General features: G+C 65.9%; 100 protein-coding genes and 1 tRNA gene (2 of these 101 cut by a window edge). 62 read left to right on the top strand and 39 right to left on the bottom strand.

Annotation, left to right across the window (positions count from 1 at the left end; all coding sequences use genetic code 11):
- The 3 genes from ACYJP6_RS05550 to ACYJP6_RS05540 form a co-directional block, all read right to left on the bottom strand.
- Nucleotides 1-619 carry the 5' portion of a high-affinity branched-chain amino acid ABC transporter permease LivM gene (locus ACYJP6_RS05550; protein ID WP_459474038.1) on the bottom strand. 638 nt of this gene lie to the left of the window's left edge, so 619 of the gene's 1257 nt are visible here — the first part of the coding sequence; the start codon lies at nt 617-619; its stop codon lies beyond the left edge, outside the window.
- Nucleotides 616-1539 (bottom strand): high-affinity branched-chain amino acid ABC transporter permease LivH, encoded by a 924-nt coding sequence (gene livH, locus ACYJP6_RS05545; RefSeq protein WP_059226430.1) that lies wholly within the window; start codon nt 1537-1539, stop codon nt 616-618. Before livH ends, ACYJP6_RS05550 begins: the two co-directional genes overlap by 4 nt.
- A gap of 115 nt (nt 1540-1654) precedes the next feature.
- Nucleotides 1655-2776 carry a branched-chain amino acid ABC transporter substrate-binding protein gene (locus ACYJP6_RS05540; RefSeq protein ID WP_459474037.1) on the bottom strand — a complete coding sequence of 374 codons (1122 nt, stop codon included), beginning with the start codon at nt 2774-2776 and terminating at the stop codon, nt 1655-1657.
- A gap of 213 nt (nt 2777-2989) precedes the next feature.
- Here ACYJP6_RS05540 and ACYJP6_RS05535 point away from each other — a divergent pair, with 213 nt between their 5' ends.
- Nucleotides 2990-3307, top strand: coding sequence for a DUF2288 domain-containing protein (locus tag ACYJP6_RS05535; protein ID WP_459474035.1), 318 nt, complete (start codon nt 2990-2992; stop codon nt 3305-3307).
- Nucleotides 3308-3354: 47 nt separating this feature from the next.
- Here the strand turns inward: ACYJP6_RS05535 and ACYJP6_RS05530 are convergent, their stop codons facing one another.
- Nucleotides 3355-4341, bottom strand: coding sequence for an aldo/keto reductase (locus ACYJP6_RS05530; protein WP_459474033.1), 987 nt, complete (start codon nt 4339-4341; stop codon nt 3355-3357).
- Nucleotides 4342-4450: 109 nt separating this feature from the next.
- Between ACYJP6_RS05530 and ACYJP6_RS05525 the strand changes: the two genes are divergently transcribed.
- From ACYJP6_RS05525 to ACYJP6_RS05510, 4 genes are all read left to right on the top strand, one after another.
- The gene (locus ACYJP6_RS05525; RefSeq protein ID WP_459474031.1) at nt 4451-5338 is read left to right on the top strand and encodes a LysR family transcriptional regulator; all 888 of its coding nucleotides are present in this window, start codon (nt 4451-4453) and stop codon (nt 5336-5338) included.
- Between the two features lie 92 nt (nt 5339-5430).
- Complete coding sequence (gene selB / locus ACYJP6_RS05520) at nt 5431-7344, top strand: selenocysteine-specific translation elongation factor (protein WP_459474029.1); 1914 nt, start codon at nt 5431-5433, stop codon at nt 7342-7344.
- A gap of 9 nt (nt 7345-7353) precedes the next feature.
- Nucleotides 7354-7449, top strand: a tRNA-Sec gene (locus ACYJP6_RS05515).
- Between the two features lie 235 nt (nt 7450-7684).
- Nucleotides 7685-8935, top strand: coding sequence for a hypothetical protein (locus ACYJP6_RS05510; RefSeq protein WP_459474028.1), 1251 nt, complete (start codon nt 7685-7687; stop codon nt 8933-8935).
- 52 nt (nt 8936-8987) lie between these two features.
- Here ACYJP6_RS05510 and ACYJP6_RS05505 read toward each other — a convergent pair whose 3' ends face one another.
- Nucleotides 8988-13019, bottom strand: a complete 4032-nt coding sequence (locus ACYJP6_RS05505) for a molybdopterin-dependent oxidoreductase (protein ID WP_459474026.1) — start codon at nt 13017-13019, stop codon at nt 8988-8990.
- 584 nt (nt 13020-13603) lie between these two features.
- On the opposite strand from ACYJP6_RS05505, the gene nirB reads away from it, so the two are divergent.
- The 3 genes from nirB (at nt 13604) to ACYJP6_RS05490 (ending at nt 17208) form a co-directional block, all read left to right on the top strand.
- On the top strand, nt 13604-16153 hold the full coding sequence (nirB, locus tag ACYJP6_RS05500) for a nitrite reductase large subunit NirB (RefSeq protein WP_459474024.1): 2550 nt from the start codon (nt 13604-13606) through the stop codon (nt 16151-16153).
- Nucleotides 16154-16155: 2 nt separating this feature from the next.
- Nucleotides 16156-16512 (top strand): nitrite reductase small subunit NirD, encoded by a 357-nt coding sequence (gene nirD, locus ACYJP6_RS05495; protein ID WP_459474022.1) that lies wholly within the window; start codon nt 16156-16158, stop codon nt 16510-16512.
- Between the two features lie 486 nt (nt 16513-16998).
- Nucleotides 16999-17208, top strand: a complete 210-nt coding sequence (locus ACYJP6_RS05490) for a hypothetical protein (protein WP_145004492.1) — start codon at nt 16999-17001, stop codon at nt 17206-17208.
- A gap of 6 nt (nt 17209-17214) precedes the next feature.
- On the opposite strand, the gene ACYJP6_RS05485 is transcribed toward ACYJP6_RS05490, so the two are convergent.
- The 5 genes from ACYJP6_RS05485 to ACYJP6_RS05465 form a co-directional block, all read right to left on the bottom strand.
- A complete protein-coding gene (locus ACYJP6_RS05485) occupies nt 17215-19758 on the bottom strand; it encodes a bifunctional diguanylate cyclase/phosphodiesterase (RefSeq protein WP_459474020.1) in 2544 nt (847 codons plus the stop codon).
- Between the two features lie 158 nt (nt 19759-19916).
- A complete protein-coding gene (locus tag ACYJP6_RS05480; RefSeq protein ID WP_459474018.1) occupies nt 19917-20501 on the bottom strand; it encodes a DUF4136 domain-containing protein in 585 nt (194 codons plus the stop codon).
- 61 nt (nt 20502-20562) lie between these two features.
- Entirely contained in the window at nt 20563-21174 is a 612-nt protein-coding gene (locus ACYJP6_RS05475) for a DUF4136 domain-containing protein (protein ID WP_459474016.1), read from the bottom strand.
- Between the two features lie 49 nt (nt 21175-21223).
- A complete protein-coding gene (locus ACYJP6_RS05470) occupies nt 21224-21976 on the bottom strand; it encodes a methyltransferase domain-containing protein (protein ID WP_459474014.1) in 753 nt (250 codons plus the stop codon).
- A complete protein-coding gene (locus ACYJP6_RS05465) occupies nt 21973-22278 on the bottom strand; it encodes a nucleotide pyrophosphohydrolase (RefSeq protein ID WP_459474012.1) in 306 nt (101 codons plus the stop codon). The genes ACYJP6_RS05470 and ACYJP6_RS05465 overlap by 4 nt, the downstream gene beginning before the upstream one ends.
- A gap of 117 nt (nt 22279-22395) precedes the next feature.
- Between ACYJP6_RS05465 and ACYJP6_RS05460 the strand changes: the two genes are divergently transcribed.
- Complete coding sequence (locus ACYJP6_RS05460; protein ID WP_459474010.1) at nt 22396-23514, top strand: hypothetical protein; 1119 nt, start codon at nt 22396-22398, stop codon at nt 23512-23514.
- 122 nt (nt 23515-23636) lie between these two features.
- On the opposite strand, the gene ACYJP6_RS05455 is transcribed toward ACYJP6_RS05460, so the two are convergent.
- The 10 genes from ACYJP6_RS05455 to ACYJP6_RS05410 form a co-directional block, all read right to left on the bottom strand.
- Nucleotides 23637-24056, bottom strand: coding sequence for a GNAT family acetyltransferase (locus ACYJP6_RS05455; RefSeq protein WP_459474009.1), 420 nt, complete (start codon nt 24054-24056; stop codon nt 23637-23639).
- Between the two features lie 323 nt (nt 24057-24379).
- Nucleotides 24380-25405 (bottom strand): peptide ABC transporter ATP-binding protein, encoded by a 1026-nt coding sequence (locus ACYJP6_RS05450; RefSeq protein WP_459474007.1) that lies wholly within the window; start codon nt 25403-25405, stop codon nt 24380-24382.
- The gene (locus ACYJP6_RS05445) at nt 25392-26423 is read right to left on the bottom strand and encodes an ABC transporter ATP-binding protein (protein WP_459474005.1); all 1032 of its coding nucleotides are present in this window, start codon (nt 26421-26423) and stop codon (nt 25392-25394) included. Before ACYJP6_RS05445 ends, ACYJP6_RS05450 begins: the two co-directional genes overlap by 14 nt.
- Nucleotides 26420-27331 (bottom strand): ABC transporter permease subunit, encoded by a 912-nt coding sequence (locus tag ACYJP6_RS05440; RefSeq protein ID WP_145004518.1) that lies wholly within the window; start codon nt 27329-27331, stop codon nt 26420-26422. Before ACYJP6_RS05440 ends, ACYJP6_RS05445 begins: the two co-directional genes overlap by 4 nt.
- A gap of 22 nt (nt 27332-27353) precedes the next feature.
- A complete protein-coding gene (locus ACYJP6_RS05435) occupies nt 27354-28364 on the bottom strand; it encodes an ABC transporter permease subunit (RefSeq protein WP_145004521.1) in 1011 nt (336 codons plus the stop codon).
- 319 nt (nt 28365-28683) lie between these two features.
- Nucleotides 28684-30102 carry an OprD family outer membrane porin gene (locus tag ACYJP6_RS05430; RefSeq protein WP_459474003.1) on the bottom strand — a complete coding sequence of 473 codons (1419 nt, stop codon included), beginning with the start codon at nt 30100-30102 and terminating at the stop codon, nt 28684-28686.
- Between the two features lie 145 nt (nt 30103-30247).
- Nucleotides 30248-31840, bottom strand: a complete 1593-nt coding sequence (locus ACYJP6_RS05425; RefSeq protein WP_459474001.1) for an ABC transporter substrate-binding protein — start codon at nt 31838-31840, stop codon at nt 30248-30250.
- Nucleotides 31841-31884: 44 nt separating this feature from the next.
- A complete protein-coding gene (locus ACYJP6_RS05420) occupies nt 31885-33483 on the bottom strand; it encodes an ABC transporter substrate-binding protein (RefSeq protein WP_459474000.1) in 1599 nt (532 codons plus the stop codon).
- A 70-nt stretch (nt 33484-33553) separates the two neighbouring features.
- On the bottom strand, nt 33554-35152 hold the full coding sequence (locus ACYJP6_RS05415; RefSeq protein WP_459473998.1) for an ABC transporter substrate-binding protein: 1599 nt from the start codon (nt 35150-35152) through the stop codon (nt 33554-33556).
- Nucleotides 35153-35398: 246 nt separating this feature from the next.
- Nucleotides 35399-36106 carry an SIMPL domain-containing protein gene (locus tag ACYJP6_RS05410; protein ID WP_459473996.1) on the bottom strand — a complete coding sequence of 236 codons (708 nt, stop codon included), beginning with the start codon at nt 36104-36106 and terminating at the stop codon, nt 35399-35401.
- A 178-nt stretch (nt 36107-36284) separates the two neighbouring features.
- On the opposite strand from ACYJP6_RS05410, the gene ACYJP6_RS05405 reads away from it, so the two are divergent.
- The 6 genes from ACYJP6_RS05405 (at nt 36285) to ACYJP6_RS05380 (ending at nt 43377) form a co-directional block, all read left to right on the top strand.
- On the top strand, nt 36285-37544 hold the full coding sequence (locus tag ACYJP6_RS05405) for an ATP-binding protein (RefSeq protein WP_459473994.1): 1260 nt from the start codon (nt 36285-36287) through the stop codon (nt 37542-37544).
- A 16-nt stretch (nt 37545-37560) separates the two neighbouring features.
- A complete protein-coding gene (locus tag ACYJP6_RS05400) occupies nt 37561-38121 on the top strand; it encodes a response regulator transcription factor (RefSeq protein WP_059314005.1) in 561 nt (186 codons plus the stop codon).
- 367 nt (nt 38122-38488) lie between these two features.
- Nucleotides 38489-40222 (top strand): ABC transporter ATP-binding protein/permease, encoded by a 1734-nt coding sequence (locus ACYJP6_RS05395; RefSeq protein ID WP_459473992.1) that lies wholly within the window; start codon nt 38489-38491, stop codon nt 40220-40222.
- Between the two features lie 84 nt (nt 40223-40306).
- The gene (locus ACYJP6_RS05390; RefSeq protein WP_459473990.1) at nt 40307-41056 is read left to right on the top strand and encodes a FadR/GntR family transcriptional regulator; all 750 of its coding nucleotides are present in this window, start codon (nt 40307-40309) and stop codon (nt 41054-41056) included.
- 133 nt (nt 41057-41189) lie between these two features.
- A complete protein-coding gene (gene kdgD / locus ACYJP6_RS05385) occupies nt 41190-42101 on the top strand; it encodes a 5-dehydro-4-deoxyglucarate dehydratase (protein ID WP_459473989.1) in 912 nt (303 codons plus the stop codon).
- A 256-nt stretch (nt 42102-42357) separates the two neighbouring features.
- Complete coding sequence (locus ACYJP6_RS05380) at nt 42358-43377, top strand: alginate lyase family protein (RefSeq protein ID WP_459473987.1); 1020 nt, start codon at nt 42358-42360, stop codon at nt 43375-43377.
- 29 nt (nt 43378-43406) lie between these two features.
- On the opposite strand, the gene ACYJP6_RS05375 is transcribed toward ACYJP6_RS05380, so the two are convergent.
- The 4 genes from ACYJP6_RS05375 to gatC form a co-directional block, all read right to left on the bottom strand.
- On the bottom strand, nt 43407-43805 hold the full coding sequence (locus ACYJP6_RS05375) for a septal ring lytic transglycosylase RlpA family protein (RefSeq protein WP_145004552.1): 399 nt from the start codon (nt 43803-43805) through the stop codon (nt 43407-43409).
- A 264-nt stretch (nt 43806-44069) separates the two neighbouring features.
- Nucleotides 44070-45518, bottom strand: a complete 1449-nt coding sequence (gene gatB, locus ACYJP6_RS05370; protein WP_459473985.1) for an Asp-tRNA(Asn)/Glu-tRNA(Gln) amidotransferase subunit GatB — start codon at nt 45516-45518, stop codon at nt 44070-44072.
- Nucleotides 45519-45532: 14 nt separating this feature from the next.
- The gene (gene gatA / locus ACYJP6_RS05365; protein ID WP_459473984.1) at nt 45533-46984 is read right to left on the bottom strand and encodes an Asp-tRNA(Asn)/Glu-tRNA(Gln) amidotransferase subunit GatA; all 1452 of its coding nucleotides are present in this window, start codon (nt 46982-46984) and stop codon (nt 45533-45535) included.
- Between the two features lie 8 nt (nt 46985-46992).
- Nucleotides 46993-47280: an Asp-tRNA(Asn)/Glu-tRNA(Gln) amidotransferase subunit GatC gene (gatC, locus tag ACYJP6_RS05360; protein ID WP_145004561.1), complete on the bottom strand. Its 288-nt coding sequence runs from the start codon at nt 47278-47280 to the stop codon at nt 46993-46995.
- 231 nt (nt 47281-47511) lie between these two features.
- Between gatC and mreB the strand changes: the two genes are divergently transcribed.
- The 8 genes from mreB to tldD all read left to right on the top strand — a co-directional run bounded on the left by mreB (nt 47512) and on the right by tldD (nt 58829).
- Nucleotides 47512-48549, top strand: coding sequence for a rod shape-determining protein MreB (gene mreB, locus ACYJP6_RS05355; RefSeq protein ID WP_007159533.1), 1038 nt, complete (start codon nt 47512-47514; stop codon nt 48547-48549).
- Between the two features lie 126 nt (nt 48550-48675).
- Entirely contained in the window at nt 48676-49821 is a 1146-nt protein-coding gene (gene mreC, locus ACYJP6_RS05350; RefSeq protein ID WP_459474285.1) for a rod shape-determining protein MreC, read from the top strand.
- Entirely contained in the window at nt 49821-50309 is a 489-nt protein-coding gene (gene mreD / locus ACYJP6_RS05345; protein WP_459473982.1) for a rod shape-determining protein MreD, read from the top strand. Before mreC ends, mreD begins: the two co-directional genes overlap by 1 nt.
- 83 nt (nt 50310-50392) lie before the next feature.
- Complete coding sequence (locus ACYJP6_RS05340; RefSeq protein WP_459473980.1) at nt 50393-51001, top strand: Maf family protein; 609 nt, start codon at nt 50393-50395, stop codon at nt 50999-51001.
- Nucleotides 51002-51056: 55 nt separating this feature from the next.
- Nucleotides 51057-52511 (top strand): ribonuclease G, encoded by a 1455-nt coding sequence (rng, locus tag ACYJP6_RS05335; protein WP_145004572.1) that lies wholly within the window; start codon nt 51057-51059, stop codon nt 52509-52511.
- A gap of 12 nt (nt 52512-52523) precedes the next feature.
- Nucleotides 52524-56360 (top strand): YhdP family protein, encoded by a 3837-nt coding sequence (locus ACYJP6_RS05330; protein WP_459473978.1) that lies wholly within the window; start codon nt 52524-52526, stop codon nt 56358-56360.
- A gap of 58 nt (nt 56361-56418) precedes the next feature.
- The gene (locus tag ACYJP6_RS05325) at nt 56419-57255 is read left to right on the top strand and encodes a carbon-nitrogen hydrolase family protein (protein ID WP_459473976.1); all 837 of its coding nucleotides are present in this window, start codon (nt 56419-56421) and stop codon (nt 57253-57255) included.
- A gap of 128 nt (nt 57256-57383) precedes the next feature.
- Nucleotides 57384-58829: a metalloprotease TldD gene (tldD, locus tag ACYJP6_RS05320; RefSeq protein WP_145004581.1), complete on the top strand. Its 1446-nt coding sequence runs from the start codon at nt 57384-57386 to the stop codon at nt 58827-58829.
- A 35-nt stretch (nt 58830-58864) separates the two neighbouring features.
- On the opposite strand, the gene yjgA is transcribed toward tldD, so the two are convergent.
- The gene (gene yjgA / locus ACYJP6_RS05315; RefSeq protein ID WP_459473974.1) at nt 58865-59389 is read right to left on the bottom strand and encodes a ribosome biogenesis factor YjgA; all 525 of its coding nucleotides are present in this window, start codon (nt 59387-59389) and stop codon (nt 58865-58867) included.
- A 92-nt stretch (nt 59390-59481) separates the two neighbouring features.
- On the opposite strand from yjgA, the gene pmbA reads away from it, so the two are divergent.
- Nucleotides 59482-60831 (top strand): metalloprotease PmbA, encoded by a 1350-nt coding sequence (gene pmbA, locus ACYJP6_RS05310; RefSeq protein WP_459473972.1) that lies wholly within the window; start codon nt 59482-59484, stop codon nt 60829-60831.
- 223 nt (nt 60832-61054) lie between these two features.
- Entirely contained in the window at nt 61055-61669 is a 615-nt protein-coding gene (locus ACYJP6_RS05305; RefSeq protein WP_459473970.1) for a superoxide dismutase, read from the top strand.
- Between the two features lie 91 nt (nt 61670-61760).
- Here ACYJP6_RS05305 and ACYJP6_RS05300 read toward each other — a convergent pair whose 3' ends face one another.
- From ACYJP6_RS05300 to ACYJP6_RS05260, 9 genes are all read right to left on the bottom strand, one after another.
- Nucleotides 61761-62033, bottom strand: a complete 273-nt coding sequence (locus tag ACYJP6_RS05300) for an HPr family phosphocarrier protein (protein WP_295463536.1) — start codon at nt 62031-62033, stop codon at nt 61761-61763.
- Between the two features lie 31 nt (nt 62034-62064).
- Nucleotides 62065-62919: an RNase adapter RapZ gene (rapZ, locus tag ACYJP6_RS05295; protein WP_459473969.1), complete on the bottom strand. Its 855-nt coding sequence runs from the start codon at nt 62917-62919 to the stop codon at nt 62065-62067.
- A gap of 1 nt (nt 62920) precedes the next feature.
- Nucleotides 62921-63385 (bottom strand): PTS IIA-like nitrogen regulatory protein PtsN, encoded by a 465-nt coding sequence (gene ptsN, locus ACYJP6_RS05290; protein WP_459473968.1) that lies wholly within the window; start codon nt 63383-63385, stop codon nt 62921-62923.
- A gap of 18 nt (nt 63386-63403) precedes the next feature.
- Entirely contained in the window at nt 63404-63712 is a 309-nt protein-coding gene (gene hpf, locus ACYJP6_RS05285; RefSeq protein WP_145004602.1) for a ribosome hibernation-promoting factor, HPF/YfiA family, read from the bottom strand.
- Between the two features lie 89 nt (nt 63713-63801).
- Complete coding sequence (locus ACYJP6_RS05280; RefSeq protein WP_459473965.1) at nt 63802-65295, bottom strand: RNA polymerase factor sigma-54; 1494 nt, start codon at nt 65293-65295, stop codon at nt 63802-63804.
- A gap of 102 nt (nt 65296-65397) precedes the next feature.
- Nucleotides 65398-66126, bottom strand: coding sequence for an LPS export ABC transporter ATP-binding protein (lptB, locus tag ACYJP6_RS05275; RefSeq protein ID WP_017640054.1), 729 nt, complete (start codon nt 66124-66126; stop codon nt 65398-65400).
- On the bottom strand, nt 66123-66665 hold the full coding sequence (lptA, locus tag ACYJP6_RS05270) for a lipopolysaccharide transport periplasmic protein LptA (RefSeq protein WP_145004608.1): 543 nt from the start codon (nt 66663-66665) through the stop codon (nt 66123-66125). Before lptA ends, lptB begins: the two co-directional genes overlap by 4 nt.
- On the bottom strand, nt 66652-67224 hold the full coding sequence (gene lptC / locus ACYJP6_RS05265; protein ID WP_145004610.1) for an LPS export ABC transporter periplasmic protein LptC: 573 nt from the start codon (nt 67222-67224) through the stop codon (nt 66652-66654). Before lptC ends, lptA begins: the two co-directional genes overlap by 14 nt.
- 82 nt (nt 67225-67306) lie before the next feature.
- Complete coding sequence (locus ACYJP6_RS05260) at nt 67307-68281, bottom strand: KpsF/GutQ family sugar-phosphate isomerase (protein ID WP_459473962.1); 975 nt, start codon at nt 68279-68281, stop codon at nt 67307-67309.
- A 204-nt stretch (nt 68282-68485) separates the two neighbouring features.
- On the opposite strand from ACYJP6_RS05260, the gene ACYJP6_RS05255 reads away from it, so the two are divergent.
- The 10 genes from ACYJP6_RS05255 to hisC all read left to right on the top strand — a co-directional run bounded on the left by ACYJP6_RS05255 (nt 68486) and on the right by hisC (nt 76478).
- The gene (locus ACYJP6_RS05255; RefSeq protein WP_145004616.1) at nt 68486-69295 is read left to right on the top strand and encodes an ATP-binding cassette domain-containing protein; all 810 of its coding nucleotides are present in this window, start codon (nt 68486-68488) and stop codon (nt 69293-69295) included.
- Nucleotides 69295-70089 (top strand): lipid asymmetry maintenance ABC transporter permease subunit MlaE, encoded by a 795-nt coding sequence (gene mlaE / locus ACYJP6_RS05250; RefSeq protein ID WP_145004619.1) that lies wholly within the window; start codon nt 69295-69297, stop codon nt 70087-70089. Before ACYJP6_RS05255 ends, mlaE begins: the two co-directional genes overlap by 1 nt.
- Nucleotides 70089-70565: an outer membrane lipid asymmetry maintenance protein MlaD gene (mlaD, locus tag ACYJP6_RS05245; protein ID WP_145004622.1), complete on the top strand. Its 477-nt coding sequence runs from the start codon at nt 70089-70091 to the stop codon at nt 70563-70565. Before mlaE ends, mlaD begins: the two co-directional genes overlap by 1 nt.
- A gap of 14 nt (nt 70566-70579) precedes the next feature.
- On the top strand, nt 70580-71230 hold the full coding sequence (locus ACYJP6_RS05240; protein WP_459473960.1) for an MlaC/ttg2D family ABC transporter substrate-binding protein: 651 nt from the start codon (nt 70580-70582) through the stop codon (nt 71228-71230).
- A complete protein-coding gene (locus ACYJP6_RS05235) occupies nt 71227-71541 on the top strand; it encodes an STAS domain-containing protein (RefSeq protein WP_459473958.1) in 315 nt (104 codons plus the stop codon). The genes ACYJP6_RS05240 and ACYJP6_RS05235 overlap by 4 nt, the downstream gene beginning before the upstream one ends.
- 244 nt (nt 71542-71785) lie before the next feature.
- Nucleotides 71786-72025, top strand: a complete 240-nt coding sequence (locus ACYJP6_RS05230; RefSeq protein WP_007159508.1) for a BolA family protein — start codon at nt 71786-71788, stop codon at nt 72023-72025.
- Between the two features lie 22 nt (nt 72026-72047).
- Complete coding sequence (gene murA / locus ACYJP6_RS05225) at nt 72048-73313, top strand: UDP-N-acetylglucosamine 1-carboxyvinyltransferase (protein ID WP_145004631.1); 1266 nt, start codon at nt 72048-72050, stop codon at nt 73311-73313.
- A gap of 9 nt (nt 73314-73322) precedes the next feature.
- Complete coding sequence (hisG, locus tag ACYJP6_RS05220) at nt 73323-73955, top strand: ATP phosphoribosyltransferase (protein WP_007159506.1); 633 nt, start codon at nt 73323-73325, stop codon at nt 73953-73955.
- 148 nt (nt 73956-74103) lie between these two features.
- Nucleotides 74104-75420 carry a histidinol dehydrogenase gene (hisD, locus tag ACYJP6_RS05215; protein WP_459473955.1) on the top strand — a complete coding sequence of 439 codons (1317 nt, stop codon included), beginning with the start codon at nt 74104-74106 and terminating at the stop codon, nt 75418-75420.
- Nucleotides 75421-75422: 2 nt separating this feature from the next.
- Entirely contained in the window at nt 75423-76478 is a 1056-nt protein-coding gene (hisC, locus tag ACYJP6_RS05210) for a histidinol-phosphate transaminase (protein WP_459473953.1), read from the top strand.
- A gap of 13 nt (nt 76479-76491) precedes the next feature.
- On the opposite strand, the gene ACYJP6_RS05205 is transcribed toward hisC, so the two are convergent.
- A complete protein-coding gene (locus ACYJP6_RS05205) occupies nt 76492-77613 on the bottom strand; it encodes a S1C family serine protease (RefSeq protein ID WP_459473951.1) in 1122 nt (373 codons plus the stop codon).
- A 116-nt stretch (nt 77614-77729) separates the two neighbouring features.
- Here ACYJP6_RS05205 and ACYJP6_RS05200 point away from each other — a divergent pair, with 116 nt between their 5' ends.
- The 3 genes from ACYJP6_RS05200 to cysN all read left to right on the top strand — a co-directional run bounded on the left by ACYJP6_RS05200 (nt 77730) and on the right by cysN (nt 81468).
- On the top strand, nt 77730-78485 hold the full coding sequence (locus ACYJP6_RS05200) for a Nif3-like dinuclear metal center hexameric protein (RefSeq protein WP_459473949.1): 756 nt from the start codon (nt 77730-77732) through the stop codon (nt 78483-78485).
- 165 nt (nt 78486-78650) lie between these two features.
- Complete coding sequence (cysD, locus tag ACYJP6_RS05195; RefSeq protein ID WP_058761973.1) at nt 78651-79568, top strand: sulfate adenylyltransferase subunit CysD; 918 nt, start codon at nt 78651-78653, stop codon at nt 79566-79568.
- Between the two features lies 1 nt (nt 79569).
- A complete protein-coding gene (gene cysN, locus ACYJP6_RS05190) occupies nt 79570-81468 on the top strand; it encodes a sulfate adenylyltransferase subunit CysN (protein ID WP_459473947.1) in 1899 nt (632 codons plus the stop codon).
- Nucleotides 81469-81519: 51 nt separating this feature from the next.
- Here cysN and ACYJP6_RS05185 read toward each other — a convergent pair whose 3' ends face one another.
- Nucleotides 81520-81831, bottom strand: a complete 312-nt coding sequence (locus ACYJP6_RS05185; protein WP_145004649.1) for a hypothetical protein — start codon at nt 81829-81831, stop codon at nt 81520-81522.
- A 210-nt stretch (nt 81832-82041) separates the two neighbouring features.
- On the opposite strand from ACYJP6_RS05185, the gene ACYJP6_RS05180 reads away from it, so the two are divergent.
- Nucleotides 82042-83676: a Na+/H+ antiporter gene (locus tag ACYJP6_RS05180; protein WP_459473945.1), complete on the top strand. Its 1635-nt coding sequence runs from the start codon at nt 82042-82044 to the stop codon at nt 83674-83676.
- On the opposite strand, the gene dapC is transcribed toward ACYJP6_RS05180, so the two are convergent.
- From dapC to map, 3 genes are read right to left on the bottom strand one after another with little or no spacing between them, the layout of a single operon-like run.
- A complete protein-coding gene (dapC, locus tag ACYJP6_RS05175; RefSeq protein WP_459473943.1) occupies nt 83673-84866 on the bottom strand; it encodes a succinyldiaminopimelate transaminase in 1194 nt (397 codons plus the stop codon). The genes ACYJP6_RS05180 and dapC overlap by 4 nt on opposite strands.
- 33 nt (nt 84867-84899) lie before the next feature.
- Complete coding sequence (locus ACYJP6_RS05170; protein WP_459473941.1) at nt 84900-87599, bottom strand: [protein-PII] uridylyltransferase; 2700 nt, start codon at nt 87597-87599, stop codon at nt 84900-84902.
- 10 nt (nt 87600-87609) lie between these two features.
- A complete protein-coding gene (gene map, locus ACYJP6_RS05165; RefSeq protein WP_459473939.1) occupies nt 87610-88392 on the bottom strand; it encodes a type I methionyl aminopeptidase in 783 nt (260 codons plus the stop codon).
- A gap of 285 nt (nt 88393-88677) precedes the next feature.
- On the opposite strand from map, the gene rpsB reads away from it, so the two are divergent.
- The 23 genes from rpsB to ispD all read left to right on the top strand — a co-directional run.
- Nucleotides 88678-89415, top strand: a complete 738-nt coding sequence (gene rpsB, locus ACYJP6_RS05160) for a 30S ribosomal protein S2 (protein WP_459473937.1) — start codon at nt 88678-88680, stop codon at nt 89413-89415.
- A gap of 132 nt (nt 89416-89547) precedes the next feature.
- Nucleotides 89548-90417 (top strand): translation elongation factor Ts, encoded by an 870-nt coding sequence (gene tsf, locus ACYJP6_RS05155; protein ID WP_459473935.1) that lies wholly within the window; start codon nt 89548-89550, stop codon nt 90415-90417.
- A 192-nt stretch (nt 90418-90609) separates the two neighbouring features.
- On the top strand, nt 90610-91353 hold the full coding sequence (gene pyrH, locus ACYJP6_RS05150) for a UMP kinase (protein ID WP_017639054.1): 744 nt from the start codon (nt 90610-90612) through the stop codon (nt 91351-91353).
- Nucleotides 91350-91907, top strand: coding sequence for a ribosome recycling factor (frr, locus tag ACYJP6_RS05145; protein ID WP_145004670.1), 558 nt, complete (start codon nt 91350-91352; stop codon nt 91905-91907). The genes pyrH and frr overlap by 4 nt, the downstream gene beginning before the upstream one ends.
- A gap of 18 nt (nt 91908-91925) precedes the next feature.
- Nucleotides 91926-92675: a polyprenyl diphosphate synthase gene (uppS, locus tag ACYJP6_RS05140; protein WP_459473933.1), complete on the top strand. Its 750-nt coding sequence runs from the start codon at nt 91926-91928 to the stop codon at nt 92673-92675.
- Entirely contained in the window at nt 92675-93490 is an 816-nt protein-coding gene (locus ACYJP6_RS05135; protein ID WP_459473931.1) for a phosphatidate cytidylyltransferase, read from the top strand. Before uppS ends, ACYJP6_RS05135 begins: the two co-directional genes overlap by 1 nt.
- Nucleotides 93487-94668 carry a 1-deoxy-D-xylulose-5-phosphate reductoisomerase gene (gene ispC / locus ACYJP6_RS05130; protein ID WP_459473930.1) on the top strand — a complete coding sequence of 394 codons (1182 nt, stop codon included), beginning with the start codon at nt 93487-93489 and terminating at the stop codon, nt 94666-94668. Before ACYJP6_RS05135 ends, ispC begins: the two co-directional genes overlap by 4 nt.
- Nucleotides 94669-94734: 66 nt before the next feature.
- A complete protein-coding gene (gene rseP, locus ACYJP6_RS05125) occupies nt 94735-96087 on the top strand; it encodes a sigma E protease regulator RseP (protein WP_459473929.1) in 1353 nt (450 codons plus the stop codon).
- A 73-nt stretch (nt 96088-96160) separates the two neighbouring features.
- Complete coding sequence (gene bamA / locus ACYJP6_RS05120; RefSeq protein ID WP_459473927.1) at nt 96161-98551, top strand: outer membrane protein assembly factor BamA; 2391 nt, start codon at nt 96161-96163, stop codon at nt 98549-98551.
- A 23-nt stretch (nt 98552-98574) separates the two neighbouring features.
- Complete coding sequence (locus ACYJP6_RS05115) at nt 98575-99093, top strand: OmpH/Skp family outer membrane protein (RefSeq protein WP_459473925.1); 519 nt, start codon at nt 98575-98577, stop codon at nt 99091-99093.
- On the top strand, nt 99093-100166 hold the full coding sequence (gene lpxD / locus ACYJP6_RS05110; RefSeq protein WP_459473923.1) for a UDP-3-O-(3-hydroxymyristoyl)glucosamine N-acyltransferase: 1074 nt from the start codon (nt 99093-99095) through the stop codon (nt 100164-100166). Before ACYJP6_RS05115 ends, lpxD begins: the two co-directional genes overlap by 1 nt.
- 45 nt (nt 100167-100211) lie before the next feature.
- Nucleotides 100212-100652: a 3-hydroxyacyl-ACP dehydratase FabZ gene (fabZ, locus tag ACYJP6_RS05105; RefSeq protein ID WP_140217599.1), complete on the top strand. Its 441-nt coding sequence runs from the start codon at nt 100212-100214 to the stop codon at nt 100650-100652.
- Nucleotides 100649-101425, top strand: a complete 777-nt coding sequence (gene lpxA, locus ACYJP6_RS05100) for an acyl-ACP--UDP-N-acetylglucosamine O-acyltransferase (protein WP_459473921.1) — start codon at nt 100649-100651, stop codon at nt 101423-101425. The genes fabZ and lpxA overlap by 4 nt, the downstream gene beginning before the upstream one ends.
- Before the next feature lie 16 nt (nt 101426-101441).
- Entirely contained in the window at nt 101442-102569 is a 1128-nt protein-coding gene (gene lpxB / locus ACYJP6_RS05095) for a lipid-A-disaccharide synthase (RefSeq protein WP_459474284.1), read from the top strand.
- Nucleotides 102569-103204, top strand: a complete 636-nt coding sequence (rnhB, locus tag ACYJP6_RS05090) for a ribonuclease HII (RefSeq protein WP_459473919.1) — start codon at nt 102569-102571, stop codon at nt 103202-103204. Before lpxB ends, rnhB begins: the two co-directional genes overlap by 1 nt.
- A gap of 76 nt (nt 103205-103280) precedes the next feature.
- Nucleotides 103281-106802: a DNA polymerase III subunit alpha gene (gene dnaE / locus ACYJP6_RS05085; RefSeq protein ID WP_459473917.1), complete on the top strand. Its 3522-nt coding sequence runs from the start codon at nt 103281-103283 to the stop codon at nt 106800-106802.
- A 140-nt stretch (nt 106803-106942) separates the two neighbouring features.
- Nucleotides 106943-107893: an acetyl-CoA carboxylase carboxyltransferase subunit alpha gene (locus tag ACYJP6_RS05080; protein WP_459473915.1), complete on the top strand. Its 951-nt coding sequence runs from the start codon at nt 106943-106945 to the stop codon at nt 107891-107893.
- Between the two features lie 10 nt (nt 107894-107903).
- Nucleotides 107904-109220, top strand: a complete 1317-nt coding sequence (gene tilS / locus ACYJP6_RS05075; protein ID WP_459473914.1) for a tRNA lysidine(34) synthetase TilS — start codon at nt 107904-107906, stop codon at nt 109218-109220.
- 142 nt (nt 109221-109362) lie between these two features.
- The gene (locus ACYJP6_RS05070; protein ID WP_309760697.1) at nt 109363-110991 is read left to right on the top strand and encodes a CTP synthase; all 1629 of its coding nucleotides are present in this window, start codon (nt 109363-109365) and stop codon (nt 110989-110991) included.
- A gap of 2 nt (nt 110992-110993) precedes the next feature.
- Nucleotides 110994-111842 (top strand): 3-deoxy-8-phosphooctulonate synthase, encoded by an 849-nt coding sequence (gene kdsA / locus ACYJP6_RS05065; protein WP_017639039.1) that lies wholly within the window; start codon nt 110994-110996, stop codon nt 111840-111842.
- Nucleotides 111843-111921: 79 nt separating this feature from the next.
- Complete coding sequence (gene eno, locus ACYJP6_RS05060; protein WP_459473911.1) at nt 111922-113211, top strand: phosphopyruvate hydratase; 1290 nt, start codon at nt 111922-111924, stop codon at nt 113209-113211.
- A 166-nt stretch (nt 113212-113377) separates the two neighbouring features.
- Nucleotides 113378-113656, top strand: a complete 279-nt coding sequence (locus ACYJP6_RS05055; protein ID WP_459473909.1) for a septum formation initiator family protein — start codon at nt 113378-113380, stop codon at nt 113654-113656.
- Nucleotides 113657-113690, top strand: partial view of a 2-C-methyl-D-erythritol 4-phosphate cytidylyltransferase gene (gene ispD, locus ACYJP6_RS05050; RefSeq protein WP_459473907.1) — the 5' end (the start) only. 692 nt of this gene lie beyond the right edge of the window; 34 of the gene's 726 nt are visible here — the first part of the coding sequence; it begins with the start codon at nt 113657-113659; its stop codon lies beyond the right edge, outside the window.

The raw sequence follows: 113690 nt of genomic DNA, 5'->3' as shown, positions 1-113690 counted from the left end.
TGATCTCGCCGAAGCCCAGGGTGACGATGGCCAGATAGTCGCCGCGCAGGCGCAGCACCGGGAACCCGAGCAGGAAGCCGAACAGCGCGGCCATCAGGCCGGCCAGCGGCAGGCAGACCCAGAAGCCCAGGCCGTAGTAGTGCGAGAGCATGGCGTAGGTGTAGGCGCCGACGGCGTAGAAGCCGACGTAGCCCAGGTCCAGCAGGCCGGCCAGGCCCACCACGATGTTCAGGCCGAGGCCGAGCATCACGTAGATCAGGATCAGGGTGGCGATGTCCACCGCCCCCCGCGAGCCGTAGAAGGGCCATACCAGGGCGACCAGGATCAGCGCCAGGATCACCCAGCGCTGGGTCTTGGGCTCGGTGAGCCTGCTGCCCAGGCCGGTCTGCGGCAGCTGCAGGCCGCCGCTGCGGCGCCAGCCGGCGGTGAGCGGGTCACGCACCAGTTGCCAGACGAACATCAGCACCGCGGCCATGGCCACGGTCCAGAGGGTGCGCGGCGTGGCACCGTGCACTTCCAGGTTGACGCCGACCGTCTCCAGCTTGAGTCCGAGGATGGGATAGGCGACGGCCAGCACCAGCAGGGCGCTGAAGAAGGCGGTTCTCAGACGGGCACTCATACTTTTTCCACCTCGGGACGGCCGAGGATGCCGGTGGGACGGAACAGCAGCACCAGCACCAGCAGGCTGAAGGCCACCACGTCCTTGTACTGATCGCCGAAGACATCGGCGCCGAAGGCTTCGGCCACACCGAGCACCAGGCCGCCGAGCATGGCGCCGGGGATGCTGCCGATGCCGCCCAGCACCGCCGCGGTGAAGGCCTTGATGCCGGCGAGGAAGCCCAGGCTGGGATTGATAACGCCGTACTGGATGCCCAGCAGCACCGCCGCCACGGCCGCCAGGGTGGCGCCGATGACGAAGGTCAGGGCGATGATGCCGTTGGTGTTGATGCCCAGCAGGTTGGCCATCTTGATGTCCTCGGCGCAGGCGCGGCAGGCGCGGCCCAGGCGGGAGCGGGAGATGAACCAGGTCAGGCCGAGCATGGTGAGCAGGGTGACGATGAAGATCAGCACCTGGACGTAGGAAATCACCACGCCGTTCATGGCGTCGGTGCCGATGATGAAGTTGCCCGGCAGCAGGTTGGGGATCGACTTGTCCTTGGAATCCTGGGCCAGCAGCACCCAGTTCTGCAGGAAGATCGACATGCCGATCGCCGAGATCAGCGGGATCAGGCGGTTACCGCCGCGCAGTGGGCGATAGGCGATGCGTTCGATGCTGTAGCCATAGGCACTCGCGATGACGATGCTGGCGGCGAAGGCGGCGAGCATGACGATGGGCAGGCTGTGGATGCCCAGCATGGCGAGGCCGGCGATGGCGATGAAGGCCACGTAGGAGCCGATCATGTACACCTCGCCATGGGCGAAGTTGATCATGCCGATGATGCCGTAGACCATGGTGTAGCCGATGGCGATCAGGGCATAGGTGCTGCCGACCGTGAGGCCGTTCACCAGCTGTTGCAGGTAGTGGTAGAACTCGGGCATGGGTGTCTCCAGGGGACCTCTGCGCACTTCTGGTGCGGGTCCCAGGCCTCGGATGGAGGCGGATAAACGAAGCCCACTGCCGAATGGCAGTGGGCTTCGGTGTTACGGGCAGGGCTTACTTGGCTTCGGTCTTGGTGCCGTCGGCGTGCCACTCGTAGACCACGAACTCGAAGTTCTTCAGGTCGCCCTTGTCGTCGAACGCCAGCTCACCGGTGGGGGTGTTGAAGGTGTTGGCGCGCAGGGCCTTGGCCACGTCCTCGGGCTTCTCGTCGCCGGCCTTCTGGATGCCTTCGGCGATGACCTGCACGGCGGCGTAGGAGGGGAACACGAAGGGACCGCTCGGATCCTGCTTCTTGTCCTTGAACGCCTGGACCAGCGCCTGGTTCTTGGGATCCTGGTCGAAGGAGCGCGGCAGGGTGACCAGCAGGCCTTCGGAGGCCTTGCCGGCGATGGCGGAGATGGAGCTGTTGCCCACGCCTTCCGGACCCATGAACTTGGCGGTCAGGCCTTTCTCGGCGGCCTGACGCAGGATCAGGCCCAGCTCGGGGTGGTAGCCGCCGTAGTAGACGAAGTCGACGTTGGCCTGCTTGAGCTTGGCGATCAGCGAGGAGAAGTCCTTGTCGCCAGAGTTGATGCCTTCGAACACGGCGACCTTGATGCCGGCCTTGTCCAGGGTCTGCTTGACCGCGGTGGCGATGCCTTCACCGTACTGCTGCTTGTCGTGGATGACCGCGACCACCTTCGGCTTGACGTGCTCGACGATGAACTTGCCGGCGGTCGGGCCCTGCATGTTGTCCAGGCCGATGGTACGGAAGATCAGCTTGTAGCCACGGTTGGTGATGTCGGGGCTGGTCGCCGCCGGGGTCACCATCAGGATGCCTTCGTCCTCATAGATGTCGGAGGCGGGCTGGGTAGAGCTGGAGCACAGGTGGCCGACGACGAACTTGACGCCATCGTTGACGATCTTGTTGGCAACCGCTACGGCTTGCTTGGGATCGCAGGCGTCGTCGTAGATCACGCCCTCGAGCTGCTTGCCCTTGACGCCGCCGGCCTTGTTGATCTGCTCGATGGCCATCTGGGCACCGATGAACTCCATGTCGCCGTACTGGGCGACCGGACCGGTCTTGGGACCGGCCAGGCCGATCTTCAGGGTGTCGGCTGCCAGGCTGTGGCTGGCCATGCCGGCCAGTGCCAGGGCCGCGACCAGGCGGGAGAAACGCAGGGTTGCCTTGTTCATGAGTGCTCCACTCGGAATGCTTTATTAATGAGGCAGTTGGACGCGAAAGTGTGCCGATTTTGTTCTGTATGACGCGCAGCGCAGTTTAATCACCGTCTGTTCGTCTTGGAAAGCTGGCGACGACAACTTGTCGGATCTGTCTGCCGCCCATCCGGGCGCTCGGCAAGCGAGGGGGCTGGCGGTAGAATCCGCCCTTTTCGCGAGGCCCGCACCATGACCGATCACGCAACGCGTTACGCCACCCTGCTCGGGCAGACCGCCGCCATCGGCTGGGAAGAATTGCAACCGCATTTTGCGCGGGGCGTGCTGCTGGAAGTGGCGCCGGAACTGGACCTCATCGAAGCAGCCATCGCCGTGACCGAGGACGACGCTGCCCGGGTCGGGCTATGGCTGCAGCAGGGGCACCTGGCCAAGGTCGACGAAGCCCGGGCGCGGCGTCGGCTGGAGGCGCCGGAGGTGGCGCTGTGGGCGGTGGTGGTGGCGCCCTGGGTGCTGATGCAGGAGCGTCCGGCCGAGCGCGCGGCGGACTGAAACGCCAAGGGCCCGCGTCAGGCGGGCCCTTGGCTGGACGCTGACGCTCAGCGTTCGCTGTCGAGATCGCGCAGCTGGTGTTCGCCGTAGCGGTCACCCGCCACCGCGCCGGGCGGCAGCAGTCGTTCCAGTTCGGCGCGATCCGCAGCGCTCAGGGTCAGGTCCAGGGCACCGAGGGATTCGTCCAGCTGGTCGCGGCGCCGGGCGCCGATCAGCGGCACGATGTCCTCGCCCTGGGCGGCGACCCAGGCGACTGCCAGCCGGGCCGGGGTGGTGCCCCGCTGTTCGGCGAACCGCTGCAGGCCTGCCACCAGTGCCAGGTTGCGCTCCACGTTGCCCGGCTGGAAGCGCGGGCTGTGGGCACGGAAGTCGCCCTGGCCCTTGGGCGCCTTCCAGTGACCGCTGAGCAGGCCACGGGAGAGCACGCCATAGGCGGTGATGCCGATGCCCAGTTCGCGACAGGTCGGCAGGATCTCGGCCTCGATGCCGCGCGAGACCAGCGAGTACTCGATCTGCAGGTCGCAGACCGGATGCACCGCGGCGGCCCGCCGTAGGGTCTGCGGGCCCACTTCTGAGAGGCCGATGTGGCGGATGTAGCCGGCCTGCACCAGCTCGGCGAGGGCGCCCATGGTGTCTTCGATGGGTACCTGGCGATCCAGGCGCGCCGGCCGATAGATGTCGATATGGTCCACGCCCAGACGCTTGAGGCTGTAGGCGACGAAATTCTTGATCGCCGCCGGCCGGGTGTCGTAGCCCAGCCACTCGCCGCCGGGACCGCGCAGGGCGCCGAACTTGACGCTGATCAGCGCCTGCTCCCGCCGACCGCGCAGGGCTTCGCCCAAGAGCAGTTCGTTGTGGCCCATGCCATAGAAGTCACCAGTGTCGAACAGGGTGATGCCGCGCTCCAGGGCGGCGTGGACGGTGGCGATGGCCTCGCCGCGGTCGGCGTTGCCATAGAGATCGGACATGCCCATGCAGCCCAGACCGAGGGTGGATACCGACGGGCCCTGGCGGCCCAAGCGACGCTGTTGCATGAGGGATACCTCGTGAAGGGATGAGCCTTCACTCTAGCCATGAGCACGCTGTGCGATAATCCGGTCTCGACACAACAACCTGTTCGCCTGGCCGTACAGTGGGGATTCGATGAACCTGGATGATCTGGCCGCCTTCGCCGCCGTGGCCGAGGCGCGCAGCTTTCGCGGAGCGGCCTATCGGCGCGGGGTGGCGGCCTCGTCGCTGAGCGATGCAGTCCGCCGCCTGGAACGCGAGTTGGAGGTGCGGCTGCTGCATCGCACTACCCGTAGCGTGACGCCCACCGATGCCGGCCAGCGCCTGCTGGAGCGCCTGGCCCCGGCCCTGCGCGAAGTGCACGAAGCGCTGGACGCCATCAATGCCGAGGGCGCGAGTCCGGTGGGCAGCCTGAGGCTCAATGTGCCCACCATCGTCGCCCGGGTCTTGCTACCGCCACTGCTGGGGCCCTTTCTGGCGGCCTATCCCGGTATCCGCCTGGAGGTGGTGGCGGACGATCGCCTCATCGATGTGCTGGCGGCCGGCTACGACGCCGGGGTGCGCTATGACGAGCACCTGGAGGGCGACATGATCACCGTGCCCTTGGGTCCGGCCAGCCAGAGATTCGCCGTGGCCGCCGCGCCGGCCTACCTGGCGCGCCATGGCGTACCGCGGCATCCGGCCGATCTCCAGGGCCACTCCTGCATCGGGCATCGTTTCGCCAGCGGCCTGGTGGCGCCCTGGAGCTTCGAGCGCGGCAGCGAGCGTGTGCAGATCCAGCCCGGGCAGCGGCTGCTGGCATCCACCCTGGACCTGGAACTGCAGGGCGCCCTGGAGGGCATCGGCCTGATCTGCTCCTTCGCCGACTACCTGGCCGAGCCCCTGGCGGACGGTCGCCTGGTGGAGGTGCTGGCGGACTGGTCCAGCCCTTTCCCCGGTCCACGCCTCTACTATGCGGATCGCCGCCACCTGCCAGCGCCGCTACGCGCCTTCGTCGCCTTTCTGCGTGAGCGTCACGGCTAGGCGAGGGTGCCGGGCGCCGTTACCCTGGGGGCTTGTCTGTCGTCTGGAGTCCCCATGACGTTCGCGTTTTCCCGCCCGCAGGTACGACCCTCATGATCATCGGCACCGCCGGCCACATCGACCACGGCAAGACCGCGCTGATCCAGGCCCTGACCGGCATCGCCGGGGATCGGCGCCGCGAAGAGCAGGCGCGCGGCATCACCATCGACCTGGGCTACGTCTATGCCGACCTGGGCGATGGCCAGCTCACCGGCTTCATCGACGTGCCCGGCCACGAGCGCTTCGTGCACAACATGCTGGCCGGGGCCAGTGGCCTGGACCTGGCCTTGCTGGTGGTGGCCGCCGACGATGGGGTCATGCCGCAGACCCGCGAGCACCTGGCGATCCTCGAGCTGCTCGGTATCCCCCGGGCCCTGGTCGCCCTGACCAAGGCCGACCGGGTAGGCGCGGAGCGTCTCGCGGCGGTGCGGCAGGAGGTCAGCGCGCTGCTCGCCGGCGGTCCCTTCGCCGAAGCGACCCTGTATCCGGTGGCCAGCCCCAGCGGCGCGGGGATCCCCGCGCTGCGCGCCGCCCTGCTCGCGGCCCTGGACCAGGAGCGCGAACGCAATACCCGGGGTGGCTTCCGCCTGGCGGTGGACCGGGTATTCAGCGTCGCCGGGGCCGGGGTGGTGGTCACCGGCACCGCCTTTGCCGGCCAGGTGGCGGTGGGCGACGAACTCATCCTCACCCCACGCGGCCAGCGGCTGCGGGTGCGTGGCCTGCATGCGCAGAATCGTGCCGCTGAGACGGCCCATGCCGGCCAGCGCGTTTCCCTCAATCTGGCCGGCGAGCGCCTGAGCACCGACAGCATCGCCCGTGGCGACTGGCTGGTGGCCGAGGCGCTGCATGCGCCGACCACGCGCATCGACGTCGAACTCCGGCTGCTGCCTGGCGAGGCACGCAACCTGGCCCACTGGACGCCGGTGCACGTGCACCTCGGCGCCCAGGATCTCACCGGTCGCGTCGCCCTGCTGGAGGGCGACAGCCTGGCGCCGGGCGCCAGGGCCCTGGTGCAACTGGTGCTCAATGCACCGCTGCACGGGGTGCATGGCGATCGCCTGGTGCTGCGCGACCAGTCCGCCCAGCGCACCCTGGGCGGCGCCCGGTTGCTCGATCCCTTTGCCCCGGCGCGCCACCGGCGTACGCCCCAGCGCCTGGCGCAACTCCAGGCGCTGCGCCAGGGCGGCCTGGAGGAAGCCTTGCCCGAGCTGCTGGCCCAGGCCGACGGCGGCCTCGATCCGCGCCTGCTGGCCCGTCAGTTCAACCGGCCCGAGGGCGACTGGCAGCTGCCGGCGGATAGCCTGAGGGTGGAGACGCGAGTCGGTCCCCGGCTGTTCGCCTTGCCACTGTGGCAGGCGGCCCTGCTCCGGTTGAGCGAGACCCTCGCCACCTTCCACCTCGAGCAACCCGACGAACTGGGTCCGGATCGCGATCGCCTGCGCCGCATCGCCACGCCGGAGCTGGAACGCGCCGTCTATCTGGCCCTGCTGGAGACGGCCCTGGCCGAGGGACGGCTGCAGAGCAGCGGTCCCTGGCTGCACCTGCCCGATCACCGGGTGCGACTCACCGCGGCGGAGGAGGGGCTCAAGGCCCGGCTCTGGCCGCTGCTGGAAGCCCAGCGCTTCGACCCGCCCTGGACCCGCGACCTGGCCAAGGCCCTCGGCCAGCCGGAGGCCGAGGTCCGGCTCTTGCTGCGCAAACTGGCCCGGCTGGGGGAACTGACCCAGGTGGTCAAGGATCTCTTCTATCCCCAGGCGAGCCTGGAAGCCGCCGCGCGCGAGGCCTTGCGCCTGGAGCTCGAAGCCGGGATCATTCGCGCCGCGGCCTTCCGCGATGCCCTCGGCATCGGCCGCAAGCGCAGCATCCAGATCCTCGAATGCCTGGATCGCATCGGTTTCACCCGTCGCTTCGGCGACGAGCGCCGGGTCCGCCCGGACAGCGCCTGGGCCCGCGCGGCCGAGGGCTAGCGCAACAGAGGAAGGCAATCACGCCCGGTGGCGTGGCCGGGCTTCAAACCCGGTTGGGGACGGCAGCCGTTCCCGGGTGGGTTCGACTCCCACTGCCTTCCGCCATTTTTGGTTTGAGTTCAGGCACTTTCGCTGAAGTTCTAAACGTTGAGTTCGTTTATTGCTAACTTTTGATATGAAAAAGTAGTCGAAATGTGTATGAGTGTAGTTGATCTTTTTTGATTTGTGTTTATGATGATTTATTCGGTCATATACTGTGTACTTCTGCGGTTATTTGCTTGTATAAAGATCTCACGTAAATGCGGATCTATCTGGTTTGGGTTTTTATGGATTGAATTCAATGAAATTGGAATACTTGGCAATTATTTCTTCAGATAGCTCTTTTTGTCAAAACAGTAACGCTTTTAAAAGTTTGTTGCAGTCTGATTCAGAAATAAAAATTCAAGGGAAAAAGATAATTTATAAGTCTTTTAATGTGGATTTTGAGCTGCAGGAGGGTTTCAATGAGGAAAAAAAGCACCGCTTTTTTCATATCCGATTAAAAGCGGCATCTGAATCAGTTGAAGAATTTGCAAGATTAGGGAGGGCTATAAAAAAAGTATTGGGATTGGCCTCGGGTGTAAGTGTGCAGGTTCTCTGGGATGATATAAGTTTTCATTATTCCAATAATAGCTATCCGCTAATACATGAGATTGAGAATCTCATGAGGAAGCTGATAACTAAATTTATGCTAACCAATGTCGGGCTTGGTTGGGCGAAGGAAACAATTCCTGAGGAGGTAAAAAAAAGTTCTAGAGCTGGTTTGGCGGATGGTAACAATAACTATCTGTATGAAGTTGATTTTATTCAGCTGTCTGATTTTCTGTTTAATGAATACAGAACCTTGGATTTGAATGCTTTGGTCAAAGTTATATCAGAGATAGGGACAGATACCATTAGTGTTAGAGAGATTTCTGATTTTATCCCTAAATCAAATTGGAAGAGATATTTTGAGCCTTATGTAGATTGCGATGCCGGGTACCTGCAGTCAAGATGGCAAAAGCTATATGAGCTGAGGTGCAAGATTGCTCATAATAATTCCTTTAATAAGTCGGAATATGAGCAAACTGAAAAGCTTGCTAATGAGGTCAAAGAGAAACTTCTGAAAGCAATTGAGTCGCTTGATGCTATCTCTGTGCCAGAAGATGATAGAGAAGAGTTGGCTGAAAGTGTGGCCGTCCATGTAAGCTCTGGGTATGCAACGTTTATTCATAAATGGAGAATGGTAGAAGGGGTTTCGATAGATATCTTGAAGAAAGTCGGGGTTATGCCATCCAAAGCATATATTAAAGGTGTTGTAAGTACCTATTCGGTGTTTAATAATTTGATACAGAGAGGGCTTATCACGGCCGCGGTGTACAATAAGATAAGGCAGTTGCAAAAGATAAGGAATATTATTGTGCATGAGGGAGGGCGACCATTTACAGCGACGGAGCTCACGCTATTGATAAAAGATATAGATGAGCTTATTGAGGAATTATATAAATGTTCTCTCTCGGTGGAGTCGCCTCCAGATGTGTCTGGAGGACAAGGTGACGAAGAAAATAATTAGCTAAATTTGTATGTAAAAAATTTCAATAATTTTATTTAAAGCGCTTTTTAATTTAATATACATCCTTCAGATATCTCTTCTGTTCGCTTATCCCGCGCACATAGTCGGCGGCGGCCTCGTCGCTGAGGCGGCCGTGGCGGGCTACCACCTGGCGCAGGGCCTGGTCGACGTCCTTGGCCATGCGGCTGGCGTCGCCGCAGACGTAGACGCGGGCGCCGTCCTGCAGCCAACGCCAGACCTCGGCGCCGCGTTCCCTCAGGCGATCCTGCACATAGATCTTCTCGGCCTGGTCGCGGGAGAAGGCCAGGCTGAGTTCGCTCAGGGTGCCGTCGCGCTGGAAGGCGGCCAGTTCGTCGCGATAGTAGAAGTCGTGGGCGGCGTGCTGTTCGCCGAAGAACAGCCAGTTGCGGCCGCTATCGCCCCGGGCACGGCGCTCGTGGAGAAAGCCGCGGAAGGGCGCGATGCCGGTGCCGGGGCCGATCATGATCAGCGGTACGTCGCCTTGCTCCGGCAGGCGGAAATGGCGCGCGGGCTGGATGTGGACCTCGGTGGTGGCGTCTTGCAGGCGATCGGCGAGGAAGGTGGAGGCCACGCCCTTGCGCGTGCCGTAGCGGACCGCCGAGACGGTGAGGTGCACCTGGCCGGCGTGGGCCAGGGGGCTGGAGGCGATGGAGTAGAGGCGCGGCTGCAGGCGCTTGAGGCTGCCGAGCAACTCCTCGGCGGCGAGGCGCGCGGGAAAGCTGGCGAGGACATCGGCCAGTTGCCGGCCCCACAGCCAGCTTTTCAGTTCGTCGCGGGACGCCAGCAGGGCATGGCAGTCGGCATGGCCGCTGCGTTCGGCCACCAGGGCCAGGGTTTCGTTGCTGGGGCGGGCGACCTCGTAGTGCTCGGCCAGTGCCTGGCGCAGGGCCAGCTCGCCGACCTTGGGCACCCTGACCGGCTGTTCACCGTCGAGCCCGGCCAGGCTCAGGATCTCGTCCACCAGCGCGGGACAGTTGCGCGCCCGGACGCTGAGGGCATCACCGGCTTGGTAATCCAGGGACTGCTCGCTTTCGAAGCCGAACAGCCGGACCTCCTTGTTGGAGCCGGCGCCGTTGAGGCGCTGGTTGATGACCAGGCGTGCCGGCACCGGGGTGGGACGCTTCGTAGAGGTTGCACTGGCGACCGGGGCGCTGCTGGCGGCAGGCGCCAGTAGCTTTTGCAGCCCGGCCAGCCAGGCGTCGGCGCGGTCGTGACCGTCGGCATCGCAGTCGAGCCGCGCGCAGAGACGACGGGCGCCGAGTTCGGCCAGGCGGGTATCGAGGCGCTGGCCGTGGCCGCAGAACTGGTCGTAGGTGGAGTCGCCCAGGGCCAGCACCGCGTAGTCCAGCTCGGCGAGCGAGGTGTCGAGGCGACTGAGCCCTTGCCAGAAGGCCTGGCCGTTGTCCGGGGCGTCGCCGTCGCCGAAGGTGCTGCTGACCAGCAGGGCGCGCCGGGCACCGCTCAGGCGCTCCACCGCGTAGCCGGCCATGTCGTGCAACTCCACCGCCAGCCCCGCTTCCCGTAGCCGGCTGGCGCAGTGCTCGGCCAGGGCTTCGGCGCTACCGGTCTGGGAGGCCCAGAGCACCACCAGGTCGGCCGGAGCCGTGGGGGCCGGGGCCAGACTGGTGCTCTGGCTGGCGGGCAGGCGGCTGTACAGCCCGGCGAGCAGGCCGTCGAGCCAGAGGCGGGTATCGGCGGCCAGCGGTGCCTGGACCGGCAGGCAGGGCACGCCCTGGATACCCCCATCGCGCAGGCCGTCGAGGAAACCGCCCAGGTAGGTGCGCTCGGCGGCGCTGAGCTGCGGGCGCACAGCGGTCGCGACGCCGGTGAGTTCGGCCAGGCGCTCCAGGGCGGGCCGGTGGGCGTGGTCCAGCGCGGGTTCGTCGGCCGGCAACTGGCGGTGGTCTATGGTGGCGACGCGGGTCAGGCGCACGGCGCAGACCTTGAGTTCCGGCTGCTGGGAGAGCGGGTCGATGGCATCGCTGGTGACGGCGTTGATGGCCAGGTCCGCTCCGTGCACGTCGGCCCAGTGGAAGGGGGCGAAGCAGTTGCCGGGCTGGACCCGGTCGCTGATAGTCACCGGCAAGACGGCGCGCCCACGGCGGGAGGTGATTTCCAGGCGGTCGCCGGCCTTGAGCTCCAGCGCCTGGGCGTCCTGGGGATGCACCTCGACGAAGGGCGCCGGGTTTAGGCGGTTGAGGGCGGCGATCTTGCCGGTCTTGGTCAGGGTGTGCCACTGGTGCTGCAGCCGGCCGGTGTTGAGCACGAAGGGGTAGTCGTCATCGGGCAGTTCCGCCGGGTCCAGGTGCGGCCGGGCGAAGAACTGCGCCTTGCCGTTGGGGGTGGCGAAGTTGAGTGCGGTCGGCTCGCCCGACGCGTCCAGGCGCAGGGTCTGGCTGAGGCCGTCGTTCAGATAGCGGATCGGCTGGCGCGGGGCGCTTTCCGCGTTGGCGCAGGGCCATTGCAGCGGCGTCTCGCGCAGGCGCGCATGGCTGGCGCCGCGCAGGTCGTAGCCGGTCTGGGGATTGTGGAAGTGGGTGATCTCCGCGAACACCTCGGCGGCCGAGGCGTAGGCGAAGTGCTCGCCATAGCCCATCGCGCAGGCCACGTCGGCGACGATCCGCCAATCGGCCCGGGCCTCGCCGGGCGGGCTGACGGCCTGTTGCGCCAGGGTCAGGTTGCGCTCGGAATTGATCTGCACCCCGTCGGCCTCGGCCCAGAGCGCGCCGGGCAGCAGGATGTCGGCGTAGCCGTTGGTCTCGGTGTCGAGGAACGCGTCCTGGGTGATCACCAGTTCGGCGGCCTGGAGGCCCTGGATGACGGTGGCGCGATTGGCCACGCTGGCGACCGGATTGGTGCAGATGATCCAGCAGGCCTTGACGCTGCCGGCGGCCATCTCCTCGAACAGGGCGATGGTGCCCTTGCCCAGGCGGGTGTGCAGGGTGCCCGCCGGCACGCCCCAGGCCTGCTCGACGAAGGCGCGGTCGGCGGCGGACAGCAGGCTGCGCTGGCCGGGCAGGCCGGGGCCCATGTAGCCCATCTCGCGCCCGCCCATGGCGTTGGGCTGGCCGGTGAGGGAGAATGGGCCGCTGCCCGGTCGGCAGAGCTTGCCGGTGGCCAGGTGCAGGTTGCACAGGGCATTGGTGCTCCAGGTGCCATGGGTGCTCTGGTTCAGGCCCATGGTCCAGAGGCTGGTCCATTCGCCGGCCTCGCCGATCCAGCGCGCGGCGGTGCGGATGTCCGCCTCGGCCAGGCCGGTCCCGGCGGCGACGCGTTCCGGGGTGTAGTCGGCGAGAAAGGCCGGCATGGCGTCCCAGCCTGCGGTATGGGCGGCGATGAAGGCTTCGTCGAGATAGCCCTCGGCGTGCAGCAGGTGCAGCAGGCCATTGAGCAGCAGCAGGTCGGTGCCCGCCCGCAGTTGCAGGAACAGATCGGCCTTCTCGGCAGTAGCGGTGCGCCGCGGATCGATGACGATCAGCTTGGCGCCGCGCTTGACCTGGTCCAGCAGGCGCAGGAAGAGGATGGGATGACAGTCGGCCATGTTGGCGCCGCTGACCAGGAAGAGGTCGGCGCGGTCGAGGTCGTCGTAGGAGCCGGGCGGGGCGTCGGCACCCAGGGATAGCTTGTAGCCGGTACCGGCGCTGGCCATGCACAGCCGGGAATTGGATTCGAGCTGGTTGGTGCCGATGAAGCCGCGCGCCAGCTTGCTGACCAGATACTGGGCTTCCAGCGACAGCTGGCCGGAGACATAGAAGGCGATGGCGTCCGGCCCGTCGCGTTCGAGGATGGCGCGCAGCCGCTCGGCGGTGGCGGTGATGGCCTGGTCCATCCCGGTCTGTACCGGTTGGTGGGAGCGGTCGCTTCTACTGTAGGCGTATTCCATGCGGCCGCTGTCCACCAGCGCCTGGTGGCTGGTGCTGCCCTTGGTGCAGAGGCGGCCACGATTGGCCGGATGGTCGCGATCACCACTGACCTTGGTCACCCGGCCGTCTTCCACCTGCATGACGATCCCGCAGCCGACGCCGCAGTAGGGGCAGACGCTCTTGATGTGGGTAGTGGCCATGGCGAGGATCCCTGCAAGACGGAAAGCAAAAAGGCGCCGGTCGCTGTCCCCGAGGGGAAGCGAACACGGCGCCTTTGTCGTGAAGGAGGCGATCGGCGTTGACCGCTCCCGGTAGCCAGGGTTTAGCAAGGCCCGCGCCAGCTTGCCCCTCCTGATCGTGTGAGGGGCATGAAGACTGGCCTGGCGCCGGCTGGACCTGGTCGGCAGGACTCGCCCTGGCTGCCGTGCGGATGCGCCGCGACGGGGCAGGCATGGGCGGTCCTGCACCGTTGTGGTTCCCGTGGGCGACCGCCTGGCCCAGGGCGAAAACTCGCTATCGGCGGCTGCAAGCCGCGCCGGACCTGGTTTTTCCGACGCGGATGCGAAACTGGCACAGCCGATGCAAAAGTCTTGGCAGACCCGCCAATTCGGGTCGCCCGGTCGATCAACGGCGATCGACTGCCACTGCAGGCGACGGGCACGGAACAGAGCCAAGGGCTCTTCCGCACAGAGAACAGGCAAAGGCGCCTGAGACCGCAAGGTTTCAGGCGCCTTTTTTATTGCCGCGAATCAACCTGATTGGCCTCGGCCGGGGGATAGCCTCCATGAACAGCATCGTGACCCGCAAAGAACGCCTGATCGTCGTCGGCAACGGCATGGTCGGTCACCACCTCGTCGAGCAACTGCTGGCCGCCGGCGCCCTGGATCACTACGAGATCCACGTCTTCGGCGAAGAGCGCCAGCGCGCCTACGACCGGGTGCACCTCTCCGAATACTTCGCCGGTCGCGACGCCGAATCCCTGGCCATGAGCGAAGCCGGCCTCTATGCGGTAACCGGCCTGGTGCTACACCTGGGCTGCGCGGTGACCGCCATCGACCGCGCGCAGCGCGAGGTGCTGACCGCCGCCGGCGCCTTCGGTTACGACCGCCTGGTGCTGGCCACCGGCTCCTATCCCTTCGTGCCGCCCATCGAGGGCGCCGAGGGTGATTCGCGCCTGGTGTACCGCACCCTGGATGACCTGGACACCATCCGCCTGGCCGCCGCCAAGGCCCGCCGTGGCGTGGTGGTGGGCGGCGGCCTGCTGGGCCTGGAAGCGGCCAACGCCCTGAAATCCCTGGGGCTGGAAGCCCACGTAGTGGAATTCGCCCCACGGCTGATGCCGGTGCAACTGGACGACCTGGGCGGCGCTGCGCTCCGGCAGCGCATCGAAGACCTGGGTGTGGGCGTGCACCTGTCCAAGGCCACCCAGAACATTACCGCCGGCAGCGAGTACCGCTACCGCATGAACTTCGCCGGCGAGGATTTCCTCGAGACCGACCTGGTGCTGTTCTCCGCCGGTATCCGCCCCCAGGATGCCCTGGCCCGTGGCTGCGGCCTGGAAATCGGCCCGCGCGGCGGGGTGGCGGTGGACAATCTCTGCCTGACCAGCGACCCCGTCATCTACGCCATCGGCGAGTGCGCCGCCTGGAACGGCAGCATCTTCGGCCTGGTCGCTCCCGGCTACCAGATGGCGCGCCTGGTCTCCGCCGAACTCTGCCACGGCCAGAGCAGCCCCTTCACCGGTGCCGACATGTCCACCAAGCTCAAGCTGCTCGGCGTGGACGTGGGCTCCATCGGTGATGCCCACGGCGCCACCCCGGGTGCGCGCAGCTATCGCTACATCGATGAGGCCAGCGCCAGCTATCGCCGCCTGGTGGTCTCCGCCGATGGCAAGCAGGTGCTGGGCGCCGTGCTGGTGGGTGACAACAGCTACTACGACACCCTGCTGCAATATGCCCAGAACGGCATCCCGCTGCCCCAGGACCCGGCCAGCCTGATCATGCCGGTGGGCGAGGGCGCCCCGACCCTGGGCGCCGATGCCTTGCCGGCCACCGCCACCCTCTGCTCCTGCCACAACGTCACCAAGGGCGCCGTCTGCGCCGCCATCGACGCCGGCTGCACCGACCTGGCTGGTATCAAGAGCTGCACCAAGGCCGCTACCGGCTGCGGCGGTTGCGCGGCGCTGGTCAAACAGGTGTTCGAGCACGAGCTGCTGGCGCGCGGCGTGGAAGTCGACAAGAGCCTCTGCGAGCACTTCGCCCATACCCGCCAGGAGCTCTACCACCTGGTCCGCGTCGAAGGCATCGAGAGCTTCGAGGAGCTGCTGGCGCGGCATGGCCGTGGTCACCATGGCTGCGACATCTGCAAGCCGGCGGTGGCCTCCATCCTGGCCTCCTGCTGGAACGGCTCCATCACTGATCCGCACCTGGTGCCTTTGCAGGACACCAACGACACCTTCATGGCCAACATGCAGAAGAACGGCACCTACTCGGTGGTGCCGCGCATCCCGGGTGGCGAGATCAGCCCGGAAGGCCTGATCGCCATCGGCCAGGTGGCGAAGAAATACGACCTCTACACCAAGATCACCGGCGGGCAGCGCATCGACCTGTTCGGCGCCCAGTTGCACGAGTTGCCGGATATCTGGGGCGAACTGATCGCCGCCGGCTTCGAGACCGGCCATGCCTACGGCAAGTCGACCCGCACGGTGAAGAGCTGCGTGGGTAGCACCTGGTGCCGCTACGGGGTGCAGGACAGCGTCAAGATGGCGCTGGACATCGAGCACCGCTACAAGGGCCTGCGCGCCCCGCACAAGCTCAAGTTCGCCGTCAGCGGCTGCACCCGCGAATGCGCCGAGGCGCAGAGCAAGGACATCGGCGTGATCGCCACCGAGAACGGCTGGAACCTCTATGTCTGCGGCAACGGCGGCATGCGCCCGCGCCACGCCGAGCTGTTCGCCACCGACCTCGACGACGAGACGCTGATCCGCTACATCGACCGCCTGCTGATGTTCTACATCCGCACCGCCGACCGCCTGCAGCGCACCTCGGTGTGGCGCGAGTCGCTAGAGGGCGGGCTGGACTACCTCAAGCAGGTGATCATCGAGGACAGCTTGGGCCTGGCCGCCGAGCTGGAAGCCCAGATGCAACTGGTGGTGGATCGCTACGAGTGCGAATGGGCCAACGCCCTGAGCGATCCCGACAAGCTCAAGCGCTTCCGCACCTTCGTCAACCAGCGCGGTAGCGATCCGGACATCCACTTCGTTAAGGAGCGCGGCCAACGCCGGCCGGCGCGCCAGGACGAACTCCAGCTCATCGCCGTCACCGAGGAGGCCTGACCATGACCCAGACCAATACCGCACGCGCCCTGCAACCCGCCTGGCAACCCCTGTGCAGCCTGGCCGATCTGGTGCCTCAGTCCGGCGTGGTCGCCTTGCACGAGGGGGAGCAGGTAGCGCTGTTCTACCTGCCGGACACCGAGCAGAAGGTCTTCGCCGTGGGCAACCGCGATCCCAAGTCCGGCGCCAACGTCATCGGCCGCGGCATCGTCGGCCACCTCGGCGGTGAGTTGGTGATCGCCTCGCCGCTGTACAAGCAGCATTTCCGCCTGAGCGATGGCGGCTGTTTGGAATACCCCGAGCAGACCTTGCCCACCTGGGCGGTGCGACTGAACGGGGACCGGGTGGAGATCGCCTGAGACGGCTTTGCCCTCACCCCAACCCTCTCCCCGAGGGAGAGGGGGCTCGTAGCGAGTTGAGCGAGACCCGGGCACCTGTAGCCTGGACAACGGCGCAGCCCTTTCCAAGACCGAGCCGAACAGGGTGCTCGGCCCTCACCCCAGCCCTCTCCTGCGGGGAAAGGGGCCGTAGCAAGTTGAGCGTGCCCCTGGCGCCTGTAGCCTGGACAACGGCGCAGCCTTGTCCAGGACCAAACTGAACAGGTTTGGTTGGCCCTCTCCCCAAGGGAGAGGGGGCTCTTGGGCGTGAGCAAGACCCTGGCGCCTGTAGCCCGGACAAGGTGGCCGCCTGGTCCTGGCTCCTGCCGTCCGACTGTTGCACTCCGGGCAGTGCAGCATTGTGCGATCCGTGCTCGCCCAGGGCGGCAAAAGGGCCGCTATGGGTCGATACTCAAGGAGCGGGGCGCTGTCCGCGCCATCCTCGCGTTCGCCCCGCAGGAGGTCTTCATGCGCACGACAAGAACAATTCGCTCCGCGCTGTTCATCGCCTTGCTGCTGGTGCTGGCCACGGTGGCGCTGCTGGAAGGGTGGCGGACGCAGCCGGTGCTGGAACCGGCCTTGCGCGCCGATCCGGTCTGTACCCACGGCTATGCGCCCTATGGTTGTTATCCGGTGCCGGCTCGCGGGGGTGACCTGGGATGGCTGGAGCGGCTCTAGGCGCGATCAGCCTGGCGCTGCCACCGTGGCGAGCAGGGGGGCCAACTGGGCCGCCGCCAAGCCGCTGCCCAGGTAGTCGCCCTGAGCCTCGGCGCACCGCTGGAGGCGCAGCCATTCCAGTTGCGCTGCGCTGTCGACGCCCTCTGCGGCTACCGTCAGGCCCAGCGATCGGCCGAAGGTTATCAGTGCCTGGACGATGGCCGGGTCGAGCGCTCGGCGCTCGTGCTGGAAGAGGAAGCGTCGATCGAGGCGGATCCCGTCCAGCAGCCGGTGACTCAGGAGTTCGAGCGCGGCCGAGCCGCTGCCGAAGTCGATCAGACTGAGCCGTACGCCCAACGCTTTGAGCGCGCTCAACTGCGCCGTTAGCTCGCCAGCGCTGCCTTCCAGCAGGGCTTCGCTGAACTGCAGCTCCAGCCGGTTGGGCGCCAGGCCGCTGCGTTCCAGGGCCTGGGCGACGACCTCCACCAGTGGCGTGCGTCCAGAGAATTGGCGGGCGTTCAAGGGCACGGCGACCTTGAGGGAAGCAGGCCAACCGGCTGCCTCCTCACAGGCGGCCTGGAGTAGCCAGAGCCCCAAGGAAAGACTGAGCCCGCTTTCCTCGGCCAGCGGGAGAAAGGCATCCGGCAGCAATAGCCCCTGCGCCGGATGCGCCCAGCGCAGCTGAGCTTCGAAGCCGCACAGGCTGCTGGTCTCCGGGGCGAAGCGGGGCAGGAAGTAGAGGCGCAGTTGTTCGAGGGGCAGTGCCTGGCGCAGCTCCTGCTCCAGCTGGCGTCTTTGGCTGAGCTGGGCGTCCATTTCTCGAGCATAGAAGCACCAGCGGTTACGCCCGGCGGCCTTGGCCTGATACAGCGCGATGTCGGCCAGGCGTAGCAGCGCGTCGGGCTGGGTAGCCTGGCTGGGCGCCCGGGCGACGCCGATACTGGTGCCGACGCTGACGATCTGCTCTTCCAGCACGATGGGGCGGTTCAACGTGGCCACCAGGCGGACGCAGATCTGCTCGATCATGATCTTGTCCAGCGCCCCTACCAGCACCACGATGAATTCATCGCCGCCCACCCGGGCCACCAGCCCGCCGGGTCTCAGACTGGCCTGCAGGCGCTGGGCGACCTCCTGCAGCACGCGATCGCCGGCGGCATGACCGAGGCTGTCATTGATCGGTTTGAAGCGGTCCAGGTCCAGGCTGAGCAGGGTCAGGTCGGCGGGCTTGCCTGCCAGATGGTTGGCGAGGAATTGCTGTAGGTGCAGGCGATTCGACAAGCCGGTCAGGCTGTCATGCTGAGACAGGTGCTCGATCTCGGCCTGGGCGGTGAAGGCGGCGGTGATGTCGCTGGCGGTGCCACGATAGCCTGCTCCCTTTGGCAGGGGCCGCGCGGTGATCTCGCAGACGCGTGGCTGGCCCAGGCGGTCGCGATAATGACACCTCAGTACCTCACGCTCATCCAGGCGGTCGGCGCTGGCGGCCAGCCAGGCGGCCAGGGTCGTGGTCTCCGGGCTGAACAGTTCGGCGAGAGAGCGGCCGAGCCAGCTATGCGGCGTATTGCCGGTGATCCGGGCGAAGCGCTCGGAGAGATAGGAAAGGCGGCCCTCGGCGTCGACCTCCCAGAGCCAATCGGACGCCGCCTCGGCCAGATCGCGGAATCGCTGTTCGCTACGGGTCAGCTCCGCCTCGTTGGCCACCAGCACATCGAATTGCTCATCCAGCTGGCGGGCCGAACTCAAGGCGTGGCGAATCAGCAGGGCCAGCACCAAGGCCAGCGTCAGCGCCCCAGCGAGGAACAGGGGCAGGGTCTGGTGCAGCAGGTGGGCGCCGGGCTGAGGCGGATGCCAGTTCAGCAGCCAGGAAGAATTCAGCATCCGCATGGATTCGAAGCCGGCCAGTGGCTCGTGGGACGGCTGCAGGTCCGGCAGGCCGTAGGTTTCGCTGAGATGGTCCAGCTTGGCCTGGTCGAGCACGTTGACGAACAGCATCACCGATGGGGTACCGGGTATCGGTGCCACGCTGTAGGCATTGCCGGTGGTGATGGTCGCGGCGGCGACCAGGGCCGGTATGCCGCCTACGCTGAACAGGCGCACCAGGCTTTCGCTTTCCCCGGGATGGCCGCGTGCGGCCGCCAGCAATTCGGTCAGATCGCCGTCCAGCCATTGCCCGATGGGCGCTGCCGAGGGCAGGCCGTTGATGACGGCGTAGACGGTGCGATCCTGGGCATTCAGGACGAAAACGCCGTTGTAGCCATACAGCTCGTAGGGAATATCGCCGACGTTGCGCTCATCGTTGGCCCAGAACAGGTCGACCTTCAGGTGCAGGTTCTTGTAGGCCTCGCCCCACTTGGCGTAATTGATGATGTTGTGGGCGATCTCGTATTGCACCTGACCCAGGGTGCGGGCGATGTATTTCTGCGCGCGCTGCTGCACATCGGCGTCCTGGCTGGTGGCGGTCTTGACCAGCAGGTAGCAGCCGAGGCCGAGCAGGATCGGCAGGGCACAGATGACCGGGAACAGCCGGAGCAACAGCTGGTGACTGCGGCGGGTGGCGATGGGGGCTGACGACATGGCGAACCTGAACGAGGCTGGACGAACGGCCGGCGCGTGCACCCTGGTCAAGCTCGGCGCGGTGCGACCTGGCCCGGGGCCATTATCCGCAACGTCGGGTTGACGTCTTTACGCCATCGGACCGGGGGCGGCTGCGAGCCGCCCGGACGGTCGACCGCTCAGGGACGCGGCGGGTAGCGGGTCAGCAGTTCGTTGATCAGCCGGCCGAAGGCGGCGCTGCGCTGCGCCGGGGTTGCGCCCTGGTCGTCCATCAGCCGTTCCTCGCTGGCGCGCCAGACCAGCTTGCCGTCGCGGCCGTCGAGTAGGTCGAGCTGGACGGTCATCACCGGGTAGGTCACGGTCTGGGTACGGACGTAGCCAGGCCCCCAGGGACCCGGTCCCCAGCCGGGGCCCCAGGGGCCGCCCCAGCCACCGCCCCAGTAGGGATCGCTGTAGCTGAAGCTCTGCTGGCGCTGGTCGAGGATCACGTACAGCTTGACCTTCAGGTCCGCGCGGGTACCGCCAGCCGCCGGCCGCAGGCCGCGCTGGTCGAGGCCGCCGCTGACCGCCTCGCGCAGGCGCTGCTCGGTGAGGTCGCTGCGGATACGCGGGTCGTTGGGGCGGTACTCGATGGCCGGGTCCACCCAGCCCCAGCTACGATAGGCCGCGAAGTCGCGGCTGGCATCGTAGTCCAGATTGCGGGGTCCCTGCTCGGCACAGGCCGCCAGCAGCAGGATCGAAAGCAGCAGGAGACAGCGTTTCATGGGTAATCCTCTGGGTGAGGGGGCCAGTCTGCTTGGACTGGCTTAAGGTCGACTTATCCCCTCAACTCGGCGGATAGTTGGCCAGCACGCGGCGGGTGGTGTCGCGCAGGGCGCGGGCACGTTCGCCGGTGCTGCCGCCGGCGGCCTGCTCGGCGGCCGAGTGCCAGAGCACGCGCCCGCTGGCGGGATCCAGCAGTTCCACGTCCAGGACATCCACCAGGAAAGTCCGGGTGCGGGTCCGCGCCTGGCCGACGGTGGCGCCATAGCCGGGGCCGTAGCCATAGGGGCCATAGCCGCCATAGCCATAGTTGGTGTCGTAGTAGTCGGTGTACTGCTCGGTGCGCTGTTGCTGGGTGAAGCGCGCGCGCACCTGCAGATCGGCGCGGGTGCCGCCCAGGGCCGGGCGCAGGCCGCGCTGGTCGAGGCCATCGGCCACGGCCTGTTGGACGGTCTGGCCATCCAGGGCGCCGCTGACCACCGCCGCGCCGGGTGCCCAGGCCCAGGTCCGATAGCGACTCCAGTCCAGGGGCGCAGCCGGATAGGCGGCCGGGTCCTGCTGCGGCAGAACCGGCACCGCCGCCTCGGGCAGGCTGCTGGCGACATAGGGATTGGGGCTCTGGCAACCGGCCAGGGCGAGCAGCGTGAGCGACAGGCACAGCAGGGGGCGACGCATGACCAGCTCCTCGAAGGAATGCCTGGGCCAGAGCATACCGTGCCCGGCGCTATCCTGCCTTAGCCTGGCAGAGCCAGTGCAGATAGCGCCCCAGGCCGGCGAAGGCGGGATGGCGACGATGCGCCAGTTCCATGGCCACCAGTTCCTCGCCGTCGGCGCGGGCCTGGAAGTCGGGGGGCATGTAGTCGTGGAACACCCGTACGCCGCTGCGCGCCTGGATCTGCCAGTGGGGCGCCAGCCAGCGTTCCACCTCGCGCGGATCGAGGGGCTGCTGCGGCGTGAGGCCACGGCCCTCGCCAGCGTAATGGCCGCGCCTGAGCTTGCGGAAATGGCCCTTGAGCAGGTTGCGGTAGATCAGGGCGTCGCGGTTGTAGAAGGCCAGCGACAGCCAGCCATCGGCGGCCAGGTTGCGCTGCAGCGTCGGCAGGATGGCCGTGGGCGTCTCCAGCCATTCCAGCACCGCATGGCACAGCACCAGGTCGAAGGGTTCGGCGAAGAGGGGCAGCTCCTGCCAGGGCAGGGGCAGCCAGTCGGCCGCGAGTCCGGCGGCGGCGAAGGCCTCCTGGGCACCGGCAAGCATGGGCGCCGAGGGCTCGGCCAGGGTCACGGCATGGCCCTGCTGGGCCAGCCAGAGACTCATGTGGCCGAGCCCGGCGCCGATGTCCAGTACCCGTAGCGGGCGTGGCGGCAACACCTCGCTGAGATCGGCCTGCAACACTGCCAGGCGGATGGCACCCTTGGTGCCGCCATAGATGTTGGCGGCGAAACGGGTCGCGCGGTCGTCGAAGAAGGTATCGCTCATGGCAGGAAGCGCCGCTCGTTGTCGGCCAGCTTGGCCAGCACCGCCTGTTCCACGTCCAGCTCCAGCTCGCTGCCCAGTTGCAGCAGATAGAGCAGGACGTCAGCGATCTCCTGGCCGGCGTGTTCGCGCTCGGCCGGGCTCAAGGCACGGGCTTCGGCATCGCTCTTCCACTGGAAGATCTCCACCAGCTCGGCCATCTCGACGCTGGCGGCCAGCGCCAGGTTCTTGGGGTTGTGATAGCGCCGCCAGGCGTTGGCATCGCGGATGGCATGCAGGCGGGTGAGCAGGGCGGGGAGGTCCATGGGCGTCCGGGCGTTCGACAAAATGTCATTGTCCCATGCCGGGCGGAGACGGGCGACAGCCTTGCTCCGCTGCTCTACCCTTGGAGTTCCACTCGGACGCTGCTTGCCGGAGACCTGATGATTTTCCGCCGTTCCGGGCTGTTGCTGACCCTGGTCGTGTTCACGGGCGTCGCCCACGCCGAAAAGCTGCTGCTGGAAGGCACCCTGGGCCAGGCTGCCGTGGTGGTCGAGGTCGATCCCACCGCCAACGACGAAGCCTATGGCCGCTACTTCTATGACCGCTATCGCCGCGACCTGCGCCTGAGCGGTCCGGCGCAAGCGGGTGATCGGCTGAGGCTGGAGGAGGGCGCACCCTGGCAGGACGGGCCCAAGGCGCATTGGACCCTGACGCGAGGCGCGGATGGCCACTGGACCGGTACCTGGAGCGGCGACGGCAAGACCTTGCCGCTGAACCTGGCGCCGCTGCAGCTGGTAGACGCCGCTGCCACCAGCCCCTATCAGCGCAGGCTGCGCCAGGACGATCCCTACGAATTCCGGCGTCTCCAGGGCTTGACCCTGGCGCAGGGCGAACGCCAGACCTTCATGGGCCGCGGCCTGCGCTGGTGGCGCGAGCCCGTTTCCGGCATGCGCCTGTTCACCGTGGAGGGCGCCAGCGAGGCGGCCAATGCCAAGCTGCGCGAGCGTCTCTGGCAGGAGGTGGCCGCGCACCTGAGCTGTATCGGCAGCGACGGCGACCACCGCCTGAAGGTGACGCCCCAGCTGATCACCGAGCGGCTGCTCAGCGTCAACCTGTTCAGCGAATACAGCTGCAGCGGCGCCGCCCACCCGGATTTCGGCAGTGCGCCCCTGACCCTGGACCTCCAGAGCGGGCGCGAGCTGGCGTTGGAAGACCTGCTCTGGCTCGGCCGTGGCCAGCCGATTCGCCCGGCCGCGGACGACCGCTATTCCCAGGCGCTGGCGGATTATCGGGAGAAGACCCTGGCACCCTGGGTGGTCCGGCTGTTCACCCGCCTGTATCCCCGGCTGCTGCGGGCGCCGACCAAGGGCGACGGCTGCAACTACCGCAGCGCCGACGTCTGGCAATTCGCGCCCTGGTACCTGACGCCCAAGGGCCTCTATCTGGGCCCGACCTTCTACCGCGCCGCCCGCCACTGCGACGAACCCGGCGGCACCCTCATCCCCTACGCCGAGGTGCGCAAGCATCCAGGGCCCTTGGCCGAATTGCTGCCGCGCTAGGGCACATGGGGGTGCCGGGTAATGTTGGGCTTCGACGATGGAGCCGTCTCAACCCAACCTACAAGACGTCCGTAGGTTGGGTTGAGCGCCAGCGAAGCCCAACATTGCCAAGCAGGAAGCCGCTAATCGTCGGCGATCAGCCGCTTGCCCAGGGTGACGACCTCGGCTTCCACATAACCCAGGGCCGCATAGAAACCGATGATCGCCGCGTTATCCCGGCGCACCATCAGCTGCAGCTTGGGGCAGCCCCGTTCGATCAGCAGGCGTTCGGCAGTTTCCACCAGGCGGCGGGCGTGGCCCTGGCGTTGGTACTCCGGTGCCACTGCCAGGTAATAGAGCCAGCCGCGATGGCCGTCATTGCCGATCATGGCGCTGGCCATGAGGGTGCCGTCCACCTCGCCCACCAGGAACAGCTCCGGTTGCTCGGCCAGCTTGCGCTGGATGTCGCGGTAGGGATCGTTCCAGGGGCGGATCAGACCGCAGGCCTGCCAGAGGTCGACCACGGCCTCGGTGTCGGCGAGCTGGAAAGGGCGGATGTGCATGGGAGGCAGCCTGTAGCGAGGCAGGAGTGTGTTGGGCTTCGCGCTGGAGCCATCACAACCCAACCTACGGGACTTTCGTAGGTGGGGTTGAGCGTTAGCGAAGCCCAACACCATAGCACCAAGCCAAAGATGTTGGGCTTCGACGACGGAGCCATCTCAACCCACCTACGGGACTTACGTAGGTGGGTTGAGCACCAGCGAAGCCCAACATTACCGCACCAAGCCAAAGATGTTGGGCTTCGACGCTGGAGCCGTCTCAACCCAACCTACAGGACTTCCGCAGGTTGGATTGATCGCCAGCGAAGCCCAACGGCGCCGTTGGCCTAGAGGAAGTTCTCCGCATAGTGGCAAGCCACCTGGCGAGCCTCCACGTTGCGCAGGGCCGGGACCTCGGTCTTGCACTTCTCCGTCGCATAGGGGCAACGACGGTGGAAAACGCAGCCGGGTGGCGGATCCAGCGGGTTGGGCAGCTCACCCTGGATGCGGATACGCGGCTTGCTCGGGTCCGGGTGCAGGCTCGGGGTGGCCGACAGCAGCATCTGGGTGTAGGGATGCAGCGGCCGCTCGAACAGCCGATCGCGACTGGTCTTCTCGACGATGCAGCCGAGGTACATCACCATCACCTCGTCGGCGATGTGGCGCACCACCGAGAGGTTGTGGGAGATGAACACATAGGCCGTGCGGTACTGCTGCTGCAGGTCCATGAACAGGTTGAGCACCTGCGCCTGGATCGACACGTCCAGCGCCGAGGTCGGCTCGTCCGCCACCAGCACCTTGGGCTGCAGCATCATGGCGCGGGCCACGGCGATGCGCTGGCGCTGACCGCCGGAGAACATGTGCGGATAGCGCTGATAGTGCTCGGGTCGCAAGCCCACCTGCTGCATCATCGCCTGCACCTTCTCGCGTCGTTCGGTGCGGGAGAGGCTGGTGTTGATCTGCAGCGGCTCGGCCAACTGGTCGCCGATCTTGCGCCGCGGGTTGAGCGAGGCGTAGGGATTCTGGAACACCATCTGCACGTCGCGGCGCAGCTCCTTGCGCCGCGCGGCGTCGGCCTGGGCGACGTCCTGGCCACCGATGATCAGGCTGCCGGCGGTGGGCTGTTCGATCAGCGTCAGGGCGCGGGCCAGGGTGGACTTGCCACAGCCGGATTCACCCACCACGGCCAGGGTACGCCCGGCCTGGAGGTCGAAGGAGACGCCATTGAGCGCCTTGACCGTGGCGCTGTCCTTGAACAGCCCGCGGGAGACTTGGTAGTGCTGGGTCAGGCCCTTGGCTTCGAGCACGAGGTGCTCGGGCGCCTGCTCCGGAGTGGTGGAGCGGGCGAGGACGGTGGCTTCAGACGGCGCCATGGCGATCCTCCGGCAACTGGCTGGGACGTTGATGTTCGGGCAGCACCTCGGGCACCTCGCCCGGGGCGACGTTGCGCGGGAAGAAGCAGCGCACCGCACCGCGGTCGTAGGGTTCCAGCGCCGGGCGCTCCTGGCAGCGCGGCTGCACATAGGGGCAGCGCGGGCTGAGCAGGCAACCGGCGGGACGGTCGTAGCGACCGGGCACGATGCCCGGCAGGGTGTGCAGGCGATCCGTCTGGCTGTGCTCGGGAATGGCCGCCAGCAGGGCTTCGGTGTAGGGGTGGGCGGGGGCATCGAACAGCGTCGGCACCACGCCTTTCTCCACCGCCTGGCCGGCGTACATCACCACCACCCGCTGGGCGGTCTCGGCCACCACGGCGAGGTCGTGGGTGATGAGGATCAGGCCCATGCCTTCATCGCGCTGCAGATTGACCAGCAGCTCCATGATCTGCGCCTGGATGGTCACATCCAGGGCGGTGGTGGGTTCGTCGGCGATCAGCAGGCGCGGCTCGGCGGCGATGGCCATGGCAATGGCGACGCGCTGGCTCATGCCCCCGGAGAGTTGGTGCGGATAGGCATTTAGCCGGCTGGCGGCGGCCGGGATCTCGACCTTTTCCAGCAATTCCAGGGCGCGCTGGCGGGCCTTGCCACCCTTGAGGCCGAGGTGCTGGCGGATCACCTCTTCCAACTGGAAGCCCACGGTGTAGCTGGGATTGAGCGCCGTCATTGGGTCCTGGAAGACCATCGACAGCTCCTTGCCGATCAGGTGCCGCCGGCGGCGGCCCTTGAGGCTGAGCAGGTCCTGGCCGTCGAAGGCCAGGCGGTCGGCGGTGATGCGGCCGGGGTGATCGATCAGGCCCATCACGGCCATCATGGTCACCGACTTGCCGGAGCCGGATTCGCCGACGATGGCGACGATCTCGCCCTGATCCACCGTGAGATCGAGGCCTTCCACCACCGGCGGGGCGTCGGTGCCGCCGAAGCGCACCGAGAGGTTCTGGATTTCGAGGAGGCTCATGACTGCACCTTCAGACGCGGATCGAGGGCATCGCGCAGGCCGTCGCCCATCAGGTTGATGGCCAGCACGGTGAAGAGGATGGCGAGACCCGGCAGGGTCACCACCCACCAGGCGCGCTCGATGTAGTCGCGGGCCGAAGCCAGCATGGTGCCCCACTCGGGAGTCGGCGGCTGCACGCCGAGGCCGAGGAAGCCCAGGGCGGCGGCATCCAGGATCGCCGAGGAAAAGCTCAGGGTAGCCTGGACGATCAGCGGCGCCATGCAGTTGGGCAGCACGCTGACGAACATCAGCCGCAGGGTGCCGGCACCGGCCAGCCGCGAGGCGGTGACGTAGTCGCGGTGCAGTTCGCCCATCACCGCGGCGCGGGTCAGGCGCACGTAGGACGGCAGCGAGACGATGGCGATGGCCACCACGGTGTTGATCAGGCCTGGGCCGAGGATGGCGACGATGGCCACGGCCAGCAGCAGCGAGGGCAGCGCCAGCATGATGTCCATCAGGCGCATGATCACCGGACCGGCGCGGTTGGGCGAGAAGCCGGCGACCAGGCCGAGCAGGATGCCCGGGATCAGCGAGAAGACCACCGAGGCGAGGCCGATCAGCAGCGACAGCCGGGCGCCATGGATCAGCCGGCTGAGGATGTCGCGGCCCAGCTCGTCGGTGCCCAGGGGGAACTGGCTCTGGCCGCCGTCCAGCCACAGCGGCGGGGTGAGCATGAAGTCGCGGAACTGCTCGCTGGGCGCATGGGGCGCGACCCAGGGCGCGAAGAGCGCGCAGAACACCACGATGACCATGAAGATCAGCCCGCCAAGGGCGCCCTTGTTGCGGGCGAAGGCATGCCAGAACTCCTTGAAAGGAGAGGGGTAGAGGGCGCTCGGGTCTTGAGCGGCCGGGGTGTTTACCGTTGTCATAGGCTCTGTCCGTGCGGGCGCATCAACGCTGGTGGCGGATGCGCGGGTTGACCAGGCCGTAGAGGATGTCCACGACGAAATTGACCAGGATGACCAGGGTGGCGATCAGCAGGATGCCGTTCTGCACCACCGGGTAATCCCGGGCGCCGATGGCCTCGATCAGCCACTTGCCGATGCCGGGCCAGGAAAAGATGGTCTCGGTGAGCACCGCCCCGGAGAGCAGGCTGCCCACCTGCAGGCCGAGCACGGTCAGCACCGGGATCAGGGCGTTGCGCAGGGCATGGACGAAGACCACCCGCGCCGGCGACAGGCCCTTGGCCCGGGCGGTGCGCACGTAGTCCTCGCGCAAGACCTCGAGCATGGCCGAGCGGGTCATGCGGGCGATCACCGCTAGGGGGATGGTGCCCACCACGATGGCCGGCAGGATCAGGTGCTTGAGGGCGTCGACGAAGGCGCCGGGCTCGTCGGAGAGCAGGGTGTCGATGAGCATGAAGCCGGTGCGCGGGGGGATGTCGTACAGCAGGTCCAGGCGCCCCGAGACCGGGGTCCAGCCGAGCTGCACCGAGAACAGCATGATCAGCAGCAGGCCCCACCAGAAGATCGGCATGGAATAGCCGGTCAGGGCCAGGCCCATCACCCCGTGGTCCACCGTGGAGCCGCGCCGGAGGGCGGCGAGGATGCCGGCCAGCACGCCGAACACGGTGGCGAACAGCATGGCCGCCACCGAGAGTTCCAGGGTGGCCGGGAACAGGGTCAGGAATTCGTCCCAGACGCCGACGCGGCTGCGCAGGGATTCGCCGAGGTTGCCCTGGGCGAGGTTGCCGACATAGTCGAAATACTGCTGGTACAGGGGCTTGTCGAGGCCCAGGCGGTGCATGGCTTCGGCGTGCATCTGCGGATCGACGCGGCGTTCGCCCATCATGACTTCCACCGGATCGCCAGGGATGAGGCGGATCAGGGCGAAGGTCAGCAGGGTGACGCCGAAGAACGTCGGTATCAGCAGCCCGAAGCGACGGGCGATGAAGGCGAGCATCGGAGGGGGTATCTCCTCTTGAGGCTGATCAAGACGGCGCGAGTACGTGCCCGGCCGCGTTTTTGCTTCAGACCTTGTGGGTCTGGATTCGTCCCTGGCGGGACCGTCCTGGTCCGCGACGAACGACCCTGGTGCGAGGCAGGGTCGTTCGGTCCTACGAGAAGGTTCGAAGAGCGCTCTGGACCGGCGCTCCAAACCCGGCAGACTACCACGTTGCCACGGGTGCCGAAATCCTCGACATCGCCAGGGCTTCGCCGGTGTTCGCGACGCGATCCCGGCGAGATGCCGGTCACGCCGCCCAGCCTGCCGGGTTTCGCCGTCACAGCAGGTTGAACGGTAGGGTGGAGACCAGGCGCAGCTCCTTGACGTTGCCGTCGACCTGGTTCTGGCTGGCGCGATGGTCGGTCAGCAGCAGGCGGAAGCGACTGTCCTTGAGCGTGCCCTGTTGCACCTTGTAGGTGGTGACCAGGCCGATCTCGTGGTGCTTCTCGCCATCCTGCTGCAGCACCTCGGCATAGTTGGCGTACTTGCCGGCGCCAGCGTCGTAGTGGGTGCCGTCGATGTCCCAACCTTTGGCGTACCAGAGACCGGTGCTCAGGCCGGGCACGCCGAAATAGCTCCAGTCGGTCTCGTAGCGGATCTGCAGCGACTTCTCGTTGGGGCCGTTGTAGTCCGAGACCAGCGAGTTGGCCAGGTAGATGGCGGCGGTCTCGTGGGCGTAGTCGAAGTATTCGTTGCCGTCGATCTGCTGGTAGGCCAGGGTCAGGCTGTGGGCTTGGTGGCTGCCGGTGAACGCCAGGCTCCAGGCGGTGTTGTCGATGTCGCCGGCCTTGGCGCTGCCGGCGTCGACGGTGCGATAGGCGTTGGCCACGGCCTTCCAAGCGAAGGTGTCGAGGTTACCGCTGGCCTGGGTGATGCTGAGGAAATACTGGTTCCAGACGTCTTCGAAGTTGGCGCCATAGACGCTGACTTCCCAACCCTGGGGCAGCTTGTAGTTGCCACCGAGGAAGCTCAGGCGGTCGGCGGTGATTTCGCGGGTGCCGTACTCGGTGGTCCACTTCTCGTCGCCGGCGCCGGTCCGCGGGCTGACGCGGGTGAAGCTGCCACCCTGCAGCGAGAGGTTGTCCCATTCGTCGCTGGTCACGGCGAAGCCGTCGAAGCCGGAGGGGAAGGGCCGGTTGTCGTTGTAGCTGATCACCGGGGTGTCGAGCATGAAGCGGCCGACCTTGAGCTCGGTGTTGGAGACGCGGAAGCGCGCATCGGCGATGCCCAGCTTGGACCACTCGGCCTGGCCCTCGCCCTCGGCGTTGGCCAGGGTGCGGTTGCCGCCGCCACCGATCCGGCCCTTGCCGCGTTCCAGGTTGGTGGCCTGGTAGCCGGCCACGTCGATGCCGAAGCCCACCGGGCCCTGGGTGTAGCCGGAGCTGTACTTGAGCGCCGTGGCCTGGACCCAGGTGTTGCGCGAGTGGGTGCGCACCCGGGTGCCATTCTTGGTGTAGCTGAAGATGGGATCCGAGCTGGTTTCCCGGGCGAAGAAGTTGCGCGTGGTCAGGGTCAGGCTGTCATCGGCGAAAAAGCCCTTGGCGCCTTCCTGGCCCTTCACCGGCTTCTGCACGTTGGGCAGGGTCTGGACTTCGTTGGCATAGCTCGGATCCTCGGGCGCCGGCGACTGGGCATGGGCGGCCAAGGCCAGGGTGAGCAGGGAAAGGGCGAGGCCCCCACGGTGGACGTTGGTCATTGGCTGTGCTCCAAAGCGGTCGTTTTTCTGTTTTTTTGGGCGTTTTCGGCACGACCGATCCCGTCACGCCGAAAGACGGCGCGAGGCGGGAAAGGTCGTGGGTCGGGCCGCCCGGGCCCGGTTCGGTCGCGGCGTCAGGCGCCGATCAGTCGAGGGTTACCGTGGAGAAGTCGTAGATGCCCAGCGGACTCTGCACATAACCCTGCACCTTGGGCTGCAGGACATCGGTGAACAGCGGGTGGGCCAGCGGCAGCCAGGGCATCTGCTGGTGGAAGATCTGCTGGGCCTGCTCGTAGAGGGCGGCGCGCTGGGCCGGATCGTTGATGCGCTTGGCCTGCTCGATGGCGTCGTTGAAGGCCTTGTCGCACCAGAAGGCGCGGTTCTCGCCGCTTTCCGCCGCCGCGCAGCTGAGGTTGTTGGTGAGGAAGTTGTCCGGATCGCCATTGTCGCCGGTCCAGCTCATCATCAGCAGGTCGTGTTCGCCTGCCTTGGTACGCTTCTGGAATTCACCCCATTCGAACTGGGTGATCTCGGCCTTGATGCCGATCTTGGCCAGGTCGCCCTGGATCAGCTGGGCCACCAGCGCCGGACTGCCGCCCGGACCGCTGCCGGTACTGATGTAGTACTTGAGGGTGAAGCCGTCGGGGTAGCCGGCTTCCTTGAGCAGCGCCTTGGCCTTTTCCAGGTCATGGGGCCAGGCCTTGATGTCCTTGGCATAGCCCAGCAGCGAGGAGGGATAGGGGTTGATGGCCGCCTTGGCGGCGCCTTCGCCGAACACCGTCTTCAGGTAGTTCTGCTGGTCGAAGGCCATGGCGATGGCCTGGCGCACCCGCACGTCGCTCAGCGGCTTGTGCTTGGTGTTCATCGCCAGGAAAGAGGTGGTCTGGCTTTCCACCTGGGCCAGCTTGAGGTTCTTGTCCTGCTTGAGCATCGGCAGGTCCTGGGGCTTGGCGGTGAGGGCGATCTGGCACTCATTGTTGCGCACCCGCTGGATGCGCACGTTGGGATCCAGGGTCACCGCCAGCACCAGGCCGTCCATCTGCGGCTTCTTGCCGAAGTAGTCCGGATTGACCTTGTAGCGGGTGTTGGAATCCTTGGCATAACGCTGGAAGACGAAGGGACCGGTGCCGATGGGCTTCTGGTTGATGTCGTCGGTCTTCTTGCTGGCCAACAGGCTGTCGGCGTATTCCTTGGACAGGATGGAGCCGAAGGCCATAGCCAGGTCGGCGAGGAAGGGCGCCTCGGGCTGGTTGAGGGTGAAGCGTACGTGGCTGTCGTCCACCTTGTCGATGGACTTGATCAGGGTGCCCATCTCCATGGCGGCCGCATAGGGATAGCCGCTGGGGGAGAGGTTGTACCAGGGGTTGTTCTTGTCCAGCATGCGCTCGAAGCTGAACACCACGTCGTCGGCGTTGAAGTCGCGGGTGGGCTTGAAGTATTCCGTGGTGTGGAATTTCACTCCTTTGCGGAGGGCGAAGGTGTACTGCAGGCCATCGGGGGAGACCTCCCAGCTTTCGGCCAGGCCCGGCTCCAGCTCGGCGGTGCCCTGCTTGAATTCCACCAGGCGGTTGTACAGCGGCGTCGCCGAGGCGTTGAAGGTGTAGCCGGAGGTGTAGCGGCCCGGATCGAAGCCTTCCGGATTGGCCTCGGTGCAGACCACCAGCGGCCGGGCCAGGGCGGCCGTGGCGCTGAGGCAGAGCAGGGCGGCGAGGGACAGCGAGAATAGCGGCTTGGACACGAAAGGTTCCTCGTGAAAGGCCCGCCGGGCGGGCCGGACAGGGTTTAGCGGTCGAGGCTTACGCCATAGAAACCGGTGACGCCGAAGGGATTGATCTTGAAGCCCTGCACCTCTTTGCGCATGGGCTGGGACACCACCGAGTGGGCCATGGGGCTCACCGGCATCTGCTGGCGAATGATCTGTTGCGCCTGCTCGTAGAGCCGGGTGCGCTCGGCGCGGTCGTTGCTGGTCTTGGCCTGCTGGATGAGGGCGTCGTAGTCCTTGTCGCACCAGCGCGCATAGTTGCTGCCGCCGATGGCGCTGCAGCCGTAGAGCACGCCCAGCCAGTTGTCCGGATCGCCGTTGTCGCCGGTCCAGCCATAGGTCAGCACATCGTGTTCGCCGGCCTTGGCTCTCTTGATGTACTCGCCCCATTCGTAGCTGACGATCTTGGCCTTGATGCCGACCTTGGCCCAATCCTGCTGAATCATCTGCGCCGACTGGCGGGCGTTGGGGTTGGAGGCGCGCTGCACCGTCATGGCCCAGAGGGCGATCTCGGTACCGTCCTTGACCCCGGCCTGCTTGAGCAGGGCCTTGGCCTTTTCCGGATCGTAGGGGGCGCTCTTGATGGTTTTGTCGTAGGACCACTGGTTCGGCGGAATGACGTTCTGCGCCACCTGGCCAGCACCCTGGAACACCGTGTCGACGATGGCCTGCTTGTTGATGGCCATGTCCAGGGCGCGCCGCACCTCGGGCTTGTCCAGCGGCGGATGCTGGACGTTGTAGGCGAGGAAGCCGACGTTGAAACCCGGCTGCTGCAGCACCTTCAGGTGCGGATCCTGCTTCATCTCCACCAGGTCCGCCGGACGCGCATAGCCGCTGACCTGGCATTCGTCGGCCTTGAGCTTCTGCAGGCGGGTGGCGGCATCGGGGGTGATGGCGAAGATCAGGTTGTCGAGCTTGACGTCCTCGGGTTTCCAGTAATCGCGGTTGCCCTTGAAGCGGATCACCGCATCCTTCTGATAGCGGCTGAAGACGAAGGGACCGGTGCCGATGGGCTGCTGGTTGAGCAGCTCCGGCTTGCCCTGCTTGAGCAACTGGTCGGCGTACTCGGCCGATTGAATCGAGGCGAAGCTCATGGCCAGGTCGGCGGCAAAGGCGGCATCGACCTGGTTCAGGGTGAAGACCACGGTATGGTCGTCGGTCTTGGCCACCTTGGCGATGTTCTGGTCCAACCCCATGTCGGTGAAATAGGGGAATTCCGTGGGATAGGCCTTACGGAACGGCTGCTCCTTGTCGAGCATGCGCTGGAAGGTGAAGACCACGTCGTCGGCAGTGAAGCCGCGCGTGGGCTTGAAGTAGTCGGTGGTGTGGAATTTCACGCCCTGGCGCAGGTGGAAGGTATAGGTCTTGCCATCCGCGCTCACGTCCCACTTCGTAGCCAGTCCGGGTTCGAGGGTGGTGCCGCCACGCTGGAACTGCACCAGGCGGTTGAAGACGGTTTCGGCCGAGGCATCGAATTCGGTGCCCGAGGTGTATTGCGCCGGATCGAAACCGGCCGGGCTGGCTTCCGAGCAGTAGACGAGGTTGCTCGCCGCCTGGGCGAGTGGAGCACAGGCGAGCAGGCTCGCCGCCAGCAAGGAGTAGGCGTAGGGAAGGCGCATGGGATTCACTCCATCAGTCAAATGAACGGCCAGGGCCGGGCGTCTGGCGCCCGACCCTGGCCAACAGGCTTCACTTGCTGACGCTGACGCCGTAGAACTCGTTCAACCCGAAGGGGCTGATCTTGTAGTCCTGGACTTCCTTGCGCATCGGCTGATAGACCGTCGAGTGCGCGATCGGCGTGATCGGTACCTGCTGCTTGAGGATCTGCTGGGCCTGCTCGTAGAGCTTGGTGCGCTCGGCCTGATCGGTGGTGCGCTTGGCGGACACGACCAGGTCGTCGTAGGGCTTGTAGCACCAGCGGGAGTAGTTGTTGCCGCCGATGGACTTGCAGCCGTAGAGGGTCGCCAGCCAGTTGTCCGGGTCGCCGTTGTCGCCGCTCCAGCCGATCAGCATGATGTCGTGCTCGCCGGCCTTGGCGCGCTTGTTGTACTCGCCCCATTCGTAGCTGACGATCTTGGTCTTGACGCCGATCTTGCTCCAGTCCTGCTGCAGCATCTCCGCCATCAGGCGCGCATTGGGGTTGTAGGGACGCTGCACCGGCATGGCCCAGAGGGTGAACTCGGTACCGTCCTTGAAGCCGGCTTCCTTGAGCAGGGCCTTGGCCTTCTCCGGATCGTAGGGCGCGTCCTTGAGGGACTTGTCATAGGACCACTGGGTCGGCGGCATGCCGTTGACGGCCACCTGGCCGGCACCCTGGTAGACGGCGTCGACGATGGCCTTCTTGTTGACCGCCATGTCCAGCGCCTGGCGCACCTTGAGCTTGCCCAGATCGCCATGCTCGGTGTTGTAGGCGATATAGCCGTCGTTGAAGCCGGGCTGCGACGGCATCTTCAGATTCGGGTCCTTCTTCAGCCCGTCCAGGTCCGCCGGGCGTGGATAGACGGTGATCTGGCATTCGCCGGCCTTGAGCTTCTGCATCCGCACCGAGGCATCGGTGTTGATGGAGAAGATCAGGTTGTCGACCTTGGCACCCTCGGCCTTGTCCCAGTAGTCCGGGTTGGCCTTGTAGCGGATCACCGCATCCTTCTGGTAGCGGCTGAAGACGAAGGGACCGGTACCGATGGGCTTCTGGTTGATCTCGGCGGGCTTGCCGGCCTTGAGCAACTGGTCGGCGTACTGGGCCGACTGGATGGAGCCGAAGCTCATGGCCAGGTTCTGCAGGAAGGCCGCATCCACCTCGTTGAGTGTCATGCGTACGGTATGGTCATCGACCTTTTCCACCTTGGCGATGTTCTGGTCGAGGCCCATGTCGGTGAAGTAGGGGAATTCGGTCGGGTAGGCCTTCCGGAACGGCTGGTCCTTGTCCAGCATGCGCTGGAAGGTGAAGAGCACGTCATCGGCATTGAGGTCGCGGGTCGGCTTGAAGTAGTCCGTGGTATGGAACTTCACGCCCTGGCGCAGGTGGAAGGTATAGGTCTTGCCATCCGCGCTGATGTCCCAGCTCTCGGCCAGGCCGGGAATGACCTTGGTACCGCCCCGCTCGAACTGGGTCAGGCGATTGAAGACGGTTTCCGCTGAGGCATCGAAGTCGGTCCCCGTGGTGTATTGCGCCGGGTCGAAACCGGCGGGGCTGCCTTCGGAGCAGAACACCAGGTTGGCCGCCTGGGCCAGGGGCGCACCGGCCAGCAGACCGGAAGCGAAGAGGGCAGCGAGTACGTTCTTGTGCATGGAGACCTCATGTCGGGGACGACGCACCGCGCTGTGGCGATGCGAAACAGAATGCCGATGTCTTGTGGACAGATGAGCCCACATGCACAGCCTGTGCCCATGTCCATAGCCCAGGCGAGCTATTGACGCGAAGAGACCCAAACAAAAAACAGATGTCGCAAAGATATAAGACGAGTTACCCGCGGCTGCGACCCGAGCGCACCAAAAGTGCGCAGCGGGACAGCGTTGTTACTTTTCTGCACCGGATCAGGGCATCTGTACCTCGATGGTACCGCCCGCGGTGACTTCGACCGTGGTGGTACCCGGGGCGACGTCCGGGGTCACGGCGTCGCTGGCGGCCTTCATGGCAGACATGCGCAGCATGGGCAGGGGCTGGGGTACGCCACTGGTGCCGAGGTCCAGGTTGACGATGCGATAGCCCGAGCCACCCAGGGCCTCGGTGGCCAATTGGGCGCGCGCCTTGAAGGCGGCCACGGCGTCCTTGAACAGGGCGTCCTCCTGCTGCTTGCGCGTGCCATCGGCGATGCTGAACTGCAGATTGCCCATCTTCAGGTTGCCCAGCAGCTCGCCGGTCAGCTTGGACAGGGCGGGGAAGTCGGCACTTTCCAGGCGCAGCTCGCCGCGCTCGCGCCAGGCATTGATGGCGCGGCCCTGATCTTCGTAGACCGGATAGGTGTTGCGGTTGCCCAGGGAGACGGTCACCCCGGACACCTTGCGCGCCTGCTCCAGGGCGGCGTTTAGGGTCTTGGTGGTCTCGCTGGCGAGGGCGGCCGGGTCCTGGCCCTGGCTCTCGGTATAGAGCATGACCTGCATCCGATCCCGCGGCACTTCGCGGCTGACCTCGGCCCTCAGGCTGATCTGGTTGTAGCGCGGCTCGTCGGCCTGGGCGCCGGTGGCGAGGGCGGCGCTGAAGAGAGCGGCACCCAGTACGAGCGGGCGTAGGGAAAAGGTCATGGTGTTCTCCTGGTTGGCAGTACGAAAGCCTTGGGACAGCGGACCCGGCGGATGGTGCGTCGCTTTGCCGCGTCGGCGGCGGAGGGCGAACGGCTCTCGCTATAATGCCGGGTCTGCTCCGACGGGCATGCCCCTATGGGCCTGCCGTCTCGATCGCTTCTTGCGCCTGGAACCTCGCATGTTCTCCTTGCCCGTTCAATGGTTGTCCGCCAATCGCCAGAATCTCGGCCGCCTGGTTCTCATCCGCGTGCTGGTGCTGGCCGCCCAGGCCGGCTCGGTGGGCATCGCCCGGTTGTCGGGCATCGTCCAGCTGCCCTGGACGGCGCTGGCCATCACCCTCGGCGTCTCGGCGGTGCTCTGCCTGTTCGCCGCCCTGCGCTTGACCCGTTCCTGGCCGGTCACCGAGCAGGAGTACGCGGCGCACCTGGGTTGCGACCTGGCCATCCACAGCGCCCTGCTGTATTTCGCCGGCGGCCCGACCAACCCCTTCGCCTCCTATTACCTGGTGCCCCTGACCATCGCCGCCGCCACGCTGCCCTGGCTCTATACCCTGGTGCTGGCAGCCCTGACCCTGGTGGTCTTCTCGCTGATGCTGCTGTCCTACGAGCCGCTGCACCTGCTGGTGGCCAACGATGGCGCGGTGCTGAGCTACGGCATGTGGCTGAGCTTCGCGCTGTCCGCCGCGGTCATCACCCTGTTCGTCGCCCGGATGGCCACCGCCCTGCGCGAGCAGGAGAATCTGCAGGCCCAGCGCCGCGAGCAGGCCATGCGTGACCAGCAGTTGCTGGCCGTGGCCACCCAGGCCGCCGGCGCCGCCCACGAGCTGGGTACGCCGCTGTCCACCATGAGCGTGTTGCTCAAGGAGCTGCAGCAGGAACATGCCGGCCAGCCGACCCTGAGCGAAGACCTGGCGCTGCTGCAGGCCCAGGTCGGCCAGTGCAAGCAGACCCTGCAGCAGCTGGTGCGGGCGGCCGAAGCCGACCGGCGCCAGACGGTACAGGAGCAGACCGCCGTGGAGTGGCTGGAGGCGACCATGGATCGCTGGCACCTGATGCGGCCGGAGGCCACCTATCGCTTCGAGGTGGTCAGCCTCGGCGCGCCGCCACGCCTCACGCCGCCGGTCGAACTTACCCAGGCGCTGCTGAATCTACTCAACAACGCCGCCGATGCCTGTCCGGAAAACCTGGCCATCCGGCTGCACTGGGACGCCCGCGAGCTGTGCCTGTCGATCCGCGATCACGGCGCCGGCGTGCCCCTGGCCATCGCCGAGCAGCTCGGCAAACCCTTTTTCACCACCAAGGGCAAGGGCTTCGGTCTGGGCCTGTTCCTCAGCCAGGCCAGCGTTACCCGCGCCGGTGGCACGGTGAAGCTCTACAATCACGAAGAAGGCGGCACCCTGACCGAATTGCGCCTGCCGCGGCACTACGCCCTGGCGTGAATGCCTGGAGAATCCTATGACTGACGACCTCAACAGCGGTTTCGACGACCAGCCCCACATCCTGCTGGTCGACGATGATCCCACCTTCACCCGGGTCATGGCCCGCGCCATGGATCGCCGTGGCCTGCGCGTCTCCATCGCCGACAGCGCCGAAGAAGGCCTGCAACTGGCCAAGGACGACCTGCCGGACTACGCCGTGCTCGACCTGAAGATGGAGGGCGACTCCGGCCTGGTGCTGCTGCCCAAGCTGCTGGAGCTGCATCCGGAGATGCGCGTGGTGCTGCTGACCGGCTATTCCAGCATCGCCACCGCGGTGGAAGCCATCAAGCGCGGCGCCACCAACTACCTGTGCAAGCCGGCCGATGCCGACGACGTCCTGGCCGCCTTGCTGGCCCAGCACGCCGACCTCGATACCCTGGTACCGGACAACCCCATGTCGGTGGATCGCCTGCAGTGGGAGCACATCCAGCGGGTGCTGGCCGAGCACGAAGGCAATATCTCGGCGACCGCCCGGGCCCTTGGCATGCACCGTCGGACCCTGCAACGCAAGCTGCAGAAACGCCCGGTCCGCCGCTGAGCGCCCAGTCGAGGCCGGCTGCGCGTCGGCCAACCAGTCTTGTACGGACCCTGGGTCGCCAGCCCCGCGTGGACGGCCCTGTCGCAAGGCTCAGTCACCGCCGGTAAACCCGCGCACGGGTTCGATCCGCTTTCTCAGGCCTGGGATTGGCGAGTCCCCAGTGCTCGGGCCGACCCTAGGCTGTTACTCCCCATGGCCGTTGCGCCTTGGCTAGGTCTAGCGCGTGCGACGTCGCACGGACTCCGCCTTCTCTTCGGCGCCCCGGCCCAGGGGCGACGACTGTTACATTGTTTCAGTCAGAATTCGTTCAGGCATTCCGGCATAGGCTGTGCAAGCGTCTCGTTGAGCAGTCTTTGAGAGTCCGAGCATGTCCGAATCCGCCGTACCCGTGCCTTCCGTCTATGGGGCTTCCCGCGGTCATTTCCTCGCCCGTGTCTGGACCCTGATCACCCCCTACTGGCGCAGTGAAGAGAAGGGCAAGGCCTGGCTGCTGCTCTGCGTGGTCATCGCCTTGTCCCTGGCCGGGGTCGGCCTGTCGGTCGCCCTGAACACCTGGTATCGCTACTTCTATGACGCCCTGCAGAACCGCGATCTCGCCGCCTTCATCCGGCTGATGCTGTACTTCTGCGGACTGGCGGCCAGTGCCATCCTGCTGGCCGTGTACCGGCTGTACCTGACCCAGGCGCTGACCATCAACTGGCGGCGCTGGCTGACCGAAAAGCACTTCGGCCTCTGGCTTTCGGAGCGCAACTACTACCACCTCGAACGTGAAGGCGGCGCCGACAACCCCGACCAGCGCCTGACCGAAGACATCCGCGACTTCGCCGAGACCACCCTGAGCCTGGGGCTGGGTTTCATCCGCACCGTGGTCAGCCTGGTGTCCTTCAGCGTCATCCTGTTCGGCATTTCCGGCGACATCACCCTGTTCGGCATCACCATCCCGGCCTACATGTTCTGGGCCGCGCTGATCTATGCCGCCATCGGCACCTGGCTGACCCACCTGATCGGCCGCCGACTGATCGGCCTGTACAACCAGCAGCAGCGCTACGAAGCCGACCTGCGCTTCGGCCTGATCCGCGTCCGCGAGAAGGCCGAGAGCGTGGCGCTGTTCCGCGGCGAGGCCAACGAGCATCGCCGGCTACTGGACCGCTTCGGCTACGTCTGGGGCAACTACCACCTGCTGATGAACTACACCAAGCGGCTGACCTTCTTCACCGCCGGCTACAGCCAGATCGCCATCATCGCCGGCTTCGTGCTGGCAGCGCCGCGCTATTTCTCGGGCAAGATCCAGCTTGGCGACCTGATGCAGATCAACTCGGCGTTCGGCAACGTCCAGGAAAGCCTCAGCTGGTTCGTCGATGCCTATGTCAGCCTGGCCGGCTGGCGCGCCGTCTCCGACCGCCTGCTCACCTTCCGCGAGGCCATGGCCGAGCTGAGCCAGGAATCCGACATCCTGGAACCGCGCACGGGCGACACCGACCTGCTGCTGGAGGGCCTGACCCTGAGCGCCGCCGGCCGCCTGCTGCTGCAGCCGACCGACCTGCGCATCGCCCGTGGCGAGCACCTGCTGGTCGAGGGCGCCTCGGGCAGCGGCAAGAGCACCCTGTTGCGGGCCCTGGCCGGACTCTGGCGGCAAGGGCAGGGCGGTATCGCCGTGCCCCCCGGACGCCAGCTGTTCCTGCCGCAACAGCCCTACCTGCCCATCGGCACCCTGCGCGAGGCGCTGTCCTATCCGCAACCGCTGGAGGCCTATCCCGACGAGCGCCTGGCCGAGGTGCTGCACCTGTGCCGGCTCGACCACCTGCGCGAGCAGCTGGACGAGTGCCGCCACTGGGAACGCACCCTGTCACCGGGTGAGCAGCAGCGCGTGGCCCTGGCGCGGGCACTGCTCTACGCCCCCGACTGGCTGTTCCTCGACGAAGCCAGCTCGGCGCTGAGCGAGGCGGACGAGCGCGCCCTCTACGAGCGGCTGCTCGCCGAGAATCCCGGCCTCACGCTGATCAGCGTCGGCCATCGTCCAAGTCTGCGTGCCTACCACCACCGCCATCTCCTGCTGGAAGGTCAAGAGTTGCGGCCTAGAGCCGTGGGCGACGCATCCTGATATGGACTGGGCGGTCTAGATCGGGCGTTCTTCAGAGGGTGGGTGCTATGATTTCGCTAGCCCTTTAATTTGGTACGAAAATCCATGTCAGCACCCACCCTGTCCCGCCCCCGCAAAAGACCCCGTAGCCTGGCAGAAGAGGTCGTTGCGGTGCTGATCCAGCAGATCGGCGATGGCCAATTCCAGCCCGGCGACAAGCTCCCCACGGAATCGGCCATCATGCAGGCGCAGGGGGTGAGTCGCACCGTGGTGCGCGAGGCCATCTCCCGCCTGCAGGCCGGTGGCTACGTGGAAACCCGGCACGGCATCGGCACCTTCGTACTGGAGCGGCGTCCGGAGTCCTTCCTGATCGACCCGGCCACCATCACTACCCTCAAGGACGTGCTGGCGATGCTCGAGTTGCGCATCAGCCTGGAAGTGGAGGCCGCCGGTCTCGCCGCCCAGCGCCGTTCGAGCGAGCAGCTGCAGGCCATGCGGACCCTGCTGGACAGCATGCGTGGCGGGGCCGAGCAGCCCGATCACGCGGTGAGCGCCGACCTGGAGCTGCACCTGCTGATCGCCACCTCCACCGGCAACCGTTATTTCAGCGACATCATGGGGTACCTAGGCAGCGTCCTGATTCCCCGTACCCGGCTCAATTCCGCCTACCTCGCCCATGACGACCAGCAGCGCTACCAGAGTCGCCTGGACGCCGAGCACGAGGCCATCGTCCAGGCCATCGAGGATGGCAATGTGGAGGCGGCCCGTTCGGCGATGCGCCTGCACCTGAGCAACAGCCGCGAGCGCCTGCGCCGGGCCCACGAAGAGATTGAACGGCAAGCGGAAGAGGCCTGACTCCAGGCCTCGCCGCTCGCGCGGGGGATTTTTCCGGGAGGGGCTTGCCCCTTCCATGATAGAGGTTGTACGATGACTTACAACAGGTAGCGGGTTGCCGCACCTTAGTCCAACCTACGCCGAGGCACCCCAGATGACTCCACAAGAACTCAAAGACGTCCTCTCTTCCGGTCTGCTGTCCTTCCCGCTGACCGACTTCGATGCCAACGGCGACTTCCGTCCCGACACCTATGCCAAGCGCCTGGAGTGGCTGGCCCCCTACGGCGCGACCGCGCTGTTCGCCGCTGGCGGCACCGGTGAATTCTTCTCGCTGGAAGCCAGCGAATACAGCGGCATCATCAAGACCGCGGTGGACACCTGCCAGGGCAGCGTACCTATCCTTGCCGGTGTCGGTGGCTCCACCCGCCAGGCCATCGCCTATGCCCAAGAAGCCGAGCGCCTGGGTGCCAAGGGCCTGCTGCTGCTGCCGCACTACCTGACCGAAGCCAGCCAGGACGGCGTGGCCGCCCATGTCGAAGCCGTCTGCAAGGCGGTCAAGATCGGCGTGGTGGTCTACAACCGCAACGTCTGCCGTCTGCAGCCCCAGCACCTGGAGCAACTGGCCGAGCGCTGCCCGAACCTGATCGGCTACAAGGACGGCCTGGGCGACATCGAACTCATGGTCGCCATCCGCCGCCGCCTGGGTGATCGCTTCAGCTACCTGGGCGGCCTGCCCACCGCGGAAGTCTATGCCGCCGCCTACAAGGCGCTGGGCGTGCCGGTCTATTCCTCGGCCGTGTTCAACTTCATTCCCAAGACCGCCGTGCAGTTCTATGAAGCCATTGCCCGTGACGACCACGCCACCGTCGGCAAGCTGATCGACGATTTCTTCCTGCCGTACCTGGAAATCCGCAACCGCTGCGCCGGCTACGCCGTGAGCATCGTCAAGGCGGGTGCGCGCATCGCCGGCTACGACGCGGGTCCGGTGCGGACGCCGCTGACCGATCTCAAGCAGGACGAGTACGAAAAGCTCGCCGCCCTGATGGACAAGCTCGGTCCGCAGTAAGGTCGTTCGCCGGAGGCGGCCGACTGGTCTCTCCGCCTGGCAAAAAGCCCGCGCTCAGCGGGCTTTTTGCTGTCTACCTCGGGTACAGCGGGCAGCGGCTGCGAGGTAGGGAAGGGCGCCAGGCTTAATGCTGCCCTAAGCCTGCATGAGCAGACTCGGCACTCGCCGTGCTGGCCCGACGACGGCGCGCGCTGCTGCCGGGCGACCACGGCGCCGGAAAGCCAAACCCTCGTCATCCCGGCCAAGGATGCTCGCCATGCCCGCTGCCCTGCTGTATCTCGCCCTCGCCGCGACCTCCGGCACCACCACCTGCCTGGCCGCGACGCCGCCCGCGGCCACGGTCCTGACGCGGGCGGTCGCCAACCCGCCCGCGCCGGTGCCCCAGGCGCTGCCGGTCATTCATACCGAGGGCACCTTGCCCCATGTGGGACTCCACGATCAGTCCGCTGCGGCGGTCCGGGATTTCAGCTACATGCTGGATCTCGCCCTGGCCTGGCGGGATACCCGGGACTCGGCGGCCCTGGCCCAGCTGGGGCGCTATCTCGATGCCTGGATGCAGGTCTATCGGCCCCGCTTCGATCCCATCGACGAAACCCCGCTCGGCAATCTCATCGCCGCCTACCGGCTGACCGCGGTAGACCTCCCGGCCGCGACGGCGCAGGCCACCCGCGCCTTCATCGAGCGGCTGGCGCGGGGCTACCTGGAGCGGATGGAGGCCCATCGCGACGACAGCCGCGGCGTCTGGAGCAACAACTGGCAGAGTCACAGGGTCAAGCTGGTGACCCTGGCGGCCAGCGCCCTGGACGACCCGGCGCTGTTCGCTCGGGCGCGGGCGGCCTTCCAGGCGCAGCTGTCGGCGAACCTCAAGCTCGATGGCGAGGTACTGGATTTTTCCCAGCGCGATGCCTTGCACTATGTCGTCTACGACCTCGAACCCCTGGTGCTGGCAGCGGCCGTGGCCCAGGGGTGGGGTGAGGACTGGCTGCGGCTACCCGGTCGCCAGGGCCAGACCCTGGCCCAGGCCCTCGACTGGCTGCTGCCCTATGCCCAGGGCCAGCGCAGTCATGAGGAATTCCGCGGGTCGCGGGTAGCCTTCGATGCCCAGCGTGCCGCCGCCGGCCTGCTGGGCTACGCGGGTGTCTGGGATCCGCGCAACGCCCGGGTGCTCTACTGGTCGGCCAGTCTGCTCGACCCGCGCTATGTGGCGATCGCCCGGCACCTCGCCACCGCACCACCACGGATGCTGTGGGCCTATGCCCCGGCCTGTCAGGGCTAGCGGGCGCGGCGCCGATTGCGCGGCGAGGGTCAGTCGAGGCTGCGAATGCTGACCTTGGAGGTGCCGTCGGCCACCATGTCGAGACGGTCGGCCGCGCTGCGCGACAGGTCGATCACGCGCCGCCGTACCGTCGGCCCCCGATCGTTGATGCGCACCACCACGCTGCGGCCATTGCTCAGGTTGGTGACTTGGACCCGGGTGCCGAAGGGCAGGGTGCGGTGGGCGGCGGTGAGGGCGTCGGGATCGTATTTCTCGCCGCTGGCGGTGCGCCGGCCGGCGTGCCACTTGGAATAGAAGGAAGCCAGGCCAGTGTCCTGGTAGTCGTGGGCAGCGACCGGGGACAGCGTGGCGGGAAAGTCTTCGTGACTGGCGCAACCGGCGAACAGCAGGACCAGCGACAGCAGTCCGGCGCGGTGAATCCGATGCATCTCGATGCCTCCTGGCAAAACGACCGGCAGCAGCTTAAGGGGTCGGAGCAGAGCTGTCAGCCCCGCTCCGTAACCCCTAGGTTCTGTACGAAAAGTGCCTGCGCTCGGTGATGCTTCGTTGAAAAGCGCCTGGATCGCCAGCCCGGTCGGAATGCTCATTTACCGCTCGTAAACTCGAGCGCGAGCCCGGTCCGCTTCCTCAGCGCTTTTCGCCTCGCCTGACCTTCGCTCGGCGACTTTTCGTACAGAGCCGTGCGACCGCCGTCAGCCTTCCAGTTTCTGCTTGAGCAGCTGGTTGACCTGGCCGGGGTTGGCCTTGCCCTTGGAGGCCTTCATCGCCTGGCCGACGAAGAAGCCGAACATCTTGCCGCGCTTGGCTTCGTCGCTGGCGCGGTATTGCTCGACCTGGGCGGCGTTGGCGGCCAGGACTTCGTCCAGCATGGCTTCGATGGCGCCGCTATCGGTGACCTGCTTGAGCCCCTTGGCTTCGATGACGGCATCGGCGCTCTCACCTTCGCCGGCAGCCAGGGCTTCGAAGACCATCTTGGCGAGCTTGCCGCTGATGGTCTCGTCCTTGAGGCGCAGGATCAGGCCGCCCAGCTGGGCCGCGCTCACCGGCGACTGGCCGATCTCCAGGTCCTGCTTGTTGAGCAGGCTGGACAGGTCGCCCATCACCCAGTTGGCGGCCAGCTTGGCATCGCCGCTCACCCGCTGGACTTCCTCGAAGTAGTCGGCCAGTTCGCGGCTGGCGGACAGCACGCTGGCGTCGTAGACCGACAGGCCGAATTCGCGCTGGAAGCGGTCGCGCTTTTCGGTCGGCAGCTCGGGCAGCTGGCTGCGCACCTCGGCGAGGAAGGCCGGCTCGATCACCACCGGCAGCAGGTCGGGGCAGGGGAAGTAACGGTAGTCGTTGGCTTCCTCCTTGCTACGCATGGAGCGGGTCTCGTCCTTGTTCGGATCGTACAGGCGGGTCTCCTGCACGACGGTGCCGCCGTCCTCGATGAGTTCGATCTGGCGCTGGACCTCGTGGTTGATGGCCTTCTCGATGAAGCGGAAGGAGTTGACGTTCTTGATCTCGGCGCGGGTGCCGAAGGTAGCCTGGCCCTTGGGGCGCACCGAGACGTTGCAGTCGCAGCGCAGCGAGCCCTCGGCCATGTTGCCGTCGCAGATGCCCAGGTAGCGCACCAGGGCGTGGATGGCCTTCACATAGGCCACGGCTTCCTTGGCGCTGCGGATGTCCGGCTCGGAGACGATCTCCAGCAGCGGGGTGCCGGCGCGGTTCAGGTCGATGCCGCTCATGCCGTGGAAGTCTTCGTGCAGGCTCTTGCCGGCATCCTCTTCCAGGTGCGCGCGGGTGATGCCGATGCGCTTGACGGTGCCGTCTTCCAGGGTGATGTCCAGGTGGCCCTTGCCGACGATGGGGTGATCCATCTGGCTGGTCTGGTAGCCCTTGGGCAGGTCCGGGTAGAAGTAGTTCTTGCGCGCGAAGACGTTGCGCTCGGCGATCTCGGCATCGATAGCGAGGCCGAACTTGCAGGCCATGCGCACGGCCTCGGCGTTGAGCACCGGCAGGGTGCCGGGCATGCCGAGGTCGACCAGGCTGGCGTGGGCATTGGGCTCGGCGCCGAAGCTGGTGGCGCTGGCCGAGAAAATCTTCGATTGGGTGCTGAGCTGAGCATGGATCTCAAGCCCGATCACGGTTTCCCATTGCATGTCTCTATCCTTCCTCAGAAGCCGCTCGGCGCCTGGCGATGCCAGTCGCTGACTTGCTGGTACTGGTGGGCGACGTTGAGCAGACGGCCTTCCTGGAAATAGTTGCCGAGCAGTTGCACGCCCACCGGCAGGCCGTCGACGAAGCCGGCCGGCATCGACAGGCCGGGGATGCCGGCAAGGTTGGCGGCGATGGTGTAGAGGTCCTCGAGATAGGCGGAGACCGGGTCATCGCCTTTCTCGCCGATTTTCCACGCCAGGTTCGGCGTGGTCGGGCCGAGGATGACGTCGACCTCGGCGAAGGCCGCGACGAAGTCGTTCTTGATCAGCCGGCGGATGCGCTGCGCCTTGAGGTAGTAGGCGTCGTAGTAGCCGGCCGACAGGGCATAGGTGCCGACCATGATGCGGCGCTTCACTTCCGCGCCGAAGCCTTCGCCGCGGGATCTCTTGTAGAGATCTTCCAGGTTGACCGGATTCTCGCAGCGATAGCCGAAGCGCACGCCGTCGAAGCGCGACAGGTTGGAGCTGGCCTCGGCCGGGGCGATGACGTAGTAGGCCGGGATGGCGTGTTCCAGGTTCGGCAGCGAGATGTCCTTGACCGTGGCGCCGAGCTTCTTCAGCTCCTCCACCACGGCCAGCACCTTCTCCCCGATGCGGGCATCGAGGCCGGCGCCGAAGTATTCCCGCGGCAGGCCGATGCGCAGGCCGGTCAGCGGCTGTTGCAGGGCGGCGCGGTAGTCGTCCACCGGCTGGTCGACGCTGGTGGAGTCCTTGGGATCGAAGCCGGCCATGGCCTGCAGCAGCAGGGCGCAATCCTCGGCGGTGCGCGCCAGCGGGCCGCCCTGATCGAGGCTGGAGGCGTAGGCGATCATGCCCCAGCGCGAAACGCGGCCGTAGGTGGGCTTGATGCCGGTGAGGTTGGTCAGGGCCGCCGGCTGGCGGATCGAGCCGCCGGTGTCGGTGCCGGTGGCGGCGGGCAAGAGGCGCGCCGCCACCGCCGCGGCGGAGCCACCGGAGGAGCCGCCCGGCACCCGGGTGAGGTCCCAGGGATTCTTCACCGGGCCATAGTGGCTGGATTCGTTGGCCGAGCCCATGGCGAATTCGTCCATGTTCAGCTTGCCGAGGGTCACGGCGCCGGCCGCGGCCAGCTTCTCCACCACGGTGGCGTCATAGGGCGCCTTGAAGCCGGTGAGGATCTTCGAGCCACAGCTGGTGAGCACGCCCTGGGTGCAGAACAGGTCCTTGTGGGCGAGCGGGGCGCCGAGTAGGGCGCCGTTCTCGCCGGCAGCGCGGCGGGCATCGGCGGCCCGTGCCTGGGCCACGGCCTGTTCGGCGGTCACGGTGATGAAGGTGTTGAGCTGCGGGTCGAGCTGCTCGATCCGCTGCAACAGGCCGCGGGTCAGTTCCTCGGCGGAAAATTCCTTCGCGGCCAGGGCGGCGGCGATCTCGGTCAGGGTCAGCTGATGCATGTCGTGTCTCACTCGATCACCTTGGGGACCAGGTACAGTCCGGCTTCCACGGCCGGGGCGATGGCCTGGTAGGCCGCGCGCCGGTCGCCTTCGGTGGCCTGGTCGGGCCGCAGGCGCTGGGTGGCCTCCAGCGGGTGGGCGAGGGGGGCGATGTTCGTGGTATCGACGGCCTGCATGCGATCGACGAGGCCGAGGATGTCGTTGAGGGTGGCGGTGGTAGCGGCGAGATCCGCTTCGTCGAGACCCAGGCGGGCCAGGTGAGCGATCTTTTCGACGTCGGTGCGTTCGAGCGCCATCGGCTTCTCCAGCAGGAAGGCGGCGTGACCCGGTTGGCGGCCGCGTATGCAGGAGACGGGCTGGGCGAGTCGGGCGCCGCGTTGAACGGGGGCTTAACGGCCCGGAAAAGCTCTCAATCTAGCATATCGGCGCCTTGCCCTAAATCCCTGCGATTGTTAGAGTCTGCCGCACTTTTTTACCCGCACGTTTGTCCTGTCGCGTGCCTGCTTGTCACCGCCTAGGGTCACCTCATGTTCAAGAAATTGCGTGGCATGTTCTCCAGCGATCTGTCGATCGACCTGGGAACCGCCAACACCCTCATTTATGTCCGCGAGCGTGGCATCGTGCTCAACGAGCCGTCGGTCGTCGCCATCCGTACCCATGGCAACCAGAAGAGCGTCGTCGCCGTCGGTACCGACGCCAAGCGCATGCTCGGTCGGACGCCGGGCAACATCTCCGCCATTCGCCCGATGAAGGACGGCGTCATCGCCGACTTCAGCGTCTGCGAAAAGATGCTGCAATACTTCATCAACAAGGTGCACGAGAACAGCTTCCTGCAGCCCAGCCCGCGGGTCCTGATCTGCGTGCCTTGCAAGTCGACCCAGGTCGAGCGCCGCGCCATCCGCGAATCCGCGCTGGGCGCCGGGGCCCGCGAGGTGTTCCTGATCGAGGAGCCGATGGCCGCGGCCATCGGCGCCGGCCTGCCGGTCGAGGAAGCCCATGGCTCCATGGTCGTCGATATCGGTGGCGGTACCACCGAGATCGCGCTGATCTCGTTGAACGGTGTGGTCTATGCCGAATCCGTCCGGGTCGGCGGTGATCGCTTCGACGAAGCCATCGTCACCTACGTGCGTCGCAACTATGGCAGCCTGATCGGCGAATCCACCGCCGAGCGCATCAAGCAGGAAATCGGCACCGCCTACCCGGGTGGCGAGGTCCGCGAGATCGACGTGCGTGGCCGCAACCTGGCCGAAGGCGTACCGCGCAGCTTCACCCTCAATTCCAACGAGGTGCTCGAAGCCATGCAGGAATCCCTGGCGACCATCGTCCAGGCGGTGAAGAGCTGCCTGGAGCAGTCGCCGCCGGAGCTGGCCTCCGACATCGCCGAGCGCGGCCTGGTGCTGACCGGTGGTGGCGCTCTGCTGCGTGACCTGGACAAGCTGTTGTCGCTGGAAACCGGTCTGCCGGTGATCGTCGCCGAGGACCCGCTGACCTGCGTGGCCCGTGGCGGCGGCAAGGCGCTGGACATGATGGATCGCCACGCCATGGACCTGCTGTCCACCGAATAAGGCAGTTCCAGGCTACAGGCCCCGATCCGGTCGCCGCTGGCGGTCGGGTCGTCGGGCGCGTTCTGCGAGGAACTCACCATCAAGCCGATTTTCAGCAAAAGCCCGGCGCTGGGCATTCGTCTGCTGATCCTGGCCGCCATTTCGGTGGGTGTCATGGTCACCGACGCCCGTTTCGACTATCTGAAACCGGTGCGCAGCGAAATGGCGCTGGTTCTCTCGCCCCTCTACGAGGTGGCGGGCTTTCCGCTGCGCGCCTGGGAAGGTGTCAGCGACCAGTTTTCCAGCCGCACCGAGCTGATGGCGGAAAACGAGCGCCTCAAGGCCGAGCAGTTGCTGCTGCAGCGGCGCCTGCAGAAGCTCGCCGCCCTCACCGAACAGAACGTCCGCCTGCGCGAACTGCTCAATTCCGCCGCCCTGGTGGATGACAAGGTATTGGTCGGCGAGCTGATCGGCGTCGATCCCAATCCCTATACCCATCGCATCATCATCGACAAGGGCGCGAAGGACGGCGTCTTCGTCGGCCAGCCAGTGCTCGACGCCAGCGGCCTGATGGGGCAGGTGGTCGAGGTGATGCCCTATTCGGCCCGGGTGCTGCTGCTCACCGACGTGACCCACAGCATTCCGGTGCAGGTCAACCGCAACGGCCTGCGCGCCATCGCTGCCGGCACCGGCAACCCCGAGCGCCTGGAATTGCGCTATGTCGCCGACACCGCCGACATCAAGGAAGGCGACCTGCTGGTGAGCTCCGGCCTGGGACAGCGCTTCCCGGCGGGCTACCCGGTGGCCACGGTGTCCAAGGTGATCCACGACTCGGGCCAGCCTTTCGCGGTGGTGCGCGCCATCCCCACGGCCAAGCTCAATCGCAGTCGCTACATGCTGCTGGTGTTCAGCGACACCCGCACCCCGGAGCAGCGCGCCAACGATGCCGCCGAGGCCCAGGAAGCGGCGGATCGGCATGCCGCGCAGCGCCCGGCCGCCCCGGCCAATCCGGCTCCGGCCGGTGCTTCCGCGGCCCAGCCGGCCGCCGCCCCGGCGACCCCGGCGCAGGGCGCCGCCACTGGCAGTCGCCAGGCCGCGCCGACCAAGCCGCCGGCCAGCCAGGGTAACGCGGGGGGCCATGCCACAACAGCGGCCAAGCCGCCGGCCCATGGCGCCGCCCCGGCGACCGGCCAACCGGCCGCGACCGCCACGCCGCCGCAGAAGAAGCTGCCGCCACTCCCGGCCGCGGCCCAGCATCCGGCGCCTGAGCTGCCGGACGAGGGCGATCGTTGATGGCGCTGCGCATCGGCCACAACGGGTGGGTGATCTGGCTCACTCTGTTGGTCGGGTTGCTGCTGTCCGTCGTGCCCATGCCGGAGTTCATGGAGATCGGCCGGCCGCTGTGGCTGGCCATGCTGCTGACCTTCTGGACCCTGACCCTGCCGCACCGCGTCGGCCTGTTCACCGCCTGGGTGATGGGCATCGCCGAGGACGTGCTCTACGGCAGCCTGCTGGGCCAGACCGCCCTGGTGCTGAGCCTGGTGGTGTTCCTGGTCCGCTCCCTGGCGCCGCGTCTGCGCGCCTTTCCCATCTGGCAGCAGAGCTTCGTGCTGCTGGTGGTCTACGGCATCGCCCAGCTGCTGGCGCTGTGGCTCAACGCCCTGGCCGGCAGCCGCCCGCCGACCCTGGTCTTTCTCACGCCCTCGCTGGTCAGCGCCCTGCTCTGGCCGTGGATCTACCTGCTGCTCCGCGGGCTGCGCCTCAGATTCGGTGTCAACTGACCGGCTTTCCCCCGCGTCAAGCTGGTTTCACCGGCGTTGGGCTGGCATGCTCCCGTCATTCCCTTGTCGTCCGGTCGTTGTCGATGCCCCAGCTCTACCTTGCCTCCGCTTCGCCACGCCGTGCCGAACTGCTCGAACAGATCGGCGTCGCCTTCCAGAAAGTCGCCGCGACGGTCGATGAGACCTCCCATCCCGGTGAGGCGGCGGACGCCTACGTCGAGCGACTGGCCCGCGCCAAGGCGGCCATGGGCTGGCAGGTCCTGGCCGGCGCCGCCGATGGTTGCGTGCTCGGCGCCGATACCTGCGTGGTGCTCGACGACCAGCTGCTCGGCAAACCCCGGGATCGCGCCGACGCCCTGGCCATGCTCGCCGCGCTGGGCGGGCGCCGCCATCGGGTGGTGACCGGCGTCGCCGTCGCCGATGGCGAGCGCTGCCTGAGTCGCGTGGTGTCCGCCGAGGTGGAATTCCGCCCCCTGGCGCCCGGTGAGGCCGAGCGCTACTGGGACACCGGCGAGCCGGCGGACAAGGCGGGCAGCTATGCCATCCAGGGTGCCGGCGCGGTTTTCGTGCGTAGCCTGCACGGCAGCTATAGCGCCGTCGTAGGGCTGCCGCTGTGCGAAACCGCGGAACTGCTGAGCGCTTTCGCCATCCCTTGTTGGCGGTCTGTCGGACTGCCAGCCGCCCAGCCCTGAGGCGCCTGGCGCCTCGGTCCTCCTTCCGCCCTTCCACGACGTCCAAGAGTCCTCCATGAGCGAAGAGATCCTCATCAACATCACTCCCATGGAGTCCCGCGTCGCGGTCGTGGAAAACGGCGTACTGCAGGAAGTACACGTCGAGCGGACGCTGAGACGCGGCATCGTCGGCAACATCTACCGCGGCCGGGTGGTGCGGGTGCTGCCGGGCATGCAGGCGGCCTTCGTCGACATCGGCCTGGCCCGCGCGGCCTTCATCCACGCCGCCGAGATCTCCCAGCGCGAAGGCGCCGCGGTGGAAAGCATCAATGCCCTGGTGCGCGAGGGGCAGACCCTGGTGGTCCAGGTCACCAAGGATCCCATCGGCACCAAGGGCGCGCGCCTCACCACCCACCTGTCGATCCCCTCGCGCTACCTGGTCTACATGCCGCGCACCTCCCACGTCGGCATCTCGCTGAAGATCGAGGACGAAGCCGAGCGCGAACGCCTCAAGGGCATCATGACGCGCTGCGTGGAGAGCGAGGGCATCGAGCACGAGGGCGGCTTCATCCTGCGCACCGCCGCCGAGGCGGCCCGGGAAGAGGACATCCTCGCCGACATCCGCTACCTGCGCCGCCTCTGGCAGCAGATCTCCGGCAACCTGCAGGGGCCGACGCCGGTGCCCATCTACGAAGACCTGACCCTGGCGCTACGCGCCTTGCGCGACCTGGTCGGGCCGCGCACGGAGAAGATCCGCGTCGACAGCCGCGAGAATTTCCAGCGCATCGGCCAGTTCGTCGAGGAACTGATGCCCGAGGTGGCGGCGCGCCTGGAGCACTATCCCGGCGAGCGGCCGATCTTCGACCTCTATGGCGTGGAAGACGAGATCCAGAAGGCCCTGGAGCGCAAGGTGCTGCTCAAGTCCGGCGGCTATCTGGTGATCGACCCCACCGAGGCCATGACCACCATCGACGTCAACACCGGCGCCTTCGTCGGCCATCGCAACCTGGAAGAGACCATCTTCAAGACCAACCTGGAGGCGGCCACCGCCATCGCCCGCCAGCTGCGGCTGCGCAACCTGGGCGGCATCATCATCATCGACTTCATCGACATGGAAGACGAGGAGCACCAGCGCCAGGTGATCCGTACCCTGGAAAAGCAGCTCGAACGCGACCACGCCAAGACCAACATCATCGGCATCACCGAGCTGGGCCTGTTGCAGATGACCCGCAAGCGCACCCGCGAGAGCCTGTCCCAGGTGCTCTGCGAGCCCTGCGCCAACTGCCAGGGCCGCGGCATCCTGCGTACCGCCGAGACCATCTGCTACGAGATCTTCCGCGAGATCCTCCGCGAGGCGCGGGCCTATCAGGCCAACTCCTACCTGGTGCTGGCCAACCAGAAGGTGGTGGATCGGCTGCTGGACGAGGAGTCGGGCAACGTCGCCGACCTCGAAGCCTTCATCGGCCGTACCGTCAAGTTCCAGGTGGAAACCATGTATTCCCAGGAGCAGTACGATGTCGTGCTGCTCTAGGTTCCGCCGTTGATGGCTGTGTTCAAGCGCGGCGTCCTGATCCTAGGCCTGTCGCTGCTCGCCCTGGTGACCCTCTACCTGGGACTGGGCCGGCTGCTCATGCCCTGGGTCGGCGAATACCGCAACGAGGTCGAGGCGCGTGCCGCCAGCGCGCTGGGCGAGCCGGTGCGGCTGGGGCGCCTCGAAGGGCGCTGGGCGCTGTGGAATCCGGTGCTGATCCTGCGTGACCTCACGCTGGGGCAGGGCGAGCGAACCGTGCAGCTCGATCACCTCAAGGTGGTGCCCGATGTGCTCGGCAGCCTCTGGCATCGCCAGCTGCGGCTCAAGTCGCTACAGCTCGACGGCGTCCACCTGGTGTTGCAGGAAGATGCCCAGGGGCAATGGCAGTTGCGCGGCCTGCCGCCGCGTGCCGCGGCGGCCAAGCCCTTCGATGTGGGGCCGTTGCTCGAGACCCTGGCGCGCCTGGACCATGCCAGCCTGTTGGATACCCAGCTCAGCCTGATTCCCCGGCAGGGGTCGCCGGTTACCCTCAGGTACGTCGAGGCCAGCCTGTCCCGGCAGCTGGACGGCGCTCTGCTGCTGGCGAGTCGCTTCCGACTGCCCGATGGCGGCACGGTGGCCGCCCGCTTCAGCGCCAAGCCACGGCCGGACGATTGGCGGGCCAGTGCGCTGGAGGGCTACGTCAGCCTGCCTGCCAGTGATTGGTCCCGCTGGGTGCCGGCGGACCTGACCCGGCAGTGGCAACTGCGGCGCGCCCAGGCCGAAGGCGAACTCTGGTTCGCCTGGGCGGAAGGCCGCCTGCAGCGGTCCCATCTGCGGCTGAAGGCCAAGGAACTTGCGCTTGCCTATGCCGACCACCCGGAGGTACGGCTGGCGGCAGTGACGCTGGACGCTGCCCAACAGGCGGCCGACGCCGGTCGCTACCAGGGCGCGCTGGCGCTGCAGGCGCAACTCGATGGCCAGCCCCTGGCAGGCCGCTATGCCCTGGCCTACGACAGCAATGCCCAGCACCTGCAGCTGCGCGGCGACCAGCTCGATCTCCGGCAGGCCGGACGGCTGGTGCGGGATCTCGCCCCCTTGCCGGCGCCGGTGGCCCAGGCGCTCCAGGCCCTGGCGCCCCATGGCCAGCTACGTAACCTCAATGCCGACCTCTATCCGCAGAAGCCCCTGCGTGAGCGCCTCACCTACGCGACCAACCTGGAGCGGGTAGGCTTCGCCGCCTATCGCGGCGCGCCGGCTGCCGACGGCGTCACCGGCAGCCTGAGCGGCAGTCTCGGCGGCGGCGAACTGCGCCTCGACACCACCGACTTCCTGCTGCACCTCAGCGACCTCTTTCCCGAGCCCTGGCGCTATCGCACCGCCAAGGCGCTCCTGACCTGGAGCCTCGACGACCAGCGCTTCACCCTCGGCAGTGCCCTGATGCAGGTCACCGGGCCGGAAGGCGCGGCCAGCGGCGACATGCACATCCAGCTGGGCCTGCACCCGGAGGCGGACAGCTACATGGACCTGCGCGTCGGCCTCAAGGACGGCGATGCCAGCTATACCCGCAAGTACCTGCCGACCAAGCTGCCGGCGACGGATTTCAGCCCGGAGCTCGCCCAGTGGCTGAGCACCGCCATCGTCGGTGGGCGGATCGACGAAGGCATCTACCAGTACCAGGGTTCCCTGCGCCACGGCTCGCCGGCGCATTCGCGCACCATGAGCTTGTTCTTCCGGGTCCACGACGCCCAGCTGGCCTATCAACCTGGCTGGCCCGCCCTGCGTGAAGCCCGCGGCGACGTCTTCATCGAAAGCGACGGGGTCAAGGTCCAGGTGCCGGAGGGGCGCATCCTCGATACCCGGGTACGCGACGTCGAGGCCCGCATCCCCTTGTTGCACGATGGCAGCGTACCGCACCTGCGCCTCGCCGCGCGGCTCGACAGTAGCCTGCGCGATGGTTTGAAGATCCTCCAGGAAACGCCGCTACCGACCGCCAAGGTCTTCGCCGGCTGGAAGGGCGAGGGCGCCCTCCCCAACAGCGGCCTGAGCCTGGATATTCCCCTCGCCAAGGGCCAGCCACCGGTGGTGGTGGTCGACCTGACCCCGGACAAGGCCCGCCTGGAATTGGCGGATCCCAAGCTGCTCCTGACCGACCTGCGCGGCACCTTTCGCTACGATACCCGCAGCGGCCTGAGCGCCCCGGACATCCAGGCCCGTGCCTTCGACCAGCCCATCCGCGGCCAGGCCCTGGCCGAGGGCAAGGCCGACCAGCCCCGTACCCGCCTGGTGGTGGACGGCCGCGTCGACGTGGACCAGCTGGCGCGCTGGCTGGGCAGTGAAGGACGCCCCCTGCCGGCGCGTGGCCTGCTGGGCTATCGCCTCGGCCTGACCCTGGCCGACCATAGCGAGCTGGCGGTCACCTCGGATCTGCGCGGGGTGACCATCGACCTGCCGGCGCCCTTCGGCAAGAAGGCCGACGACAGCCGCGAAGGCTTCTTCAGCCTGGGCCTGGATGACGGCGAACGGCGGGTGGAGGCGACCTACAAGGGGGTCGCCGATGCCGTGCTGCTGCTCGATCCCGCCGCCATCGCCAAGGGCCGTGGCGAGATCGTGCTGGGCGGCGGCACCGCCAACCTGCCGGCCAGCCCCGGCTACGACCTGCGGGGCCAGCTGGAGGAATTCGACCTGGCTGCCTGGCAGGACGTCTACCAGCGCTATGTCGCCGGCAGCCCCGGCGGCAGTGGTGGCGCAGGGCAGGGCGGTCGCAACCTGCCGGACGTCTCCAGCCTCGGGCGCGGCGATCTGAGCTTCGGGCGCTTCCTGGCGTTCGGCCAGCAGATCGACAACCTGCGGCTCACCTACGAGCCCCAGGACAGCGCCTGGCAACTGGGGCTGGCCAGCCAGACCATTGCCGGACAGGTGCGCATACCGCGGCAGACCGGGCAGCCGATCGACATCAACCTGCAGCACCTGCGTATCCCCCAGACGCCGGCCGATCCCTCGGTGGAAAGCGACGCCCCGCGTCCCGACCCCCTGGCCGATGTGGATCCGCGCAAGTTGCCGGCGCTCAACCTGGCCATCGATCGTTTCGAGCTGGGTGGCCGGCTGGTCGGCGCCCAGCGCCTGCAGCTGAGGCCGTCGCCCGCCGGTGCCAATTTCAATGCCCTGGATCTCGACCTGCGAGGTCTCAAGGTCCAGGGCGCCCTGCGCTGGGAAGGCGCACCGGGCGCGACCCACAGCTACTACCAGGGGCGCCTGTCGGGCGGCAACGTCGCCGACATCCTGCTGGGCTGGAACTTCGCCTCCAGCGTGACCAGCCGCGATTTCCGCCTGGACGCCCGGGTCGACTGGCCCGGCTCGCCCGCCTACGTCGCCCTGGCGCGACTCAACGGCAGCCTCGATGCGCGCTTGAACGACGGCCAGCTGCGCCAGGTGGAGGGCACGGCCTCGGCGCTGCGCATCTTCGGCCTGCTCAATTTCGAATCCATCCGCCGCCGGCTGCGGCTGGATTTCTCCGATCTGTTCGGCAAGGGCCTGAGCTACGACAGCATCACCGGCCTGCTCGACGCCGACCAGGGCGCCTTCCGCACCCGCAAGCCCATCAGCCTGAGCGGGCCGGGGGCGGAGATGAGCCTGCAGGGGCTGCTGGACATGGCCAGCAACCGCGTCGATGCCAATCTCAAGGTCGGGTTGCCGGTCAGCAACTCCCTGCCGCTGGCGGCCTTGATCGCCGGGGCCCCCGCCATCGGCGGCGCACTGTTCATCGTCGACCGGCTGATCGGCGACCGCATCACCCGCATGGCCAGCATCAACTATCACATCGAAGGACCCTGGCAGAATCCGACCATGACCACCGGCAAGCGCGATTGAGCATTGCCCTGCGGCCGCACCGCTGCTTAGCATGGGCGATCCTGTCTGGAGTGCCCGCATGTCCATAGCCATTCTGCAGATGGTCAGCGGCCCCGCGGTGGCGGCCAACCTGGGCGCCGCCGAGGGGCTGCTGGAACGCGCCGCCGGCGGCGGTGCGCGCCTGGCTGTGCTGCCGGAGAACTTCGTCGCCATCGGCCATCCCGCACCCGCCGAGCTGGCGCGGGCGGAGGCGCTCGGCCAGGGCGAGATCCTGCCCTGGCTGTCCCGCACGGCCCGCGACCTCGGCCTCTGGCTGCTGGCCGGTACCCTGCCGCTGTTGCCCGAAGGCGCCACCGAGGGCAAGCCCTGCGCCTGTTCGCTGCTGTTCGACGACCAGGGCCGCCGGGTCGCTCGCTACGACAAGCTGCACCTGTTCGACGCCGACGTCAGCGACAGCCACGGCAGCTATCGCGAGTCCGATCACTATGCCGCCGGCGAGACCCTTACGGTGGTGGATACCCCGGTCGGTCGCCTGGGCCTGACGGTGTGCTACGACCTGCGCTTTCCCGAACTCTACGGCGCCCTGCGCGCCGCGGGGGCGGAGCTGATCAGCGCGCCCTCGGCCTTCACCGTGCCCACCGGCCAAGCCCATTGGGAGCTGCTGCTCCGCGCCCGCGCGGTGGAGACCCAGAGCTATCTGCTGGGCGCTGCTCAGGGCGGGGTCCATGCCAATGGGCGCAGCACCTGGGGTCATGCCATGGCGGTCGATCCCTGGGGCGAGGTGCTCGCCGTGCAGGCCAGTGGTGAGGGCGTCCTGCTCATCGAGCGCAATGCCGAGCGTCAGGCCGAGTTGCGGCGGCGGATGCCGGTGCAGCAGCACCGCCGCTTCGCGCCCGCGCGCCTGGCCGGTCACTAGAGGCCGAACGGCAATGACGGCCATTGGTCATTTCCATCAGGGACCCGAGACTTCCGCGAGTAGGCTAGAGGCCAGCTCGCGACCCTTTCATCGTTCCGACGCCCTGGCTGGCGTCGTCTGGAGTTTCCATGAGTGATTACCTGAATAGCGTCGGCGCGGCCCTGCTGGCACCCGGCGGGCTGGCGGTGGATGACCTGCAACCGGTCCTGCAGCGCTTGGCTGGTCCCGGCATCGATGCCGCCGACCTGTACTTCCAGAGCGTCGTCTCCGAGTCCTGGCTGCTGGAAGACGGCATCGTTAAGGAAGGCGGCTTTCACCTCGACCAGGGGGTCGGAGTGCGGGCGCTGTCCGGCGAGAAGACCGGCTTCGCCTACAGCAACGCCATCACCGGCGAGGCACTGGACCTGGCCGCCCAGGCGGCGCGCTCCATCTCCCGCAGCGGCACCGAGGGTCGGGTCCAGGCGTTTCGCGCGGTGGAGCCGGCGCAACGCCTCTATGGCCAGGACAATCCCCTGGATGTGCTGGATCGCGCCACCAAGGTTACCTTCCTACAGCAGCTGGACGAGGCCACCCGCGCCCTGGATCCACGCATCCAGCAGGTCACCATCAGCCTGGCCGGCGTCTGGGAGCGCACCCTGGTGGCCGCGGTCGACGGCACCCTGGCGGCCGATGTCCGCCCGCTGGTAAGGCTGGGCGTCAGCGTCATCGTCGAGCAGAACGGCCGTCGTGAAAGAGGCAACAGCGGTGGTGGCGGTCGCTGCGACTACCGCTACTTCCAGAGCGACGACCGCGCCCTGGGCTATGCCCGCGAAGCGGTGCGCCAGGCGCTGGTCAATCTCGAGGCCAGCGCGGCGCCGGCCGGTACCCTGCCGGTGGTGTTGGGCGCCGGCTGGTCCGGTGTATTGCTGCATGAGGCGGTCGGCCATGGCCTGGAGGGCGACTTCAACCGCAAGGGCAGCTCCAACTACAGCGGCCAGCTCGGTCGCCAGGTGGCGTCCTCGCTGTGCACCATCGTCGACGATGGCACCCTGCCGGATCGCCGGGGTTCGCTGTCCATCGACGACGAAGGCACCCCCAGCGGCTACAACGTGCTGATCGAGAACGGCATTCTCAAGGGCTACATGCAGGACAAGCTCAATGCCCGGCTGATGGGCGTGGCGCCCACCGGCAATGGCCGGCGCGAATCCTACGCCCACCTGCCGATGCCGCGCATGACTAATACCTACATGCTCGCCGGCCAGAGCGATCCGGCCGAGATCATCGCCTCGGTGGAGAAGGGCATCTATTGCGCCAGCCTGGGCGGTGGCCAGGTGGACATCACCAGCGGCAAGTTCGTCTTCACCACCAACGAGGCCTACCTGATCGAGAACGGCAAGCTCGGCCGTCCGGTGAAGGGCGCCACCCTGATCGGCAACGGCCCCGAGGTGATGAACCGGGTATCCATGGTCGGCAACGACCTGGCCCTGGATGCCGGGGTAGGGACCTGCGGCAAGGACGGCCAGTCGCTGCCGGTGGGCGTCGGTCAGCCGACGCTGAAGATCGACGCCATCACCGTGGGCGGCACCGGCGCCTGATGCGGCTGCCGGTCGTGGCCATGACCGACGGAAACCTAGCGCAGGCCGCGCTGGGTCTCGTCGAGGGTGCGGATGTACTTGAAGACCTTGCGCGCCGCCGCCGGCGGCTTGTTGTGCGCCGCCTCATGCTGGGCATGGCGCACCAGGCCGCGCAGATGCTGGCGGTCGGTTTCCGGGTACAGCGCCACGAAGGCTTCCAGCGCCGCATCGCCTTCGGCGATCAGACGGTCACGCCAGCGCTCCAGGGCATGGAACCGCTCGTTGTACTGCCGGGTGGAGCTGTCCATCTGGTCGACCAGCGCCAGGATGGCGTCCAGGTCCTGGTCGCGCATCAGCTTGCCCAGGTATTGGATATGCCGTTTGCGCGCGATGTGCGTCTTGTGCTTGGGCGCCTCCGCCAGCGCCTTGCGCAGCGGATCGGTCAGCGGCAGGCGGTCCAGCTGCTCGGCCGGCAGGCCGGCCAGGCGTTCGCCCAGTTCCTGCAGCGCATGCAGCTCGCGCTTGACCTGCGTCTTGCTCTTTTCGCCCAGCGGCGCGTCGTCGTCGTAAGAATCAACCATGAACTATGGGGTCCAGCTAAGAATGGGCGCCATCATAACGAGTTGCCGCACGGTTGTCCGGCCTGGCCGGCGCCGTCCGTAAGGAGAACGTCATGAATCGCAACGCCGCCGTGGGTCCCGCTGCGCTACCCGAATTGCGCGAACAGGTCGAAGCCATCCTCGCCGAGGCCCGGCGCCAGGGGGCCAGTGCCGGTGAAGTGGCCGTCTCGGTCGACCAGGGCTTGTCGACCTCGGTGCGCAAGGGCGAGGTGGAGACGGTCGAGTTCAATCGTGACCAGGGCTTCGGCATCACCCTCTACGCCGGCCAGCGCAAGGGCTCGGCCAGCACCTCTGCCACCGGCCCGGAGGCGATCCGTGAGACCGTGGCGGCAGCCCTGGCCATCGCCAAGCACACCTCCGAGGATCCCTGCGCGGGCCTCGCGGATGCCGAGCTGATGGCGCGCGGCGAGCTACCCGATCTCGACCTCTACCATCCCTGGGACATCACCCCGGAGCAGGCCATCGAGCAGGCCCTGGCCTGCGAGGCGGCGGCCTACGCCGCCGACAGCCGCATCGGCAATGCCGACGGCACCACCCTCAATACCCACCAGAGCTGCCGGGTCTACGGCAACAGCCACGGCTTCGTCGGTGGCTACGCCAGCACCCGTCACAGCCTCAGCTGCGTGATGATCGCCGGGAGCGGCGAGGCCATGCAGCGTGACTACTACTACGACGTCAATCGGATCGGCCACGAGCTGATGAGCGCCGAGGAGATCGGTCGCCGCGCCGCCGAGCGCGCCGTGAGTCGCCTGGGGGCGCGTCCCGTGCCGACCGCCAAGGTCCCGGTACTCTTTTCTGCGGAAATGGCCGCCGGCTTGTTCGGTACCTTTCTCGCCGCCATTTCCGGCGGCAACCTCTATCGCAAGTCGTCCTTCCTCGAAGGCGCCCTGGGCCAGCAGGTGTTTCCCGACTGGCTGACCCTCGACGAGCGGCCGCACCTGCCGCGCGCGCTGGGCAGCGCCGCCTTCGATGGCGAAGGCCTGGCCACCTACGCCAAGCCTTTCGTCGAGAGCGGCCGGCTGGTGTCCTATGTGCTCGGCAGCTATTCCGCGCGCAAGCTGGGACTCAAGAGCACCGGCAATGCCGGCGGCGTGCACAACCTGCATGTCAGCCACGGCACGGCCGACCAGGCCGAGCTGATCCGGCAGATGGGCACGGGCTTCCTGGTCACGGAAATGATGGGGCAGGGCACCAACCTGGTGACGGGCGACTATTCCCGCGGCGCTGGCGGTTTCTGGGTCGAGAATGGCGAAATCCAGTTTCCGGTCCAGGAGGTCACCATCGCCGGTCGGCTGGGCGACATGTTCCGCCAGATCGTGGCGGTGGGCAGTGACGTCGAACACCGCGGCAGCCTGCGTACCGGCTCGGTGCTGATCGAGGGCATGACCCTCGCCGGGAGCTGAAAACGACACCGGGGGAGCCGTCGCGAGAAAATCCGGTCGAATTCGAGACAGCTCACCCCGTTACTCGTTAGTATCCTAGCAATGCACTAGGACATCGCCTGCGCGGTCGGATCCCTCGACCGAACGGGCTTACGGTCAGTCGGGGCGTTACCGCGCTCCAGCCGTACTTCCCGCCGCCTCGCCGTGGCGGGTCCACACCAAAGCCACCATGGAGACAATCCGCATGTCGCACACTCTGCCTCAGCTGCCCTACGCCTACGACGCGCTGGAACCGCACGTCGATGCCCAGACCATGGAAATCCACCACACCAAGCACCACCAGACCTACATCAACAACCTGAACGCTGCGCTGGAAGGCACCGAGTTCGCCGCCCTGCCGGCCGAGGAAGTGGTTCGTCAGCTGGACAAGCTGCCCCAGGACAAGCGCGGCGCCGTGCAGAACAACGGTGGTGGCCACGCCAACCACAGCCTGTTCTGGACCGTGATGGCGCCCAACGCCGGCGGCAAGCCCGAAGGCGCCCTGGCCGAGGCCATCGAGTCCCAGCTGGGCGGCTTCGACGCCTTCAAGGACGCCTTCACCAAGGCTGCCCTGACCCGTTTCGGCAGCGGCTGGGCCTGGCTGAGCGTGACCCCTACGAAGAAGCTGGTAGTCGAAAGCACCGGTAACCAGGACAGCCCGCTGATGACCGGCAACACCCCGATCCTCGGCCTGGACGTCTGGGAGCACGCCTACTACCTGCGCTACCAGAACCGTCGTCCCGAGTACATCGGTGCCTTCTTCAACGTCATCAACTGGCCGGAAGTGTCCCGTCGCTACGAAGCGGCGCTGAACGCCTGAGTCGACGTGCCATAGAAAAAGCCGCCCTCGGGCGGCTTTTTCTATGGGGGCGGCGGGCTGCTCGGGGCCGGCCGGCGGGGCAGGACGCCGGTCACTCGCCCTCGTCGAAGTAGTTGTTGATCAGCTCGACCAGGGCGCGCATGGCCTCGTCACTCTGTTCGCCTTCGGTTTCCAGTTGCAGGACGGTGCCCTTGCCGGCGGCCAGCATCATGACCGCCATGATGCTCTTGCCGTCCACCGGTGGCTCGCCACTGCGACCCACGCGGACACTGGCGGGAAAGCGCCCGGCCACGCCGACGAACTTGGCCGCCGCGCGGGCGTGCAGGCCCAGCTTGTTGATGATGGTGATCTGTTGGGCAGGCATTGAGTCTGTCCTTGTCGAAACAAAACGGGCGTCAGAGATCGCGGTGGCGGATCTGGACGTTCTTGAGCAGGTCTTTGAGTTCGCGACCCAGGCGATCGGCCAGGTAGACCGAGCGGTGATGACCACCGGTACAGCCGATGGCCACGGTCACATAGGACCTGTTGTTGGCCGCGAAGCGCGGCAGCCACTTCACCAGGTAAGCGCGGATGTCATTGTACAGGGTCTCTACCTCGGGCTGTTGCTCGAGATACTCCCGCACCTGGGCATCGAGGCCGGAAAAGTCGCGCAGTTCCGGTTTCCAGTAGGGATTGGGCAGGAAACGCACGTCGAATACCATGTCGGCATCCACCGGCAGGCCCCGCTTGAAGCCGAAGGATTCCACCAGGTAGGCGGTACCGGGCTCGGGCGCGTTCAGCAGGCGCAGCTTGAGGATGTCGCGCAGCTGATAGAGATTCAGGTGGGTGGTGTCGATCTTCAGGTCGGACAGGTCGGCGATGGGCGACAGCAGCACCTGTTCGTCGTGGATGGCCTCCGCCAGGGATCTTTCCTGGTTGGACAGCGGATGCCGGCGGCGCGTCTCGGAAAAGCGCTTGAGCAGCGTCTGGTCATCGGCGTCCAGGTAGAGGATGTCGCAACGGATGTTGCGGCTACGCACCTGTTCGAGCAATTCAGGAAAGCGCTGCAGCTGGCTGGGCAGGTTGCGCGCATCGATGGACAGGGCGACCTTGGGCTGGGGCCGCTCCATGTCGGTCAGGGCATGCTGGGCCAGGTCGGGCAGCAGGCTGGCCGGCAGGTTGTCGATGCAATAGAAGCCATTGTCCTCAAGCACGTTGAGCGCCGTACTCTTGCCCGACCCGGAACGTCCGCTCACGATGATGAGGTGCATGTCAGTGTCCGCTCTGAGCCTCGACGACGATCTGATAGAGCGCCTGGCTGTCCCCGGCCTTGCGCAGCCGCTCGCGGATATCGGCCCGGTCCAGGATGCCGGCGATCTGGCGCAGCAGGGTGAGGTGCTGTTCGGTGGCGGCCTCGGGGACCAGCAGGACGAACACCAGGTCCACTGGCGCTCCGTCCAGGGAATCGAAGTCCACCGGGTGTTGCAGGTGGAAGAGCACGCACAGCGGCTGTTGCAGGCCCGCCAGGCGGCAGTGGGGGATGGCGATGCCGTTGCCGAAGCCGGTGGAGCCCAGGCGCTCGCGCGCCATCAGGCATTCGTAGATATGCGCCGCGTCGTGGCCGGGCAATTCCTGCGCGGCCAGTTCGGCGATGCGTTCCAGTACGGCGGCTTTGCTGCCACCCGGCGCACCCGTTTGGGTGCGGCCGGGGGTCAGGATGTTTTCGAGTCTGATCATAAAGCGGCGATCGAAACCTCAGCGGACGCCGACGCCCTGCTGGCGTTCGATCGATTTTTCCTTGTGTTTAATCAGTTGGCGGTCGAGCTTGTCGGCCAGGAGATCGATGGCGGCATACATGTCGTCGTGCTCGGAGTTGGCGACCACCGCGGCGCCGGCGACGTGCAGGGTGGCTTCGGCCTTTTGCTTGAGCTTGTCCACTTCGAGGATGACCTGGACGTTGGTAATACGGTCGAAGTGCCGTTCGAGGCGGGCGAGTTTCTCGCCGATGTAGTCACGCAGGGCTTCTGTTACTTCGAGCTGATGGCCACTGATGTTGACTTGCATACCGCTTCTCCTTATTGCCGGGCTGCGATCGGCGAAGCTGCTCGCCGACGTGACAAGAGTCGATCGAGGCACGGTCACATCAGGACGCGTCAGAGGAGACGCTTGCGTTCGCTGGACGGAGCGATACCCAGGGATTCCCGATACTTAGCCACCGTGCGTCGAGCGACTTGTATACCTTGCGATTCCAGTAAACCAGCGATCTTGCTGTCACTCAACGGCTTTTTCGCGTTTTCCGCCGCCACCAATTTCTTGATGATCGCGCGGATCGCGGTGGAGGAGCATTCGCCACCCTCGGCGGTACTGACGTGGCTGGAGAAGAAGTACTTGAGTTCGTAGATGCCACGCGGGGTGTGCATGAATTTCTGGGTGGTCACCCGCGAGATGGTCGATTCGTGCATGCCCACCGCCTCGGCGATGTCGTGCAGGACCAGCGGCTTCATGGCCTCTTCGCCGTATTCGAGAAAACCGCGCTGGTGCTCGACGATCTGGGTCGCCACCTTCATCAGGGTCTCGTTGCGGCTCTGCAGGCTCTTGATGAACCAGCGCGCCTCCTGCAGCTGGTTGCGCATGTAGGTGTTGTCGGCGCTGCTGTCGGCGCGCTTGACGAAGCCGGCGTATTGCGGATTCACCCGCAGGCGCGGCACGGCTTCCTGGTTGAGCTCCACCAACCAGCGTTCGTTGTGCTTGCGCACGATGACGTCCGGCACCACGTATTCGGCTTCGCTGGATTCGATCTGCGAGCCCGGCCGCGGATGCAGGGTCTGGATCAGCTCGATGATCGGCTTGAGCTCGTCTTCCTTGATCTTCATGCGCCGCATCAGCTGGGCATAGTCGCGGCTGCCGAGCAGATCCAAGTAGTCGCCGACCAGGCGCTTGGCCTCGCCGAGCAGGGGCAGGGTGGCAGGCAGCTGCGCCAGCTGGATCAGCAGGCACTCGCGCAGGTTGCGCGCGGCGACGCCGGCCGGTTCGAATTGCTGGACGCGTCTGAGCACCACCTCGACCTCGTCGAGATCGACTTCCAGCTCCGGGTCGAGGGAGGCGTGGATGTCCTCCAGGCTTTCCTGCAGATAGCCGTCGGTGTCGATGCCGTCGATGATCGCCAGGGCGATCAGGCGGTCCAGGTCCGACATGGGCGCCAGGTTGAGCTGCCAGAGCAGGTGCGTCTGCAGGCTCTCGCCGGCCGAGGTGCGGGTGGTGAAGTCCCACTCGTCATCGTCGTTGCTGGGCAGACTGCTGGCGCTGGTCTGGTAGATGTCTTCCCAGGCGGTGTCGACCGGCAGCTCGCTGGGGATGCGCTCGCTCCATTCGGATTCGTCGGCCATCTCGTTGGTGGCGACCGAGGTTTCCTTGAAGGTGGTTTCCAGGTTGCCCGGGTTCGCCGCCTCATCGCTGTCGCCTGCAGAGTCGCTCTGGTCGAAGTCTTCCCCTTCTTCCTGGCGTTCCAGCATCGGATTGGATTCCAGGGCTTCCTGGATTTCCTGCTGCAAATCGAGCGTCGACAGCTGGAGCAGACGAATGGCTTGTTGCAGCTGCGGCGTCATCGTCAGCTGCTGGCCCATCTTGAGGACTAGCGATGGTTTCATGGCTGCGGAATTACACCTTGTCTACCGACGCGAACAGCGCCACCGAACCTCGCGAACCCTGCGAGCGTTAGCAAATTATATGCCTTGTTTCCCTGGGTTTGCCTAGAGGCGGAATTCGTGGCCCAGGTAGACTTCCTTCACCAGGTCGTTGGCGAGGACTTCCTCGGCGGTGCCTTCGGCGATCAGCTGGCCATCGTTGACGATATAGGCCGTTTCGCAGATGGTCAGGGTTTCCCGGACATTGTGGTCGGTGATGAGCACACCGATGCCCTTGGCCTTGAGGTGGCGGATGATCTGCTTGATGTCGCCCACCGAAATGGGATCCACGCCGGCGAAGGGTTCGTCCAGCAGGATGAACTTGGGCGCGGTGGCCAGGGCGCGGGCGATCTCGACGCGGCGCCGCTCACCGCCGGACAGGCTCATGCCGCGGTTGTCGCGGATGTGGGTGATGTGGAACTCCTGCAGCAGGCTTTCCAGCTCGCGCAGGCGGCCGGCCTTGTCCAGGTCCTTGCGGGTTTCCAGGATGCCGAGGATGTTGTCGGCCACGGTCAGCTTGCGGAAGATCGAGGCTTCCTGGGGCAGGTAGCCGATCCCGGCGCGGGCGCGACCGTGCATGGGCAGGGCGGTGACATCCTGGTCGTCGATCAGCACCCGGCCCTGATCGGCCTTGACCAGGCCGACAATCATGTAGAAGCAGGTGGTCTTGCCGGCACCGTTCGGGCCGAGCAGGCCGACGATCTGGCCGCTGTCGATGCTGACGCTGACGTCGCGGACGACCTGACGACCCTTGTAGCTCTTGGCCAGATGCTGGGCTTTGAGCGTAACCGTCATTGTCCCTGCCCCGACTGCTGCTGATCCTTGGGCTGGATGACCATGTCGATCCGCGGCCGCGGCGTGGTGACCTTGCTGCCGTTGGCCCGCCCGGCGTTGACGATCTGGCGCTGGGTGTCGTAGACGATCTTCTCGCCTTCGAAGGTGTTGCCCTGCTGGATCACCTTGGCCTGGTCGATCAGGATGATGCGGTTTTCCTGGGCGAAGTACTGGATGGTCAGGGCGTAGGCCTTGACCAGGTCCTTGTCCGCCGACGGCTTCTGCTCGTAATAGGCCGGTTTGCCTACCGAGGTCGCGACCTTGATGTTGCCCTGGTTGTCCTGGGTCAGGGTCACGGTGTTGCCGGTGATCTTCATGCTGCCCTGGGTGATGACCACGTCGCCGCGGTACACGGCCACGCCCTGCTTGTCATCGAGCTCGGCGCTGTCGGCCTGCACGCGGATCGGCTGGGTGCGATCGGTCGGCAGGGCCCAAGCCGCGGCACTGCCAAAGGTGGCGCCAAGGGTGAACAGGAAGGGGAGGGTTTTAACGAACCTCATGCTGGCCTCTTACGTTGGACAGCAGGAGCATTCTGCCGTCTTCTAGATACGCTTTCATGCCATTGGCCGTGGTCACCCCATTGGCGGCCTCGATTCTAACGGCTTGCTCGGTTTGCGCATATTGTTTGTCAGGAAAGACGGTCATGCGGGTGGTGGTCAACACCACCGGGCGGCCTCTCGCATCGGTACGCTCCACGCGGACGTCGTCGATCAGCTCCGCCTGACTGCCACCAGGGGCGACTTCGGCACGGGCACTGCGAACATGCCAGGGGAAGTCGGTGCCGCGAAAGGCCAGCATGTCGGGCCGGGTCACCAGGGTGATGTCGGTGGCCTTGACGTGTTCACTGCGTTCGGCCTTGAGTTCGTACTGGACCTTGCCGTCCAGCCGATACTGAATGGTGCGGGTGTTGAGCGCGTAGCCGTCGATGGCGCTGTCTTGCGGGGTCGACGACGCCGGCGCGTCGACGAAGCGCTGCGGCAGGATGTTCCAGTAGCCGATCGCGATGAGCGCGGCGGCGATCAGGACCAACAGCACGGGGCGGCGCAAGCTGCGAAACATGAGGGTACCTGTGATGGGCCGCACCAAGGGCGGCGGGTTGAACGTACGTTTTCGGCGTAATAGCCAGTCAGTATAACCCGGCCTACAGCACCCCGGCGCGTAGCAGGTCACCCATGTTGAGGGCGCCGATCGGTCGCTTGGCGTCGTCTATCACCACCAGGGCATTGATCTTGTGCTCTTCCATGATCTTCAGCGCCTCGGCGGCGAGCATCTGGGCCTTCGCCGTTCGACCCCCACGGGTCATCACGGTTGCGATGGGCGTGGTCCGCACGTCGATGCCGCGATCCAGCGCCCGGCGCAGGTCGCCGTCGGTGAAGATGCCGGCGAGCTGGCCATCGGTGTCGACCACGGTAGTCAAGCCCAAGCCCTTGCGCGACATCTCCAGCAGCGCATCGGACACCAGGGTATCCTCGCTCACCTGCGGCAGGCCGGCGCCGGCGTGCATGACGTTCTCCACCTTGAGCAACAGCCGCCGCCCCAGGGCGCCGCCCGGATGGGAGAAGGCGAAGTCCTCGGCGGTGAAGCCGCGGGCTTCCAGCAGGGCGATGGCCAGGGCATCGCCCAGCACCAGGGCGACGGTGGTGGAGGAGGTGGGCGCCAGGTTGAGTGGGCAGGCCTCGGTTTCGACGCTGGTGTCCAGCTGGACGTCCGCCACTCTTGCGAGCGGCGAGGCGGCATTGCCGGCGAAGGTGATCAGCGGCACCCCGAGGCGCTTGATCAGCGGCAGCAGGGTGAGGATCTCGCTCGAGGTGCCCGACTGGGAGATGGCGATGATGACGTCATCCCGGGTGATCATGCCCATGTCGCCGTGGCTGGCTTCGGCCGGGTGGACGAAGAAGGCCGGGCTGCCGGTGCTGGCCAGGGTGGCAGCGATCTTGTTGCCGACATGGCCGGATTTGCCCATGCCCAGCACGACGATGCGGCCGCGGCAGGCCAGCAGCAGGCGGCAGGCCTGGGCGAAGCTTTCGTCGATGCGTGCGCCCAGGGCGGCCACCGCCGCTCGCTCTACATCGATGGTGCGCTTGGCGGAACTAATGAAATCTATTGAGTCGGGCATGGGTCAGAAGGCAGGTGACGGGACAATCGGAAATTATATGCGCAAAGCCGCGACCCTCAGCAACGTCGCCCGCAGGTCGGCGGTCTCATCGGCAACGAATGCTATAGTGCCGCCCTTTTGCCGGGACCGCCGAATGCGCGCGTCGCGTGCCCTGACGCGGCGGAGCGACGTCTCCCTGCACAGAGTTGAACCTTAGGAGTCTCGATGACCGTCGATAGCCCGTACGCCGTGGAGCTAAAGGGCGTTTCCTTCAAGCGCGGCACGCGCCTCATCTACGACCGGGTCGATATCCGCATCCCGCGGGGCAAGGTCACCGGCATCATGGGGCCGTCCGGCAGTGGCAAGACCACCCTGTTGCGTCTCATCGCCGCCCAGCTACGGCCGAGCAGTGGCGAGATCTGGGTCAATGGTGCCAACCTGCCCCAGCTGTCCCGCGGCGAACTGTTCGACATGCGGCGGCAGATGGGCGTGCTGTTCCAGAGTGGCGCGCTGTTCACCGATCTCGATGTCTTCGAGAACGTGGCCTTCCCGCTGCGGGTGCACACCAAGCTGCCCGAGGAGATGATCCGCGATATCGTCCTGCTCAAGCTGCAGGCCGTGGGCCTGCGCGGCGCCGTGGAGCTGATGCCGGACGAACTGTCCGGCGGCATGAAGCGGCGGGTCGCCCTGGCGCGAGCCATCGCCCTGGATCCGCAGATCCTCATGTACGACGAGCCCTTCGTCGGCCAGGATCCCATCGCCATGGGCGTGCTGGTACGGCTGATCCGCCTGCTCAACCAGGCGCTGGGCCTGACCAGCATCGTGGTCTCCCACGACCTGGCCGAGACCGCCAGCATCGCCGACTACCTCTATGTGGTCGGCGACACCAAGGTGCTGGGGCAGGGCACGCCGAAGGAACTGCGCGAGTCGCCGGATCCGCGGGTTCGCCAGTTCATGCAGGGCATCCCCGATGGCCCGGTACCCTTCCACTTCGCCGCGCCGGATCTGCGCGATGCCTTGCTGGGGAAACACTGATGCGTAAGGTCTCCGCCGTGGAGCGGATTCGTCGGCTGGGCCGTGCCGGGCTGGATGTCGTGGCGGCCATCGGTCGCTCGGTGATTGTCCTGCTGCTCGCGGTCTTCGGTCGCGGGGGCGCGGGCAGTGGCCTGCAGCTGCTGGGCAAGCAACTCTATGCGGTCGGCGTGCTGTCGCTGCCGATCATCGTGGTGTCGGGTTTCTTCATCGGCATGGTGATCGCCCTGCAGGGCTACAACATCCTGGTCAAGTACGGCTCGGAGCAGGCCGTGGGGCAGATGGTCGCCCTGACCCTGCTGCGAGAGCTCGGCCCGGTGGTGACCGCCCTGCTGTTCGCCGGCCGGGCAGGCTCCGCCCTGACCGCCGAGATCGGCAACATGAAATCCACCGAGCAGCTGTCCAGCCTGGAAATGATCGGCGTGGACCCGCTCAAGTACATCGTCGCGCCACGCTTCTGGGCCGGCTTCATTTCCATGCCCCTGCTGGCCGCCCTGTTCAACGTGGTGGGCATCTGGGGCGCGGCCATGGTCGCCATCGACTGGCTCGGCGTCTACGACGGCTCCTTCTGGGCCACCATGCAGAACAGCGTGATGCTCAGCGACGTGCTCAATGGCGTGGTGAAGAGCCTGGTGTTCGCCTTCGTGGTGACCTGGGTGGCCGTCTTCCAGGGGTATGACTGCGAACCGACCTCCGAAGGCATCGGTCGCGCCACCACCCGTACCGTCGTCTATGCGTCGCTCGCCGTGCTCGGCCTCGACTTCATTCTTACCGCCCTGATGTTTGGAGATCTCTGATGCAAACCCGCACCCAGGAAATCGGTGTCGGACTCTTCCTGCTGGCCGGCGTGCTCGCGCTGCTGTTGCTGGCGCTGCGGGTAAGCGGTCTGACGATGAGCGACCATCGCGATACCTACAAGGTCTACGCCTACTTCGACAACATCGCCGGTCTCACCGTGAGATCGCGGGTGACCCTGTCGGGCGTGACCATCGGCAAGGTGACCGCCATCGACCTCGACCGCAACAGCTACCGCGGCCGGGTCACCATGCAGATCGACCAGCAGGTGGACAACCTGCCGACGGACTCCATCGCCTCGATCCTGACCGCCGGCCTGCTCGGCGAGAAGTACATCGGCATCAGCGTGGGCGGCGACGAACAGGTGCTCAAGGAGGGCTCGACCATTCGCGATACACAATCGTCGCTGGTTCTCGAGGATCTGATCGGCAAATTCCTGCTCAACTCGGTCAATAAAGACTCTTCCGCCAACAAATGATGAGAGGCTTCTTCATGCTCAAGCTAATTCGTCACGGAGTCATCGCGATCCTGGCCCTGTTGCCGCTGGTGTCCCAGGCGGCGCCCTCGGCCCATGACGTGATCCAGCAGACCACCACGACGCTGCTCTCCGATCTCGAGGCCAACCGCGACAAGTACCGCAGCAGCCCGGAAGCCTTCTACGAGTCGCTGAACACCATCCTCGGGCCGGTGGTGGACGCCGAGGGCATCTCGCGCAGCATCATGACCGTGCGCTACAGCCGTAGCGCCACCCCGGAGCAGATGGCGCGCTTCCAGGAGAACTTCAAGCGCAGCCTGATGCAGTTCTATGGCAACGCCCTGCTGGAATACAACAACCAGGGTATCCGCGTGCTGCCCGAAGGTCCGGCCGACGGCCCCGACCGCACCAGCGTGGGCATGGAGGTCAAGGGTAACAACGGCGCCGTGTATCCGGTGCAGTACAGCATGGTCAAGCAGGGCGATGAGTGGAAGGTGCGTAACGTCATCATCAATGGCCTGAACCTCGGCAAGCTGTTCCGCGACCAGTTCGCCCAGGCGATGCAGGACAACGGCAACGACCTGGACAAGACCATCAACAACTGGGCGGGCACCGTGGCCAAGGCCAAGGATTCTCCCGAGGCCCAGAAGGCCAAGGTCGGTTCGTGAGTCGCGCCGCCATCACCGCCGAGGGTGCCCGACTGCAACTGTCTGGCGTGCTCGACCACGCCAGCGTGCCGACCCTGCGCGAGCAGGGCCGGGCGTTGATCGGCCAGGGCAGCGGTCCGCTGGTGCTGGACTGTGTTGGGGTAGAGCACTCCAACAGTGCCGGCCTGGCGCTGTTGCTGGCCTGGCTGCGTGATGCCCAGGCCGCTGGTCGCCCGCTCAGCATCGCCCACCTGCCTTCCGAGCTGCGGCAGATTGCCGACGTATCGGATGCCCTGGCGCTGCTGCCCCTCGCGGACCAGGCCCAGGCCTAGGCGGCGTCCGCAAGCCCCTGCGCTCGGCCAGGCGACGTCGAAGACCAGCGGGGTCGCCAGCCCGGCCTGGGCGGCGCCGTCGCCATGTTCGGTTAGCACTCGTGAACGCCGCCTCCGCCCCGACGTAACCTCGCCCGGCCTTCGCTCGGTGACTTTGCAGATGAGCCCTGATGGTCATCGCAGTCGCCGTACCGCCGGTTTTTTTGTATGATCGCCGGCTGTACTAGATTGCCGAGGTGCCGCCATGCAGGCCCAAGAAGTCAAAAGCCTCCTGGAGGCAAAACTGGCCGATACCCAGGTCGAAGTGGAAGGCGAGGGCTGCAACTTCCAGCTCTACCTGATCAGCGACGAGCTCCAGGCACTCAGCCCGGTCAAGCGTCAGCAGCAGGTCTACTCCCATCTCCAGCCGCAGATCGCCGATGGCAGCATCCATGCTGTCACCATGAAATTCTTCACCCGTGCTGCCTGGGCCGAACGCGCCTGAATCGCAGCGCCGAGAACTCGCTATGGACAAACTGATCATTACCGGCGGCAATAGCCTGAACGGTGAAATTCGCATTTCCGGGGCCAAGAATTCCGCCCTGCCGATCCTGGCTGCGACCCTGCTCGCCGATACCCCGGTGACCATCGCCAACCTGCCGCACCTGCACGACATCACCACCATGATCGAGCTGTTCGGTCGCATGGGCGTGCAGCCCATCATCGGCGAGAAGCTCAACGTCGAGGTGGATGCTTCCAGCATCAAGACCCTCGTCGCGCCCTACGAGCTGGTCAAGACCATGCGCGCCTCCATCCTGGTGCTGGGCCCCATGGTCGCCCGCTTCGGCGAGGCGGAAGTCGCCCTGCCCGGTGGCTGCGCCATCGGTTCGCGTCCGGTCGACCTGCACCTGCGCGGTCTGGAGGCCATGGGCGCCAAGATCACCGTCGAAGGCGGCTACATCAAGGCCAAGGCCCCGGCCGGCGGCCTGCGCGGCGCCCACTACTATTTCGATACCGTCAGCGTGACCGGTACCGAGAACGTGCTGATGGCCGCCACCCTGGCCAAGGGCCGTAGCGTCATCCAGAACGCCGCCCGTGAGCCCGAGGTCGTCGACCTGGCCAACTGTCTGATCGCCATGGGTGCCAACATCCAGGGCGCCGGTACCGACACCATCACCGTGGAAGGCGTCGAGCGCCTGGGTGGCGCCACCTATTCGGTGCTGCCCGACCGTATCGAGACCGGCAGCTACCTGGTCGCCGCCGCCGCCACCCGCGGCCGTGTCAAGCTCAAGGACACCGATCCGACCATCCTCGAGGCCGTGCTGGCCAAGCTGGAGGAGGCGGGTGCCCACATCGCCACCGGCAGCAACTGGATCGAGCTGGACATGAAGGGCAATCGCCCGCGTGCGGTCAACATCCGCACGGCGCCCTATCCGGCGTTCCCCACCGACATGCAGGCCCAGTTCATCTCCATGAACGCCGTCGCCGAAGGCACCGGTACCGTGGTCGAGACCATCTTCGAGAACCGCTTCATGCACGTTCACGAGATGGTACGCATGGGCGCCAACATCGCCATCGAAGGCAATGCCGCCATCGTCACCGGCGTCCAGAGCCTCAAGGCCGCCCCGGTCATGGCGACCGACCTGCGCGCCTCGGCGAGCCTGGTCATCGCTGCCCTGGTGGCCGAGGGCGACACCCTGATCGATCGCATCTACCACATCGACCGCGGCTACGAATGCATCGAGGAGAAATTCCAGCTGCTCGGCGCCAAGATCCGTCGCACGCCCAAGTAAGGACCTCCGATGCTGACCATCGCCCTGTCCAAGGGCCGTATCCTCGACGACACCCTGCCGCTGCTGGCGGCGGCGGGGATCGCGCCGACCGAGAATCCGGACAAGAGCCGCAAGCTCATCATCCCGACCACCCAGGACGATGTGCGGCTGCTCATCGTCCGCGCCACCGATGTGCCCACCTATGTGGAACATGGCGCCGCGGACCTGGGCGTGGCCGGCAAGGACGTGCTGATGGAATACGGCGGCGATGGTCTCTATGAGCCGCTGGACCTGCGCATTGCCCGTTGCAAGCTGATGACCGCGGGCGCCGTGGGCGCCCCGGCGCCGCGTGGCCGGCTGCGGGTGGCGACCAAGTTCGTCAATGTCGCCAAGCGCTACTATGCCGAGCAGGGCCGCCAGGTCGACATCATCAAGCTGTACGGCTCCATGGAGCTGGCGCCGCTGGTGGGCCTGGCCGACAAGATCATCGATGTGGTCGACACCGGCAATACCCTCAAGGCCAATGGTCTCGAGCCGCAGGAGCTGATCGCCCATATCAGCTCGCGCTTGATCGTCAACAAGGCCTCGATGAAGATGCAGCATGGTCGTATCCAGGCGCTCATCGAGACCCTGCGTCACGCCGTCGAGGCGCGCGGCGCCTGAGTCCTGGCCGGCATGCCGAATGCCGGCTCAGACTGCTTCCATCCCTCCAGCTTCGCCTATCCGTGCCATAGCCAAATTGTCGGGCGCCCACACGGAGCCGGCTGTTACTCTCGGGCGCCCCTTTCGCTCATCCTGAAGAGGACCCGCCATGACCGCTCCGCTCGCCATCCGCCGACTCGCTGCCGCCGCTCCGGATTTCGCCGAGCATCTGGATCATCTGCTGAGCTGGGAAGGGGTGTCGGACGCCGACATCAACCAGCGGGTCCTGGCGATCATTGCCGATGTGCGCCACCAGGGCGACGCCGCGCTGCTCGAATACACCCGGCGCTTCGATGCCGTCGAGGCGACCGCCATGAGCGATCTCATCCTGCCGCGCGCGCGTCTGGAAGAAGCCCTGACCCGCATCACGCCAGAGCAGCGCACCGCGCTGGAAGCCGCCGCCGAGCGCGTCCGTCGTTATCACGAAAAGCAGCGCCAGGACTCCTGGCAGTACCAGGAAGCCGATGGCACCGTGCTCGGCCAGCAGGTCACCCCGCTGGATCGTGCCGGTCTCTATGTGCCGGGGGGCAAGGCCTCCTATCCCTCCTCGGTGCTGATGAACGCCATCCCGGCCAAGGTCGCGGGGGTGAAAGAGGTGGTCATGGTGGTGCCTACCCCCCGTGGCGAGGTCAACGAACTGGTGCTGGCGGCCGCGGCCCTGGCCGGCGTCGACCGTGTCTTCACCATCGGCGGTGCCCAGGCGGTAGCGGCCCTGGCCTATGGCACCGAGAGCGTGCCGCCGGTGGACAAGATCGTCGGCCCCGGCAACATCTACGTCGCCACCGCCAAGCGCCACGTGTTCGGCAAGGTCGGCATCGACATGATCGCCGGCCCGTCCGAGATCCTGGTGGTCTGCGACGGCCAGACCGATCCCGACTGGATCGCCATGGACCTGTTCTCCCAGGCCGAGCACGACGAAGACGCCCAGGCCATCCTGGTCAGCCCGGACGCCGCCTTCCTCGACGCCGTGGCGGCCAGCATCGCCCGCCTGCTGCCGGAAATGGAGCGCGCCGACATCATCCGCGCATCCCTGGAAGGCCGTGGTGCCCTGATCCAGGTCGCCGACATGGCCCAGGCCATCGAGGTGGCCAACCGCATCGCTCCCGAGCACCTGGAACTCTCCGTCGCCGAGCCCGAGCAGTGGCTGCCGCAGATCCGCCATGCCGGTGCCATCTTCATGGGGCGCTATACCGCCGAGGCCCTGGGCGACTATTGCGCCGGACCGAACCACGTCCTGCCGACCTCGGGTACCGCGCGCTTTTCCTCGCCCCTGGGCGTGTACGACTTCCAGAAACGCTCGTCGATCATCCACTGCTCGGCCAGCGGTGCTTCGGCCCTGGGCCGGGTCGCTTCGGTACTGGCGCGCGGCGAGTCCCTGACCGCCCACGCCCGTAGCGCCGAATACCGCATTCAAGAGGAGCAGTAGGCATGAGCGAACTTTGGAGTCCCTTCGTCAAGAACCTGGTGCCCTATGTGCCGGGCGAGCAGCCCAAGCTGACCAACCTGGTCAAGCTCAACACCAACGAGAATCCCTACGGTCCCTCGCCGCGGGCGCTCGACGCCATTCGTGCGGCTGCGACGGCTGACCTGCGTCTCTATCCCGATCCCAATGGCCAGGCGCTCAAGGATGCGGTGGCCGGCTACTACGGCATCGAGAGGGACCAGGTATTCGTCGGCAACGGCTCGGACGAGGTGCTGGCGCACATCTTCCTAGGCCTGTTCGGCCATGGTCGGCCGATCCTCTTTCCCGATATCAGCTACAGCTTCTATCCGGTCTACTGCGGTCTCTACGGCATCGCCTTCGAGACCCCGACGCTGGACGAGGACTTCCAGATCGTCCCCGAGGACTACCTGAGGCCCAACGGCGGCATCATCTTCCCCAATCCCAATGCGCCCACCGGCAGCCCCCTGGCGCTGGATGCCATCGAGCGCATCGTCGCCGGCAATCCGCAGTCGGTGGTGGTGGTGGACGAAGCCTACGTCGACTTCGGTGCGGAATCGGCCGTCGCCCTGATCGCGCGCCATCCCAATCTGGTGGTGACCCAGACGCTGTCCAAGTCGCGCTCCCTGGCCGGGCTGCGCGTCGGTCTGGCCATGGGCCAGGCGCCGCTGATGGAAGCCCTGGAGCGGATCAAGAACAGCTTCAACTCCTATCCGCTGGATCGCCTGGCCCTGGCTGGTGCGGTCGCCGCCTTCGAGGATCGCGCCTACTTCGACGAGACCTGTCGGCAGGTGATCGACAGCCGCGAAGCCCTGGTCGGCCAGTTGCTGGAGCGCGGCTTCGAGGTGCTGCCCTCGGCGGCCAACTTTATCTTCGCCCGCCATGCACAGAAGGGTGGGGCGGCGCTGGCGGCCGGTCTGCGTGAGCACGGCGTCATCGTGCGTCACTTCAGCCGCCCCGAGCGCATCGCCGACTTCCTGCGCATCACCATCGGCACGCCGGAGCAGAACCAGGCCCTCATCACGGCCCTCGATACGCTCTGAGTGCCGCTGGCGGCTACTGCGCCTTCTCCATCAGCGGGCGCAGGCCGACGCTGGCCTTGAGCTGCACGGTCTTGTCCTGGCGCAGCACCTCGATGGCGACGCTGTCACCGGGCTGCTTGCGGGCAATCTGGTTCATCGACAGGCGCCCGTCCTTGACCGGTTGCCCCGCCAGTTTCACCAGGACATCGCCCGAGCGCAGGCCCGCCTTGTAGGCCGGGCCATCGGGATCTATGTCCGTCACCACGATGCCCTGGTCGACCTTGAGGCTGTAGGTCTTGATCAGCTCCGGGGTGATGACCTCCACCGCCACGCCCAGCCAGCCGCGAATCACCTGGCCGTGCTGGATGATCGATTTCATCACCTCCAGCGCCAGCTTGATCGGAATGGCGAAGCCGATGCCCTGGGAGCCGCCGGAGAGAATGGCGGTGTTGATGCCGATCAGGTTGCCGTTGGCGTCCACCAGGGCGCCGCCCGAGTTGCCCAGGTTGATCGCCGCATCGGTCTGGATGAAGTCCTCGTAGGTGTTGAGACCCAGCTGGTTACGTCCGGTGGCGCTGATGATGCCCATGGTCACGGTCTGGCCAACGCCGAAGGGATTGCCGATGGCGAGCACCACGTCGCCGATGCGGATGGCGGTCGAGTCACCCACCGAGATGGCCGGCAGGTTCGGCAGGTCGATCTTGAGTACGGCGAGGTCGGTGGCCGGGTCGTTGCCGATCAGCTTGGCCAGGGTCTGGCGTCCATCGGCCAGGGCCACCACGATGGATTCGGCGTCGAGGGTCACATGGTTGTTGGTCAGCAGATAGCCGTCATGGCTCATCAGCACCGCCGAGCCCAGGCTGAGTTCTTCCGCTGGCTTGGCCGAACCCTTGCGGTCGGTCGGGCCATCTCCGCTCTTGGCCGGCTTGACCGCCTTGGTCGAGCGCAGGGAGACCACCGCCGGCGCGGCGCGACTGGCCGCATCGGCGTAGGACACCGGGCCCTGCTGACGCGAGCCCGACGCCTGCTGGGCGGACTCGAAGGTCGGTTGGCCGGCGGGCAGCCCGAGCCATTGCGGATAGCGCTGCATGATCAGGGCCGCAACGAGCAGACCGCACAGCACGGGCCAGCCGAGATAACGCAAAGCCTTGTACATCGATCACATCCTTGAATTTGTCCGCCCGGGACGCGACGGATAAGCTGGCGGCCATTATAAGGAGCGGCGCCATCCGAAGACACGGTGTGGCGCCCCGCTGAGGAGGTAATCCCACCGTGACCCTGTCTCTCGATGAACTGGTGATGACCGCCGACCGCTATCTGGACAGCGCCCGTATCCAGGACTATTGCCCCAACGGCCTGCAGGTCCAGGGCCGCGGCCAGGTCCGCCGGCTGGTCAGCGGCGTGACGGCGTCGCAGCAATTGCTGGATGCTGCCGTCGCCGCAGGCGCCGATGCCATCCTGGTGCACCACGGCTACTTCTGGAAGAACGAGGACGCCCGCCTGGTGGGCATGAAGCTGCGCCGCCTCAAGACCTTGCTGAGCCATGATCTGAGCCTGCTGGCCTACCACCTACCGCTCGATGTCCATCCGGAGGTGGGCAACAACGTCCAGCTGGGCCGGCGCCTGGGCCTGCAGAACATCGCGCCGCTGCCGGGCGATACCAAGGGACTGATCTGGCAGGGCGAGCTGGCGCAGCCGCTGTCCGCCGCGGACTTTGGCCGCCAGGTGGCGGCGAACCTGCAGCGCGAGCCGCTGGTGGTCGATGGCGGCCAGCCGATTCGCCGGCTGGCCTGGTGCACCGGGAGTGCCCAGGGTTACATCGACCAGGCCATCGCCGCCGGGGTGGATGCCTACCTCACCGGCGAGGTGTCCGAGCAGACGGTGCACAGCGCCCGCGAGAATGCGGTGAGCTTCTTCGCCGCCGGTCACCATGCCACGGAGCGCTATGGCGTGCAGGCGCTGGGCGACTACCTGGCCGCGCAGCTGGGCATCGAGCACCTGTTCATCGACTGCGACAATCCCGCCTGACGGTCATAAGCATAGAACTTCTGGTTCTAAATCGCCTGGCGGGCCATAACCGCCGCCTATGGTAAATTGGAATTTCGTCCACGGCCCGCTCCGTCCGGGGTGTCCAGTCCACTGGACATCGCCACGGACATCTCCTAGGCCACCTTTCTGCAATCGTGAGTAGCCATGCTCGACAAACAGACGCACCTCAAACAGCTTGAGGCGGAAAGCATCCACATCATCCGTGAAGTGGCCGCCGAGTTCGATAATCCGGTCATGCTGTATTCCATTGGCAAAGACTCGGCCGTGATGCTGCACCTGGCCCGCAAGGCCTTCTTCCCCGGCAAGCTGCCGTTCCCGGTACTCCACGTGGACACCGGCTGGAAGTTCCAGGCCATGTACGAATTCCGCGACCGCATGGTGCAGGACATGGGCCTGGACCTGCTGGTGCACAAGAATCCGGAAGGGGTCGCCCAGGGCATCAATCCCTTCACCCATGGCAGCGCCAAGCACACCGACATCATGAAGACCCAGGGCCTCAAGCAGGCGCTGGACAAGTACGGCTTCGACGCGGCCTTCGGCGGCGCCCGCCGCGACGAAGAGAAGTCCCGCGCCAAGGAGCGCGTCTACTCCTTCCGTGACAGCAAGCACCGCTGGGACCCGAAGAACCAGCGTCCCGAGCTGTGGAACATCTATAACGGCAAGACCAACAAGGGCGAGTCGATCCGGGTGTTCCCGCTGTCCAACTGGACCGAGCTGGACATCTGGCAGTACATCTACCTCGAAGGTATCCCGATCGTGCCGCTGTACTTCGCCGCCGAGCGCGAAGTGATCGAGAAGAACGGCACCCTGCTCATGATCGACGACGACCGCATCCTCGAGCACCTTTCGCCCGAGGAGAAGGCGCGCATCCACAAGCGCCAGGTGCGCTTCCGTACCCTCGGCTGCTACCCCCTGACCGGCGCGGTGGAGTCCCAGGCGACCACGCTGACGGACATCATCCAGGAGATGCTGCTCACCCGCACCTCCGAACGCCAGGGCCGGGTCATCGACCACGATGGCGCCGGATCCATGGAAGAGAAGAAACGTCAGGGGTATTTCTAAGATGTCGCACCAATCCGATCTGATCGGCCAGGACATCCTGGCCTACCTCGCGCAGCACGAACGCAAGGAGCTGCTGCGCTTCCTCACCTGTGGCAACGTCGACGACGGCAAGAGCACCCTGATCGGGCGCCTGCTGCACGACTCCAAGATGATCTATGAGGATCACCTGGAAGCCATCACCCGCGACTCCAAGAAAGTGGGCACCACCGGCGAGGAGGTCGACCTGGCCTTGCTGGTGGACGGCCTGCAGGCCGAGCGCGAGCAGGGCATCACCATCGACGTGGCCTACCGCTACTTCTCCACCGCCAAGCGCAAGTTCATCATCGCCGATACCCCCGGCCATGAGCAGTACACCCGCAATATGGCCACCGGGGCGTCCACCTGCGACCTGGCGATCATCCTGGTCGACGCCCGCTACGGCATCCAGACCCAGACCCGCCGGCACAGCTACATCGCCTCGCTGCTGGGCATCAAGCACATCGTGGTGGCCATCAACAAGATGGACCTGCTGGGCTTCGACGAAGCCGTGTTCGAACGCATTAAGGACGACTACCTGGCTTTCGCCCAGCGCATCGACCTGAACGCCAAGGACATCCACTTCGTCCCCATGTCGGCGCTCAAGGGCGACAACGTGGTGAATCGCAGCGAGCAGACGCCCTGGTACAGCGGCAAGCCGCTGATGGAAATCCTCGAGACCGTGGAGATCGCCGCGGATCGCAACTTGGACGACCTGCGCTTCCCGGTGCAGTACGTCAACCGGCCCAACCTCAACTTCCGCGGCTTCGCCGGAACCCTGGCCTCGGGCGTGGTCACCAAGGGTGATGCCGTGGTGGTCCTGCCGTCGGGCAAGGGCAGCCGGGTCAAGTCCATCGTCACCTACGACGGCGAGCTGGAGCAGGCCGGTCCCGGCCAGGCCGTGACCCTGACTCTGGAAGACGAGATCGACATCTCCCGTGGCGACGTCCTGGTGCATGCCGACAACCGTCCCCAGGTGACCGACAGCTTCGAAGCCATGCTGGTGTGGATGGCCGAGGAGCCCATGCGGCCGGGCAAGAAGTACGACATCAAGCGCGCCACCAGCTACGTGCCCGGTTCGCTGCCGAGCATCGTCCACACGGTGGACGTCAATACCCTGGAGCGCGGCGCCGCCAGCGAGCTGAAGCTCAACGAGATCGCCCGGGTCAAGGTGGCCCTGGATGCGTCCATTGCCCTGGATGGCTACGGCGTCAACCGCACCACCGGCGCCTTCATCGTCATTGACCGCCTGACCAACGGCACCGTGGGCGCCGGCATGATCATCGCCGAGCCGGTGGGCACTGGCGGCCATGGCCAGGGTGCGCACCAGCTGCACGTGGGTACCGCCGAGCGTGCGGCCCGTTTCGGCCAGCAGCCCAGCACTGTGCTGTTCACCGGCCTGTCCGGTGCCGGCAAGACCACCCTGGCCTACGCACTGGAGCGCCGCCTGTTCGACGCTGGTCGCGCGGTCTTCGTGCTGGACGGCCAGAATCTGCGCCATGATCTGAACAAGGGCCTGCCGCAGGATCGTGCCGGTCGCCGCGAGAACTGGTTGCGCGCCGCCCAGGTGGCTCGCCAGTTCAACGAAGCGGGGCTGATCGCTTTGGCGGCCTTCGTTGCCCCGGATGCCGAGGGCCGCGCCCAGGCCCAGGCGCTGATCGGGGCCGAGCGGTTGCTGACCGTGCACGTCAAGGCGTCGCCGAAGGCCTGCGCCGAGCGGGATCCCCAGGGGCTCTACGCCGCCGGGGGCGACAACATCCCGGGCGTCTCCTTCGCCTACGATGCGCCAGAAGATGCGGATCTAGTGCTGGATACCGAGCAACTGTCGGTGGAGGAGGGGGTCCAGCAAATCCTCGACGTCCTGCGTCGGCGGCAGGTGATCTAGGCCGTCCGCCCATGAAAAAACCCGCCTTTCGGCGGGTTTTTTCATGGGTCCTTACCAGCGCGGCGGACCGTAGTAGTAGGCACCGGGCGGCGGGCCGTAATACGCAGGGCGCGGCTCCACTACCCGATACTCGTACACCGGCGCGGGCTGGTAGTAGACCACCGGCGGCGGCGGGGGAGGCGGCGGTGCCTGCACATAGACCGGCTCCCGTGCGTAGGAGTTGGAGACGATGGCTCCGCCGACCACGGCGCCTACCACCGCACCGAGAAAGGCCGGACCGGGACCACGACCGTGGGCGGACGCCTGACCGGCGATGGCGAGGCAACCGGCAAGCACCACAACCTGAGTGATGCGACGTAGCATGATGATTCTCCTGCGACCCGGGGTAATGAAACCGGGCATCTCTATCAGACCGCAACGGCGGTCAGTCGAATAGATAGGGCGGGGTAAAGTTTGGGTAAACCAAATACTCGGCGGTCAGTCCCAACAACTCGAGGTCGACGTGTCCCCAGGCCCGTGGGACGCATCTCCTGTATCTGGTACCGCGACCGGTACCCTGACCACGAGACCGCCGTGCAGATTCTCTATACCGCTCTGATCCTCTTGCTGATGGTGGGTGCCACCCGTCTCAGCGCCCATCTCATCCCCATTCCGCTGCCCCTGATCCAGGTGGTGGTCGGCGCCTTGCTCGCCTGGCCGACCCTGGGGCTGCACGTCGCCCTGGATCCCGAGCTGTTCCTGCTGCTGTTCATCCCAGCGCTGCTGTTCTCCGATGGCTGGCGCATGCCCAAGCGGGAGTTCTGGCGGCTGCGACGGCCCATCTTCGTGCTGGCCTTCGGCCTGGTGTTCCTCACGGTGCTGGGGGCCGGCTGGTTCCTGCACTGGATGCTCAAGCTGCCCTGGGCGGTGGCCTTCGCCCTGGCCGCCGTGCTGTCGCCCACCGATGCCGTGGCCGTGTCCAGCATCGTCCGGGGCCGGCTGCCCAGTGCCTTGCTGCACGTGATCCAGGGCGAGGCCCTGCTCAACGATGCTTCCGGCCTGGTGACCTTCAAGTTCGCCGTGGCAGCGGCGCTGACCGGCGTCTTCTCGCTGAGCCAGGCCAGCCTGGAATTCGTCATCGTCGCGGTGGGGGGCGTGCTGGTCGGTGGGGTACTGAGCTGGCTGGTCGGCCGGGCACGGGCCTGGATGGTGGTCAAGCGGGGCTGGAGCGATGCCGCGCCCCATGTCGTCTTCATGCTGTTGCTGCCCTTCGCCGCCTACGTGCTGGCGGAGCGGCTGGGCGTCTCGGGCATCCTCTCGGCGGTCGCCGCCGGCATGATGCAGAGTCGCGTCGACATGCTGCCCCGGCAGACCGCCACCCGCCTGCTCAATCACAGCGTCTGGGGGCTGGTGGAGTTCGCCTTCAACGGCCTGGTGTTCCTCATCCTGGGGCTGCAGCTTCCCGATATCCTGGCGGCGGCCCTGCCGGCCTCCCAGCCGCTCTGGCCGGCCGCGGGCTGGCTGGGGCTCTATGTGCTGGGCGCCTATGCGGTGATCATGGCCATCCGCTTCGGGGTGATCCTCGGCTACTGGCACCTGAGCCAGCCTGGCGCAGGGCCCGTCACCGTCGCTGGCGATCCGCGCTACATCGCCGCCATCGCCTCGCTCAGCGGCGTACGCGGCGCGGTGACCCTGGCCGGCGTCCTGTCGCTGCCGCTGGTGCTGGCGGATGGCACGCCCTTTCCCCTGCGCGATGTCCTGGTGTTCATCGCCGCCGGGGTCATCCTGCTGTCGCTGGTGGTGGCGAGCATCGGCATCCCGTTGCTCCTGGCGCGGCTGCCGGAACAGTCCAACGACCTGCTGGAGCGCGAGCGCTGCGAGGTGCGGATCAACGCTGCCCGGGCGGCCATCGCCGCGCTGGAGGACGTGGCCTCGAGCGAGGCGGACGAACCGGCACGGGCCGCGCTGCAGGCGGAGATCAAGGCCGGCATCATCGCGGAATTTCGCGACGAGCTGAGTTCCGCCGACGACAGCGAGGATGCGCGGACCCTGGCCCGGCAGCGGGATAGCCTGGATGGCGAGCTGCGCCTGCTGGCCATCCGCGCCCAGCGCCGCGAACTCTATCGACTCCGCATCGCTGGGGTGATCGACGACCTGGTGGTCAGCGAATTCCTGCGCGAACTGGATATCCAGGAGACCGCGCTGATGCGCGATCAGGGTAATCGCTAGCGGCTGCAGAAGCGGCGGATGCGCTCCGCCGCCTCCACGCACTCCGCCAGCGGTGCGACCAAGGCCATGCGCACTCGCCCGGCACCGGGATTGATCCCCGCGACCTCGCGGGACAGGTAGGAGCCGGGCACCACCGTCACATGCTCGGTGGCGAAGAGTTCGCGCGCGAACTGCTCATCGTCGCCCGGCGTTTTCGCCCAGAGGTAGAAGCCGCCATCGGGCAGCGACACGTCGAGGCTGCCCTGCAGGACATCCAGCACGGCAGCGAACTTCTGCCGGTAGAGGTCGCGGTTCTCCCGCACATGGGCTTCGTCGCGCCAGGCCACGGCGCTGGCCTTCTGCACCTGCACCGGCATGGCGCAGCCATGGTAGGTGCGGTAGAGCAGGAAGCGCTTGAGGATGGCGGCGTCGCCCGCGACGAAGCCCGATCTCATGCCCGGCAGGTTGGAACGCTTGGACAGGCTATGGAAGACCACGCAGCGGGCGAAGTCGCTGCGACCCAGCTCGGCGCAGGCGGTGAGCAGGCCGGGCGGCGGGCTGTCCTCGTCGAAGTAGAGTTCGCTGTAGCACTCGTCGGCGGCGATCACGAAGTCATGACGGTCGGCCAGTTCGATGAGCTTCTTCTGCGTCTCCAGCGGCAGCAGGGCCCCCGTGGGGTTGCCGGGCGAGCAAAGGAACAGCATTTGGCAGCGCTGCCAGACGTCGTCCGGCACGCTGTCGAAGTCGGGGTTGAAGCCGTTGTCGGCGAGGCACGGCAGGTAGTGCGGCTCGGCCCCGGCCAGTAGCGCCGCGCCCTCGTAGATCTGATAGAAGGGGTTGGGGCTCAGCACCAGGCCGCCCTGGTCGCGCTCCACCACCGCCTGGGTAAAGGAGAACAGGGCCTCCCGGGTGCCGGTGACCGGCAGCACGTGGCGCGCCGGGTCCAGCCAGCCCGCCGGCACGGCGAAACGCTGGCCGGCCCAGGCGGCGATGGCTTCGCGCAGGTCGGCGATGCCCAGGGTGGTGGGATAGACCGCCAGCTGATCCAGGTTGGCGGCCAGGGCCTCGGCGACGAAGGCGGGCGCCGGGTGCTTGGGCTCACCGATGGACAGTGGAATGGGCTTGAGCGCGGCCGGCGCGGTGACGCCAGCGAGCAGGGCGCGGAGTTTCTCGAACGGATAGGGGTGCAGCAGGTCGAGGGTGGGATTCATCGTCGGGTGGTCCTTCGTTCGAGGCGCTAGGGTCTAGATGCTGATACGGGTGAGCGGTGTCTGGCGGTCCGGCTCGCCAAGCTGCTTGATCAGGGCTTGCTGGACGGCGGCGCACAGGCTGGGATCCGACAGCGGGCGGCCGTCGGCGTCGGTGACGTAGAAGACGTCCTCCACGCGCTCGCCGAGAGTGGCGATCTTGGCGTTGAGCACGGACAGGTCGAAGTCGAGGAAGATCCGTCCCACCCGGGCCAGCAGGCCGGGGCGGTCCGGCGCCGTCAACTCGATCAGGCTCGCCGAGCGCGCGGTATCGGTATAGATGTTCACCTGGGGTGAGAAGGCGAAATGCTTGAGCTGCCGGGTGACCCGCCGGTTGATGATGCTCGGGTACTCTTCCGGGTGCTTGAGCGCTTCGATCAGGCCGGCGCGGATCTGGGCGATGCGCGCCGGGTTGTTGCCGATCGAGCCGCCATCGGTATCCAGCACGATGTAGGTGTCCAGGGTGAACTGGCTGGTGGAGGTGATGATGCGCGCATCCTGAATGTTCAGGTTGAGCTGGTCCATCACCGCCACGGTCACCGCGAAGAAGTCGTGCTGGTCCGCGGCATAGATGAAGATCTGGGTACCGCCTTCGGAATCGCGCTGGGTGGTTTCGCGGATCAATACCAGGGGTTCGGCGGTATCGGCATGGCCGAGGATGGCCTCGGTATGCCAGGCCACGTCCAGCGCGGTATGGCGCAGGAAATAGGCATCCCCCAGCTGCGACCACAGCTGCTCGGCGGCATCCGCATCCACGCCGCGGCGCATCAGGGTATCCAGCGCCGATTGCTGGGTGCTGCGGATCTGCTCCTCGCGGTTGACCGGGTTTTCCAGGCCGCGGCGCAGGGCGCGCTTGGTCTCGGTGTAGAGCTGGCGAAGCAGGGTCGCGCGCCAGGAGTTCCACAGCGAGGGATTGGTCGCGGTGATGTCGGCCACGGTGAGCACGTACAGGTAGTCCAGGTGCGTGTGATCGCCCACGGTCAGGGCGAAGTCGTGGATCACCTGCGGATCGGAAAGGTCCTTGCGCTGGGCGGTGGTGGACATCACCAGGTGGTTGCGTACCAGCCAACTGACCAGGCGGGTGTCCCAGTCCGGCAACTGGTGCCGCCGGCCGAAGGCTTCCACGTCTGCCGCGCCCAGTTCCGAGTGATCCCCACCGCGGCCCTTGGCAATGTCGTGGTACAGCCCGGCGATGTAGATCAGCTCCGGCTTGGGCAGCTTGTGGATCACCCGGGTCGCCAGCGGATACTTCTCGGCCAGGACGTCGTAGCTCATCTTGCGCAGGTGCTTGATGAGGTTGAGGGTGTGGGCATCGACCGTATAGATGTGGAAGAGGTCGTGCTGCATCTGGCCGACGATCTGGCCGAATTCGGGCAGGTAGAGACCCAGCAGCCCGTAGCGGTTCATCCGGCGCAGGTTGCGATGGATGCCGGATTCGCTCTTGAGCAGCTCGATGAACAGGCTGGTGTTGCGAATGTCCTGGCGGAAGGCGTCGTCGATCAGCGAGCGGCTGTCGCGCAGCAGGCGGATGGTGCCGGCACTGGGGCCCTTGATCTCGGGATTCTGCGCCAGCAGGACGAACAGCTCCATCAGGGCGAAGGGGGTGCGCAGGAACACCTGGGGGTGCACCACCTCCAGGTAGCCATTGCGGATCTGGAATCTGTTGTTGAGCGGGATGGTCACGGCCGGTACCTGCTCGTCGCGCAGATTCACTTCCTCGAAGTGCTGCATCACCACGTCGCTGAGCTGGGAGACGTCCATCACCACCCGGTAGTACTTCTGCATGAAGCGCTCTACCGCGAGCTTGGCGTCGTTGTCCTCGTAGCCCAGCAGGTTGGCGATGCGCCGCTGGTGGTCGAACAGCAGCCGATCCTCGGCACGGCCGGCGAGCATGTGCAGGGCGTAGCGGACCTTCCACAGGTATTCCTGCGCCGAGATCAGCAGTCCGCATTCGCTTTCGGTCAGGAAGCCCTGGCCTACCAGGGCCTGCAGATTGAGGGTGCCGAACTGCCGCCGGGCAATCCACAGCAGCGTCTGGATATCGCGCAGGCCACCTGGCGAGCCCTTCACATTGGGCTCGAGGTTGTATTCGGTATCGTTGTACTTGGCATGGCGCGCGCTCTGCTCGGCGCGCTTGGCCAGATAGAAGGCGCGTCCGGGCCAGAGGTGCTCGACGCTGGTGGCCGCCAGCATCGCCTGGCGCAGCGGCTCGGGCCCGGCCAGGGTGCGACTTTCCATCAGGTTGGTGATCACCGTCAGGTCGGCCAGTGCCTCGGTGGCGCACTCGCGCAGGGATCTCACGCTCTGCCCCACGGCCAGGCCAACGTCCCACAGCAGGGTCAGGAAGCCCTCGATGGATTCGCGGAAGCGCTCCTGCTCCTCTTCGGCGAGCAGGATCAGTAGGTCGATGTCCGAGTGCGGGTGCAATTCACCGCGGCCATAGCCTCCCACCGCGAGCAGGGCGATGCCGTCGGCGGGCCAGTCGAAGCGATTCCAGGCCGCGACCAGCATCTGGTCGATGAACCAGGCGCGATCCTCGACCAGCCGGCGCACGCTGCGTCCCGCCAGGAAGCGGGCGTCGAGGGTGGCGTTCGCGGCCCGGATGAATTTCTTGAAGGCCGCGATAGGGCTGGCTTTCAGCGAAAGCTCAGCCTGGAACTGGCCGGCGTCGAACAACTCCGAATCGACCTGGGGCATGGGCGCTCACTCACGCAGAAACGCGGGGAAAGGTTTCGTCCTTTCTCAGGGTCAGGATCTCGTAACCCTCGTCGGTGACCAGCACCGTGTGCTCCCACTGCGCAGACAGCTTGCGGTCCTTGGTGATGGCGGTCCAGCCGTCGCCCAGCAGGCGAGTCTCGTAGCGACCCTGGTTGATCATCGGCTCGATGGTGAAGATCATCCCGGCCTGCAGCTCGAGGCCCGTGCCGGCGCGGCCGTAGTGCACCACCTGCGGCTCCTCGTGGAAGCCCTTGCCGATGCCATGGCCGCAGTACTCGCGAACCACCGAGAAGCCGTTCTTCTCGGCGTGCTTCTGGATGATCTCGCCGATGTCGCCCAGGCGGGCACCCGGGCGGACCAGGGAGATGCCCTTGTAGAGGCATTCCTGGGTGACCTGGCAGAGCCGGTCGGCCCACTCCGGGACGTCGCCCACCAGGTACATCTTGCTGGTGTCGCCGTGATAGCCGTCTTTGATCACGGTGATGTCCACGTTCATGATGTCGCCGGCCTTGAGCGGCTTGTCATTGGGAATGCCATGGCAGACCACGTGGTTCAGCGAGGTGCAGATGGATTTCGGATAGCCCTTGTAGTTCAACGGGGCAGGGATGGCCTGCTGCACGTTGACAATGTAGTCGTGGGCCAGCCGATCCAGTTCTTCGGTGGTGATGCCGGGACGCACGTGCTCGTCCAGCATTTCGAGCACCTCGGCGGCCAGCTGGCCGGCGATGCGCATCTTGGCGATGTCTTCAGGGGTCTTCAGGATGACGGTCATCGGAAATCTCTAGGTATCACGCCGGGCGTTAGCTTTCGATCCGCTATTCTATCAGAGCTGGCGCCTGCGCTGTGGCTGCCGGCGGTACCCCGGACCTTCGGTATCCGGCAATCGTCGCTGGTGGTATCCGGGAAGTCGTGATATAAAGTCGCGCGCTTTTTCGGGGCTCTGCCCTTTAGCGCTCCTAACCCCACACACGCATCGACACGATGACCTGGGTGCTTCCCGAGGGAAGTTGGTCATTGGGATGCGTGGAGGCCCAACCCGACTACGAGGAACATCTAAATGTCTCAAGTCTCCATGCGTGACATGCTGAAAGCCGGCGTGCATTTCGGCCACCAAACCCGTTACTGGAACCCGAAGATGGGCAAGTACATCTTCGGCGCGCGTAACAAGATCCACATCATCAACCTCGAAAAGACCCTGCCGATGTTCAACGAGGCCCTGACCTTCGTTGAGCGCCTGGCCTCCGGCAAGAACAAGATCCTGTTCGTCGGCACCAAGCGTTCCGCCGGCAAGATCGTTCGTGAAGAAGCCGCTCGTTGCGGTCAGCCCTTCGTCGACCATCGCTGGTTGGGCGGCATGCTGACCAACTACAAGACCATCCGTGCCTCGATCAAGCGTCTGCGCGATCTGGAAGTCCAGTCCCAGGACGGTACTTTCGACAAGCTGACCAAGAAAGAAGCTCTGATGCGCACCCGCGACCTCGAGAAGCTCGAGCGCAGCCTGGGTGGTATCAAGGACATGGGCGGCCTGCCGGACGCGCTGTTCGTGGTCGACGTCGACCACGAGCGCATCGCCATCACCGAAGCCAACAAGCTGGGCATCCCGGTCATCGGCGTGGTCGATACCAACAGCAGCCCGGAAGGTGTGGACTACATCATCCCCGGTAACGACGACGCCTTCCGTGCCGTTCAGCTGTACCTCAGCAGCGTTGCCGATGCCGTGATCCGTGGCGGCAACAACGGTGGTGCAGGCGAGCAATTCGTCGAAGAAGCCGCTGCCGAAGCCGTCGAGGGCTGAGCGAGTCGACCCCTAGGGTCGAGCGGTTCGACGAGCGAGAAGGGGGCCTAGCCCCCTTTTTGCCTACTGGCGTTTCATTGGCTCCGCCACCGTGCGGAGTGACCTCGAAACCGATTCAAGAGGATTTCAAACATGGCAGAAATCACTGCAGCCCTGGTCAAAGAACTGCGCGAGCGCACCGGCCAAGGCATGATGGATTGCAAGAAGGCCCTGGCCGCTGCCGGTGGCGACATCGAGAAGGCCATCGACGACATGCGTGCCGCGGGCGCCATCAAGGCCGCCAAGAAAGCCGGTAACGTGGCTGCCGAAGGCTCCATCGCGGTCAAGGTCGCCGATGACCACAAGGCTGCCGTCATCATCGAAGTCAACTCCCAGACCGATTTCCTGGCTCTGCAGGACGACTTCAAGGGCTTCGTCGCCGCCAGCCTGGACAAGGCCTTCAGCGAGAAGATGAGCGACGCCGCTCCGCTGATCGCCGCCCAGGAAGGCGCCCGTGAAGCCCTGGTCGCCAAGTGCGGCGAGAACGTCAACATCCGCCGCCTGACCCGCGTCGAAGGCGATGTGGTCGGTGCCTACCTGCACGGTCACCGCATCGGTGTGGTCGTCACCCTGCAGGGTGGCACCGCCGAGCTGGCCAAGGAAATCGCCATGCACGTCGCGGCGAGCAATCCGCAGTTCCTGAATCCCTCCCAGGTTTCCGAAGAAGCCGTCGCCAAGGAAAAGGAAATCTTCCTGGCGCTGAATGCCGACAAGATCGCCGGCAAGCCGGAAAACATCGTGGAGAACATGGTCAAGGGTCGTATCAACAAGTTCCTGGCCGAAGCCAGCCTGGTTGAGCAGCCCTTCATCAAGGACCCGGAAGTCAAGGTCGGCGAACTGGCCAAGAAGGCCGGTGCCGAGATCGTCTCCTTCGTACGTTACGAAGTGGGCGAGGGCATCGAGAAGGCCGAAGTCGACTTCGCTGCCGAAGTGGCTGCCCAGCTGGCTGCCAGCAAGCAGTAAGCCCGGCATCCGCCGTTGACCAGGAGGCCGCCCGCTTCGAGCGCGCGGCCTCTTTGTCAAATTGGAAGGCAGGTCTAGTTTCTCGCCTTCCGAGCAGTTTTTTGCCGATGGGAGTGAACGCAACTGCGGTTGTGCTTTCCTATCGCTGGATCAAAATCCCCCGCACATGTTCATCGCCACAGGAGAGAGTGAATGGCACAGCAGATGAGTGGTCGCCAACCCCGTTACAAGCGTATTCTGCTGAAGCTCAGTGGCGAAGCCCTGATGGGAAGTGAAGACTTCGGGATCGATCCGAAGGTGCTGGACCGCATGTCGCTGGAAATCGGCCAGTTGGTAGGTATCGGTGTCCAGGTCGGTCTGGTGATCGGTGGTGGCAACCTGTTCCGCGGTGCGGCCCTGTCCGCTGTCGGCATGGACCGGGTGACCGGTGACCACATGGGTATGCTGGCTACCGTGATGAACGCCCTGGCCATGCGTGACGCCCTAGAGCGCTCCAACATTCCCGCCACGGTGATGTCCGCGATCTCCATGGTCGGCGTGACCGACCAGTACGATCGCCGCAAGGCCCTGCGCCAGCTGAAGGATGGCGAAGTGGTCATCTTCTCCGCCGGTACCGGCAATCCGTTCTTCACCACCGATTCCGCCGCCTGCTTGCGCGCGATCGAAGTGGAAGCCGACCTGGTGCTCAAGGCCACCAAGGTGGATGGTGTATACACGGCGGATCCCTTTAAGGATCCCAATGCCGAAAAATTCGAGCGCCTGACCTACGACGAGGTGCTTGACCGCAAGCTGGGTGTCATGGATCTCACGGCCATCTGCCTGTGCCGTGACCACAACATGCCGCTGCGGGTCTTCAACATGAACAAGCCCGGCGCCCTGCTCAACATCGTGGTGGGTGGTGGCGAGGGTACCCTGATCGAGGAGGGAGCAGCATGATCGACGAGATCAAGAAGGATGCGCAGGCGCGCATGACCAAGACCCTGGAAGCCCTGGGCCACGCCTTTGCCAAGATCCGTACCGGACGCGCTCATCCGAGCATCCTGGATAGCGTCATGGTGTCCTACTACGGTAGCGATACCCCGCTGCGCCAGGTCGCCAACGTCACCGTCGAAGATTCGCGGACCCTGGCGCTGAGCGTGTTCGACAAGAGCATGATCCAGGCCGTGGAAAAGGCCATCATGACGTCCGACCTGGGCCTCAACCCGGCCACCGCCGGCACCACCATTCGCGTGCCGATGCCGGCGCTGACCGAAGAGACCCGCAAGGGCTTCACCAAGCAGGCGCGGGCCGAGGCCGAGCAGGCGCGGGTCTCCGTGCGCAACATCCGCCGCGACGCCCTGGCCCAGCTCAAGGACCTGCTGAAGGAAAAGGAAATCAGCGAAGACGAGGACCGTCGTGCCCAGGACGAAGTCCAGAAGCTGACGGACAAGTACGTCGCCGAGGTGGACAAGGCACTGGAGGCCAAGGAAACCGACTTGATGGCTGTTTGACAACGGTTGGGACGTAACATGGGCATGAGCAAGCCAGGCAAGGTGGTGCCACGTCACGTGGCGATCATCATGGATGGGAATAATCGCTGGGCGCGTCGTCGGCTGCTGCCGGGCGTCGCCGGTCACAAGGCCGGCGTGGACGCCGTGCGCGCGGTCATCGAGGTCTGCGGCGACGCCGGCGTCGAGGTGCTGACGCTGTTCGCCTTCTCCAGCGAGAACTGGCGGCGTCCAGCGGACGAGGTCGGTGCCCTGATGGAGCTCTTCCTGTCCGCCTTGCGGCGGGAGGCCAAGAAGCTGCACCAGAATGGCATCCGGCTGCGCATCATCGGCGATCGTTCGCTGTTCCATCCGGAACTGCAGGCGGCGATGGCGGAAGTCGAGGCGCTCACGGCCCATCACACCCGTTTCGTGCTGCAGATAGCCGCCAACTACGGGGGGCAGTGGGATATTACCCAGGCTGCCCAGCAACTGGCGGCGCAGGTCCAGCAAGGCGCGCTGCAGCCGGGCGATATCACGCCTGAGCTGCTGCAAGGCTGTCTGGCCACCGCCGACCTGCCGCTGCCCGACCTGTGCATCCGCACGGGTGGAGAGCGACGGGTCAGCAACTTCCTGCTCTGGCAGATCGCCTACGCCGAGCTGTACTTCTCCGACCTGTTCTGGCCGGACTTCAAGCATGAGGCCATGAATGCGGCCCTGGCCGACTTCGCCACCCGCCAGCGGCGGTTCGGTCGGACCTGCGAACAGGTGGAAGCGGAGCTACGCGCCTAATGCTGAAGCAGCGAATCTTGACGGCGATGGTGCTCCTGCCCATCGCCCTGGCCGGATTTTTCTGGCTGGAAGGGGCGGCCTTCGCCCTGTTCATCGGCGCGGTGGTAGTCCTGGGTGCCTGGGAATGGGCGCGTCTAGCGGGTCTGGAAGCCCAGCCACTGCGTTGTGCCTATGCCGCCGTGGTGGCCCTGGCGCTGCTGCTCTGCTGGTGGCTGCCTGCCGGTGCCCATGGACTGCTGTTCATCAGTCTGGCCTGGTGGCTCTATGCGACCGTGCTGGTGCTGACCTATCCCGACAGCGCCAAAGCCTGGCAGGCCTCCTGGCGACGCCTGCTCATCGGCCTGGTGGTGCTGGTCCCGGCCTGGCAGGGCCTGATGCTGCTGAAGGCCGCGCCTGGCGGCAACCTGCTGATTCTCGAAGTCATGATGCTGGTGTGGTTGGCCGACATCTTCGCCTATTTTTCCGGCCGGGCCTTCGGCAAGCGCAAGCTGGCGCCGGCGGTGAGTCCGGGCAAGAGCTGGGAAGGCCTCTACGGCGGCCTGGCCGCGGCCCTGATCGCGACTTTGGTACTCGGCCTGGTTCGCGGCTGGGGGCTGGGTGATCTGCTGCAGGCGCTGATCGGTGCTGCCTGCGTGGTGCTCATTTCCGTGGTCGGCGATCTCACCGAAAGCATGTTCAAGCGCCAGGCCGGCCTCAAGGACAGCAGTCAGCTGCTGCCCGGCCATGGCGGCGTGCTGGATCGTATCGATAGTCTGACGGCGGCCGTACCGCTGTTCGCCTTGCTGCTCTGGTGGGCTGGCTGGGGTGTGCAGTGAGTCTCCAGCGACTGTGCGTGCTGGGTGCGACCGGCTCCATCGGTGCCAGTACCCTGGATGTGGTGGCGCAGCATCCCGATCGTTACCAGGTCTTCGCCCTCAGTGGTCATCGACGGCTGGCTGAACTGGCGGACCTCTGCCGGCGCTTCCAGCCGAGCTATGCCGCGGTGCCCGATCAGGCGTCGGCCGATCAGTTGGTCGCCTTGCTGCACGGTGCCGAGACCGCTCCCGAGATTGTGGTGGGGGAGGAGGGGTTGGCGGCTATCGCGGCCCATCCCCAGGTCGATACGGTGATGGCGGCGATCGTCGGTGCGGCGGGATTGAGGCCGACGCTGGCCGCGGTCAAGGCCGGCAAGCGCGTGCTGCTCGCCAACAAGGAAGCCCTGGTCATGAGCGGCGCCCTCTTCATCGAGGCGGTGCGGACCAGCGGCGCGACCCTGCTGCCCATCGACAGCGAACACAATGCCATCTTCCAGTGCCTAGCCGATCCCGCGACGCCAGGCCTGGCGCGCAAGGGGGTACGGCGGATCCTGTTGACCGCCTCGGGCGGTCCGTTCCGCGAGACGCCGGCCGAACAGCTGGTCGATGTCACTCCCGCGCAGGCCTGTGCCCATCCCAAGTGGTCCATGGGGCGCAAGATTTCCGTTGATTCCGCGACCCTGATGAACAAGGGACTGGAGCTGATCGAGGCCTGCTGGCTGTTCGAGGCGGCGCCGGAGCAGGTCGAGGTGGTCGTCCATCACCAGAGCGTCATCCATTCCCTGGTGGACTACGTGGATGGCTCGGTGCTGGCCCAGCTGGGCAATCCCGATATGCGTACCCCTATCGCGCATGCCCTGGCCTGGCCCGAGCGCATCGCGTCCGGGGTCTCGGCGCTGGACCTGTTCGCCATCGGTCGACTCGATTTCGAGCGGCCCGACGAAGAGCGCTTCCCCTGCCTGCGCCTGGCCCGGGAGGCCGCCCAGGCCGGTGGCTGCATGCCGGCGACGCTCAATGCGGCCAACGAGATCGCTGTCGAGGCCTTCCTCGACGGCCGACTGGGCTTCAGCGAGATTCCACTGCTGATCGAGTCGGTGCTGAACGGCACCGAGCCCGGTCCGGCGAATGACCTCGAGGCCGTCTTCCTGGCCGACACTACCGCTCGGCAGCGGGCGCGGGAGTGGTTGGCGCGCCGCTGAAGTCGCGCCTCGACACCCGGCCCGCGAGTCCGCAGAATCTGCACACTGAGGTAGCGGAGGCAGCCAATGACCATCCTGTACACGATACTGGGAACCCTGATCGCCCTTGGCGTATTGGTGACCATCCATGAGTATGGCCATTTCTGGACGGCGCGCCGTTGCGGCGTCAAGGTCCTGCGCTTTTCCGTGGGCTTCGGCAAGCCGCTGTTGCGCTGGCATGATCGCCAGGGTACCGAGTTCGTGGTGGCCGCCATCCCGCTCGGCGGCTACGTCAAGATGCTCGACGAGCGCGAAGCGCCGGTCGCGCCCGAAGAGCAGCATGCCGCCTTCAATCGCAAGACCGTTCGCCAGCGCATCGCCATCGTCGCCGCGGGTCCGATCGCCAATTTCCTGCTGGCCATCCTGTTCTTCTGGCTGCTCGCCATGCTCGGTTCCCAGCAGCCGCGCCCGGTGGTGGGTGGCGTAGTCGCCGATACTCCAGCCGCCCTGGCCGGCATTCCGCCAGGGGCGGAACTGACCGCCGTGGACGATGCCCCGGTGGACAGCTGGTCGGCGGTCAACCTGCGCCTGGTCGACCGCCTGGGTGAGAGCGGTCCGCTGCGCCTCCGCTATACGGTGCCGGGTACCACCGCGGAGCAGAGCAGCGTCATCGAGCTGCACGCCTGGCTGCGCGGCGCGGAAGATCCGGATCCGATCCAGGCCCTGGGCCTGAAGCCCTGGCGCCCACATATCCCTGCGGTGTTCGCCGAACTGGATCCGGCGGGTCCTGCCCAGGCCGCCGGGCTGCAGGCGGGAGATCGCCTGGTCGCCCTGAACGATACCACCATCGGCGACTGGCAACAGGCCGTGGACTGGGTGCGAGCTCACCCCAATCAGCGGGTCAAACTGACCTTCGAACGCCAGGGCCAGCAGCAGGAGGTCTCCCTGCAATTGGGGGCTCGGCGCGTCGAGACGACCGAAGCGGGTTATCTCGGCGCCGGTGTGGCGCCGGTCAAGTGGCCAGCGGAAATGGTTCGCGAAATCAGCTATGGACCGGTGGCGGCCATTGGCGAAGGAATCGGCCGAACCTGGCAGATGAGCGTGCTGACGCTGGTTTCCCTGAAGAAGATGCTGCTGGGAGAGCTGTCGGTAAAAAACTTGAGCGGGCCGATAACCATTGCTAAAGTGGCGGGCGCTTCGGCTCAGTCAGGCCTGGGGGATTTCCTCAATTTCCTGGCGTACCTGAGCATAAGCCTGGGGGTTCTGAATCTGTTGCCTATCCCTGTGCTCGACGGTGGTCATCTGGTCTTCTACTTCGTCGAGTGGATTCGCGGGCGGCCCTTGTCCGAGCGTGTGCAGACATGGGGCATGCAGATCGGTATTAGCCTCGTCGTGGGTGTGATGCTGCTGGCCTTGGTCAACGACCTCGGTCGCCTCTGACACTCTGCTGATTGCCGAATCTGCCGCCCAGTGCGGCAGATTCTTTATTTGCCAGTTGGAATAAAAGGGACTCATGAAACGCCTGCTGCTACCTGCGGTAATAGCCGCGCTGATGATCGGCGAGGTACACGCCGAGTCCTTCACCATCTCCGATATCCGCGTCAACGGACTGCAACGTGTATCGTCCGGCAGCGTCTTCGGCGCCCTGCCGCTGAACGTGGGCGAGGCGGTCGATGACAATCGCCTGGCCGAGGCCTCCCGCTCGCTCTTCCGTACCGGATTCTTCCAGGACATCCAGCTGGGTCGTGACGGTAACGTCCTGGTGGTGAACGTGGTCGAGCGGCCGTCCATTTCCAGCATCACCCTGGAAGGCAACAAGGCCATCTCCACCGACGATCTGATGAAGGGTCTTAAGCAGGCCGGTCTCGCCGAGGGCGAGATCTTCCAGCGTGCGACGCTGGAAGGCGTGCGTAATGAGCTGCTGCGCCAGTACGTGGCCCAGGGCCGCTACTCCGCAAGCATCGATACCGAAGTGGTGCCCCAGCCGCGCAACCGCGTGCAGCTGAAGATCACCATCAACGAGGGCGAGGTCGCGACCATCTCCCACGTCAACGTGGTGGGCAATACGGTCTTCCCCGAAGACGACCTGACCTCGCTGTTCGAGCTCAAGCCGAGCAACTGGTTGTCGTTCTTCCGCAACGATGACAAGTACTCCCGGGAAAAGCTGTCGGGTGACCTGGAACGACTGCGCTCCTACTACCTTGATCGCGGCTATATCAACATGGACATCACCTCGACCCAGGTGTCCATCACGCCCGACAAGAAGCACGTCTACATCACGGTCAACGTCAACGAAGGGCAGAAGTACACCGTTCGTGACGTCAAGCTGTCCGGTGACCTCAAGGTCCCGGAGGAAGAGCTGCGCAAGCTGATGCTGGTCCAGCCGGGCCAGGTATTCTCGCGCAAGGTGATGACCAGCACCTCGGATCTGATCACCCGGCGCCTGGGCAACGAGGGCTACACCTTCGCCAACGTCAATGGCCTGCCCGAGCCCCATGACGACGACCACAGCGTGTCCCTGACCTACGTGGTCGATCCGGGCAAGCGGGCCTACGTCAATCGCATCAACTTCCGTGGCAACACCAAGACCTCGGACGAGGTACTGCGCCGCGAGATGCGCCAGATGGAAGGCGGCTGGGCCTCCACCTACCTCATCGACCAGTCCAAGACCCGCCTCGAGCGCCTGGGCTACTTCAAGGAAGTCAAGGTCGAGACGCCCCAGGTGCCCGGCACCGATGACTTGGTCGACGTCAACTACAACGTCGAGGAGCAGCCCTCGGGCTCCATCACCGCCAGCATCGGTTTCGCCCAGAGTGCGGGCCTGATCCTCGGTGGCTCCATCAGCCAGAACAACTTCCTGGGTACCGGCAACCAGGTCAGCATCGGCCTGACCCGCTCCCAGTACCAGAGCCGCTACAACTTCAGCTTCACCGATCCCTACTTCACGCCGGACGGCGTGAGCCTAGGCTACAACATCTTCTACCGCAGCACCGACTACAGCAAACTGTACGACAGTGACGTCTCCTACTACTCGATCAACAGCCTGGGTACCGGTGTCACCCTGGGCTACCCGATCAGCGAGACCTCGCGACTGACCTATGGCCTCTCCGTGCAGCGCGACGAGATCAATCCGGGTACCTACAGCGCGGACGAGATCTATGACTTCGTCGAGCGGGAAGGGGACAACTTCACCAACTTCAAGGCCAGCATCGGCTGGTCGAGTTCGACGCTGAACCGCGGTGTGCTGCCGACCCGCGGTGCGTCCCAGAGCCTGACCGGCCAGATCACCATCCCCGGTAGCGACCTGAGCTTCTACAAGCTGGACTATCGCGGCCAGCTGTTCACCCCGCTGACCGACACTACCGCGTTGCGCTTCCATACCGAGCTGGGCTACGGCGACGGCTACGGCAGCACCGACAGCCTGCCGTTCTACGAGAACTACTACGCCGGTGGCTTCAATTCGGTACGGGGTTTCGAGGACAGCAGCCTAGGTCCGAGGACTACGCCGCCCAGCTATATTGATAACGATCCCACCAAAGGGACAAAGTATGGCGCCAAGGGTCAGGGCTATCGTGATAGTGAGAATGACGAGGCCTTCGGTGGCAACGTCCTGATCACCGGCGGTATGGAATACCTGTTCCCCTTGCCCTTCGTGAAGGACCAGAAGTCCCTGCGCACCGTACTGTTCTGGGACGTGGGTAACGTGTTCAGCACCAAGTGCTACCTGAACTCGACCAAAAACTGCGGCGATATCAGCTTCTCCAACATGGCCAGCTCCGTCGGCGTCGGCTTGACTTGGGTCACCGCCCTGGGTCCGTTGAGCTTCAGTCTCGGGGTGCCGGTCAAGAAACCGAGCAACTCCGATCCGCAGATCTTCCAGTTCTCGCTGGGTCAGACGTTCTGACCCAGGCTACACCTTTGCGCGCTATGCAGGAGTCAACTGTGCACAAGTACACCCGTTACGCTCTGTTCGCTGCCGTTCTCGTGGCCGCTCCGGTTTTCGCCGATACCAAGATCGCCGTGCTGAACTACCAGATGGCCTTGCTGGAGTCGGATGCCGCCAAGAAGTACGCGGTGGATTCCGAGAAGAAGTTCGGTCCCCAGCTGAACAAGCTGAAGGGTCTGGAAAGCTCCGCCAAGGACATCCAAGACAAGCTGAACAAGGGCGGTGACAAGCTGGCGCAAGCCGAGCGCACCCGCCTGGAGAACGACTTCCGCCAGAAGGCCCGGGACTTCCAGTTCCAGTCCAAGGAACTCAACGACGCCAAGGCGGCATCGGATCGTGACATGCTGAAGCTGCTCAAGCCGCGCCTCGACAAGGCGGTGGAAGAGGTGCTGAAGAAGGGTGACTACGACCTGGTGCTCGAGCGCGGCGCCGTGGTCGACGTGAAGCCGCAATACGACATCACCCGCCAGGTGATCGAGCGCATGAACGCGAGTCGTTGATGAGCTCGAAGACCTTCACGCTGGGCGAGCTGGCGCAGTGGCTGGAAAGCCGCCAGCTGACCGTTGAGTTGCGCGGTTCGCCCGAGCGCCTGGTAACCGGCCTGGCCACCTTGCCGGAGGCCGGTCCGGACCAGTTGAGCTTCCTCGCCAATCCGCAGTATCGCCGCTACCTGGCCGATACCCGGGCGGGCGCGGTGCTGTTGACGGACAGGGATGCCGACGGCTATGCCGGCGACGCCCTGATCCTGGCGAATCCATACCTCGCCTATGCGCGGCTGTCCCATCTGTTCGATCGCAAGCCGCGCAGCGCGGCCGGTATCCATCCGACGGCGCTGGTCGCGGCGGATGCCCAGGTCGATCCGACGGCGGCCATCGGGCCCTATGTGGTGATCGAGGCCCAGGCCCGCATAGGGGCAGGCGTCAGCCTGGGTGCCCACTGCGTGGTGGGTGCCCGCAGCGTCATCGGCGCCGACAGCTGGCTGGCCCCGCGCGTCACCCTCTATCACGATGTGATCATCGGTGAGCGGGCGGTCGTGCAGTCCGGTGCCGTGATCGGTGCCGAGGGCTTCGGTTTCGCCAACGAACGCGGCCAATGGCAGAAGATCGCCCAGCTGGGCGGCGTGCTGATCGGCGACGACGTCGAGATCGGCGCCAACACCACCATCGACCGTGGCGCCCTGGCGAACACGGTCATCAGCGATGGGGTGAAGCTCGACAACCAGATCATGATCGCGCACAACGTCCAGGTCGGTGAGCACACCGCCATGGCCGCCTGCGTCGGTATCTCTGGCAGTACCAAGATCGGCAAACACTGCACCATCGCCGGCGGCGTGGGCATGGTCGGTCATATCGAGTTGTGCGACAACGTGTTCGTCACCGGTATGACCATGGTGACCCGCTCGATTACCGAGCCAGGCGCCTATTCCTCGGGTACGGCCATGCAGCCCGCCGGGGAGTGGAAGAAGAGCGCCGCGCGGATTCGTCACCTCGACGACATGGCCCGCCGTCTGCAACATCTGGAAAAAATCGTTGCTACCGTGACCTCGCGGGATGACGCTGCTTCTGATGCTTGATTCTGCATCGGATGTTTCCCCTTTCTGAACAGGCCTTCCCCGACCATGATGGACATCAACGAGATCCGTGAATATCTCCCGCATCGCTATCCCTTCCTGCTGGTGGATCGCGTGACGGAGCTGGATATCGAAGCCAAACGCATTCGTGCCTACAAGAACGTCAGCATCAACGAGCCGTTCTTCACCGGCCATTTCCCCCAGCATCCGATCATGCCGGGCGTGCTCATCGTCGAGGCGATGGCGCAGGCCGCTGGCGTGCTGGGTTTCAAGATGATGAATTCCTCGCCCGCCGATGGCACCCTGTACTACTTCGTCGGATCGGATAAGCTGCGTTTTCGCCAGCCGGTGACCCCGGGTGACCAGCTGATCCTCGAGGCGCGCTTCCTCAGTACCAAGCGCGGTATCTGGAAATTCGAATGCCAGGCCAGCGTGGACGACAAGCCCGTCTGCTCGGCCGAAATCATCTGCGCGGAACGCAAGCTATGACGTTGATCGACCCCAGGGCTATCGTCGACCCCCAGGCACGGCTCGCCGCCGATGTCCAGGTCGGCCCCTGGTCGATCATCGGGCCGGATGTCGAGATTGGCGAGGGTACCGTCATCGGTCCCCACGTCATCCTCAAGGGCCCGACCGTCATCGGTCGTCACAACCGCATCTTCCAGTTCTCGTCGATTGGCGAGGACACGCCCGATCTCAAGTACCGGGGTGAGCCGACCCGCCTGCGCATCGGCGACCACAACGTCATCCGCGAAGGGGTCACCATCCACCGCGGGACTGTGCAGGATCGTGAAGAGACCACCCTCGGCGATCACAACCTGTTGATGGCCTATGTGCACATCGGTCATGACAGCGTGATCGGCAATCATTGCATCCTGGTCAACAACACGGCCCTGGCTGGCCATGTGCACGTCGATGACTGGGCGATCCTCTCCGGCTATACCCTGGTGCACCAGTTCTGCCGCATCGGCGCCCACAGTTTTTCCGGCATGGGCACGGCGATCGGCAAGGACGTACCGGCCTATGTCACAGTGTTCGGCAACCCCGCCGAAGCCCGCAGCATGAATTTCGAAGGCATGCGCCGTCGCGGCTTCTCCACCGAAGCCATCCAGGCGCTGCGTCGTTCCTACAAGGTGGTCTACCGCCAGGGACTGACCGTCGATGAGGCCATGAAGGAACTGGAGCCGGTGGCTCAGCAGTTTCCCGAGGTGGCGGTATTCCGTGACTCCATCCTGAGTGCCACGCGTGGCATCACCCGCTGAGTTCGCCCAGCGCCCGCTGCGCGTGGCGCTGGTGGCGGGAGAAGCTTCGGGTGATCTGCTCGGCGCCGGCCTGATGCAGGCGCTGCGGGAACAGCACCCGAACATCTCCTTCATGGGCGTGGGCGGTCCGCGGATGGAGGCCGAAGGCCTGGTCTCTGCGTTTCCCATGGAGCGCCTGGCGGTCATGGGGCTGGTCGAGGTGCTCGGCCGCCTGCGTGAACTGCTGGGCCGGCGCAAGGCGCTGATCGCCCAGTTGCTCGAGGCCCGCCCCGACGTCTTCATCGGCATCGATGCTCCCGATTTCGTCCTGGAGATCGAGGCCCAACTGCATCGCGCGGGCATCCCGGCGGTGCACTACGTCAGTCCCTCGGTCTGGGCCTGGCGGCAGAAGCGGGTGCTGAAGATCCGCGACGGCTGCGACCTGATGCTGACCCTGTTTCCCTTCGAAGCACGCTTCTACGAAGAACAGCAGGTGCCGGTGCGCTTCGTCGGCCATCCGCTGGCCGACACCATCCCGCTCGACAGCGACCGCCTGGCCGCGCGCCAGGCCCTGGGTCTGCCGCAGGACGGGCCGGTCATCGCCCTCTTGCCCGGTAGCCGTGGCGGTGAAGTAGGGCGTCTGGGGGCACTGTTCCTGGATGCCGCCGAACAGGTGCTGGCCGTGCGTCCCGAAGTGCGTTTCGTGCTGCCCTGCGCCAACGCCGCGCGGCGCGCCCAGGTGGAGCAGTTGCTGGAAGGCCGGCCGCCGCTGCCGCTGCTATTGACCGATGGCCGTTCCCACGAGGTGCTGGCCGCCAGTGATGGCGTGCTCATCGCCTCGGGCACCGCGACCCTGGAAACGCTGCTGTTCAAGCGGCCCATGGTGGTGGCCTACCGGGTGGCGCCCCTGACCTACCTGATCCTCAAGCAGCTGGTGAAGAGTCCCTATATCTCGCTGCCCAATTTGCTGGCCGGGCGCAAGCTGGTGCCCGAGCTGATCCAGCACGAAGCGACGCCGGAGCGGTTGGTGGCCGAGTTGCTGCCGCTGCTGGAGCACCCCGAGCAGCAGACCGACAGTTTCGCAGCCATCCACCACAGCCTGAGGCGCGATGCCTCGGTCCAGGCGGCTGGCGCCGTGTTGGATCTCCTGCGCGAGCGTAGCTGATGCAGCTGGGACTGGATTTCAACCTGGTCGAGGCGCTGGTCGCCGGGGTGGACGAGGTCGGCCGCGGTCCGCTGTGCGGTGCCGTGGTGACCGCCGCGGTCATCCTCGATCCGGGCAGGCCCATCCTCGGCCTGAACGATTCGAAGAAGCTGTCGCTGACGCGCCGCGAAGCCCTGTTCGAGGAGATCCAGGAAAAGGCCCTGGCCTGGTGCGTGGCCCGCGCCGAGGTCGCCGAGATCGACCGGCTGAACATCCTGCATGCCACCATGCTGGCCATGCAGCGCGCCGTCGAAGGGCTCAAGGTGCAGCCGCGACTGGCGCTGATCGACGGCAATCGCTGTCCCAAGCTGGCGGTGCCCAGTTCGCCGGTGGTGAAGGGCGATAGCCAGGTACCGGCGATCGCCGCCGCCTCGATCCTGGCCAAGGTGACCCGCGACCGCGAGATGCAGGCGCTGGACGTGCTCTATCCCGGCTATGGCCTGGCCGGACACAAGGGCTATCCCACCGCCGAGCACCTGGAGGCGCTCAGGCGCCTGGGCCCCACGCCCATCCACCGGCGCTCCTTCGCGCCGGTGCGCGACGCCTGGCACGCCCTCGAGACCCAGGCCTCCACCCAGATCGTCGCGACCTACTGACGGCCGTCGCGGCGGTCTGACCCCGCTTCGACTATCCGGTACAATCTCGCGCCTCATGCATCAAGGGGTCTCTGCCATGTCCGCATCCTTCGTCCACCTGCGTCTGCACACGGAATACTCCCTGGTCGACGGGATCGTCCGGGTGAAGGGGCTGGTCAAGGCGGCCGAAGCCGCCGGGATGCCGGCGGTGGCGGTGACCGACCAGGGCAACCTCTGCTCGCTGGTGAAGTTCTACAAGGCGGCCATGGGCGCCGGGATCAAGCCCATCGCCGGGGCGGACATCTGGCTCGCCGGGCGCGACAGCGACGCGCCCCTGAGTCGGCTGACCCTGCTGGTGATGAATGCCAAGGGCTATCGCAACCTGACCGAGCTGCTGTCCCGCGGTTTCCAGGAAGGGCAGAGCGACGGCCAGATCGTCATCCAGCGTGATTGGGTGAAGGACGCCAGCGAAGGGCTGATCGCCCTGTCCGGCGCCAAGGAAGGCGAGATCGGCCTGGCCTTGCTCGAAGGCGACCTGGCCCTGGCCGATCAGCTGTTCGAGGAATGGCAGCAGGTCTTCCAGGAGCGCTTCTACCTGGAGGTGCAGCGTACCGAGCGGGCGGGCGACGAAGAGCACCTGCATGCCGCCGTGGCCCTGGCGGACCGCTGTGGCGGCGCCCTGGTGGCCACCAACGACGTGCGCTTCCTCAAGCCCGAGGACTTCGAGGCCCACGAGACCCGCGTCTGCATCGGCGAAGGCCGTCCGCTGGACGATCCGCGCCGCGAGCGCAAGTACAGCGACCAGCAGTACCTCAAGTCGGCGGCCGAGATGGCCGAGCTGTTCAGCGACCTGCCCGAGGCGCTGGAAAACACCGTCGAGATCGCCAAGCGCTGCAACATCGAGATCCAGCTGGGCAAGTACTTCCTGCCCAACTTCCCGATTCCCAACGGGATGACCATCAACGACTACCTGCGCCATGTCTCCTTCGAGGGCCTGGAGGAGCGCCTGGCGGTGCTCTGGCCGCGCGAGACCACGCCCAACTACGAAGAGAAGCGCCAGGAGTACGTCGACCGGCTCAATTTCGAGCTCGACATCATTATCCAGATGGGCTTCCCCGGTTACTTCCTCATCGTGATGGACTTCATCAAGTGGGCGAAGAACAACGGCGTGCCGGTGGGCCCCGGTCGGGGCTCGGGTGCCGGTTCCCTGGTGGCCTATGTGCTGAAGATCACCGACCTCGATCCGCTGGCCTACGACCTGCTGTTCGAGCGCTTCCTTAATCCCGAACGGATCTCCATGCCCGACTTCGACGTCGACTTCTGCATGGACGGCCGTGACCGGGTGATCGAGTACGTGGCCGACATGTACGGTCGCGAGGCGGTGAGCCAGATCATCACCTTCGGCACCATGGCGGCCAAGGCCGTGGTGCGCGACGTGGCGCGGGTACAGGGCAAGTCCTATGGCCTGGCCGATCGTCTGTCGAAGATGATTCCCTTCGAAGTGGGCATGACCCTGCAGAAGGCCTATGAGCAGGAGGAGCCGCTGCGCGACTTCCTGGCGACCGACGAGGACGCCAAGGAAATCTGGGACATGGCCCTGAAGCTCGAGGGCATCACCCGGGGTACCGGCAAGCACGCGGGGGGCGTGGTGATCGCGCCGACCAAGTTGACCGACTTCTCGCCCATCGCCTGCGACGAGGACGGCAATGGCCTGGTGACCCAGTTCGACAAGGACGACGTCGAGCAGGCCGGCCTGGTGAAGTTCGACTTCCTCGGTCTGCGTACCCTGACCATCATCAAGTGGGCGTTGGAGACCATCAACCGCACGGAAGAGGCGGAAGGGCGCGAACCGCTCAACATCGACTTCATCCCGCTGGACGACAAGCCGACCTACGCCCTGCTGCAGAAGGCCGAGACCACCGCGGTCTTCCAGCTGGAATCCCGCGGCATGAAGGAGCTGATCAAAAAGCTCAAGCCGGACTGCCTGGAAGACCTCATCGCCCTGGTGGCGCTGTTCCGTCCCGGTCCATTGCAGTCGGGCATGGTGGACGACTTCATCAACCGCAAGCACGGCCGCGCCGAGCTGGCCTATCCGCACCCGGACTACCAGTACGACGGCCTGCAGCCGGTGCTGGCGCCCACCTACGGCATCATCCTCTACCAGGAACAGGTGATGCAGATCGCCCAGGTCATGGGCGGCTACACCCTGGGCCAGGCGGACATGCTGCGCCGCGCCATGGGCAAGAAGAAGCCCGAGGAGATGGCCAAGCAGCGCGGCGGCTTCATCGAGGGCTGCGCCAACAACGGCATCGATGGCGATCTGGCAGGCAACATCTTCGACCTGGTAGAGAAATTCGCCGGTTACGGCTTTAACAAGTCGCACTCCGCGGCCTATGGCCTGGTCTCCTACCAGACCGCCTGGCTGAAGACCCACTATCCGGCGCCCTTTATGGCGGCGGTACTGTCGGCGGACATGCACAACACCGACAAGGTGGTGATCCTCATCGAGGAATGCCGCCACATGAAGCTGCGCATCGATACGCCGGACGTGAACATCTCCGAGTTCAAGTTCACCGTCAACGACGGCGGGCGCATCGTCTATGGCCTGGGCGCCATCAAGGGCGTCGGCGAGGGGCCGGTGGAGGCCATCGTCGAGGCGCGGGCGGAGGGGCCGTTCAAGGATCTGTTCGATTTCTGTGCCCGGGTCGACCTCAAGCGGATCAACAAGCGCACCCTGGAAGCACTGATCCGCTCTGGCGCCCTGGATCGTCTCGGGCCGCACTATCACGATGAGCTGAAGGCCTACCAAGCCACCATCGACCAGAATCGCGCCGTGCTGCTGGCGGCCATGGAGGAGGCCATCGCCTCGGCCGAGCAGACCGCCCGCAGCCACAACAGCGGCCACGTCGACCTCTTCGGCGGGGTCTTCGCCGAGCCCGAGGCGGACGTCTACGCCAACCACCGCCGCGCCCGGGAGCTTAACCTCAAGGAACGGCTGCGTGGCGAGAAGGAAACCCTGGGGCTGTACCTGACCGGTCACCCCATCGAGGAATATGAAGGCGAGGTGCGCCGCCTGGCGCGCCAGCGCATCGTCGACCTCAAGCCGTCGCGCGAGACCCAGACGGTGGCCGGGCTGATCGTCAACCTGCGGGTGATGAAGAACAAGCGCGGCGACAAGATGGGCTTCGTCACCCTGGACGACCGCTCCGGGCGCATCGAGGCCTCGCTGTTCGCCGAGGCCTTCAACGCCGCCCAGGCGCTACTGCAGACCGATGCCCTGGTGATCGTCGAGGGCGAGGTCAGCCAGGACGACTTCTCCGGTGGCCTGCGCCTGCGCGCCAAGCGCGTGCTGGGCCTGGAAGAGGCGCGCACGGCCCTGGCGGAAAGCCTGAGGATCGCCGTGCGCAGCGAGGCGCTGGCCGGCGACCGGCTGCGCTGGCTGGGGGAATTGTGCGGTCGTCACCGCGGCGCCTGTCCAGTCACCATCGACTACCAGGGCCCCAGTGCGCGGGCCCTGCTGCAGTTCGGCGAGAACTACCGGATCGACCCCGCCGACGGCCTGATTCAAACCCTGCGTGACCAGTTCGGCAGGGAGAACGTCTTTCTCAACTATCGTTAAGTCCGAGCGCCTCGTGCGCTCCGTCCCAACCCTCGCCAGCGGCGGGCGCCGGTGACGCGGCAGGAGTCTCGACCTGTCCCGTCCGATCCCTTAAGGTAGGCGCCCCGGCCCTTGGCTCTAGATTGCACTAACGGATGCCCATGAACCCGAACTATCTCGATTTCGAACAGCCTATCGCCGATCTCCAGGCCAAGATCGAAGAACTTCGACTGGTCGGTAACGACAATGCGCTGAACATCAGTGACGAGATCGCCCGGTTGCAGGAGAAGAGCCAGGCGCTCACCAAGAGCATCTTCAGCGACCTCTCCAGCTGGCAGGTCGCCCGCCTGGCGCGGCATCCGCTGCGGCCCTACACCCTCGACTACATCGGCTACCTGTTCAGCGACTTCGAGGAACTGCATGGTGACCGTCACTTCGCCGACGACCCGGCCATCGTTGGCGGCATCGCCCGCCTGGACGGTCGCCCGGTGATGGTCATCGGCCACCAGAAGGGCCGTGAGGTCCGCGAGAAGGTCCGCCGCAACTTCGGCATGCCGCGTCCGGAAGGCTATCGCAAGGCCTGCCGCCTGATGGAAATGGCCGAGCGCTTCAAGATGCCGATCCTGACCTTCATCGACACCCCCGGCGCCTATCCGGGCATCGATGCCGAAGAGCGTGGCCAGAGCGAAGCCATCGCCTGGAACCTGCGCGTCATGGCGCGGCTGAAGACCCCCATCATCGCCACCGTGATCGGCGAGGGTGGCTCCGGTGGCGCCTTGGCCATCGGTGTCTGCGACCAGCTGAACATGCTGCAGCACTCCACCTACTCGGTGATCTCGCCGGAAGGCTGTGCCTCCATCCTATGGAAGACCGCCGAGAAGGCCCCCGATGCCGCCGAGGCCATGGGCATCACCGCCGAGCGTCTGAAGAGCCTGAACATCGTCGACCAGGTGATCGACGAGCCCCTGGGTGGCGCGCACCGCGATCCCCAGGCCATGGCCGCCAGCCTGCGCACCGCGCTGCTGCAACAACTCGATGACCTCAAGGGCTACGACGTGCCGGCGCTGCTGGAGCGTCGCTACGAGCGGCTGATGAGCTACGGCATCTCCTGATCCCGCCCCCATGAGTCTGCTGGACCGGCTGCAGGCCCGCCTGGCGCGGCAGCCGCCTACCCGTCACTGGCGGGTGGGCTTCTCCGGCGGACTGGACTCCACCGTCCTGCTGCAGCTCTTCGCGCAGTTGCGTGAGCGCGGCCTGCTTGCCGACCTGCAGGCGGTCCATGTGCACCATGGGCTGCAGCCAGCCGCCGATGCCTGGGTCAGCCATTGCGCCCAAGTCTGCCAAGCGCTGCAGGTATCCCTCGATACCCTGCACGTCTGCACCGATAACCTGGCCAGTCTCGAGCGCGCCGCCCGCGAGGCGCGCTATGCCGCCTTCGCCCAAGTCCTTCCAGTGGATGGCTGCCTGGTGCTCGGCCAGCATCGTGACGATCAACTGGAAACCCTGCTGCTACGCCTGGTGCGCGGCGCCGGGGTGAAGGGGCTGGCTGGCATGCCGGGCGAGCGGCCCTTTGCGGTCGGTCGTCTCTGGCGACCCTTGCTGGACGAGCCGCGCAGCACCCTGTTGGCCTATGCCCAGGCCGCGGGGCTGAGCTGGATCGAAGATCCCAGCAATGCCGATACCCATTTGGATCGCAACTACCTCAGGCACGAGGTGTTGCCGCGGTTACAGAGTCGCTGGCCGGGTGTCGCTCAGGTCATGGCGCGCAGTGCCGCTCATCTGGCCGAGGCCGACGCACTGCTCGGCGAGTTGGCTACCCTCGATCTGCAGCAGGTCCAGGCGGGCGAGCAGCCCTTCGCCTGGCTGCCGCTACCCAGCCTGGCCCTGGCGCCCTTGCGCGCTTTGAGCGAGGCCCGGCAGCGCAATGCCCTGCGCGCCTGGCTGGCTTCCTTGACCCGCCAGCCGGACAGCGCCCATTGGGCCGGTTGGCAGGCACTGCGCGATAGCGGTGAAGCGAGCGATCCGCGCTGGCAACTGGAAGGCGGCAGCGTGCGCCGGGGCGCCGGGCGTATCTGGTGGGTGCCCGCGACGTGGTCGGTGGAGCCGCCGCCCCCGGTCGTCACCACGCACGCCAATACCCTGGAGCTTCCTGGCAATGGTCGACTGGTCTTTGCGGGGGAGGGCGCCGAATCTGGCTGGCGGATCGCCTATCGCCAGGGCGGCGAACGCCTGGTGGTGCCCGGTCGCGGTACTCGCGATCTGAAGCGCCTGCTCAACGAGCGCAAGGTACCGCCGTTCCTGCGCGGCCGTTTGCCGCTGCTCTGGCGTGGCGACGAACTGCTGGCGGTGGCCAATCTGCCCGGCCTGGATGGGCTGCCCGGCGGAGGACGGCTCGCATGGCTGCCCACAGACGGCATGGGCGGGTTTGAGCTGGGATAACCTTTAGGCTAGACTACGCTCCCGTCTTGTACCGCATTTTCCGCTCGCTCCGAGTGGACGGTGTGCATTGGTCCGGCAGCAGGCCGACCGCTCTCGCTTTCATCGGCGGCTCTCCGCCTCAACGCAGATTCTAGGAATTTTCATGACGCGCTTTATTTTCGTCACGGGCGGTGTTGTTTCTTCTTTGGGGAAAGGCATCGCCTCGGCCTCCCTGGGCGCCATTCTGGAAGCGAGAGGGCTGAAGGTCACCATGCTCAAGCTGGATCCGTACATCAACGTGGATCCCGGCACCATGAGCCCCTTCCAGCACGGCGAGGTGTTCGTCACCCATGACGGCGCCGAGACCGACCTGGACCTGGGTCACTACGAGCGCTTCATCCGCACCACCGTGACCCAGAACAACAACTTCACCACCGGCCGCATCTACATGGATGTCCTGCGCAAGGAGCGCCGTGGTGACTACCTGGGCGCCACCGTGCAGGTGATCCCGCACATCACCGACGAGATCAAGAGACGCATCATCAAGGGCGCCGGCGATGCCGACGTGGCCCTGGTGGAGATCGGCGGCACCGTCGGCGACATCGAGTCGCAGCCCTTCCTCGAAGCCATCCGCCAGCTGCGGGTCGAGATCGGCGCCCGCCGCGCCATGCTGATGCACCTGACCCTGGTGCCCTACATCGCCACCGCTGGCGAGACCAAGACCAAGCCGACCCAGCATTCGGTCAAGGAACTGCGTTCCATCGGCCTGCAGCCCGATGTGCTGATCTGCCGTTCCGACCACACCGTCGATAGCTCCTCGCGCCGCAAGATCGCCCTCTTCACCAACGTCGAAGAGCGCGCGGTCATCTCCCTGGAAGACGTCGACACCATCTACCGCATTCCTTCCGTGCTGCATGCCCAGGGTCTGGACGAATTCGTCGTCGAGCGCTTCGGTCTGGAGTGCAAGCCGGCCGACCTGTCCGAGTGGGACCGCGTGGTGGACGCCAAGCTCAATCCCGAGCGCGAAGTCACCATCGCCATGGTCGGCAAGTACATGGAGCTGCTCGACGCCTACAAGTCGCTGATCGAGGCCATGACCCACGCCGGCATCCAGAGCCGCACCAAGGTCAACCTGCGCTACATCGACTCCGAGCACATCGAGCAGCAGGGCACCCACCTGCTCAAGGGCGTCGATGCCATCCTGGTTCCCGGCGGCTTCGGCCTGCGTGGCGTGGAAGGCAAGATCGCCACCGTGCAATACGCTCGCGAGAACAAGATCCCCTACCTGGGCATCTGCCTGGGCATGCAGGTGGCGGTCATCGAATTCGCCCGTAATGTGCTGGGCTGGAAGGACGCCAACTCCACCGAATTCGACAAGGCCAGCGGCCACCCGGTGGTCGGCCTGATCACCGAATGGCAGGATTCCACCGGCGCCACCGAGATCCGCACCGAAGGCTCCGACCTGGGCGGTACCATGCGCCTGGGCGCCCAGGAGTGCCAGCTGATCGGCGGCACCCAGGTGCACGACTGCTACGGCCAGGACGTCATCGTCGAGCGTCATCGTCACCGCTACGAGGTCAACAACAACCTCTTGCCGCAGATCGAGGCCGCCGGCCTGAAGATCTCCGGTCGCTCGGGCGACGGCGCCCTGGTGGAAGTGGTGGAGGCCCCGGATCATCCCTGGTTCGTCGCCTGCCAGTTCCACCCGGAGTTCACCTCCACCCCGCGTGACGGCCACCCGCTGTTCAGTGGCTTCGTCAATGCCGCCCTGCGCTACGCCAAGAAGGATTGACCATGACCGCACAGAAGATCGTCCGCGTCGGCAACATCGAGATCGCCAACGACAAGCCCTTCGTGCTGTTCGGCGGCATGAACGTGCTGGAATCCCGTGACCTGGCCATGCAGGTGTGCGAGCAATACGTCAAGGTGACCGAGAAGCTGGGCATCCCCTATGTTTTCAAGGCCAGCTTCGACAAGGCCAACCGCTCTTCGGTGACCAGCTACCGCGGTCCGGGCATGGAAGCCGGCCTGCGCATCTTCGAAGAACTCAAGGCCACCTTCGGCATGCCGGTGATCACCGACGTCCACGAGCCCTACCAGGCGGCGCCGGTGGCGGCGGTGTGCGACATCATCCAGCTGCCGGCCTTCCTCTCGCGGCAGACCGACCTGGTGGTGGCCATGGCCAAGACCGACGCCGTGATCAACATTAAGAAGGCGCAGTTCCTCGCGCCCCAGGAGATGAAGCACATTCTCGCCAAATGCGAAGAGGCCGGTAACGACCAGCTGATCCTCTGCGAGCGGGGCTCCTCCTTCGGCTACAACAACCTGGTGGTCGACATGCTCGGCTTCGGCATCATGAAGAGCTTCGGCTACCCGGTGTTCTTCGATGTGACCCATGCCCTGCAGATGCCGGGCGGGCGTGCCGATTCCGCCGGCGGCCGCCGCGCCCAGGTCACCGACCTGGCCAAGGCCGGCATGAGCCAGGGCCTGGCCGGCCTGTTCCTCGAAGCCCATCCGGATCCCGAACATGCCAAGTGCGACGGCCCCTGTGCCCTGCGCCTGGACAAGCTGGAGCCCTTCCTGGCCCAGCTCAAGGCGCTGGACGAGCTGGTGAAGTCGTTCACGCCGATCGAAACTGCCTAAGCGGCGGCTGAACCAAAAGGCCCAGGCGCAGCCGAAGGCTGATCCGTCAATGACCGGTAACATGGAGATCGATACAAAAATGGCTAACATCGTCGACATCAAGGGACGTGAGGTCCTGGATTCCCGCGGCAACCCCACCGTTGAAGCGGACGTGATCCTGGACAATGGTATCGTCGGTCGCGCCACCGCGCCGTCCGGCGCGTCCACCGGTTCGCGCGAGGCCCTGGAGCTGCGCGACGGCGACAAGAGCCGCTACCTCGGCAAGGGCGTGCTGAAGGCCGTTGGCAACATCAACGGTCCGATCCGTGACCTGCTGCTGGGCAAGGATCCTGCCGACCAGAAGGCCCTGGACCGCGCCATGATCGAGCTGGACGGCACCGACAACAAGGCCAAGCTGGGCGCCAACGCCATCCTGGCCGTGTCCCTGGCCGCCGCCAAGGCCGCCGCCGAAGACCAGGACCTGCCGCTCTACGCCCACATCGCCAACCTGAACGGCACCCCCGGCCAGTACTCCATGCCGGTGCCGATGATGAACATCATCAACGGCGGCGAGCATGCCGACAACAACGTCGACATCCAGGAATTCATGGTCCAGCCGGTTGGCGCCAAGAGCTTCGCCGATGCCCTGCGCGTGGGTGCCGAGATCTTCCATCACCTGAAAGCCGTGCTGAAGGCCCGTGGCCTGAGCACCTCCGTGGGTGACGAAGGCGGCTTCGCCCCGAACCTGGCGTCCAATGCTGACGCCCTGGCCGCCATCGCCGAAGCGGTGAAGAACGCCGGCTACGAGCTGGGCACCGATGTCACCCTGGCCCTGGACTGCGCCTCCAGCGAGTTCTACAAGGATGGTCAGTACGACCTGTCCGGCGAGGGCAAGGCCTTCGACGCCAACGGTTTCGCCGACTACCTGGCCGGGCTGACCGAGCAGTTCCCGATCATCTCCATCGAAGACGGCATGGACGAGTCCGACTGGGCCGGCTGGAAGGCCCTGACCGACAAGATCGGCAGCAAGGTGCAGCTGGTGGGCGACGACCTGTTCGTCACCAACACCAAGATCCTCAAGGAAGGCATCGAGAAGGGCATCGGTAACTCGATCCTGATCAAGTTCAACCAGATCGGCTCTCTGACCGAGACCCTGGAAGCCATCCAGATGGCCAAGGCCGCCGGCTACACCGCGGTGATCTCCCACCGCAGCGGCGAGACCGAAGACTCCACCATCGCCGACCTGGCCGTGGGTACCGCCGCTGGTCAGATCAAGACCGGTTCGCTGTGCCGTTCCGACCGCGTCTCCAAGTACAACCAGCTGCTGCGCATCGAAGAGCAGCTGGGTGCCAAGGCGCCTTACCGCGGTCGCGCCGAGTTCCGTAGCTAAGGGCTACGCGAACGCGGAGGTGGCGATCCAGGTCGCCGCCTCCTGAGTCGTCCGACCAAACACAGGATAGATGCCCAGTTTACAAGCGTAGAGCCGGGCTTCTATCCTGTTTTCGTTTTTGCCGCCGTCCCTTGCGGCATCCGCCGTCCGCGAATCCGTACCGCCCATGCGAAGTCCCTACTGGCTGTTTCCCTTCCTGCTCCTGCTGCTCGGCGGTCTCCAGTATCGCCTGTGGGTCGGTGATGGCAGCTTCGCCCAGGTGCGCGACCTCAAGCAGCAGATCGCCGACCAGAATGGCGAGAACAAGCGCCTGCTGGAGCGCAACGAGATCCTCGAAGCCGAGGTCGTCGAGCTCAAGAAAGGCATGGAGACCGTCGAGGAGCGTGCCCGCCACGAACTCGGCATGGTCAAACAGGGCGAAACCCTCTTTCTGCAATCGAAATAGATGACTCCTGCACCCTCGTTCTGGGCCGTCCTGC

Source organism: Pseudomonas sp. No.117 (assembly GCF_054558395.1).
Note: the sequence above shows the minus strand (reverse complement) of the source record. Positions and strands in the feature narration are given on the sequence as shown.

Bases quoted from the DNA above. Each gene is read 5' to 3' on its own strand.
- livH (WP_059226430.1), bottom strand. From the start codon at position 1,539: ATGCCCGAGTTCTACCACTACCTGCAACAGCTGGTGAACGGCCTCACG.
- ACYJP6_RS05540 (WP_459474037.1), bottom strand. From the start codon at position 2,776: ATGAACAAGGCAACCCTGCGTTTCTCCCGCCTGGTCGCGGCCCTGGCA.
- ACYJP6_RS05535 (WP_459474035.1), top strand. From the start codon at position 2,990: ATGACCGATCACGCAACGCGTTACGCCACCCTGCTCGGGCAGACCGCC.
- ACYJP6_RS05530 (WP_459474033.1), bottom strand. From the start codon at position 4,341: ATGCAACAGCGTCGCTTGGGCCGCCAGGGCCCGTCGGTATCCACCCTC.
- ACYJP6_RS05525 (WP_459474031.1), top strand. From the start codon at position 4,451: ATGAACCTGGATGATCTGGCCGCCTTCGCCGCCGTGGCCGAGGCGCGC.
- selB (WP_459474029.1), top strand. From the start codon at position 5,431: ATGATCATCGGCACCGCCGGCCACATCGACCACGGCAAGACCGCGCTG.
- ACYJP6_RS05510 (WP_459474028.1), top strand. From the start codon at position 7,685: ATGAAATTGGAATACTTGGCAATTATTTCTTCAGATAGCTCTTTTTGT.
- ACYJP6_RS05505 (WP_459474026.1), bottom strand. From the start codon at position 13,019: ATGGCCACTACCCACATCAAGAGCGTCTGCCCCTACTGCGGCGTCGGC.
- nirB (WP_459474024.1), top strand. From the start codon at position 13,604: ATGAACAGCATCGTGACCCGCAAAGAACGCCTGATCGTCGTCGGCAAC.
- nirD (WP_459474022.1), top strand. From the start codon at position 16,156: ATGACCCAGACCAATACCGCACGCGCCCTGCAACCCGCCTGGCAACCC.
- ACYJP6_RS05490 (WP_145004492.1), top strand. From the start codon at position 16,999: ATGCGCACGACAAGAACAATTCGCTCCGCGCTGTTCATCGCCTTGCTG.
- ACYJP6_RS05485 (WP_459474020.1), bottom strand. From the start codon at position 19,758: ATGTCGTCAGCCCCCATCGCCACCCGCCGCAGTCACCAGCTGTTGCTC.
- ACYJP6_RS05480 (WP_459474018.1), bottom strand. From the start codon at position 20,501: ATGAAACGCTGTCTCCTGCTGCTTTCGATCCTGCTGCTGGCGGCCTGT.
- ACYJP6_RS05475 (WP_459474016.1), bottom strand. From the start codon at position 21,174: ATGCGTCGCCCCCTGCTGTGCCTGTCGCTCACGCTGCTCGCCCTGGCC.
- ACYJP6_RS05470 (WP_459474014.1), bottom strand. From the start codon at position 21,976: ATGAGCGATACCTTCTTCGACGACCGCGCGACCCGTTTCGCCGCCAAC.
- ACYJP6_RS05465 (WP_459474012.1), bottom strand. From the start codon at position 22,278: ATGGACCTCCCCGCCCTGCTCACCCGCCTGCATGCCATCCGCGATGCC.
- ACYJP6_RS05460 (WP_459474010.1), top strand. From the start codon at position 22,396: ATGATTTTCCGCCGTTCCGGGCTGTTGCTGACCCTGGTCGTGTTCACG.
- ACYJP6_RS05455 (WP_459474009.1), bottom strand. From the start codon at position 24,056: ATGCACATCCGCCCTTTCCAGCTCGCCGACACCGAGGCCGTGGTCGAC.
- ACYJP6_RS05450 (WP_459474007.1), bottom strand. From the start codon at position 25,405: ATGGCGCCGTCTGAAGCCACCGTCCTCGCCCGCTCCACCACTCCGGAG.
- ACYJP6_RS05445 (WP_459474005.1), bottom strand. From the start codon at position 26,423: ATGAGCCTCCTCGAAATCCAGAACCTCTCGGTGCGCTTCGGCGGCACC.
- ACYJP6_RS05440 (WP_145004518.1), bottom strand. From the start codon at position 27,331: ATGACAACGGTAAACACCCCGGCCGCTCAAGACCCGAGCGCCCTCTAC.
- ACYJP6_RS05435 (WP_145004521.1), bottom strand. From the start codon at position 28,364: ATGCTCGCCTTCATCGCCCGTCGCTTCGGGCTGCTGATACCGACGTTC.
- ACYJP6_RS05430 (WP_459474003.1), bottom strand. From the start codon at position 30,102: ATGACCAACGTCCACCGTGGGGGCCTCGCCCTTTCCCTGCTCACCCTG.
- ACYJP6_RS05420 (WP_459474000.1), bottom strand. From the start codon at position 33,483: ATGCGCCTTCCCTACGCCTACTCCTTGCTGGCGGCGAGCCTGCTCGCC.
- ACYJP6_RS05415 (WP_459473998.1), bottom strand. From the start codon at position 35,152: ATGCACAAGAACGTACTCGCTGCCCTCTTCGCTTCCGGTCTGCTGGCC.
- ACYJP6_RS05410 (WP_459473996.1), bottom strand. From the start codon at position 36,106: ATGACCTTTTCCCTACGCCCGCTCGTACTGGGTGCCGCTCTCTTCAGC.
- ACYJP6_RS05405 (WP_459473994.1), top strand. From the start codon at position 36,285: ATGTTCTCCTTGCCCGTTCAATGGTTGTCCGCCAATCGCCAGAATCTC.
- ACYJP6_RS05400 (WP_059314005.1), top strand. From the start codon at position 37,561: ATGACTGACGACCTCAACAGCGGTTTCGACGACCAGCCCCACATCCTG.
- ACYJP6_RS05395 (WP_459473992.1), top strand. From the start codon at position 38,489: ATGTCCGAATCCGCCGTACCCGTGCCTTCCGTCTATGGGGCTTCCCGC.
- ACYJP6_RS05390 (WP_459473990.1), top strand. From the start codon at position 40,307: ATGTCAGCACCCACCCTGTCCCGCCCCCGCAAAAGACCCCGTAGCCTG.
- kdgD (WP_459473989.1), top strand. From the start codon at position 41,190: ATGACTCCACAAGAACTCAAAGACGTCCTCTCTTCCGGTCTGCTGTCC.
- ACYJP6_RS05380 (WP_459473987.1), top strand. From the start codon at position 42,358: ATGCCCGCTGCCCTGCTGTATCTCGCCCTCGCCGCGACCTCCGGCACC.
- ACYJP6_RS05375 (WP_145004552.1), bottom strand. From the start codon at position 43,805: ATGCATCGGATTCACCGCGCCGGACTGCTGTCGCTGGTCCTGCTGTTC.
- gatB (WP_459473985.1), bottom strand. From the start codon at position 45,518: ATGCAATGGGAAACCGTGATCGGGCTTGAGATCCATGCTCAGCTCAGC.
- gatA (WP_459473984.1), bottom strand. From the start codon at position 46,984: ATGCATCAGCTGACCCTGACCGAGATCGCCGCCGCCCTGGCCGCGAAG.
- gatC (WP_145004561.1), bottom strand. From the start codon at position 47,280: ATGGCGCTCGAACGCACCGACGTCGAAAAGATCGCTCACCTGGCCCGC.
- mreB (WP_007159533.1), top strand. From the start codon at position 47,512: ATGTTCAAGAAATTGCGTGGCATGTTCTCCAGCGATCTGTCGATCGAC.
- mreD (WP_459473982.1), top strand. From the start codon at position 49,821: ATGGCGCTGCGCATCGGCCACAACGGGTGGGTGATCTGGCTCACTCTG.
- ACYJP6_RS05340 (WP_459473980.1), top strand. From the start codon at position 50,393: ATGCCCCAGCTCTACCTTGCCTCCGCTTCGCCACGCCGTGCCGAACTG.
- rng (WP_145004572.1), top strand. From the start codon at position 51,057: ATGAGCGAAGAGATCCTCATCAACATCACTCCCATGGAGTCCCGCGTC.
- ACYJP6_RS05330 (WP_459473978.1), top strand. From the start codon at position 52,524: ATGGCTGTGTTCAAGCGCGGCGTCCTGATCCTAGGCCTGTCGCTGCTC.
- ACYJP6_RS05325 (WP_459473976.1), top strand. From the start codon at position 56,419: ATGTCCATAGCCATTCTGCAGATGGTCAGCGGCCCCGCGGTGGCGGCC.
- tldD (WP_145004581.1), top strand. From the start codon at position 57,384: ATGAGTGATTACCTGAATAGCGTCGGCGCGGCCCTGCTGGCACCCGGC.
- yjgA (WP_459473974.1), bottom strand. From the start codon at position 59,389: ATGGTTGATTCTTACGACGACGACGCGCCGCTGGGCGAAAAGAGCAAG.
- pmbA (WP_459473972.1), top strand. From the start codon at position 59,482: ATGAATCGCAACGCCGCCGTGGGTCCCGCTGCGCTACCCGAATTGCGC.
- ACYJP6_RS05305 (WP_459473970.1), top strand. From the start codon at position 61,055: ATGTCGCACACTCTGCCTCAGCTGCCCTACGCCTACGACGCGCTGGAA.
- ACYJP6_RS05300 (WP_295463536.1), bottom strand. From the start codon at position 62,033: ATGCCTGCCCAACAGATCACCATCATCAACAAGCTGGGCCTGCACGCC.
- rapZ (WP_459473969.1), bottom strand. From the start codon at position 62,919: ATGCACCTCATCATCGTGAGCGGACGTTCCGGGTCGGGCAAGAGTACG.
- ptsN (WP_459473968.1), bottom strand. From the start codon at position 63,385: ATGATCAGACTCGAAAACATCCTGACCCCCGGCCGCACCCAAACGGGT.
- hpf (WP_145004602.1), bottom strand. From the start codon at position 63,712: ATGCAAGTCAACATCAGTGGCCATCAGCTCGAAGTAACAGAAGCCCTG.
- ACYJP6_RS05280 (WP_459473965.1), bottom strand. From the start codon at position 65,295: ATGAAACCATCGCTAGTCCTCAAGATGGGCCAGCAGCTGACGATGACG.
- lptB (WP_017640054.1), bottom strand. From the start codon at position 66,126: ATGACGGTTACGCTCAAAGCCCAGCATCTGGCCAAGAGCTACAAGGGT.
- lptA (WP_145004608.1), bottom strand. From the start codon at position 66,665: ATGAGGTTCGTTAAAACCCTCCCCTTCCTGTTCACCCTTGGCGCCACC.
- lptC (WP_145004610.1), bottom strand. From the start codon at position 67,224: ATGTTTCGCAGCTTGCGCCGCCCCGTGCTGTTGGTCCTGATCGCCGCC.
- ACYJP6_RS05260 (WP_459473962.1), bottom strand. From the start codon at position 68,281: ATGCCCGACTCAATAGATTTCATTAGTTCCGCCAAGCGCACCATCGAT.
- ACYJP6_RS05255 (WP_145004616.1), top strand. From the start codon at position 68,486: ATGACCGTCGATAGCCCGTACGCCGTGGAGCTAAAGGGCGTTTCCTTC.
- mlaE (WP_145004619.1), top strand. From the start codon at position 69,295: ATGCGTAAGGTCTCCGCCGTGGAGCGGATTCGTCGGCTGGGCCGTGCC.
- mlaD (WP_145004622.1), top strand. From the start codon at position 70,089: ATGCAAACCCGCACCCAGGAAATCGGTGTCGGACTCTTCCTGCTGGCC.
- ACYJP6_RS05240 (WP_459473960.1), top strand. From the start codon at position 70,580: ATGCTCAAGCTAATTCGTCACGGAGTCATCGCGATCCTGGCCCTGTTG.
- ACYJP6_RS05230 (WP_007159508.1), top strand. From the start codon at position 71,786: ATGCAGGCCCAAGAAGTCAAAAGCCTCCTGGAGGCAAAACTGGCCGAT.
- murA (WP_145004631.1), top strand. From the start codon at position 72,048: ATGGACAAACTGATCATTACCGGCGGCAATAGCCTGAACGGTGAAATT.
- hisG (WP_007159506.1), top strand. From the start codon at position 73,323: ATGCTGACCATCGCCCTGTCCAAGGGCCGTATCCTCGACGACACCCTG.
- hisD (WP_459473955.1), top strand. From the start codon at position 74,104: ATGACCGCTCCGCTCGCCATCCGCCGACTCGCTGCCGCCGCTCCGGAT.
- hisC (WP_459473953.1), top strand. From the start codon at position 75,423: ATGAGCGAACTTTGGAGTCCCTTCGTCAAGAACCTGGTGCCCTATGTG.
- ACYJP6_RS05205 (WP_459473951.1), bottom strand. From the start codon at position 77,613: ATGTACAAGGCTTTGCGTTATCTCGGCTGGCCCGTGCTGTGCGGTCTG.
- cysD (WP_058761973.1), top strand. From the start codon at position 78,651: ATGCTCGACAAACAGACGCACCTCAAACAGCTTGAGGCGGAAAGCATC.
- cysN (WP_459473947.1), top strand. From the start codon at position 79,570: ATGTCGCACCAATCCGATCTGATCGGCCAGGACATCCTGGCCTACCTC.
- ACYJP6_RS05185 (WP_145004649.1), bottom strand. From the start codon at position 81,831: ATGCTACGTCGCATCACTCAGGTTGTGGTGCTTGCCGGTTGCCTCGCC.
- dapC (WP_459473943.1), bottom strand. From the start codon at position 84,866: ATGAATCCCACCCTCGACCTGCTGCACCCCTATCCGTTCGAGAAACTC.
- ACYJP6_RS05170 (WP_459473941.1), bottom strand. From the start codon at position 87,599: ATGCCCCAGGTCGATTCGGAGTTGTTCGACGCCGGCCAGTTCCAGGCT.
- map (WP_459473939.1), bottom strand. From the start codon at position 88,392: ATGACCGTCATCCTGAAGACCCCTGAAGACATCGCCAAGATGCGCATC.
- rpsB (WP_459473937.1), top strand. From the start codon at position 88,678: ATGTCTCAAGTCTCCATGCGTGACATGCTGAAAGCCGGCGTGCATTTC.
- tsf (WP_459473935.1), top strand. From the start codon at position 89,548: ATGGCAGAAATCACTGCAGCCCTGGTCAAAGAACTGCGCGAGCGCACC.
- pyrH (WP_017639054.1), top strand. From the start codon at position 90,610: ATGGCACAGCAGATGAGTGGTCGCCAACCCCGTTACAAGCGTATTCTG.
- frr (WP_145004670.1), top strand. From the start codon at position 91,350: ATGATCGACGAGATCAAGAAGGATGCGCAGGCGCGCATGACCAAGACC.
- uppS (WP_459473933.1), top strand. From the start codon at position 91,926: ATGGGCATGAGCAAGCCAGGCAAGGTGGTGCCACGTCACGTGGCGATC.
- ACYJP6_RS05135 (WP_459473931.1), top strand. From the start codon at position 92,675: ATGCTGAAGCAGCGAATCTTGACGGCGATGGTGCTCCTGCCCATCGCC.
- rseP (WP_459473929.1), top strand. From the start codon at position 94,735: ATGACCATCCTGTACACGATACTGGGAACCCTGATCGCCCTTGGCGTA.
- bamA (WP_459473927.1), top strand. From the start codon at position 96,161: ATGAAACGCCTGCTGCTACCTGCGGTAATAGCCGCGCTGATGATCGGC.
- ACYJP6_RS05115 (WP_459473925.1), top strand. From the start codon at position 98,575: ATGCAGGAGTCAACTGTGCACAAGTACACCCGTTACGCTCTGTTCGCT.
- lpxD (WP_459473923.1), top strand. From the start codon at position 99,093: ATGAGCTCGAAGACCTTCACGCTGGGCGAGCTGGCGCAGTGGCTGGAA.
- fabZ (WP_140217599.1), top strand. From the start codon at position 100,212: ATGATGGACATCAACGAGATCCGTGAATATCTCCCGCATCGCTATCCC.
- lpxA (WP_459473921.1), top strand. From the start codon at position 100,649: ATGACGTTGATCGACCCCAGGGCTATCGTCGACCCCCAGGCACGGCTC.
- rnhB (WP_459473919.1), top strand. From the start codon at position 102,569: ATGCAGCTGGGACTGGATTTCAACCTGGTCGAGGCGCTGGTCGCCGGG.
- dnaE (WP_459473917.1), top strand. From the start codon at position 103,281: ATGTCCGCATCCTTCGTCCACCTGCGTCTGCACACGGAATACTCCCTG.
- ACYJP6_RS05080 (WP_459473915.1), top strand. From the start codon at position 106,943: ATGAACCCGAACTATCTCGATTTCGAACAGCCTATCGCCGATCTCCAG.
- tilS (WP_459473914.1), top strand. From the start codon at position 107,904: ATGAGTCTGCTGGACCGGCTGCAGGCCCGCCTGGCGCGGCAGCCGCCT.
- ACYJP6_RS05070 (WP_309760697.1), top strand. From the start codon at position 109,363: ATGACGCGCTTTATTTTCGTCACGGGCGGTGTTGTTTCTTCTTTGGGG.
- kdsA (WP_017639039.1), top strand. From the start codon at position 110,994: ATGACCGCACAGAAGATCGTCCGCGTCGGCAACATCGAGATCGCCAAC.
- eno (WP_459473911.1), top strand. From the start codon at position 111,922: ATGGCTAACATCGTCGACATCAAGGGACGTGAGGTCCTGGATTCCCGC.
- ACYJP6_RS05055 (WP_459473909.1), top strand. From the start codon at position 113,378: ATGCGAAGTCCCTACTGGCTGTTTCCCTTCCTGCTCCTGCTGCTCGGC.